The 115,343-nt window shown below is 56.2% G+C and carries 106 protein-coding genes, 3 tRNA genes and 1 pseudogene (1 of these 110 running past the window's edge); 43 read left to right on the forward strand and 67 right to left on the reverse strand.

Features of this window, described 5'->3' with window-relative positions; genetic code table 11:
• Nucleotides 1–547 carry the 5' portion of a 2-hydroxyacid dehydrogenase gene (locus AC2FIO_RS05850; protein ID WP_282169011.1) on the reverse strand. 440 nt of this gene lie to the left of the window's left edge, so only the first 547 of its 987 coding nucleotides appear in the window; it begins with the start codon at nt 545–547; the stop codon falls past the left edge of the window.
• Between the two features lie 198 nt (nt 548–745).
• Between AC2FIO_RS05850 and AC2FIO_RS05855 the strand changes: the two genes are divergently transcribed.
• A complete protein-coding gene (locus AC2FIO_RS05855) occupies nt 746–1,207 on the forward strand; it encodes an SH3 domain-containing protein (RefSeq protein WP_234416571.1) in 462 nt (153 codons plus the stop codon).
• 1 nt (nt 1,208) lies between these two features.
• Here the strand turns inward: AC2FIO_RS05855 and AC2FIO_RS05860 are convergent, their stop codons facing one another.
• A complete protein-coding gene (locus AC2FIO_RS05860) occupies nt 1,209–2,126 on the reverse strand; it encodes a haloalkane dehalogenase (RefSeq protein ID WP_496696249.1) in 918 nt (305 codons plus the stop codon).
• A 305-nt stretch (nt 2,127–2,431) separates the two neighbouring features.
• Here AC2FIO_RS05860 and AC2FIO_RS05865 point away from each other — a divergent pair.
• Nucleotides 2,432–2,506 (forward strand) — tRNA-Gln (locus tag AC2FIO_RS05865).
• Between the two features lie 356 nt (nt 2,507–2,862).
• Here the strand turns inward: AC2FIO_RS05865 and AC2FIO_RS05870 are convergent.
• Nucleotides 2,863–3,600 (reverse strand): class I SAM-dependent methyltransferase, encoded by a 738-nt coding sequence (locus AC2FIO_RS05870; RefSeq protein WP_496696251.1) that lies wholly within the window; start codon nt 3,598–3,600, stop codon nt 2,863–2,865.
• Nucleotides 3,601–3,606: 6 nt separating this feature from the next.
• Between AC2FIO_RS05870 and AC2FIO_RS05875 the strand changes: the two genes are divergently transcribed.
• From AC2FIO_RS05875 to AC2FIO_RS05895, 5 genes are all read left to right on the forward strand, one after another.
• Nucleotides 3,607–4,506 carry a LysR family transcriptional regulator gene (locus AC2FIO_RS05875; protein ID WP_282168734.1) on the forward strand — a complete coding sequence of 300 codons (900 nt, stop codon included), beginning with the start codon at nt 3,607–3,609 and terminating at the stop codon, nt 4,504–4,506.
• Nucleotides 4,507–4,522: 16 nt separating this feature from the next.
• The gene (locus AC2FIO_RS05880) at nt 4,523–5,014 is read left to right on the forward strand and encodes a P-loop nucleotide/nucleoside kinase family protein (RefSeq protein ID WP_496696252.1); all 492 of its coding nucleotides are present in this window, start codon (nt 4,523–4,525) and stop codon (nt 5,012–5,014) included.
• Between the two features lie 640 nt (nt 5,015–5,654).
• Complete coding sequence (locus AC2FIO_RS05885) at nt 5,655–6,317, forward strand: hypothetical protein (protein WP_496696254.1); 663 nt, start codon at nt 5,655–5,657, stop codon at nt 6,315–6,317.
• 184 nt (nt 6,318–6,501) lie between these two features.
• Nucleotides 6,502–7,191 (forward strand): hypothetical protein, encoded by a 690-nt coding sequence (locus tag AC2FIO_RS05890; protein WP_496696256.1) that lies wholly within the window; start codon nt 6,502–6,504, stop codon nt 7,189–7,191.
• Between the two features lie 74 nt (nt 7,192–7,265).
• Entirely contained in the window at nt 7,266–7,514 is a 249-nt protein-coding gene (locus tag AC2FIO_RS05895; RefSeq protein WP_109310371.1) for a ParB N-terminal domain-containing protein, read from the forward strand.
• Between the two features lie 222 nt (nt 7,515–7,736).
• On the opposite strand, the gene AC2FIO_RS05900 is transcribed toward AC2FIO_RS05895, so the two are convergent.
• The 8 genes from AC2FIO_RS05900 to AC2FIO_RS05935 all read right to left on the reverse strand — a co-directional run bounded on the left by AC2FIO_RS05900 (nt 7,737) and on the right by AC2FIO_RS05935 (nt 16,273).
• On the reverse strand, nt 7,737–8,018 hold the full coding sequence (locus tag AC2FIO_RS05900) for a hypothetical protein (protein ID WP_176865828.1): 282 nt from the start codon (nt 8,016–8,018) through the stop codon (nt 7,737–7,739).
• A gap of 119 nt (nt 8,019–8,137) precedes the next feature.
• Nucleotides 8,138–8,350 (reverse strand): hypothetical protein, encoded by a 213-nt coding sequence (locus AC2FIO_RS05905; protein WP_472723088.1) that lies wholly within the window; start codon nt 8,348–8,350, stop codon nt 8,138–8,140.
• Nucleotides 8,351–8,399: 49 nt separating this feature from the next.
• Entirely contained in the window at nt 8,400–9,521 is a 1,122-nt protein-coding gene (locus AC2FIO_RS05910; protein WP_496696258.1) for an alanine/ornithine racemase family PLP-dependent enzyme, read from the reverse strand.
• Nucleotides 9,518–10,717 (reverse strand): N-acetyltransferase DgcN family protein, encoded by a 1,200-nt coding sequence (locus tag AC2FIO_RS05915; RefSeq protein ID WP_282119867.1) that lies wholly within the window; start codon nt 10,715–10,717, stop codon nt 9,518–9,520. The genes AC2FIO_RS05910 and AC2FIO_RS05915 overlap by 4 nt, the downstream gene beginning before the upstream one ends.
• A gap of 83 nt (nt 10,718–10,800) precedes the next feature.
• Nucleotides 10,801–11,679 (reverse strand): hypothetical protein, encoded by an 879-nt coding sequence (locus AC2FIO_RS05920; RefSeq protein WP_496696260.1) that lies wholly within the window; start codon nt 11,677–11,679, stop codon nt 10,801–10,803.
• Nucleotides 11,630–11,983 (reverse strand): hypothetical protein, encoded by a 354-nt coding sequence (locus AC2FIO_RS05925; protein WP_496696262.1) that lies wholly within the window; start codon nt 11,981–11,983, stop codon nt 11,630–11,632. Before AC2FIO_RS05925 ends, AC2FIO_RS05920 begins: the two co-directional genes overlap by 50 nt.
• Before the next feature lie 661 nt (nt 11,984–12,644).
• Nucleotides 12,645–14,291 carry an adenylate/guanylate cyclase domain-containing protein gene (locus AC2FIO_RS05930; protein ID WP_496696264.1) on the reverse strand — a complete coding sequence of 549 codons (1,647 nt, stop codon included), beginning with the start codon at nt 14,289–14,291 and terminating at the stop codon, nt 12,645–12,647.
• A 245-nt stretch (nt 14,292–14,536) separates the two neighbouring features.
• Nucleotides 14,537–16,273, reverse strand: a complete 1,737-nt coding sequence (locus AC2FIO_RS05935) for a hypothetical protein (RefSeq protein WP_496696266.1) — start codon at nt 16,271–16,273, stop codon at nt 14,537–14,539.
• Between the two features lie 273 nt (nt 16,274–16,546).
• On the opposite strand from AC2FIO_RS05935, the gene AC2FIO_RS05940 reads away from it, so the two are divergent.
• From AC2FIO_RS05940 to AC2FIO_RS05980, 9 genes and pseudogenes are all read left to right on the forward strand, one after another.
• The gene (locus tag AC2FIO_RS05940; RefSeq protein ID WP_496696268.1) at nt 16,547–17,467 is read left to right on the forward strand and encodes a LysR family transcriptional regulator; all 921 of its coding nucleotides are present in this window, start codon (nt 16,547–16,549) and stop codon (nt 17,465–17,467) included.
• 100 nt (nt 17,468–17,567) lie between these two features.
• Entirely contained in the window at nt 17,568–19,655 is a 2,088-nt protein-coding gene (locus tag AC2FIO_RS05945; protein WP_496696270.1) for a hydantoinase/oxoprolinase family protein, read from the forward strand.
• Entirely contained in the window at nt 19,652–21,361 is a 1,710-nt protein-coding gene (locus AC2FIO_RS05950; protein ID WP_496696272.1) for a hydantoinase B/oxoprolinase family protein, read from the forward strand. The genes AC2FIO_RS05945 and AC2FIO_RS05950 overlap by 4 nt, the downstream gene beginning before the upstream one ends.
• Nucleotides 21,358–22,569, forward strand: coding sequence for an NAD(P)/FAD-dependent oxidoreductase (locus tag AC2FIO_RS05955; protein ID WP_496696274.1), 1,212 nt, complete (start codon nt 21,358–21,360; stop codon nt 22,567–22,569). Before AC2FIO_RS05950 ends, AC2FIO_RS05955 begins: the two co-directional genes overlap by 4 nt.
• A complete protein-coding gene (locus AC2FIO_RS05960) occupies nt 22,569–23,342 on the forward strand; it encodes an HpcH/HpaI aldolase family protein (protein WP_496696276.1) in 774 nt (257 codons plus the stop codon). The genes AC2FIO_RS05955 and AC2FIO_RS05960 overlap by 1 nt, the downstream gene beginning before the upstream one ends.
• On the forward strand, nt 23,339–24,553 hold the full coding sequence (locus AC2FIO_RS05965; protein ID WP_496696278.1) for a pyridoxal phosphate-dependent aminotransferase: 1,215 nt from the start codon (nt 23,339–23,341) through the stop codon (nt 24,551–24,553). Before AC2FIO_RS05960 ends, AC2FIO_RS05965 begins: the two co-directional genes overlap by 4 nt.
• Nucleotides 24,550–25,389: an NAD-dependent epimerase/dehydratase family protein gene (locus tag AC2FIO_RS05970; RefSeq protein WP_496696280.1), complete on the forward strand. Its 840-nt coding sequence runs from the start codon at nt 24,550–24,552 to the stop codon at nt 25,387–25,389. Before AC2FIO_RS05965 ends, AC2FIO_RS05970 begins: the two co-directional genes overlap by 4 nt.
• Before the next feature lie 4 nt (nt 25,390–25,393).
• A pseudogene (locus AC2FIO_RS05975) lies at nt 25,394–26,095 on the forward strand (SDR family oxidoreductase).
• A 685-nt stretch (nt 26,096–26,780) separates the two neighbouring features.
• Nucleotides 26,781–27,425 carry a hypothetical protein gene (locus AC2FIO_RS05980; protein ID WP_496696282.1) on the forward strand — a complete coding sequence of 215 codons (645 nt, stop codon included), beginning with the start codon at nt 26,781–26,783 and terminating at the stop codon, nt 27,423–27,425.
• Between the two features lie 180 nt (nt 27,426–27,605).
• Here the strand turns inward: AC2FIO_RS05980 and AC2FIO_RS05985 are convergent, their stop codons facing one another.
• The 13 genes from AC2FIO_RS05985 to AC2FIO_RS06045 form a co-directional block, all read right to left on the reverse strand.
• Entirely contained in the window at nt 27,606–29,387 is a 1,782-nt protein-coding gene (locus AC2FIO_RS05985; RefSeq protein WP_496696284.1) for a thiamine pyrophosphate-binding protein, read from the reverse strand.
• Nucleotides 29,387–30,796, reverse strand: coding sequence for an aldehyde dehydrogenase family protein (locus tag AC2FIO_RS05990; RefSeq protein ID WP_496696286.1), 1,410 nt, complete (start codon nt 30,794–30,796; stop codon nt 29,387–29,389). The genes AC2FIO_RS05985 and AC2FIO_RS05990 overlap by 1 nt, the downstream gene beginning before the upstream one ends.
• Nucleotides 30,777–31,691 (reverse strand): sugar phosphate isomerase/epimerase family protein, encoded by a 915-nt coding sequence (locus tag AC2FIO_RS05995; protein WP_496696287.1) that lies wholly within the window; start codon nt 31,689–31,691, stop codon nt 30,777–30,779. Before AC2FIO_RS05995 ends, AC2FIO_RS05990 begins: the two co-directional genes overlap by 20 nt.
• A gap of 154 nt (nt 31,692–31,845) precedes the next feature.
• Complete coding sequence (locus AC2FIO_RS06000) at nt 31,846–33,036, reverse strand: Gfo/Idh/MocA family protein (RefSeq protein WP_496696289.1); 1,191 nt, start codon at nt 33,034–33,036, stop codon at nt 31,846–31,848.
• Nucleotides 33,029–33,703, reverse strand: a complete 675-nt coding sequence (locus AC2FIO_RS06005) for a hypothetical protein (RefSeq protein WP_282169018.1) — start codon at nt 33,701–33,703, stop codon at nt 33,029–33,031. Before AC2FIO_RS06005 ends, AC2FIO_RS06000 begins: the two co-directional genes overlap by 8 nt.
• Entirely contained in the window at nt 33,693–34,880 is a 1,188-nt protein-coding gene (locus AC2FIO_RS06010) for a Gfo/Idh/MocA family protein (protein ID WP_496696291.1), read from the reverse strand. Before AC2FIO_RS06010 ends, AC2FIO_RS06005 begins: the two co-directional genes overlap by 11 nt.
• The gene (locus AC2FIO_RS06015; RefSeq protein ID WP_496696293.1) at nt 34,870–35,685 is read right to left on the reverse strand and encodes a citryl-CoA lyase; all 816 of its coding nucleotides are present in this window, start codon (nt 35,683–35,685) and stop codon (nt 34,870–34,872) included. The genes AC2FIO_RS06010 and AC2FIO_RS06015 overlap by 11 nt, the downstream gene beginning before the upstream one ends.
• Nucleotides 35,682–36,554, reverse strand: coding sequence for a shikimate dehydrogenase (locus tag AC2FIO_RS06020; RefSeq protein ID WP_496696295.1), 873 nt, complete (start codon nt 36,552–36,554; stop codon nt 35,682–35,684). The genes AC2FIO_RS06015 and AC2FIO_RS06020 overlap by 4 nt, the downstream gene beginning before the upstream one ends.
• A gap of 1 nt (nt 36,555) precedes the next feature.
• Nucleotides 36,556–38,442: a bifunctional sugar phosphate isomerase/epimerase/4-hydroxyphenylpyruvate dioxygenase family protein gene (locus tag AC2FIO_RS06025; RefSeq protein ID WP_282118919.1), complete on the reverse strand. Its 1,887-nt coding sequence runs from the start codon at nt 38,440–38,442 to the stop codon at nt 36,556–36,558.
• Nucleotides 38,442–39,737, reverse strand: coding sequence for a TRAP transporter large permease (locus AC2FIO_RS06030; RefSeq protein WP_282118918.1), 1,296 nt, complete (start codon nt 39,735–39,737; stop codon nt 38,442–38,444). The genes AC2FIO_RS06025 and AC2FIO_RS06030 overlap by 1 nt, the downstream gene beginning before the upstream one ends.
• The gene (locus tag AC2FIO_RS06035; RefSeq protein WP_170429693.1) at nt 39,734–40,309 is read right to left on the reverse strand and encodes a TRAP transporter small permease; all 576 of its coding nucleotides are present in this window, start codon (nt 40,307–40,309) and stop codon (nt 39,734–39,736) included. Before AC2FIO_RS06035 ends, AC2FIO_RS06030 begins: the two co-directional genes overlap by 4 nt.
• A gap of 30 nt (nt 40,310–40,339) precedes the next feature.
• The gene (gene dctP / locus AC2FIO_RS06040) at nt 40,340–41,350 is read right to left on the reverse strand and encodes a TRAP transporter substrate-binding protein DctP (protein ID WP_282169022.1); all 1,011 of its coding nucleotides are present in this window, start codon (nt 41,348–41,350) and stop codon (nt 40,340–40,342) included.
• 91 nt (nt 41,351–41,441) lie between these two features.
• Nucleotides 41,442–42,743, reverse strand: coding sequence for a Gfo/Idh/MocA family protein (locus tag AC2FIO_RS06045; protein WP_496696298.1), 1,302 nt, complete (start codon nt 42,741–42,743; stop codon nt 41,442–41,444).
• Between AC2FIO_RS06045 and AC2FIO_RS06050 the strand changes: the two genes are divergently transcribed.
• A complete protein-coding gene (locus AC2FIO_RS06050) occupies nt 42,742–43,395 on the forward strand; it encodes a GntR family transcriptional regulator (protein ID WP_170385853.1) in 654 nt (217 codons plus the stop codon). The two genes, AC2FIO_RS06045 and AC2FIO_RS06050, sit on opposite strands and share 2 nt — an antisense overlap.
• Before the next feature lie 221 nt (nt 43,396–43,616).
• Here AC2FIO_RS06050 and AC2FIO_RS06055 read toward each other — a convergent pair whose 3' ends face one another.
• The 4 genes from AC2FIO_RS06055 to AC2FIO_RS06070 are packed head-to-tail and all read right to left on the reverse strand — an operon-like array spanning nt 43,617 to nt 47,996.
• Nucleotides 43,617–44,738, reverse strand: a complete 1,122-nt coding sequence (locus AC2FIO_RS06055) for a calcium:cation antiporter (RefSeq protein ID WP_496696301.1) — start codon at nt 44,736–44,738, stop codon at nt 43,617–43,619.
• A 14-nt stretch (nt 44,739–44,752) separates the two neighbouring features.
• Nucleotides 44,753–46,015, reverse strand: coding sequence for an MFS transporter (locus AC2FIO_RS06060; RefSeq protein WP_496696302.1), 1,263 nt, complete (start codon nt 46,013–46,015; stop codon nt 44,753–44,755).
• 55 nt (nt 46,016–46,070) lie between these two features.
• A complete protein-coding gene (locus AC2FIO_RS06065; RefSeq protein ID WP_282118913.1) occupies nt 46,071–46,871 on the reverse strand; it encodes an efflux RND transporter periplasmic adaptor subunit in 801 nt (266 codons plus the stop codon).
• Between the two features lie 51 nt (nt 46,872–46,922).
• A complete protein-coding gene (locus tag AC2FIO_RS06070) occupies nt 46,923–47,996 on the reverse strand; it encodes an alpha/beta hydrolase (protein WP_496696305.1) in 1,074 nt (357 codons plus the stop codon).
• Between the two features lie 112 nt (nt 47,997–48,108).
• Here AC2FIO_RS06070 and AC2FIO_RS06075 point away from each other — a divergent pair, with 112 nt between their 5' ends.
• The 3 genes from AC2FIO_RS06075 (at nt 48,109) to AC2FIO_RS06085 (ending at nt 53,503) form a co-directional block, all read left to right on the forward strand.
• A complete protein-coding gene (locus AC2FIO_RS06075; protein ID WP_496696307.1) occupies nt 48,109–49,122 on the forward strand; it encodes a helix-turn-helix transcriptional regulator in 1,014 nt (337 codons plus the stop codon).
• Between the two features lie 561 nt (nt 49,123–49,683).
• Nucleotides 49,684–52,884 (forward strand): DUF8508 domain-containing protein, encoded by a 3,201-nt coding sequence (locus AC2FIO_RS06080; protein WP_496696309.1) that lies wholly within the window; start codon nt 49,684–49,686, stop codon nt 52,882–52,884.
• 433 nt (nt 52,885–53,317) lie between these two features.
• Entirely contained in the window at nt 53,318–53,503 is a 186-nt protein-coding gene (locus AC2FIO_RS06085) for a hypothetical protein (protein ID WP_496696311.1), read from the forward strand.
• 110 nt (nt 53,504–53,613) lie between these two features.
• Here AC2FIO_RS06085 and AC2FIO_RS06090 read toward each other — a convergent pair whose 3' ends face one another.
• A complete protein-coding gene (locus AC2FIO_RS06090; RefSeq protein ID WP_496696313.1) occupies nt 53,614–54,648 on the reverse strand; it encodes an AraC family transcriptional regulator in 1,035 nt (344 codons plus the stop codon).
• Between the two features lie 352 nt (nt 54,649–55,000).
• Between AC2FIO_RS06090 and AC2FIO_RS06095 the strand changes: the two genes are divergently transcribed.
• The 8 genes from AC2FIO_RS06095 to AC2FIO_RS06130 all read left to right on the forward strand — a co-directional run bounded on the left by AC2FIO_RS06095 (nt 55,001) and on the right by AC2FIO_RS06130 (nt 64,491).
• Nucleotides 55,001–55,567 (forward strand): hemerythrin domain-containing protein, encoded by a 567-nt coding sequence (locus AC2FIO_RS06095; RefSeq protein WP_282118908.1) that lies wholly within the window; start codon nt 55,001–55,003, stop codon nt 55,565–55,567.
• Between the two features lie 8 nt (nt 55,568–55,575).
• Nucleotides 55,576–56,637 (forward strand): glutathione S-transferase C-terminal domain-containing protein, encoded by a 1,062-nt coding sequence (locus AC2FIO_RS06100; RefSeq protein ID WP_496696315.1) that lies wholly within the window; start codon nt 55,576–55,578, stop codon nt 56,635–56,637.
• A 66-nt stretch (nt 56,638–56,703) separates the two neighbouring features.
• Nucleotides 56,704–57,780 (forward strand): PLP-dependent cysteine synthase family protein, encoded by a 1,077-nt coding sequence (locus AC2FIO_RS06105; protein ID WP_496696317.1) that lies wholly within the window; start codon nt 56,704–56,706, stop codon nt 57,778–57,780.
• A 304-nt stretch (nt 57,781–58,084) separates the two neighbouring features.
• Nucleotides 58,085–59,524: an alanine/glycine:cation symporter family protein gene (locus AC2FIO_RS06110; protein WP_496696319.1), complete on the forward strand. Its 1,440-nt coding sequence runs from the start codon at nt 58,085–58,087 to the stop codon at nt 59,522–59,524.
• Nucleotides 59,502–60,461 carry a glutaminase gene (locus AC2FIO_RS06115; RefSeq protein ID WP_496696320.1) on the forward strand — a complete coding sequence of 320 codons (960 nt, stop codon included), beginning with the start codon at nt 59,502–59,504 and terminating at the stop codon, nt 60,459–60,461. The genes AC2FIO_RS06110 and AC2FIO_RS06115 overlap by 23 nt, the downstream gene beginning before the upstream one ends.
• A gap of 254 nt (nt 60,462–60,715) precedes the next feature.
• Nucleotides 60,716–62,383 carry a sulfatase-like hydrolase/transferase gene (locus AC2FIO_RS06120; protein ID WP_496696322.1) on the forward strand — a complete coding sequence of 556 codons (1,668 nt, stop codon included), beginning with the start codon at nt 60,716–60,718 and terminating at the stop codon, nt 62,381–62,383.
• Nucleotides 62,384–62,445: 62 nt separating this feature from the next.
• Nucleotides 62,446–63,690, forward strand: coding sequence for a DUF3179 domain-containing (seleno)protein (locus AC2FIO_RS06125; RefSeq protein WP_496696324.1), 1,245 nt, complete (start codon nt 62,446–62,448; stop codon nt 63,688–63,690).
• A gap of 105 nt (nt 63,691–63,795) precedes the next feature.
• Complete coding sequence (locus tag AC2FIO_RS06130; RefSeq protein ID WP_109312619.1) at nt 63,796–64,491, forward strand: outer membrane protein; 696 nt, start codon at nt 63,796–63,798, stop codon at nt 64,489–64,491.
• A gap of 39 nt (nt 64,492–64,530) precedes the next feature.
• Here AC2FIO_RS06130 and AC2FIO_RS06135 read toward each other — a convergent pair whose 3' ends face one another.
• From AC2FIO_RS06135 to AC2FIO_RS06195, 13 genes are all read right to left on the reverse strand, one after another.
• Nucleotides 64,531–65,256, reverse strand: coding sequence for an MbnP family protein (locus AC2FIO_RS06135; RefSeq protein ID WP_496696326.1), 726 nt, complete (start codon nt 65,254–65,256; stop codon nt 64,531–64,533).
• On the reverse strand, nt 65,256–66,377 hold the full coding sequence (locus tag AC2FIO_RS06140; protein WP_496696328.1) for a cytochrome-c peroxidase: 1,122 nt from the start codon (nt 66,375–66,377) through the stop codon (nt 65,256–65,258). The genes AC2FIO_RS06135 and AC2FIO_RS06140 overlap by 1 nt, the downstream gene beginning before the upstream one ends.
• Nucleotides 66,378–66,392: 15 nt before the next feature.
• Complete coding sequence (locus AC2FIO_RS06145; protein WP_496696330.1) at nt 66,393–67,691, reverse strand: hypothetical protein; 1,299 nt, start codon at nt 67,689–67,691, stop codon at nt 66,393–66,395.
• A gap of 162 nt (nt 67,692–67,853) precedes the next feature.
• Nucleotides 67,854–68,411 (reverse strand): sulfopyruvate decarboxylase subunit beta, encoded by a 558-nt coding sequence (comE, locus tag AC2FIO_RS06150; protein WP_058275427.1) that lies wholly within the window; start codon nt 68,409–68,411, stop codon nt 67,854–67,856.
• Nucleotides 68,408–68,914, reverse strand: coding sequence for a sulfopyruvate decarboxylase subunit alpha (comD, locus tag AC2FIO_RS06155; RefSeq protein ID WP_058275426.1), 507 nt, complete (start codon nt 68,912–68,914; stop codon nt 68,408–68,410). The genes comE and comD overlap by 4 nt, the downstream gene beginning before the upstream one ends.
• A 47-nt stretch (nt 68,915–68,961) precedes the next feature.
• Nucleotides 68,962–69,372: a universal stress protein gene (locus AC2FIO_RS06160; RefSeq protein WP_496696333.1), complete on the reverse strand. Its 411-nt coding sequence runs from the start codon at nt 69,370–69,372 to the stop codon at nt 68,962–68,964.
• Nucleotides 69,373–69,395: 23 nt separating this feature from the next.
• Nucleotides 69,396–70,376: a zinc-dependent alcohol dehydrogenase gene (locus AC2FIO_RS06165; protein WP_496696335.1), complete on the reverse strand. Its 981-nt coding sequence runs from the start codon at nt 70,374–70,376 to the stop codon at nt 69,396–69,398.
• Nucleotides 70,373–71,134 (reverse strand): SDR family NAD(P)-dependent oxidoreductase, encoded by a 762-nt coding sequence (locus tag AC2FIO_RS06170; protein ID WP_496696337.1) that lies wholly within the window; start codon nt 71,132–71,134, stop codon nt 70,373–70,375. Before AC2FIO_RS06170 ends, AC2FIO_RS06165 begins: the two co-directional genes overlap by 4 nt.
• Nucleotides 71,127–72,434 carry a histidinol dehydrogenase gene (gene hisD / locus AC2FIO_RS06175; RefSeq protein WP_109312497.1) on the reverse strand — a complete coding sequence of 436 codons (1,308 nt, stop codon included), beginning with the start codon at nt 72,432–72,434 and terminating at the stop codon, nt 71,127–71,129. The genes AC2FIO_RS06170 and hisD (AC2FIO_RS06175) overlap by 8 nt, the downstream gene beginning before the upstream one ends.
• 12 nt (nt 72,435–72,446) lie before the next feature.
• The gene (locus tag AC2FIO_RS06180; protein WP_058275421.1) at nt 72,447–73,775 is read right to left on the reverse strand and encodes a TRAP transporter large permease; all 1,329 of its coding nucleotides are present in this window, start codon (nt 73,773–73,775) and stop codon (nt 72,447–72,449) included.
• An 11-nt stretch (nt 73,776–73,786) separates the two neighbouring features.
• The gene (locus AC2FIO_RS06185) at nt 73,787–74,299 is read right to left on the reverse strand and encodes a TRAP transporter small permease (protein WP_058275420.1); all 513 of its coding nucleotides are present in this window, start codon (nt 74,297–74,299) and stop codon (nt 73,787–73,789) included.
• Nucleotides 74,300–74,410: 111 nt separating this feature from the next.
• Nucleotides 74,411–75,556 carry a TRAP transporter substrate-binding protein gene (locus AC2FIO_RS06190; RefSeq protein ID WP_058275419.1) on the reverse strand — a complete coding sequence of 382 codons (1,146 nt, stop codon included), beginning with the start codon at nt 75,554–75,556 and terminating at the stop codon, nt 74,411–74,413.
• Nucleotides 75,557–75,580: 24 nt separating this feature from the next.
• The gene (locus AC2FIO_RS06195) at nt 75,581–75,766 is read right to left on the reverse strand and encodes a hypothetical protein (protein ID WP_108860892.1); all 186 of its coding nucleotides are present in this window, start codon (nt 75,764–75,766) and stop codon (nt 75,581–75,583) included.
• Nucleotides 75,767–75,905: 139 nt separating this feature from the next.
• Here AC2FIO_RS06195 and AC2FIO_RS06200 point away from each other — a divergent pair, with 139 nt between their 5' ends.
• The gene (locus tag AC2FIO_RS06200) at nt 75,906–76,931 is read left to right on the forward strand and encodes a LacI family DNA-binding transcriptional regulator (protein ID WP_496696341.1); all 1,026 of its coding nucleotides are present in this window, start codon (nt 75,906–75,908) and stop codon (nt 76,929–76,931) included.
• Here AC2FIO_RS06200 and AC2FIO_RS06205 read toward each other — a convergent pair.
• Nucleotides 76,928–77,899 (reverse strand): LysR family transcriptional regulator, encoded by a 972-nt coding sequence (locus tag AC2FIO_RS06205; RefSeq protein WP_282118894.1) that lies wholly within the window; start codon nt 77,897–77,899, stop codon nt 76,928–76,930. The genes AC2FIO_RS06200 and AC2FIO_RS06205 overlap by 4 nt on opposite strands.
• Before the next feature lie 89 nt (nt 77,900–77,988).
• Nucleotides 77,989–80,424, reverse strand: a complete 2,436-nt coding sequence (locus AC2FIO_RS06210; RefSeq protein WP_496696344.1) for a GcvT family protein — start codon at nt 80,422–80,424, stop codon at nt 77,989–77,991.
• 185 nt (nt 80,425–80,609) lie between these two features.
• Here AC2FIO_RS06210 and AC2FIO_RS06215 point away from each other — a divergent pair, with 185 nt between their 5' ends.
• Nucleotides 80,610–82,130 carry a trimethylamine methyltransferase family protein gene (locus tag AC2FIO_RS06215; RefSeq protein ID WP_496696345.1) on the forward strand — a complete coding sequence of 507 codons (1,521 nt, stop codon included), beginning with the start codon at nt 80,610–80,612 and terminating at the stop codon, nt 82,128–82,130.
• A gap of 71 nt (nt 82,131–82,201) precedes the next feature.
• Nucleotides 82,202–83,170 (forward strand): agmatinase, encoded by a 969-nt coding sequence (locus AC2FIO_RS06220; RefSeq protein WP_496696347.1) that lies wholly within the window; start codon nt 82,202–82,204, stop codon nt 83,168–83,170.
• Here AC2FIO_RS06220 and AC2FIO_RS06225 read toward each other — a convergent pair.
• The 5 genes from AC2FIO_RS06225 to AC2FIO_RS06245 form a co-directional block, all read right to left on the reverse strand.
• A complete protein-coding gene (locus AC2FIO_RS06225; RefSeq protein ID WP_496696349.1) occupies nt 83,167–84,141 on the reverse strand; it encodes an arginase family protein in 975 nt (324 codons plus the stop codon). The genes AC2FIO_RS06220 and AC2FIO_RS06225 overlap by 4 nt on opposite strands.
• Before the next feature lie 54 nt (nt 84,142–84,195).
• Nucleotides 84,196–85,785 carry an ABC transporter permease gene (locus AC2FIO_RS06230; RefSeq protein WP_058275411.1) on the reverse strand — a complete coding sequence of 530 codons (1,590 nt, stop codon included), beginning with the start codon at nt 85,783–85,785 and terminating at the stop codon, nt 84,196–84,198.
• Complete coding sequence (locus AC2FIO_RS06235; RefSeq protein ID WP_058275713.1) at nt 85,778–86,815, reverse strand: quaternary amine ABC transporter ATP-binding protein; 1,038 nt, start codon at nt 86,813–86,815, stop codon at nt 85,778–85,780. The genes AC2FIO_RS06230 and AC2FIO_RS06235 overlap by 8 nt, the downstream gene beginning before the upstream one ends.
• Nucleotides 86,816–86,893: 78 nt before the next feature.
• Nucleotides 86,894–87,844 carry an ABC transporter substrate-binding protein gene (locus AC2FIO_RS06240; RefSeq protein WP_282169050.1) on the reverse strand — a complete coding sequence of 317 codons (951 nt, stop codon included), beginning with the start codon at nt 87,842–87,844 and terminating at the stop codon, nt 86,894–86,896.
• A gap of 256 nt (nt 87,845–88,100) precedes the next feature.
• Nucleotides 88,101–88,973 (reverse strand): LysR family transcriptional regulator, encoded by an 873-nt coding sequence (locus AC2FIO_RS06245; RefSeq protein WP_058275410.1) that lies wholly within the window; start codon nt 88,971–88,973, stop codon nt 88,101–88,103.
• An 85-nt stretch (nt 88,974–89,058) separates the two neighbouring features.
• Here AC2FIO_RS06245 and AC2FIO_RS06250 point away from each other — a divergent pair, with 85 nt between their 5' ends.
• The 5 genes from AC2FIO_RS06250 to AC2FIO_RS06270 are packed head-to-tail and all read left to right on the forward strand — an operon-like array spanning nt 89,059 to nt 94,828.
• Complete coding sequence (locus tag AC2FIO_RS06250; RefSeq protein ID WP_432653515.1) at nt 89,059–90,522, forward strand: aldehyde dehydrogenase family protein; 1,464 nt, start codon at nt 89,059–89,061, stop codon at nt 90,520–90,522.
• Nucleotides 90,522–91,499, forward strand: coding sequence for a membrane dipeptidase (locus AC2FIO_RS06255; protein WP_496696353.1), 978 nt, complete (start codon nt 90,522–90,524; stop codon nt 91,497–91,499). The genes AC2FIO_RS06250 and AC2FIO_RS06255 overlap by 1 nt, the downstream gene beginning before the upstream one ends.
• Nucleotides 91,496–93,181, forward strand: coding sequence for a hypothetical protein (locus AC2FIO_RS06260; protein ID WP_496696355.1), 1,686 nt, complete (start codon nt 91,496–91,498; stop codon nt 93,179–93,181). The genes AC2FIO_RS06255 and AC2FIO_RS06260 overlap by 4 nt, the downstream gene beginning before the upstream one ends.
• Complete coding sequence (locus AC2FIO_RS06265) at nt 93,178–93,807, forward strand: DUF3726 domain-containing protein (RefSeq protein ID WP_496696357.1); 630 nt, start codon at nt 93,178–93,180, stop codon at nt 93,805–93,807. Before AC2FIO_RS06260 ends, AC2FIO_RS06265 begins: the two co-directional genes overlap by 4 nt.
• A gap of 10 nt (nt 93,808–93,817) precedes the next feature.
• Nucleotides 93,818–94,828 (forward strand): Ldh family oxidoreductase, encoded by a 1,011-nt coding sequence (locus AC2FIO_RS06270; protein WP_472723036.1) that lies wholly within the window; start codon nt 93,818–93,820, stop codon nt 94,826–94,828.
• 18 nt (nt 94,829–94,846) lie between these two features.
• On the opposite strand, the gene AC2FIO_RS06275 is transcribed toward AC2FIO_RS06270, so the two are convergent.
• On the reverse strand, nt 94,847–95,875 hold the full coding sequence (locus AC2FIO_RS06275; protein ID WP_496696359.1) for a LacI family DNA-binding transcriptional regulator: 1,029 nt from the start codon (nt 95,873–95,875) through the stop codon (nt 94,847–94,849).
• 113 nt (nt 95,876–95,988) lie between these two features.
• Between AC2FIO_RS06275 and AC2FIO_RS06280 the strand changes: the two genes are divergently transcribed.
• The 5 genes from AC2FIO_RS06280 to AC2FIO_RS06300 are packed head-to-tail and all read left to right on the forward strand — an operon-like array spanning nt 95,989 to nt 101,926.
• Entirely contained in the window at nt 95,989–97,500 is a 1,512-nt protein-coding gene (locus tag AC2FIO_RS06280) for a tripartite tricarboxylate transporter permease (RefSeq protein WP_282118881.1), read from the forward strand.
• Entirely contained in the window at nt 97,497–97,952 is a 456-nt protein-coding gene (locus tag AC2FIO_RS06285) for a tripartite tricarboxylate transporter TctB family protein (RefSeq protein WP_496696361.1), read from the forward strand. Before AC2FIO_RS06280 ends, AC2FIO_RS06285 begins: the two co-directional genes overlap by 4 nt.
• Before the next feature lie 44 nt (nt 97,953–97,996).
• On the forward strand, nt 97,997–98,956 hold the full coding sequence (locus AC2FIO_RS06290; RefSeq protein ID WP_472723032.1) for a Bug family tripartite tricarboxylate transporter substrate binding protein: 960 nt from the start codon (nt 97,997–97,999) through the stop codon (nt 98,954–98,956).
• A 55-nt stretch (nt 98,957–99,011) separates the two neighbouring features.
• Nucleotides 99,012–100,433, forward strand: a complete 1,422-nt coding sequence (gene sauS, locus AC2FIO_RS06295; RefSeq protein ID WP_496696363.1) for an acylating sulfoacetaldehyde dehydrogenase — start codon at nt 99,012–99,014, stop codon at nt 100,431–100,433.
• Complete coding sequence (locus AC2FIO_RS06300) at nt 100,430–101,926, forward strand: AMP-binding protein (RefSeq protein ID WP_496696365.1); 1,497 nt, start codon at nt 100,430–100,432, stop codon at nt 101,924–101,926. Before sauS ends, AC2FIO_RS06300 begins: the two co-directional genes overlap by 4 nt.
• Before the next feature lie 61 nt (nt 101,927–101,987).
• On the opposite strand, the gene AC2FIO_RS06305 is transcribed toward AC2FIO_RS06300, so the two are convergent.
• The 7 genes from AC2FIO_RS06305 to AC2FIO_RS06335 form a co-directional block, all read right to left on the reverse strand.
• Nucleotides 101,988–104,000 carry a DEAD/DEAH box helicase gene (locus AC2FIO_RS06305; RefSeq protein ID WP_496696521.1) on the reverse strand — a complete coding sequence of 671 codons (2,013 nt, stop codon included), beginning with the start codon at nt 103,998–104,000 and terminating at the stop codon, nt 101,988–101,990.
• Between the two features lie 233 nt (nt 104,001–104,233).
• A tRNA-Phe gene (locus tag AC2FIO_RS06310) sits at nt 104,234–104,308 on the reverse strand.
• Between the two features lie 79 nt (nt 104,309–104,387).
• Nucleotides 104,388–104,570: a DNA gyrase inhibitor YacG gene (locus AC2FIO_RS06315; protein WP_058275399.1), complete on the reverse strand. Its 183-nt coding sequence runs from the start codon at nt 104,568–104,570 to the stop codon at nt 104,388–104,390.
• A complete protein-coding gene (locus tag AC2FIO_RS06320; protein WP_496696367.1) occupies nt 104,567–105,589 on the reverse strand; it encodes a ribonuclease E/G in 1,023 nt (340 codons plus the stop codon). Before AC2FIO_RS06320 ends, AC2FIO_RS06315 begins: the two co-directional genes overlap by 4 nt.
• The gene (locus tag AC2FIO_RS06325) at nt 105,586–106,164 is read right to left on the reverse strand and encodes a Maf family protein (protein WP_058279387.1); all 579 of its coding nucleotides are present in this window, start codon (nt 106,162–106,164) and stop codon (nt 105,586–105,588) included. The genes AC2FIO_RS06320 and AC2FIO_RS06325 overlap by 4 nt, the downstream gene beginning before the upstream one ends.
• An 11-nt stretch (nt 106,165–106,175) precedes the next feature.
• Entirely contained in the window at nt 106,176–106,394 is a 219-nt protein-coding gene (gene infA / locus AC2FIO_RS06330; RefSeq protein ID WP_005978431.1) for a translation initiation factor IF-1, read from the reverse strand.
• Nucleotides 106,395–106,485: 91 nt separating this feature from the next.
• Nucleotides 106,486–107,361: a carbon-nitrogen hydrolase family protein gene (locus AC2FIO_RS06335; protein ID WP_496696370.1), complete on the reverse strand. Its 876-nt coding sequence runs from the start codon at nt 107,359–107,361 to the stop codon at nt 106,486–106,488.
• A 497-nt stretch (nt 107,362–107,858) separates the two neighbouring features.
• Between AC2FIO_RS06335 and AC2FIO_RS06340 the strand changes: the two genes are divergently transcribed.
• On the forward strand, nt 107,859–108,218 hold the full coding sequence (locus tag AC2FIO_RS06340; RefSeq protein WP_306346077.1) for a CHAP domain-containing protein: 360 nt from the start codon (nt 107,859–107,861) through the stop codon (nt 108,216–108,218).
• Between the two features lie 139 nt (nt 108,219–108,357).
• Here AC2FIO_RS06340 and AC2FIO_RS06345 read toward each other — a convergent pair whose 3' ends face one another.
• From AC2FIO_RS06345 to AC2FIO_RS06390, 10 genes are all read right to left on the reverse strand, one after another.
• Complete coding sequence (locus AC2FIO_RS06345; protein WP_496696373.1) at nt 108,358–108,951, reverse strand: GNAT family N-acetyltransferase; 594 nt, start codon at nt 108,949–108,951, stop codon at nt 108,358–108,360.
• A complete protein-coding gene (locus AC2FIO_RS06350) occupies nt 108,944–109,342 on the reverse strand; it encodes a ketosteroid isomerase-related protein (RefSeq protein WP_496696375.1) in 399 nt (132 codons plus the stop codon). Before AC2FIO_RS06350 ends, AC2FIO_RS06345 begins: the two co-directional genes overlap by 8 nt.
• Nucleotides 109,343–109,344: 2 nt before the next feature.
• On the reverse strand, nt 109,345–109,797 hold the full coding sequence (locus AC2FIO_RS06355; protein WP_058275393.1) for an arsenate-mycothiol transferase ArsC: 453 nt from the start codon (nt 109,795–109,797) through the stop codon (nt 109,345–109,347).
• 3 nt (nt 109,798–109,800) lie between these two features.
• Nucleotides 109,801–110,280 carry a UPF0262 family protein gene (locus tag AC2FIO_RS06360; RefSeq protein WP_496696377.1) on the reverse strand — a complete coding sequence of 160 codons (480 nt, stop codon included), beginning with the start codon at nt 110,278–110,280 and terminating at the stop codon, nt 109,801–109,803.
• A gap of 68 nt (nt 110,281–110,348) precedes the next feature.
• Nucleotides 110,349–111,149, reverse strand: a complete 801-nt coding sequence (locus AC2FIO_RS06365; protein WP_496696379.1) for a hypothetical protein — start codon at nt 111,147–111,149, stop codon at nt 110,349–110,351.
• A gap of 121 nt (nt 111,150–111,270) precedes the next feature.
• The gene (gene hisD / locus AC2FIO_RS06370; protein WP_496696381.1) at nt 111,271–112,572 is read right to left on the reverse strand and encodes a histidinol dehydrogenase; all 1,302 of its coding nucleotides are present in this window, start codon (nt 112,570–112,572) and stop codon (nt 111,271–111,273) included.
• A 60-nt stretch (nt 112,573–112,632) separates the two neighbouring features.
• Entirely contained in the window at nt 112,633–113,100 is a 468-nt protein-coding gene (locus AC2FIO_RS06375; RefSeq protein WP_496696383.1) for a GNAT family N-acetyltransferase, read from the reverse strand.
• A gap of 43 nt (nt 113,101–113,143) precedes the next feature.
• On the reverse strand, nt 113,144–113,620 hold the full coding sequence (locus AC2FIO_RS06380; RefSeq protein WP_058275388.1) for a DUF2948 family protein: 477 nt from the start codon (nt 113,618–113,620) through the stop codon (nt 113,144–113,146).
• Nucleotides 113,617–114,885: a UDP-N-acetylglucosamine 1-carboxyvinyltransferase gene (gene murA, locus AC2FIO_RS06385; protein ID WP_496696386.1), complete on the reverse strand. Its 1,269-nt coding sequence runs from the start codon at nt 114,883–114,885 to the stop codon at nt 113,617–113,619. The genes AC2FIO_RS06380 and murA overlap by 4 nt, the downstream gene beginning before the upstream one ends.
• A 6-nt stretch (nt 114,886–114,891) precedes the next feature.
• The gene (locus AC2FIO_RS06390; protein WP_199520031.1) at nt 114,892–115,047 is read right to left on the reverse strand and encodes a hypothetical protein; all 156 of its coding nucleotides are present in this window, start codon (nt 115,045–115,047) and stop codon (nt 114,892–114,894) included.
• 83 nt (nt 115,048–115,130) lie between these two features.
• Here AC2FIO_RS06390 and AC2FIO_RS06395 point away from each other — a divergent pair.
• Nucleotides 115,131–115,205: transfer RNA gene (locus tag AC2FIO_RS06395), tRNA-Thr, on the forward strand.
• The last annotated feature ends 138 nt before the right edge of the window (nt 115,206–115,343 follow it).

Consider the following 115,343-nt stretch of genomic DNA (forward strand, 5'->3'; position numbering starts at 1 on the left):
TGCGACGGTTGTGGTAATGTACTTGCATTCCAAATGCGCTGGCACGGCGGGCCACGGCCTGGCCGATACGCCCCATGCCAAGAACGCCCAAACGCCGCCCGCCGATACGTCCGCCCAACAAGGCATTCGGCGCCCACCCGGTCCAATCGCCCTTTTGCATGACAGACAGACCCTCGGGAATTCGGCGGGTCACAGCGAGAATCAGCGCCATGGTCATATCAGCGGTATCGTCGGTCAGAACCCCCGGGGTGTTCGACACCAGAATGCCCCTCTGACGCGCGGTCGAGACATCGATATTGTCGACCCCTGCCCCGTAATTCGCGATCAAGCGCAGGTTTTCACCCGCTTGCCCCAAAAGGCCACCGTCGATCGTATCGGTCACGGTTGGCACCAGAACATCGGCGGTTTTCACGGCCTTCACCAGTTCTTCGCGGGTCATCGGGCTGTCATCGTCGCGCAACTGCACATCGAACAATTCGCTTAACCGGGTTTCAACCGCCTCGGGCAACCGTCGCGTAACGACAACACTCAGACGTTCTCTTGACACCTCTGCACTCCCACTGCTTTGCAAACCTTCGCGCGCCATGTCATCGTGGCGCAGGATAAGGCGGGGCACAAGAACCCCATAGGCATTGAGTCGACCTTTTTTCGAAGCAAGATCAACAGGCACAAGAGCAGACAGTAAGTGAGTGGTTTTCTACCCGTAAAACGCCTTGTTTCGGCGGCATTCGCTGTTTTCCTAACCGTGCTTGGCACCCTGCCCGCCAGCGCGCAGGACAAGCGTGGCCAAGTCACCAACCTGCCCCTTCCACGGTTTGTCTCGATGAAAGCCGCCGAGGGCAATGTGCGCCGAGGCCCATCACTGACTCACCGAATCGATTGGGTTTTCAAACGGCGCGGCATGCCACTGCAGATAACGGCAGAATACGGAAACTGGCGCAGGGTTCAGGACCGCGACGGCGCCGGGGGATGGGTGCACTACGCCCTGTTGTCCGGTGTTCGAACGGTGTTAGTCGATGCCGAACTACTGCCCGTGTACACCAGTCCGGACCCAAAGGCCCCGGTCAGCGCCCAATTTGAAACCGGCGTCGTGGCGCGCCTTGGCAGCTGTTCGTTGGATTGGTGTCAGATTTCTGCGGGCGGGTATCGCGGCTGGGCACAGAAAACGAACCTTTGGGGCGTCGACCCAGCCGAAATCCGAGAATAACCTAGTCGGATAGGGGTGTGCGCGCGATGAAATCGCAGGTCAGCTTGACCAGTTCCGGACCAACGTCTTCTTGCAAGAAATGCCCCGCATTCGGCAAGATAACATGAGGCTGCCCTGCGGCCCCCGGGCACAGTTTCTGGAACACCGCATCAATCCCCGCCATGACCAGATCATCGGCCCCGAAAGCAGTGAGGACAGGTGTCTGAAGCCCTCGGATCACCTCCCAAGCCCGCCGGTTCGGACCCGAGGACGGATCATCAGGCGTCGCTGGCACTAGCATAGGAAACTGCCGCGCCCCGGCCTTGTAACTTTCATCTGGAAAAGGCGCATCATAGGCCGCGATAACGTCTTCGGACAGGGACGATACAGTTCCGCCTTTCAGAATTCCACCGGCCGGAAATACCGGAACCTCCTGGCTGAACCTGCGCCAGTTCTCAAACGCTGCGCCCATTGGCTGATCGCCAGTTGGCAGCGCCGTGTTGGCAATCACTATGCGCGCGAACCTCTCCGGCATCTCTGCCCATAACCGCAGCCCGATTAGCCCGCCCCAGTCCTGGCAAACCAGAGTGATGTTGCGCAGGTTTACCTTGCGCAGCCACTCACCCATCCAAGCCACGTGCCGCTCATAAGTGTAGTCGCTTCGTTCGGTTGGCTTGTCGGATCGCCCGAACCCAATCAGGTCTGGCGCAACCGCGCGATGTCCCTGCGCGACGAATCCCGCAATCATGTGACGGTAAAGGTAGGACCAGCTTGGCTCGCCATGCATCATCAGTATCGGATCGGCCTCGGCTGGCCCTTCATCCACATAATGCATCCGCAACTGGTCGCCTTCGGTGTCATCCACCTGCGCGTAATTCGGTGCAAACGGATAATCTGAGAGCCCGTCAAACCAGGTATCTGGCGTACGTAGAAACTTCATTCTCTTCCCTTTCAGAGTTTCCAACCCGAACGCCCTGCCACCAATGCGCGCATCCAGCCCATCGCGAAACATTAGATTTCAAAAACCGCACCGCAAGATCAGGCTCTATGAGCGACCCATTCCGCATAAACGCCGCGGCCATGGCAAACGACCAGATCACAGCAGGATTGAACACCTTTCCCAGGAAAACAAGCCACTCTCAGATCTTCGATTAGCGCCTTTAGATTTTTTTCAATCCGCACTCATTTTTTTGTCTGAAAGGTCTTGAACCCACCGATCAACAATCGTAGACAGCGCCTCACCGTTGGGGTGTAGCCAAGTGGTAAGGCAACTGTTTTTGGTACAGTGTACCGTAGGTTCGAATCCTACCACCCCAGCCACCTTTTCAAGATGCGAATTAACCATAAGCGTGCAAATTGCACTCGGTTCGTGCAAATTGTCCGTTGTCAGGGATTCGATACAAAGAGAATGCTCAAATTGAGCGATTAGTCAGTATCTGATGAAAACAAGTCTGCAAATTCGAAGGCATACTGCACTTGCGTTCGGCAGGTCGCGGCCCGAAGCGGACATTCATCGTCGGGCTTTGCAAACCCCGAAATGCGGACAAAACGGCCTTTCGCAACAACACTCTTAAGGTACAAGCAGACCGAGGTAACTCCGTTCCTTCCAGTATGAAAGTATCGTGCAAATTTACGCAAAGATCGTTTCAACGGATGCAGCTAAACGAACTAAAACTTCAAGATTTTTGCGCGACAATATAGCGGCTCTGGAGCATTGAGGCTTGATCAGAAGTATAATGCACGTCGAAGCCTGCGGACGCGATTTTCCTTTCAAGCACTGATCCAGACTCAAAATGCACAAACGGGGCTTTCCCAAGAGCCTGCATGACTGGGATAGCGATCCGACTGATCATCGCATACTTGAAACCACCGCTCTCAGGTGCGCAGACGGTTTTGGATATAAAAAGCCCACCGGGTTTTGTAAGCGCGGAAATGTGCTCGAGCGCTTGGTCCAAATCGGGCAGAAGATGAAGCAAATTATGCGCCAAGATCGCATCGTAAGAACCTTTATCTAAACCGTGCTCAAGAACTTCAGCCACCTTGAAAGTGACGTTCTCCAATCCTTCTTTAGCACGCTTCTCATCGGCAATCTTGATCATGCCCGGAGCGAGATCCGTGGCAGTGACATGGGCGACATGCGGTGCAAGCAGCAGCGCGGTTGAACCCGTCCCGCACCCGATTTCCAGTACGATGTCCTCCGCTTTCAGGTAGGACTTCGTAAGCTCGAGTGTTTTCAGATACCCTTCCATGTTGCGGATTGGGTCTGCCGCGTACTTTTGCGAGATTTTGCTCCAGAACGCGGCATCCTTGGACAAAGCAGTCATTTCATTACTCTCAAAAAAGGTTGTTGCCGTATCCTTTACTTCCAAACAATCATTTATGGAATTGCCACAATTTGCAGAAGTGTTATGCATAAATGCATGAACTGGAAGGCAATCAATTTCGACTGGAACCAGGTACGGTCCTTTCTTGCGACAGCCGAAGAAGGCTCGTTTTCTGCAGCGGCACGCGTTCTTGAGCAAACTCAACCCACTGTTGGCCGTCAAGTTGCTGCGCTGGAAACGGCCCTTGACATCACCCTGTTTGAAAGAGTCGGCAAGTCGCTTAATTTGACGACTGCTGGCGCCGAGCTTTTGTTGCATGTCAGAGAAATGGCGGATGTGGCGAACAGGATTTCTCTTACTGCGACAAGCCAGTCGCAAGCTGTTGATGGGCAAGTCAGGATTACTGCGTCCGATGTGATGTCTGCTTATCAGCTGCCACCTATACTGAAAACGATCCGACTTGCGGCACCGCGACTAGAGATCGACATCGTTGCTGCAAATGACATACGAGACCTACAGCGACGTGAGGCTGATATCGCAATCCGACATGTGCGTCCAACTCAGCCGGATCTGACAGCAAAGCTTGTCGCCGAGGCAACGGCCCATTTTTACGCAGCACCTTCGTACCTTGATCAGGTGGGACGGCCGAAAAATGAAAACGAACTTGCGAAATTGGACTTTGTCGGGTTTGGCGACATCGACACGATGATCGGTTTTCTCGATCCGGCGGGCATTAAAGTAACACGAAAGAGCTTCAGGATTGGCTCACAAAGCGGGATTGTATCCTGGCAACTGGTGCGCCAAGGTTTTGGCATAAGTGTAATGTCGGATGATGTGGCTGCCTTAACACCTGGTGTGGAGCGCGTGCTCCCCGACCGCGAGCCGTTTAAGTTCCCGATTTGGCTGGCGACACACTCCGAGTTACATACCGCACGAAGGATCAGGTTGGTGTTTGATCAACTGGCGGACCAACTTAGCGCAGGGACCATCAGGTAATCCGGGAGTTCGTTCTATGTCACAGGCTATTTCAACGCTTCACTTGCTATGCGGCAAAGTCGCTTCTGGAAAATCTACGCTGGCAGCGGAACTAGCGAAAAGAGACGCAGTCGTGCTCATTTCGGAAGATGAATGGCTTAGCGCCCTGTTTGGCGACCAGATGAAGTCCCTGCAGGACTACGTGAATTGCGCTTTGAAACTGCGACCGGTCATGGGGCGTCACGTGGCTTCTTTGCTGAAGGCTGGCGTTTCAGTGGTTCTCGATTTTCCAGCTAACACAATTGAAAATAGAGCTTGGATGCGCGACTTGCTGAAAGACACTACTGCGCAGCACCACCTTCACTTTTTGGATTTGCCAGATGAGGTTTGTCTGCACCGGCTGCATAAGCGCAACAGAGAAGGCGCGCATGCCTTTGCACCAACAGAAGATCAATATCGCCGTATTGCGCGGCATTTCGTGCCACCATCACCCGAAGAAGGTTTTAACATCATAACTCACCGTCAGTAGCGGCGGCACCAAACATGTTTCGAGCACCTACTCTGCATCGACGGATGAACGACTGCTTTGGGCTCAGTTCGGACGTTCGCCCGAATGTCGCGAGCAACCGCAATGCGGACTTTTCGGACATCCGCTTTTTCGCTCCGGAAGGCCGCTGCCAGACCAAATCAGACATGGCTGCAAGGTTGCTAGACGACGATGGCTGACTTTCATATTAGGGCACCCAACGAACAGAGAGGGCGCTAAGCCGTCGCTCGCCACTTCTACAGCCTAGGCATCAATCTGTGCATGCTTTTGCGCATAAAGTGGACTTTGCGACAAAGGATACTTCCTTGACTCTATGCCTGATAGGAACCACAAGAATGTATTGGAGAAATTTATTCGTCGTCGCAATGCTGCCGACTTCGATGATCCAATGGCCTTCCTAAAATCTGTAGCATGTGCCCCAGCTTAGGAACGGGTTCCGCTAGGGTGTTCGGAACGAACTCGTTACTCGCAAACCTTTGCAATTGTTTCCTGATCTTTGTCAGACGACGAACGACACATGAAAGCAGGCGGTACATGAACAATATATGGCTCATCAACTGCGTGTCTGATGCCCGATAGGTCCGGCCCCAGACACCACACTAACCAGACTTCAATCATATATATGCGCGATATTTCGTGTTTGATCTTGACATTAATCGTGTTGATTTCGGGAACGAAGCTCTCAGCTCAGGTAGCGCCTGAAAACACATATTTGACAGGCAGTTCCTATGGACGTGGCTGGGAATGCAATCACGGATTCCAGCGTATTGGGGATATTTGTGAGGAAATAGCAATTCCTGAAAATGCCTTCCTCACGTCAACGGGAGATAGGTGGACCTGCAATCGATTGTTTCGACGTATTGGTGAAGAGTGTGAGGAAGTAATTGCACCGGAAAACGGGTTCGTTGATACCCGATTTGGTGTGCAAGAAATACATTGCAACTGGGGATTTCGCAAAGAGGGCCGGAACTGTATTGCTATCGAAGTCCCTCTGAACGGTCGCCTGACCGAAAAGAACAGCGTAGATGGTTGGGTATGCCTGAGAGGTTTCATTGCTTCAGAAAGTGGCTGCGAACCTGTGGCCATTCCTGATCACGCATACCTCACATCTGACACCTATACCGGATGGAAATGCGAGCGTGGTTTCCGCACAATCAAAGGCAAATGCATGGCAATCATCGTCCCATCAAACGCTCATATAAACCGACGAGGCGATAGTTGGGAATGCAATCAACCCTTCAATCGCCAGAACGACAAATGCGTTGAAAAATTGTCGCGACATTAGGCTGTTGTAAGCCGCCGCCCCCACGAAAGAGCCGGAAGGATCAAACTGTGACTCTAGATTCGATTGACGAAAAACTGGGCAAAAAGCTCAAAGCCGAAAGGGCTCGCCGCCTAACTTACGGAATCAAATTATTTATCGCGTCAGTGGTGCTCGTAGCGGCGGTTGTTGTGGTGGTGTTCCTCTGATGCGCAATAGAGCCCCTCAAGTCAGTCTTCAAAACGCAAAAGCGTCAGTTCTTGGTCGGGAACAGCGAGAATTTCAGGACCGAAGTGTTCGAAAATCGCGAAATGCTGACGTATCTGGAGTTATTGAAGAAGAGTTCGGAAGGTACTTAATAAAAGCGGGTATTTTGAGCGGCAACAGCGTTGCGCGGGCGTTCCCCAAGCCACCTGCCAAGACACAAGCCATGATTGCCGACGCTATTGGTGAGACTCCGGCAATGGCTATTGAGGCGTTGAAAGAAATTCTTGAAGAACGTGATAAGAAGCGCTGCGATCAACGTCGTTTGGAAGGAAATTCCGGCACGCTTGTTCCCAGCGAACGGGAATACACAGAAGCCTTGCGCCAAGTCAGGTTTACACCGGCTCAGATCACTATGCTCAGAGCACTCTCAATCGCTGGGAAGAAAGGCCTGACTGTTGGTCAACTATCTCAGGCTGCTGGTTACAAATCGCGCGAGACATCCATCAAGGCCTTCAAAAAAGCAGGGCTGTTGATCGCGGAGTATCTGGACCTCGATCTTCCCGAAGCCGTATCGGAACAGAATGATAGTGCTGCACAAATCGTGGCCCTCTCTCATATCGAAAGTGACGATAAGCCAGCGACTTGGATCATGCATGAGGAACTGCACTACGCCGTTCGTTCGGTACTTTGATGTACGTACCAGCGCGCGCTTTCAAAGGGAAACCCGAACGGGACCAAATGCACGAAAGGTTGCACGGGTAGCTTATGCTGGTGAAAAGACCATACCCGCTCGAATTGATCTACGTACCTGTAAAGCGTGCAAAAACACTTGATCAAAACAAAGTTCTGACGCTTGCCAAGGATATATTGAGGAACGGCCAGAGTACTCCGATCCAATTGCGCGCCGACAACAAGAGGTTCGTGCTGATCGAAGGTCTCCACCGATTGGAGGCCATTCGCGCCCTCGGTGGTGACACAATTGAAGCCTACCTAGTACGTGCCAGGCTGCACTGACAGTTCTTTGGAACCGGCAGCCTCCCGGCCCAAACCATCCGTGTGCGGTTGCAGCAATCCAAAGTCTACTGAACGGCGGCTAAGGGCTCAAAGTAGACATTCAGAGAAGTCCGCCCAATGTCTGCTGTGCGGACAAAAGTAGCTTTCGCTGCGCTTGCACCAATGACCGTTTTTTCTGGTATTCATGGCCCAGTTTCTTTGCAAAACCCACGTCCAAAATATCTAAAACTCATCAAATTCCGGGACGTTGCCAAGCCTAATGAGGAAACTTGGCGACCCGACTTCGCCACTGTTCGGATCTTCACTGACCATGTAGGCATCGGCGCCAGCGCAATCGTCGGATTGCGCTTCTCTTTCTGCTCTGTTTTGTGCCTCCGCTGCCGTGGAGTATTCAAATTGCTTGCCAATTTTCAGGCTTCCTTGCCCTCCGCGTCCTGGCTTCTGTTCCACATATGTTTGGCAGATGTAGTGAACTTTTTCTGAGCTCTCATCTGAGAGTGTCATGGCAATATCCTTGAAACGAGTACGGGCGCTACTGATGCATGAGAAAAGTAGGGCTCGCTAGCTGCTTTGTTTGTGTTTCGCTCAATTAAGTTGCGCGAAGGGAAGGGCCAACGATCCTGTCACCGCTTTTTGGCGGGCTTCGGCGGACTGGCTTCAGATGGTGCCTTCGCATCCCTTTCGAGCCGAGTTTTGCGAAGCCGGGCGTTCTTAATCTGTCTTTGCTCTGCTTCTTCGTTGACCATTTCCCGAACGACCCGCGTTGTTTTTTCCATCGGCGTTTCCGCCTTGGGAACGTGTGCATTGAAGAGGGTTGCTTTTTTCGGCTTTGCCAATGGTTATTCTCCTATCCGTTTCCAACGGCGCATTTATCAGTTGAGTATTTCATATTGATGCCAGGTGATTGCCTGGTCCTTGAGAGACACGCACGTGACGTGAAGGACTGCGATGGAGCAGCTTTGTCTTAACGTCAGGAGCGGACATAGCTTTCATCAACGCGCTATAGTTCATTTGGAATCTCATTTCCGATCCCACGCTCTGCGTCGAATTGTAAGTGCCGACGACAAGATGATCGCTTGTTGCACCGATGAGTCTATTTCCAGGGGGCATAGAAAGCCCGAAAACGTCCGTATCTTGCTGGCCAATGGCGAGAACCAATTGTGTGCTCTGTCCACTTTTTGGGACAAGGTGAAGTCTTTTGAATACCGGGTCGCAGATGCTCTGAGGGTGAGTTGCAGGTTTGGACCCTGTTTCAATGACCTCGGCGACAAGCGTAAAGGCATCCGTATACATCCCACCTATCTGATCTCCGGATACCGGATCAACGCCCAGAAGTATTGCTTCCCCCAGCCTTAAATCGTTGATGCGCCCAGTTGGGTGTCCACCCAGGGCCCAAGGAAGGTTGGCCGAGTTACCGCCAGATACCGTCTGAAGGAAGGGACCACACTGCCCCTCTGTGTCATTCGCCAGGGCAGACAAGGCGCCCATGTCTGCGGCATTCGGGGCAATTCCACTCAGACAAGCGAAATTCGCTCCGATGCCCTTCAGCGCGACACCTGGCATATCCACCACTTGCTGTGCAATTGAGCCGAGGTATTTTGGCATGATCCCTTCGCGCAGATCGCCCATCTCAACCATCAGGATAATTCCGTGAATGCAGTCTTTCCGGATTGCGGCGGCGGCTAGAGCGGTAATCACGAGGATTTCTGTGTTGTAGCTTGCCTCACAGTACTGGACGACCTGATCGACCTGGCTCAGCATTGGTGTACGGATCAAGGTGATCGGGCATGTCATGCCCGCATTGCGTAACTTCCGAACGTTGCTAAGACGCGCTTCTGCAAGTCCCACAGCGCCACCGTCCAGCATGGCCCGAGCGATGGTTGGATGCCCGCACACCGCTTTGGTCACACCGGTGACGCTGATGCCGCGTGTCTTGAGGCGCCCGATCACAGTCTTTGCATTGTGGCGTATCTTGCTCAGATGCACCTCAATGCGGGGTGTACTCATATCGCAGCCACAGGCGTGGGTTGATGCAACCCAGGATAGGCGGCGACAACCATTGCAAGCAAATGCGATGCCGGCCGGCTGAGCACATCCGTTACGGGTAACCCGAGCATTTGTGACTGTGCGGCGATAGTGTCGGTAATCTCGGCCTCAGACATCCCCTCGTGATTGAGCGTGACGCCGATGACTTTTGTGTCAGCAAACGCTTCGATGAGGGCAATCTCACTTGCAGGCTTGGGCATTGACATATTGGGAAAATCACAGCGATGCGCGCGCTTTGGAGCGTGTTGAAGGATCACGGCGTCCGGCTGGCTGCCCCGCAGGATAAAGGCGGATGTGCAGAACGCCGGATGGCTCAACGCTCCTTGACCTTCAATCAAAATGACATCGGGTTGTTCAGCCTCGGAAGCGTCAACAATCGCACCTTCAAGCTCGCCGCAACAGAACTGCGGCGGCACGGCATCCATTGCCACTCCAAATTTTGCGCCCTGCATCAAACCCGTTTGGCCCGTACCAACAAGAACAGTCTTGATGCCCCTTGCATTCAAGGCGCGGGCCAATACGGTCGCTGTTGTCCGTTTTCCAATGGCGCAATCGGTTCCAAGAATCGCTATGCGCAGTGCCTTCACACCTGCAATACTTCCATCGAACAGACGCATATCCTTGCTGGGTTTAGGTTTTCGAATATCTCGAATGGTGACTTTGCGTTCGACTGCAAAAGACGCGATTTCGAGATCATCGCTCAAATACTCATGCAATCCACTGACGATGTTCATACCAAGTGAAATCGCGTCGAGAACAACGTCGCGATCTGTCGATGAGAGTCTCCCCGTAGAGGGTGCCATCCCGTAAATGAGGGTATCTGGGATGACGGTTTCATGGGCGACAGCAGCGTCCAAGCTTTTGAAGATCGGAATGTGGTTTACTGCATCGTCAAGAACCCGCCCACTGTCTTCGCCGTCGTGGTTGCCATCAATGACAGACAGGATCCTGTAGGCCTGTGAATGACGAACAAGGCCATTTGCAGTTTTGCCATCAATGTTGGCGAAGTTACCTTGGCAATAGATAATCGCAGTTGGCGGCAAGACGATCTGAGTGGCAGAGGTCGATCTTACGGGTTTATCGCTGGTCGATGGCGGCGCTTGTGCACCGCTGACGGGGCGACGGATAGTGTTAGCCGCGCTAAAGTCGGTTTTCATGATGTTTCCTTTTTGTGGTCGACGCCGAAGGCAACGCTGCCGTTACCATCGGGTATTTAAGTCGAAATTGTCGTGCCGCGCGCTCAGTTATTGAGAACGCACAGACCTTTAGACAGCTTGAAATTCTTATTGCATTCCCAACGGTTTCCGGACCTTCCTAGATGGGCATTCGCAGGAAGGTCTATTATTTCGCAGATCGCACCTGAGGCTGCGTATCCCCGCTCGCACTTCCATCCCGTGCCGTAGTCTGAATCGTCAAAGTAGGCATGTTTAGGGATCACAACGGGCGCGCACGATCCATCCTGTACAAAGTATCCACGTTCGCATGTCCAGGGTCGGCCGTATCCTGATGAATTCAGATACGCGTTGGCCGGGACTTCAATGGCGACGCAAAGGTCGTCCGATGCTTCGAACCCCCGTTTGCATTTCCATGCTGGCCCATAGGTAGTAGCGGCCAGATAAGCGTTTGCGGGCACGACAATTTCTAGGCACGCGTCGTCAACTTTGTGAAAACCCCGCGAGCAATGCCAGCGCTCACCTGATGGGCCAAGAAATCCGCCATCAGGTACAATCACCGCAACACAGGCCGTATCATCGGTCTTGCGAAAACCATGAAGACATTCCCAACCAGAGCCATAGGTGCGGTTGGTCGGATACGCATTTGCTGGCACTATGACAACGGCGCAGACATCGCCTCTCAGCCTATACCCGGCGTTACATTTCCAGCCGTCACCGTAGCTCTTTGCAGTGGCATTTTCAGGCACAGGTTGCGATGTGGATTGAGCATATGCAGGCGTTGAAGACAGAAGCAGAGCACAGATTGGGAGCACAATCAGAACCGCAATCATCTGAATGCCTGGTGACAGATGCGCTCCCCAGATCGCCTGACAGAGTTGCGGCATCGCCTTTGATTTATGATCCATCCAGCTCAAGCCCCGCGATACAGGCATCTGCAAGGTCACGGCTTGGCGTTTCCGACCCCGGCAGCGTAGCCCAACCCGTATCCATCATAGCTTTGCGGCGATTGAAGCCAGAGGCCTCTTGGAGGGTTACGATTATTTCTTCGCGCCTGGGGTCGGCCGCTGACCTGTTCAGGCAAACCGGCACCATCGCGAGCGTCACTTCTTCGCTTGCATGGTCCTTCGCCAATTCTTGAGCGCTGCCGCTGGTTGTCCAACCGCCCCAGGTAAAGCCAAGGATTGAGACCGCAATCGCACCACACAACGCACCGTAGATGCCTGGTTTCGTCCATTCTGGAAATGTCATTTTGGATCCTCTGGCGGAGAAAGCGCCGCCGCGCTGTTTTGTGTCTTTTTGCGCATTCTTATTCTCGCGCTTGAGCCATTCCCAAGCCGCGATGACCGATAGGCGCAGTTCGGGCCTACCGGAAGCTCGTTTGATCAACAGTTGCGTTGTGGTTCTTTGGCAAACCATCGGTGCGTCTGATCACCACAACGGATCAACAAACGTCACAAGCGATGTGGTTGTGCGCGAAAACATCGGCAACCTTCCCAAAACATCAGATCCAAGTAGAGGACGTGACAGCTGAATTTTCATGATGGAAGAACTTAGTTTACTCTGGCAGGCGATACGCCTAGGCCGCAGAAAACCAGAACCTTAGTGGGGTGTATATAACCACTTGGCGACGGTATTACAACGTTCATGGGCTTAACGCTTATTTCACGGCCCCGATACAGATGAAAGAATTGGTTACAACCCAGCCTTCTCCTTGTGTATAGGCAAATCCGTAGCCACTTATGCAACCTTCTTAGTATGCCACTCTGAAGCCGACATTCGCTGCATCACAGAAACATGTAGTTTGGGCTCAGAGCGGTCGTTCGCTGCGTTCCGTCTGAATTACCGCTCTGCGGACAAAGCGGACGATGTCCGCACACAAGATTTGCATCAATAACATGGCCAATTGACTTCAGAAGACAGGTTTTAGCCTGTCTAACATCCAGCGCATGTCAGGTGGCAAGACCGGTGGTTTTGTCGTCATCATTGGGGCTTGTGACAGCTGCTGGGCCGCTTGCAAGCATGCCTGGGCTTGTTCATGAAGTTGCATCTCAGTCAGCGCCATCGCGCGGAGTTTTAGGTGGCCAGCTTCATTTGGGCGCATGTCATAGGCGGCAGAGGCATCCTCAACACTGCCTTCGAAATTTCCGCCACAATACCTTGCAATGCCACGCATGAACAGCCGATATGGTTGCAGTGGATCCTGCTCGCCACGCTCTACGAGACGCGAAAATGCAGCATCAGCGCCCGCAAATTCAGACCTACGAAGCAAAATCTGACCTTCAAGTTCATGGTTTTCCAAATACGCGGGATTAAGTTGCCGTCCTCGTTTAAGATCAGCGAGCGCTCCTGAAATATCGTCTTGCACTGCAAGCCGGAAATTCGCTCGGACCCAAATGACATAGTCGCTCTTGGGCTCTTGCATCACCGCGGTGTTTAGGACTTCCTCACATCTTTTCTTAATTTCGGCAGACATAATCTTGTAGCGTGCACCGTGGAGCATGAGTTGTGCTTCCACGCGCATGCAAAGCGACATCCCGTCCAGCGGATTGAGCGAGATGGCACGTTCTATAAGTGAAAGTGCCTCTTCCCAGCTTTCTATCGTAACCTTGTAAAATTCATTGGCGGCACGTGCACGGAGCTCAGATACACTCAAGTCGTCAACTGGGAGCCCAGCAAGTCTATCCCCATCGAACGCATTGGTTTGGAGACGTAAATCCCCCTCTGCCTGCTCCAGGACAGTGTCGCAGAAATCGAATACATCTTCAGTCTGAGCTTCGTATGTCTGTGACCATACAGGCCTCGCGTTGGCACGTGAGACCAACGTAATGGTGAACCTTCCGCGCCTCCCAGCGATCCGAACGCGCCCGCGCAAATCATAGGTCGCGGCTTCTACAGACTTGGCAGATGCATCGAAAACGGAAACGCCCTTTCTTCGCGATACTCTTACGATAAGTTGATCACGGAGGTCACCAGCGAGCGCTTTGGTCTCTGGATCAACCGGCGCGTAATCAAAGGACTGGAATGCAATTGATGGTACATCACCCGACTTGCCTGTTGAACCGGGCGCAAGTCGCCATTGATATAGCCGGACCGGCTGCGAGATATTTTTTAGGCTGAATGTGCCAGCGTCGCTAAGCACTGCTGATTGTTCGGTTGACAGCTGACGGTAAAAGTCTTCCGACACCATCACGCCACCGGGCGGTGCTTCAGTTTGAATGCGTTGAGTGATGTTCACACCAGTGCCGTAAAAATCATCATCGTCTTCGACTATTTCTCCCAGATGGCAACCGATCCTTAGCTTTATGGTCGGGTGGTCATAAAGATTGCTTTGCACCTGAATGGCGCTGTCCAAAGCTGCACCGATTGAGGCAAAGGCAACGATCCAGCCGTCACCCATGCGTTTTAGGACCTCGCCACCGAAGTCGGCGAGCACTGGCTCCAATTGGTCGCGCTTGAGCTCTCGTACTGCTTCGATTGCGGCATCCTGATTGGCGTTCATCATAGATGAGTAACCGACCATATCGACGACCATTAGAGTTGTAATTCGCGAACGCACCGGAGCCCTCCGGCCACCAAACATAGTGAAACGCCTCGAACCAACAAGCAGTTTGCTTCTGATCGCAGTCGGACACGCATTTGGACAGTGGTTTTGCGAAGCCGTAACCACGTAAAGTTTGGGCTCACAACAGACATTCGAAAGTTCACAATGAGGAACGAACGGCGGCCCTGCGGACAAAGCGGTCCTTTCAGCGCTGTTGGACAAAAACAATTGCTCAGTGTCACCTCTGCAGTGCAAAATCTTTACGAATTCGCACTGGCGATAGGGTGGTCAGGCAACCCTGCTTTGCGCAAATTGTTAAAAAGGGCGTTTAACTTTTCTGTGTCGCGTAGCAATTCCTGTGACTTCACATATTCCAGACTGAGAGTGGGGTCGTCGGCCAACGCTTCGGCCACGATTTCACGTGCGCGCTCAACGTCGCCTCGAGCTACTCGGCTTGCTGCTCTGTAGAGCCGGGATCGACGAGTCTGGAAATTGAGGCTCCTGGCCTCTTCGTTGGATTCTGTGAAGCGCCCCAATGCGTATAGTGCCGCCACCTGCTCCTCGACAATCCAAACCGGCAAAAACGGGTCAAGTGTCGCCGCGTGCTCCAGTAACTCCAGGGCCCGCTCTGGCTGCCCATCGAAAGTGTAGAAAGCGGCGCAGCGCCCAAGAATGTAGGCATCGTTCGGAGCAAGTTGCATCGCTCGCTCGTGGTGGCGACGACTGGCGTCATAGTCATTGTTCAGCTTAATCTGTAAAGTACCCAGAATGCGGTGCAGTTCGGGATCCGAAGAATCCAGTTGCATCGCGCGGTTGAGTTTTTCTTCTGCAGATGCCAGATCGAAATCTGCCATACCGCTCCAGGAACACACGTCCATTGCAATGGGGCGCGCAAAGTTGGGATCGGCTTCCTGCGACTTTCGAAACCATTCTCGTGCTTCGCGGTAGAACGAGTCTGCCACAGTGCCCATACGGTGTTGTTCCAGACCCCGCAGATAATATTCATAAGCGGTCATATTCTCGGGCCGTTTCATACGGACCGCGCTAATCGCTTCGTGATCAATCCGGCCTGATACCGTGGCCGCCACGCGCGCAACTATCTCCTCCATCGCGTCGATTACTTCGTCGAAAGGCCGCTGAATGCGATCTGACCAGACAAGCCCTCCGTCGCTGGTTCTAGTTAGGGTCACGCTCAGACTCACACGTGAGCCCATCTTACGAACCTTTCCAGCCAATACGTACCGCACACCAAGCGTATCCCCGATTAGTTTGGGATCATCTGTTTGCAACGCCACGGAAGCTGTTCGAGAACTCACAAAAAGTGAACGGATGAGGCTCAGATCGTGGATCAATTCCTCGGTTAATCCTTCGGCGAGAAAATCTTGATCCTCGTCTGCTCCAGTTCTCGTCAGGAATGGCAAAACGGCGATTGAATTCGGCTTGATGGCGGATTTTGGTGCTTCAACGGTCGGAGCAAGTTGGAAAACATGGCGATCCGAAGAGGCACCGACGCGCATGATGCGCATGGCTTCGTCCAGCCCTTTGAGCCGATGTTCCCCCCGGTCTTCAAATGCACAGGGCGACACTCTACGGACATGGTCGAATAAGGCTTCCGATACGTCGATTTCACCGGGTTCGGCCAATTGCTGCAATCGAGCGGCGATGTTGACACCATCACCTCGCAAATCTTCCCCTACCCGAACGACATCTGCCAAATGCAAGCCAAAGCGCATAGACTGCGGTGTAAGACCCGGTGCTGTTGCAAGCTCTGAACGAGCTTCTATCGCGGCTTTGAGGCCATTGACGGGGCTTTCAAATTCAGCAAGCAAGGCATCGCCAGCTGTATTGAAAACTCTTCCGTGATGCTTGCTCACACAACGTGTAACGAGGTCTAGTCCGCTCAGAACTTGGGAGAGGGCGCTTTCCTCGTTTCCTTCCATTGCGCTAGTCGAGCCGACATAATCGCCAACCATGATCGTTGCCAATTTTCGGTCCAACGTTATGCTCCTCTCCTGGGCAACACCGAGGGTAGTGCAAACGCGTTGTTTCTCCAAGAAGAGTCGGTTCGGGCCTCATGAAAAGTGTCGACTTTGGGCTCGATGCGGACAATCAGAGCAATTCAGTGAACGGCTGCCTTGCGGACAAAGCCGACCTCTCGTTCGCAATTCTTAACGTCTGCTGTTGGCCCATCGCGACGATAGTCACTATATGGCAGTTGTGGCATTTCATGCCAGTTGCTTACGGCGAAATGTCATGCATGATCATGAAAAATGATCCTGCAGGCCGTAATGATAAAAAGTCAGATCACTTTAAAGCAACTCGAAGCTTTTGCCTTTGTCGTGGACACTGGCACCTTCCGCGCCGCCGCGACTGCTCTCGGAACAACGCAGCCTAATATCTCATCCCGGATTTCTGCTCTGGAAATGGCTTTGGATGTTGCGCTTCTTTATCGAGATGCAGGTTCCGTACGCCTGACCGAGAAGGGTCGGGAGCTCCTCGTTCTAACACGAGATATTCTTCGCGCCGGAGAAGCCCTGCTGGAAGCAGCGGGACGGCAAGAGTTGATCGAAGAACGCCTTCGGCTTGGTGTCACAGAACTTGTCGCTTGCACATGGCTGCAAACGTTCCTGCGGCTATTGCGACAGGAGTACCCAAACCTGCGCGTCGAGCTGGAGGTCGATCTATCCCTTCAGATTGAGGAGCGCTTGCGCGAAGGACGGATCGATCTGGCGCTGCAGAACGGTCCCTTTGCGTTTCAAGCCACCGGCGAACAGGCGTTGGCCGAGGAACCTTATGTTTGGGTCGCCAACACAGACCTTGCAAACGAGCTAGCAGGCGGGGCATCGGTCGCGCGTTTCTTTGACAAGGCCGTCTTGACCCATGCCCGTCATACGAGCGCGGCACGTGCGCTGCACGAGCTGGCTGCGACGGGTGGCTTTGACGCGGGCAAGATCATTCACTCAAGCGCTCTGTCCGCGTGTCTTCCAATGGTCAATGAAGGCTTGGGGGTTGCGTTACTGCCCCGGTCGCTGGTCTCGGAAGAGATGAAAGACGGACGTTTGCAATCGCTCAAGTCGGATTGGATTGCGCCACCGCTTTCGTTTTTTGCCCGTTTCAACGCGGATCGTGCACCTCGCTTCGTTGCCAAGGCTTGTGAGATTGCAGCATCCGTTCGGCCAGCGGACAAGTAAGATAACTTAAATTTATCAGGTATAGAAAATCTATTGATTTGATTTCTACTCTCTCGCAAGACCTACTGCCCTGAATTCAAGTGTTGCAGTGGAGATCATAATGAAGGCCGAATCTATTCGAATGGGCGTCGACATTGGCGGCACCTTCACGGATGTCGTCCTCGAAAAGGGCGGTGAACAGCACTCCACAAAGGTCCTGACGACCTATGCTGCACCGGAAAACGCCATTATCGACGGCATGCATCAGGTTTGCGCAAAGGCAGGTGTTGAACCATCCGAGATCGAACAGATCATTCACGGCACGACTCTTGCGACCAATGCCCTGATTGAGCGGCGTGGGGCAAAAACCGCATTGATTACAACCGAAGGATTTCGCGATGTGATCGAAATGCGGACAGAAAGCCGGTTTGAGCAATATGACCTGAACCTGAGTTTACCCGACCCGCTGCTACCCCGGCAGATGCGGTTCACGGTTCCTGGTCGGGTGAACGCGAAGGGTGAAATCCTCGTCGACCTTGATCGCGCGGATGTTGAGGCAGTGGTGGACCGGATCGCGGTAGCGGGGTTTGAAAGTGTCGCCGTGGGGCTGATCCATTCGTACCTTAACCCCGTCCATGAGGAATTGGTACGCGAGGTGCTGGCTGAAAAACTACCCGATGTTTCTGTGTCGATTTCTTCGGAAGTATCGCCTCAAATGCGGGAATATGAGCGGTTCAATACCGTTGTCGCAAATGCCTATATCATGCCTTTGATGGCCTCGTATCTTGGGCGGCTAGAAGACCGCCTGAGCGGCGAGGGTGTGAGATGCCGAATCTTCCTGATGCATTCAGGAGGCGGGATCATCTCGATCCAGAATGCCGCCGATTTCCCGGTCCGACTAGTGGAAAGTGGTCCTGCGGGGGGCGCAGTTTTCGCGGCGCATATCGCGGCGCGCTATGGCCTCGATAAAGTCCTATCCTTCGACATGGGCGGTACGACGGCCAAGATTTGCCTGATCAAGAACCAGACCCCCAAAACCAGTCGTGTGTTCGAGGTGGCCCGAACTTATCGCTTCAAGAAGGGGTCGGGTATGCCGATCTCGATTCCGGTGATCGACATGGTAGAAATCGGGGCTGGTGGTGGATCATTGGCCCATGTGGATGGCATGCGGCAGATCCGCGTCGGCCCGGAAAGCGCCGGATCGGAGCCGGGGCCTGCTTGCTATGGACGAGGCGGGCAGCGTCCGGGAGTGACCGACGCCGATCTGGTGCTCGGCAAGCTGGACCCAAACAATTTTGCCGGTGGTTCGATCCAGTTGCATCCCGACAATTCCAAAACGGCCCTTGCCGCTCATGTTGGCGACACGCTGGAGATGGACGCGGTTGAGGCTGCCTTTGGCGTGGCTGAAGTTGTTGATGAGAACATGGCCAATGCCGCGCGCGTGCATGCGGTAGAGAATGGTGAGGACCTGAGCGAATACACGATGATCGCGTTTGGCGGAGCAGCCCCGCTGCATGCGGGTCGTCTTTGTGAGAAGTTGGGTGTGGAGCGCCTATTGGTGCCGCCCGGGGCTGGGGTTGGCTCGGCTATCGGCTTTTTGCGTGCGCCGTTCAGCTTCGAAGCCAATCGCTCGGTGTACATGAAGCTCAGCGACTTTGATGGTGAGAAGATCAAGAGCCTGCTCACCGATCTCAAAGCCGAGGCGACAGGGTTCGTGCGTACTTGCGACGAGGTCAGCCCTATCTTGTCAGAGTTCAAAGTGTATATGCGCTACACGGGTCAGGGATGGGAAATCCCCATCGATCTGACGGAAGAACAGGCGATGAATCCGGATGCCGCCGTGTTTGAGGGGCGGTTCGAAGAAGACTACACGAAACTTTTCGGTCGTCCGGTCGCAGGGATGGATATCGAGATCACCGTCTGGTCCGTGAATGCCACAACGCCGCCTGAGGAGGTGTCCCGAATTTCCGAAACCGGTGGAAGCGCGCTCGTGGCACTGAACGGGACACGGCAGCTTTTTGACGCGGCGAGCACTTCGTATCTCGATGCGCAGGTCATTGACCGAAATTCAATGGAAACGGGCGAAAGGGCTAGTGGCCCTGCCGCAGTGACCGAAGCGGAAACGACGATCATTGTCCCTGCGAGCCGGGATGCCATTCGCCAACCGGACGGTTGTATCGACGTGGTGACGAAAGGAGTAGCACAATGAGCCAGGACCACTCCAAAGTCTCCTATCAGGTGATGTGGAACCGCCTAATCTCTGTCGTTGAGGAGCAGGCGCAGGCACTCGTTCGGACGGCATTTTCGACATCGGTTCGCGAGGCTGGAGACCTTTCCGCAGGGGTCTATGACACCCATGGCAATATGCTCGCCCAAGCGGTGACCGGCACACCCGGCCATGTGAACGCTATGGCGGATGCGGTTGCGCATTTCATTCGCCGGATCGGGCGGCAGAATATGATTGAGGGCAATGTTTATATCACCAATGACCCGTGGGAGGGCACAGGACACCTGCATGACATCACGATGGTCACGCCGTCGTTCCACAAGGGTTCACTTGTCGGATTCTTCGCCTGCACGGCGCATATTGTAGACATCGGCGGGCGTGGCTTTGGCGCTGATGCGCAAAGCGTCTATGAGGAAGGTCTCTATATTCCGATCATGAAGTTCGCGGACAAAGGTGAAGTTGATGAGACATTGGTGCGGATCATCCGGGGCAATGTCCGCGAGCCCGATCAGTTGATCGGCGACATCTACGCGCTCGCTACCTGTAACGAGATCGGCCACCGTCGCCTGATCGACATGATGGAAGAGTTTGATCTGCACCATCTGGACGGCATTGCAAATTTCATCCTCGAAAACTCCCGTCGCGCGACGCTCTATGCGATAGCAGCTTTGCCGCAAACCTCAGCCATAGGCGAAATGACGATGGACGGGTTCGACGTGCCGATCACGCTGAAGGTCAAAGTCAGCGTCGAAGGGGACCGGATCGTGACCGATTTCACCGGTACATCTGGTCTCGACAAAAAAGGCATCAACTGCCCGCTGGTCTACACCAAGGCCTATGCCTGTTATGCGCTCAAAGTCGCCATTGCGCCCGAGATCCCGAACAACGCTGCCTCGCTTGCCCCGTTCGAAATCACAGCGCCGGAAAACTCCATCGTCAACGCGCTGCACCCCGCACCGGTCGCCTTGCGCCACATCGTGGGGCATTTCGTGCCGGACGCGGTCTATGACGCCTTCGACAAGATCGTGCCGGGCCTCGTGCCCGCTGAAGGCGCAGGGTGCTTGTGCAACTTTCAAGTCAGCCTACGCCCCCGGAGCGATGCGCCCGCAACCTCAGATGCGCGGCGATCAGAGGTTCTGACATTCAACTCTGGCGGCTCCGGCGCGCGGCCTGAACATGATGGGATGAACGCAACCGCCTTTCCTTCAGGAGTTATGACTATGCCCATTGAGGCCACGGAACACGCAGGCCCCGTCATTATCTGGCGCAAAGAGCTGCGTTCTGACAGTGGCGGCGCGGGAAAGACACGCGGAGGTCTTGGGCAATATATGGAGGTCGGCGCGCAAGAGGGCCACGAGTTTGACATTCAGGCAATGTTCGACCGCGGGATCTATCCTGCACGAGGTCGACGCGGCGGTCATAACGGTGCGAACACAACAATTGAACGCAGTGACGGTGCCGTAATGCATGTCAAAGGCAAACAATTCGTACCGCATGGAGAACGGGTGATCATGGCTTTCCCAGGCGGAGCTGGCTACGGCGATCCATCTGAGCGGTCCAATGACCTTGTTAAACGCGATCTGGCGCGCGGATACATATCGCCCAAGACAGCGCAACAAGACTACGGTTTGTCGAAAGGCGACATCGCAGCGGTTCAAGCAGCCGTGGCAAAGGGAGAGAACCTATGAACAACCAAAGCCCAACGCAAAAGAGCTACGATATTGTCATCATTGGCGGCGCTATCATGGGTGCCTCCACCGCTTGGTTCTTGTCCGAAAACAAGGATTTCGATGGCTCGGTCCTCGTGGTTGAGCGGGACATGACCTTTGAAGCGTGTTCCACCACCCACACGAATTCCTGCATGCGGCAGCAGTTCTCGACCGAGCTCAACGTTCGGATCAGTCAGTTTGCGGCTGACTTCGTCAAAAACATTCGCAGCTATATGGGCGGTGACGAACGCGTGCCGGAACTTGGCATTCGGTCATTTGGCTACATGTATTTTGCGGACAATGAAGGCTTCGCTGATGTGCTGCGTGAAAGCCAACAAGTGCAACTGGCGGCCGGTGCCGCAACCCAGTTGATGACGCCAGACGAGATCGAGGCGGCTTATCCGTTCTACAATGTCGATGACATCGTGCTTGGGTCGATCAACCTTGTGGACGAAGGGTACTGGGACGGGGCGGCGGTCAACGACTGGTGGCGCAGGCAAAGCCGCGAACGCGGGGTTGAGTGGATCCAGAACGAAGTGGTCGCCATGACCCGCAATGCCTCGGGCACCAAAGTGGAAAGCATAACACTCGCCTCGGGCGAGGTTATCTCTTGCGGTCAAGTCGTGAACGCGTCCGGTCCGCGCGCTGATCGCACAGCGAGGATGGCAGGGATCGAGGTGCCGGTTGAACCACGCAAACGTTTCTCGTGGATTTTCAAAGCCGAGCAGCCTCTTGATCAGGACTTGCCGCTAACAATCGACCCGTCGGGTGTGCATGTGCGCGAAAATGGCGGCGGGACGTATCAATGCGGCGGCCATTCCGACTACGACCCTGCCGTCGACTATGACGACTACGTCATGGACCATTCCATGTGGGAAAACCACGTTTGGCCGATCCTCGCGACTCGCATCCCCAAGTTCGAGGCCATCAAAGTACAGTCCGAATGGGGCGGGCACTATGCGATGAACACCTTTGACCACAACGCGATCATGGGGCCACACACCGAGGTGTCCAACTTTATCTTCCTCAATGGCTTCTCTGGCCACGGGCTGCAGCAATCCCCTGCCATGGGGCGCGGCACAGCGGAATGGCTGACTTACGGTGAATACCGCGCGCTCGACATGACCCCGTTCAACTTTGAGCGGATCCCGGCTGGGCGTCCGATCATTGAGAAGGCCGTGATCTGATGCAACTCGCTTCCAACGTGTTCACGCGCGCCCTCGCCTCGGGGGATAAGCAAATCGGCGTTTGGATCAGCCTGTGCAGCAACTTCGCGGCAGAGGTCGTCAGCACCGCAGGCTATGACTGGGCGCTCATCGACATGGAGCACAGCGCCAACGACTATTTCAGCGTTCTTGGTCAGCTTCAAGCCTTCGCCGCATCTTCAACAACGGCTTTGGTTCGCGTCGAATGGAACGACGCCGTGGCGGTCAAACGTTTGCTGGACCTCGGCGCGCCGGGGCTGCTGTTTCCGATGATCCAATCGGTTGGGGAAGCCGAGAGGGCTGTTGCCGCGACGCGCTACCCGCCACGTGGCATCCGCGGCGTATCAGGGGCGACTCGGGCAACAGCCTTTGGCCGGATTTCCAACTATACTGCCCGCGTTGAAGAAGAAACCGCCGTGCTCTTGCAGCTTGAAACGCGTGCCGCTGTAGAACAGGCAGAAGCCATCAGTGCTGTGGACGGTGTAAGTGGGATATTCTTCGGCCCTGCCGATATTGCTGCTGACATTGGCAAGCTGGGCAAACCTCTGGACCCAGAGGTCTGGGCGCTGATCAAACCTGCCGCGCAAAAGCTGATCGCCAAGGGCATGCCGGTTGGCACTTTGGTAACAGACCCTGGCTTTGCCGCAGAGCTCTTGAACGAGGGCTTTACCTTTGTGGCCATCGCGACAGATACAGGGCTTTTGGCGCGGGCTGCAGATGCAGCTTTGGCACAGACCAAAGGCGCGCTGACATGAGCTTTGCCGCGTCCCGCTTAGCACAGGTCAAGCCGTCAGCGTCCGCTTGGGTCAGCCAGGCGGCGAAAGAAGCCAAAGCGCGCGGCGAGGACGTCATTGACCTCGGGCTGGGTGAGCCGGATTTCGACACGCCTGGTCACATCAAGGAGGCAGCACATCAAGCCACCCTTCGCGGCGAAACGAAGTACCCGCCCACCAATGGGACACTGACCATGCGGCAAGCGGTCGTGGATAAGCTGAGGCGCAAGAACAACCTGGATTTTGCCCTAGACGAGGTCATTGTCTCAAACGGTGCCAAGCAGGTGCTTTTCAACGCCTTCATGGCAACCTTGGAGCCGGGCGATGAGGTATTGCTGTGCGCGCCATATTTTGGGCAGTACAAGGACATCGTAACAATCTTGGGCGGAGTGCCCGTGCCGCTGATTTGCCCACAGGAGGCAGGGTTCCGCCTGATGCCTGAGCAACTGTCCAAGGCGATTACGCCCAAGACACGGTGGATTCTGCTGAACCAGCCTTCGAACCCCTCGGGCGCAGTTTATTCGGATGACGAGATCAAAGCTCTTGGGGCTGTGCTTGCTGATCATGAGCGCGTTTTGATCCTGTCTGATGAAATCTATGAACACATTCTCTTTGACGACCGTGTCTTCCGATCCTTCGTAGCACTCTGTCCGGACCTCCAAAACCGCACGCTAACGGTCAACGGCGTCTCTAAAGCCTATGCCATGACCGGTTGGCGCATCGGTTATGGCGCAGGGCCAAAAGACTTGATCGTGGCCATGACGAAAGTGCAAAGTCAGATATCATCCGGAGCCTGCTCCATTGCGCAGGCGGCAGCCGCTGCGGCACTGAATGGACCGCAAGAGGATGTCCGCCGCTTCTGCGCTGCATTCGAACGACGCCGCGACCTCGTGGTGGAGCGCGTTGCGCACATCCCGGGATTAACGCTCGAGGCACCGGGCGGTGCATTCTACGGCCTGATTGGCTGCGCCGACCTCATCGGGGCAAAAACCCCTGATGGCGACACCATCACGGATGACACTGACGTCACGGCCTTTCTTTTGAAAGCGGCACGTGTCGCCGCCGTGCCGGGCAGCGCATACGACCTGTCGCCGTTCTTTCGCATCTCAACCGCCGCCTCAGAAGAGGTTTTGAACACGGCGATGGATCGCATCGCCGCTGCTGTTGCCGACCTTGAAGGAATACACGCATGAAGAAAATCGTCCTCACCGGTGCCGCTGGTCGCCTTGGTTCTTATCTACGGGAGCCCTTGTCGAAGATGTGCGAAGAGTTCGTATCTTCCGACATTGCTGAAAGCGTTTCGAATCTTGGTACAAACGAAACCTATGTGAAGGCCGATATCACTGATCTCGATGCTATGGTCGCGTTGTTAGAAGGTGCCAACATGGTCGTGCATTTCGGTGCCGTCGGGGATGAGGCCCCGATGGAGGTACTCTGGGGCCCGAACTTTTATGGTGCCTATACTGTCTGGGAAGCAGCCTACCGCAACAAGCTGCGGCGTGTTGTCTATGCTTCCTCCATCCACGCTGTGGGCATGCACAAGAAAACGGACTTCATTGGCGTCGACGCGCCGCACAAGCCCGACACGTTCTATGGGCTTGCCAAGTGTTTTGCCGAGGACCTTGCAAGCCTCTACTGGGACAAGCGCGGACTGGAATCCGTGTGCATGCGCATCCTGTCCTGCGCACAGCCGACCAATTCGCGCGCTGTGGGAACATGGCTGAGCTATGATGACATGATTCACATGGTCGAACGCGCCATCACCACTCCGATCACAGGGTTTAGCCTCGTTTATGGTGTTTCTAACAACGACCGCGCACCGGTCGACAACGCCAAGGCACAACACCTGGGTTACCGCCCCAAGGACAATGCCGAGCAATTTGCGGCGGAAATCTACGCTGAAGAGGGGCCGCTCGATCCTCACGAACCGGCAAATACACACCACGGAGGCCCGTTTGCCGCCGTTGAATTAGGCAACAGTGGCATGGCCCACCTGAACTTGAACGCAGATGACACGGGGAAGGACTGAACTCATGGACAAAGTAGCTTTGATCACGGCCGGCGGCTCTGGCATGGGCGCGGATTCTGTCCGAGCTTTGGCCGCGGATGGTTTCAAGGTCGGAATTTTGTCGTCGTCCGGCAAGGGCGAGGCGTTGGCGAAGTAACTCGGTGGCGTTGGCGTCACCGGAACGAACAAGTCTCAAAAAGACCTCCAAAAACTCGTCGACGCAGCGATGAACCATTGGGGCCGGATCGACGTGCTCGTCAATTCGGCGGGTCACGGACCTCGCGCGCCGGTTTTAGAGTTGACGGACGAAGATTGGCACGAAGGCATGGAGGTCTATTTCCTCAACGCCGTGCGCCCGTCGCGTCTGGTCACACCGATCATGCAAGGACAGGGCGGTAGCGCGATCATCAACATCTCGACCTTTGCGGCGTTTGAACCAAAACCGGTCTTTCCGACCTCTGGCATCATGCGCGCTGGCCTTGCCGCCTTTACCAAGCTTTTCGCCAACAAATACGCGGCTGAAAACATCCGGATGAACAACGTCCTGCCGGGCTTTGTAGACAGCTTGCCAAAGAAAGAAGAGTTCCGCTCCATGATCCCGATGGGTCGGTATGGCAATTCACTTGGCGAGATCGCCAGCGTTGTGGCGTTTCTTGCATCAGAAGGCGGTGCGTATATCACTGGTCAGAACATCCGTGTAGACGGCGGCATAACAAGGTCCGTTTGAGGTCGGGTTCTTGGAGGACAGTATCTACACCTGCTAGGCCCTCGTTTGTTAACTTTGAATGTCTGCATAGTAGGCTTTGCTGCTATCGATGCACTTCGCAGCATTCGGTAAGAACGGGCTCGCTCCTGCCGTTCTCTGAGTCATTGATGAGCGTCTGTCCGCATAACTGACATAATACAGTCGGGATACTTCGCGACGGCGAAACGTATCTTGCCCGCAAAAAGCAGAGGTTGATGGGAGCCATCTCAACATCCGCTTTCGGAGTAATGGGGAATCTTCGAAAAAGTCTTCGAGATGCAATACTCGCGAAAGCCCGTCAAATCTGGGATGTCCTTGTATAGTTTCAATATTTACGGCATGTTCTGGCACTTCCAGTGGTGTTGTTCTTTGTTTTCACTTGCACGCTTATGCTTCCTGATTTTACGCTTGCATGCTTATGCTTCATGCGTTGCACGGTTATGGTGTCTCAGTAATCTCGATTCTCATTAAAATATTGTTTTAAAATGATATTTTTGCACAACCTATGCAAGAAAATGCTGATTTGTGCACGCTTATGCTCAATTTGCAAAAAGTCAGGAAAATAAGGGGCGACAGAGCCCCCGAAAAATCCGATGTAACACAGACTGCCAGAAATCGATACGGCGGTCTGTAGCGCAAACCCGGTGACTATGCAGGCCCCTAACTAATGCGCCGCGACCGTATTTTCTATTTCCGAAAACGCCTGCCAAAAAAAATATCAAACCAGGTCCCAAACCAGTTTCTTTGCCTGCCGCTGCAAACCGACCTCCCGCTCGACGCCGTGAATCGCGCAGCCGCGTTGCTCACCGTCCTCGAACAGATGGAGAAAATACACGTGGAAGCACTGATTAAAGATTCGCGGACCCCCGAGACCGCCAAAGCCGTCTTGACCGAGATGCTACGCTCAGCACTTGAGGTCATGTTGCAAGAGCAAAACCAAGACAGTGCCTTGAGCGCTGGCGAGGTCGACCAGAGGATCGAAGCGCTGCAGGAAGAAAACCGACGTCTCCGGCAGACCGCAAGGAACAGACAATGGACCGACGTCGAGCCTTTGCTGCGCGCCGCTGGAGACCGCGTTGCCCTAAATCTTCCAACGCCGATTTCAAACGATCTGGGCAAACGTGCGACAGCTTTGCAACGTCGGCTCAATGACGCGGAAGTTGCCGCGCAAGAAGGCGACGACGTGCACTATGCCGGCTCGGAACTCTTGGCTGAACACGGCTGGATGACTTCGGCAAGTTCGTTCAGGCACCGGTTCAGCTTTCCCGGGCACGCACAGGAACCGACAAAAACTATCCCACCAAGGCCATGAAGGAAATAACAGCTTCCGTTTTTCTTTCTGTCTTTCTTTCAGCCTACGCCGCTTGATGTCAGGCCGCGACTAATCTTCGGTTTGCCATAGCAATCTTTGCAACACTAAGACGGGTATTTGCTCGAGCACGGATGTTCATTCTCACAAGAAACTGGGCGCGCCTGAACGCGCCCAGTTTCGTCAAGTCGCGACGTGAGATATCTCTTTGTCCGGCGAGTATATGTCCAAGATATTCCAATGTCCGGTCGTTGGTGTTGGGTTGTTGATCATTGGCACATCGAGCACGGTTGGCTTGCCACTGGCGATTGCCGCTTCCAGTGCCGGCAACAGTTCGTCGGCAGCGCTGAGCCTGTGCCCTTCCGCGCCGTAGGCTCGCGCTATGTCGGCATAGCCCGGTCCGTTTGCGGGTGCGGCGGCTGATCCGGGGAACGTGGTTCCATAGGTCAGACCGTAATGCGCCTTTTGCAGACCTGCTATGGTTCCGAAGGCATTGTTGTTCATGACCAGCCAGATAATGCCCAGATCGAGTTCGACGGCCGTTGCCAGCATCGACGGGTTTTGGCCGAAACCACCATCGCCAACAAGGCTGATCACCACACGATCAGGTGCCGCCAGTTTCGCGCCGATCGCACCCGGAGGACCGAAACCCATCGTCGCGAACCCACCCGGGGTCAGGATTGAACCCGGCGTCAAAATGTCGAACTGTTGCCCGACACCGTTCTTGTTCCACCCAACGTCCGTGGTGATGATGGCATCCTCGGGCAGTGCCCTGCGGGTATCTGCCAGAATACGCTCGGGCATCATTGGAAAGGCCGATGAGGTCGCCATTTCCTCGTTGCGCGCTTTGAAGTCCGTCCGGAAGCCAGCGATCTTCTGCTCCAGCGTGGGGCGCTTGAAGCCGTCCGGATACATCCCGCGGGCGACCCGGTTGAGGACGCGCAATGCGGCCTTGGCGTCAGCAACGACTCCGATCTCGGTGGGATAGTTCCGACCGATCTCCTGCGGCTCAATGTCGATATGAATGACCTTCGAACCGGGAATGTTGAATGTGTATCCGGGATACCAGCTGGAACAATCGGCCTCTTTGAACCGGGTTCCCACCGCAAAGATGTAGTCCGCATTCAGGCAGGACTGGTTGACCAACTCGGTGCCCCAAAACCCGGTCATTCCCAGCACAAGCGGGTGGTCGTCACGCAATGCACCCTTGCCCATCAGGGAGTGTGCGACTGGAAGGCCCATATGTTCAACAAATTCTCGCAACTCCTCGCTGGCCTGTGCCAGAAGAATACCACCCCCGACATAAGCGACTGGGTTTTCGGCTTTAGCCAACGCTTCGACAATCTCTCCCGCTGTCTCGTCGTCAATCGACGGTTTCTTGAGCGCGCGCGTGTTATCGCGGATACGGTCGAACCTGTCCGAGGGGATCACCTCTGAAAAGATGTCCATGGGGACATTGACCAGTACCGGCCCGGGCTGGCCGCTTTCAGCGAGATGAAACGCCTTTTCCAGAATCTCGGCCATCAGGTCTGCCCGATCCACCCGCCACGCGCGTTTGACAAAGGGGCGATAAATCTCCCATTGGGCAGCGTCTGCGTGCAGGTTCACCTCCTGATGCGGGTGTTTACCATAGTAGTGCGTAGGAATATCGCCCGCGATCACCACCATCGGGATACAGTCAAGCGCCGCGTTGGCGACCCCGGTGGCGCAATTGGTCAGTCCCGGGGAGAGGTGGGACAGCACCACCGAGGCCTTGCCCGTCACGCGGGCATATGCGTCCGCCGCGTGGCTGGCGATTTGTTCGTGCCGTACGGTGACGAAATCGATGGGGCTATCCGCCAGCGCGGCCAAAACCGCTATGTTCGTGTGGCCGCATAGACCGAACACATGTTTGACCTCACGGCGCTCAAGGAAATCGACGATGTGCTCAGCAACGGTTTTGCCGTCCAGTTTCGCTCCGTCCATCACGCGACCTCCTGTCCGTAGAATTCACCGAACAAGTCCGGCTCCGAGGGGCGATCCTCGGGGATGGGACGGCTTACCCAAGTGTAGTTCATCATGTGTTTCATGGTGACGTTTTCGTTGGTGATGTTGCCGCCCCAGATGCCGCAGCCCAGGCTGCTGGTCATAGGCATGCCATTGGTCCAGGCACCCGCATTGGCCTTGGACTGAGGCTGTCTAACCATCATGCGGCTGACCGGAGCCAGACGCGCCAACCGGTCGATGTGATCGTCATTGTGGCTGTAGATGCCGCAGGAATGGCCCTTACCCCCGGTGTTGTAGATCTGGCTGACCGTTTCCAGCGCACCATCGAACGTTTCGAAGTGATAAAGCGCCATCAGAGTGGTCAGTTTTTCCTTCGAGAACTTGTGCTGCGGGCCGATTTGCCCCTGATTTTCAACCATCAGAAACTTGCGATCTTCGGGGATGCTAAAACCGGCGACCTTGGCCGTTTGCTGCGGCGGACAGGCGATGGTTGGAAACGTACGGTTTCCCTTTTCATCCCACATGGCCGCTTCGAGCATGGCCTTCTCTTCATCCGAACACAGGTAGCCACCCTCAGCTTGAAGCGCCTTGACCATATCGTCGTAAACTGAGCGCTGGATGATGATGTTGCCGTCGGCCGAGCAGCCCGACCCAAAGTCGGAGGTCTTTGAAATGCGAGCGTTCTGCGCGGCGATGTCCAGATCGGCGGTTTCATCGATGACGATGGACGAATTGCCCGCGCCGACGCCATAGGCCGGGCGCCCTGAACTGTACGCTGCTTTGACCATGGGCTTGCCTCCCGTCGCCAAAGTCAGGTCGCAGATCTCCATCAGGTGTTGCGTCAATGGGATCGACGGTTTGCGAATGGACTGAAACAAGTCCTCAGGGGCACCGGCAGCACGACAAGCTGCACGCATGACTTCGACCATTTCAAAGGTGGTATGGGCAGTTCGCGGGTGCGGGCTGAAGATGACCGCATTCCGGGCGTTCGCGGCAGACACGCCGGTCACCGGTGGCGTCATCGCAGGGTTGGTCATGGGAATCAAGGATGCGATCACACCAGCAGGTTTGGCGTATTTCACGAGCCCCTTTTCTTCGTCGACTTCGACGATCCCCGTCGAGGGCATGCGCAGAACATCACGCAGCACCATGTGAATCTTAAATCGCTTCGCAGGGCGCCCTTCGCGATCTCCGATACCGCTTTCGTCCACGCCCTGCTGGGCCAGACGCGTGAAGGTCTTCTCGTTACCAGCATACCACGCAATTGCCTGAGACAGGCGGTCCAGCCTGTCCTGATCCCAATCCTCGATCTCGGCCATAGCAGCGCGGGCGCGTGCCAGCATATCGGCCGCCATGTTGCGGTCGTTTTCAGTGAGCTCTTTGCCCATGATGATCCTCTTGGTGTTTTAGAATTGCAGCATCGGGCACACGACGCTGTGACCGCGCCTCGCCGAATGTTCGCTTGGCGTGGCTGAGACAGCGACGCGCGTGTTCTTCATATCCCAACTCAGCAACGCGGCTTTGGTTGGGTAATTCAATGGAGTAGTCGACGGGCGGCATCCGTTCGATGATGCCAGTGAAGTCAATCCAGCCTTCGCCGGGATAGAGCCGCGCATCGCGGGCCAACTGGATCATGCCCTCACGCGTATCGGCGATGCCAGGCAGGCAATCAGAGATATGCAGGAAATGAAACAGATCCGAGGGGACGTGTAGCAACTCTCCCAAATCCACGCGGCTGAGGTGCAGGTAAAGCGTATCGACCAGAATACCGCCGTTGGGTTGATCGGAGGCACGCACGATATCAAGCGCCTCATCCAGAGTGCGCAAGCGGGAGAAGCTTGGAAACTCAAGGTCCACTGTTAGCCCATACGGAGCCGCCAGTTCGCAGGTCTCGGAATAGACGTCGATCAGGAAGTCACGATCATCGCGGATGTTGGTCCACGCGCTCATGATCATACGCTTGGCGCCCAGTTCCCCGCCGATCTCCAGCGACGGCTCGAAACTGCGCGGATCGACATCTTCGGTAATGCGCGCAAGCTCGACATCGAGGACTTTCAGACCGGTTGTTGAAAGCGCAGTTTTGGTAGCCTGCACCTGAGCCTTGTCGATCGGGGACTGGGTGAACTCTCCAGGCACATGCATCGGAATGAACCGGGGGCTGACGGCATCGTAACCGGCACGTGCGGCGATATAGACCAGCTCGGGCGGCGTACAGCCAATCAGCGTCAGATGCGCCAAGGAATAGAGAGAGGGGCGTGTGCCAGCCTCTTCGGGTTTCGCCATGAATGACAGCTCCGGGTGTCTGCGAATCTTATTTTCATCACACGTATTAAAAAATATATGATATTTTTTAATATATCAACTTTTAATGCTGAGCAGAAAATAGAAACGCCCGAGCAATAGCTCGGGCGTGTTTAACCTTTGTGCTGGCAGAGCATTAGATGGTGACCCAGTCACCTCCGGACTGGTGAGAGCGCACAGAGGCATCAATGAATCGGACACCGTCTGCGCCTTGTTCGACACTGGGGCAAGCAAGCCAATCGGCCGGAACGGTAACGCCATCCCAACGCGCGGCCACGGCCATGGCAAATTCCGTATAGAGGTTGGCCCAGGCTTCGATAATCCCTTCGGGGAAGCCACGCGCGGTACGGATCAGACGTTCCGCACCGCGGCCGATGCCGTGCCCGTGACCTCGGCTGATGATACGATCCGGCTCACCAAACCGATTGAACTTCAGCTGTTCCGAGTTCTCCAGATCCCACTCCAAGCCCCCTTCGCTGCCGAAGACCCGCAACCGCAACCCGCCCCGGTTTCCAGGGGCAAGGCGCGTTGCCATCAGGGTGCCCGGAACCTCGTTTTGATAGCGGGTGAACATGAATACCGTGTCTTCCAAAGGCTTTGGCGCGCCGCAGACATGGAATTCGGCCCTCAGGTCGGTCATCGGCAGGCCCGAGACAAAGCTGGCGAGATGCGCAGCATGGGTACCGATATCGCCGACACAACTGGTCGGGCCTGAAATCTTGGGGTCCAGCCGCCATTTGACATGAGGCGCATCGGCCACATCTTCGGGCGTCATCCAGTCTTGCATGAACTCGACATGGACTTGGTTGATCGTGCCGATGCCGCCTTCCGCCACGATCTGCTTGGCCTGCCGGATCACCGGAAAACACGACATCGCATAGCCGACAGCAAAGACCTGCCCCGTGCGCGCGGTAATCTCTTCAAGCCCTTCGGCCTCGGCAACTTCGTTGGTCAGAGGCTTGTCGCAGAGCACGTCAATTCCTGCCTCCAGAAACGCTTTGGCCGCTTCGAAATGAACGTGGTTCGGGGTCGTAATCATGACGGCATCCACACCATCCAGGCGCGCCGCCTCGGCCTTTGCCATCTCGTCGAATGACGCATAGCACCGGTCGGCCGGCAGAAACCACTCGGCCCCACGCGCCTTGCTGCGCGCAGCGTCAGAACTGAGCGCGCCTGCGGTGACCTCCCAACGGTCGGTCATCCGCGCAGCCGTTGCTTGCGTGACAGAGATACGTCCGCCGCCAACAACGCCCAGTCGCAAACGGCGAGACAACCGGGGGAAAGGTCCGTCAAAGTTCAGGTCTTCGGGTAAAAGTCTCTCAGCCATTCTGAATCTCCATGTCCGGGACCCGCGCGCCTTCCGGAAGCATTTCCACCGCCATGAAAATGCTGGGGGTAATTGTCTCGTATTGATGCCAGGGATAGTTGCCTTCGGCGTCATACATCGGCTTGTGCGTCGTGCCCGGAGCCATGAATTCTTCAAGGTAAAGGGTTTCAACGTCCCGTTCGCGGCATTGCTGCATTTTGCCAAAGCCAACGATTTGCGTATGCACTTCGCGAAACCCCGGTACCGGGCAGAACGGATGATCCTTATGCAACCCGACATTCAATGGGACCGAACCGGAATGGTACATAGTCAGTCCAACGTTACCCACAAAGACCTTCGGCGACATGTAGTGGCTGACACCAAGCAGACGCTCCTCTTGGCGAACATCAAAAGCAGATGGCCATGTATCTTTCACCCATGCGAACAACTCGTTGTCATCCGCATGGGCGTCGAAATCGTGGACAATGACTGCACGTTCCACGCCGCTAAGCGTGCTGTCTTGCACGATCACAGAGGAAAGCGGTCCAATGGTCTGATCCTCGACAGAGAGATTTCGCCCCCCAAGGTTAAGGACGATGGCGCGACCCTCGATAGAAATTCTGCGCTCGTCAGTTATGTGCTGGACGCGAAAGAATGGCTGAACAAAGTCGAGTGTCTCAATCGGCATGAACCAATTCCTTCCTTTCATCGTTAAGGAAATCGACCGGCAAAAGCTCCGGAGCCGCGCAACGGCTTTCTATCGTCTGATAGGCGCCAAATTTCGGTGCCCGTTCGATCGCGTCCATGACCTCGAAAACGTGGTAGGCAAGCGCTCCACTTGCACGGGGTTGGCGTCCTTCTTGCGCCGCCAGGGCCAGATCCAAAAGGCCGAGCCCACGGCTGTCTTCATTGAACCCGTGTTTGTTTTCGACCACCTGCCAGTCTTCGCGACCGGTTGGACGAGGCTGATGAGACCAGCGCGAGGTCTCCCGCGTTTTCAGCCAGACATCCCCTTGAAAGATATTGGCACCATGAACCGGGTCAGGATCAGGAATGCTGATGGTGCCGTTTTCACCGTATATCTCGAACCGCGGAGTTTCGCTGTCCCAGACGTCGAAGCTCATGGTCATCGACCCTATAGCTCCGGATGAGAACTGAAGTAGGCTTAGGGAGTGCGTGTCGACTTCGACATCTATCCATTCGCCGTTGCGAGGGCCGTTTTCGATCATCCTATTGTCGAACGTGCGCCGAGCCATTCCGGCAACCCGGTCAACGGGACCAAGGCAGCAGATCATGGCGGTCAGGTAGTACGGCCCAAGGTCCAGCAATGGCCCACCACCCGCCTTATAGTAGAAATCCGGGTTGGGATGGTGGCGTTCTGTCCCGTGGGTACCGACATGGGCAAAAACCCCTGTCGGTTTGCCAATTGCACCCTCGTCGATCAAGCGCCGAACGGTCTGCCAGCGACCGCCAAGAAATGTGTCGGGCGCACAACCGACCAGTAACCCTTTTTCAGAGGCCATGTGCAGGATCGCTTTACCATCCGTTCGATTCATAACCAGCGGCTTTTCGGAATAGACGTGCTTGCCCGCCTCCAACGCGCGCAGGCTGATTTCGGCATGCGCCGCCGGAATTGTCAGGTTCAAAACGCAGTCGATCGTCGGATCGTCAAACACTTCATCTGGCGTGCAGGCCTTGGCGATGCCGTATTGATCCGCTTTGGCGCGGCTTTCAGAAGGATCAAGACTTGTACAAGCCACGACCTCGACGCTCGAAAAATTGGATAGTGTCTTTAGATAAATATCGCTGACACGACCACAGCCAATAAGGCCGACCCGGAAGGATTTCGATGTCTCACGTGTCATCATTCCTGTCTTCGTAGAGGGGTAAGTAATTCGGGGGCATCGGCCCTTTGTTCCGACCGCCCTGCCCCATTTGCTCCCAAGCATGGGCGAGTATTCCGACCGAGCGGGACAGGCAGAACAGCCCTCGTGACAAGGGCGCAGGAAAGCCAAGTTCGCAGAAGATCACAGCTGTCGCGCCGTCGATATTCATGGCAATTGGCCGACCGCCGCGTTGACGACCGAGTTCGGCTTGAACCTCTTCTCCGATATCGGCAAACCGGCCAGATACTGCGCCTACTGCCGTCGCATCACGAACAAGTTTCATCAATCGTGGTGCGCGTGGGTCGACAGGCTTGTGAAACCTGTGACCAAAGCCCGATACGATCTTGCCGTTGGTCTCGCGCCAACTGTCCAAGCCATCCCGAACAGCGTCATTCAGCGAAGCTCCCGCATCCATGCGGACTGCGATATCATAGTACAGCTCTGCACACTGCTCTCCTGCCCCGCCGTGCACGTCGCCCAGCATGTTCACCGCAGTCGCCATCGCATTATTGAGACCTACCCCGCAGGTGGCGGCCATACGCGCAGCCGCGATTGAGGGAGCCTGTGGGCCGTGATCCACGCCTGCGACCAAAGCAGCTTCGAACAAGCGCGCTTGTGCGTCGCTGGGCAGATCACCCCGCACCATCAGCCAGATCATCTGCGGGAAAGATACGTTCCCGATCAGGTCCTCTATGGCGTTGCCACGAAAAGCGATCTGACCGGGCTTCATGTCGATGATGGAGGTACGCCACCATTGGCGGATAGCTTGCTCGTCGTTTGTCATACCGTTGCACCTCTAAACTCGCGCATGCGCTGCTGACGAAGTGAATCGAAAACGTTTTGAAGACGACTGATTGAGGCGGTGCAGCCGGTGAAGATTTCAAAAGACGCTGCAGCCTGATGAACTGCCATTCCAGCACCATTCATCACTTTTAACCCAGTTGTGCGGGCGCTGCTCAGAAGATGTGTCTCGAGCGGGAAATATACTATATCTGCCACCCAAGCATCCGGCCGCAAAAATGATGGATCAATTACCGACCCGGGGTACTTATCCATCCCGAGCGGTGTTGCATTGACCACTCCGTCCACAAATTTGACCTGTTCCAACGAAATCGAGGGGGAACCCTGAAGCTTCGCACAAGGGCGCAAGACCTTTAGTCGACTGACCAGCGCCTGCGCTCGGTGGAAGTCAGGATCGATGATCTCCAGATCTCGAACACCTGAATCAAGCAAAGCCAAAGAGACTGCACTGCCCGCGCCACCAGCACCAAACATGAGAACCGTTTCAGTCTTCGATGATCCCAAAAAATCTCCGAAGGCACTGTGGAAACCTATGTAATCGGTGTTGTGGCCAACCATTCGGTCGTCACAAAAAACCACCGCGTTGACAGCTTGAAGCTCCTCAGCAGTCTTGGAAAGCTCATCGAGATGATCAATGACCGACGCTTTGTAGGGGTGTGTCACGTTGACCGCCGCACAGCCTATTTCAACGGAATAATGCAGTAAATCAGCGACCGACATTCCACGAAATGGCTCTTTTGCCGTGTCGATCCTACCGTAGCTCAGATCGATACCCTGCGCCCGGCCCTCCGCCTCGTGCATCTCAGGCGTCATGGAGCCAGAAATCCCTTGTCCGATTAGTGCGGCCTTCATATTAGGTTGTTCCTTCCGCCACGTGGTGTCGCGTTTGCGCCGCTAATCGAAACGCAGCGTTACGCGCGCCATAGCCGGCGTAAGCAGTTCGGCGCTCAACAATTTCAAAGAAAAAGCCGTTAAAAATGGGGCGACTGTAGATCTGAAAGTACTCGGCACCCGCCGCCTGATCGTAGAGTATGTTATCCCTGCGCATTTGGGCGATCAGGTCTTCACTTAACCCGAATGTCGCTTGCAGATCAGCGTAGTAGTTTTCTGGGATGGACAGACTGGGAAAACCGGACTTCCGCAATTGGGCTGAGGTTTCAAATATGTCGTCCGACTGGAAGGCGATGTGCTGAACACCGGCACCAAAACCGTCTTCAAGGAATGAAGCCGCCAGTGTTCGACGCCCAACTGCACCATTCAGGTTTAAACGCACTTCGCCTTCGGGGCTTTCGATGGCTTGGCTTTGCACAACACCCAACGGGTCGGCAACGTTCACGATCGGGGATTTTGCCATCTCAAAAGTCGAGATGTAATAGAGCAGCCAGCTTTGCATCTCATCGTTACGCATCGTCTGTGCCAGATGGTCGATGCGGCGCAGACCGGCGGGCTGGATCGCTTTGGTCTTGGCGACTGGCTCGAACTCGATATCCCACACCCGATGCAGATCGGATTTCTCATCGATGAAATGGACAACATTGCCACCAACGCCCCGAATGGCCGGGATATCCAGTTCCCCTGTTCCCACCGGCTGTGAGAAATTCGGCGCGCCCAACGCGTTCGCGCGCTGAACCGTCTGATCCGCATCTTTGACACGCAACCCCATATCACAAACGGAAGGGCCGTGACCCAGGAAGGCCGAATGGGCAAAACCTTCCTTTTCGGTATTCACAACGATGTTGATCGCGCCTTGCCGCCACAGCTCGACGGACTTGGCGACGTGTTTTCGCTCCATTCGAAAACACATTGCTGACAGCATATCTGCCAGCTGCGCGCCGCTTGTTTCGTCGGCTGTAAATTCGACGAACTCAAAGCCTGACGCGTAAACGCGTTCCGGCAGGTTCGGGATGCCGAAATCGGTTCCCGGCTCGGTCCGCGACACCTCGTCCAGCAGATTGACCAGCGATCTGTAGCTGTCTCGGGCCAGTGTTCGACCACCCGGTTGCGGGGCCGCTTCGTTGACGCGCGCGATGGACCAGGGCCCCTTGTACCCGGCGCGGGACAACACCCGCACGAAGCCCGCAAGGTTCAGCGATCCCAGACCGGGCAAAAGCCCGAAGTGCCGCTTGAGCCTGCGGATATCCATCTCAAGCCGGGGTGCATCGGACAGTTGCAAATGGAACAACCGCTCTCCGGGAATGTCTCGAAGGCGGGCGGGTTTAGACCCGTCAGCGAGCGAGAAGAATGAGTTCAAAGCCAACCCCAGATGAGGGCTGTCGACAGCTTCAACGACGCCTAACGCCTGTTCATCCGAGTGAATAAGATCTGACCACGGCAAGCCCATATAGGCCAGACGCAATCCCATCTCTTTCGCGATCTGGGCCGCTTCGCCAAGATCTGCGACTACCTGTTCTTCGGTCGCAGCGGCATCGACCTCGAAGGCAGACCCGATAAGCAGTAATTCCGTTCCCAAATCGCTCATCAGGTCGAGTTTACGCTTCAGCCGATCAAAGGCGCGCTCCCGTCCGGCGTCGGCCTGGCCTTCAAGGTTATGGAAGGGTTGTAGCAGGCAAATCTTCAGGCCGAGATCTGATGCAATGTTCCGAATTTGCGATGGCGGCCCGTCAAAAGCGGTCAAATCCGGTTCGTGTAATTCGACACCTCCGAATCCCGCGTCAGCGATAGCACTCAGTTTTTCGGCCAGATCACCGGGGATCGACGTTGTCGAAACCGAGAGGCACATTATCCCTGATATCCAAACATACGCGGCAACCACAGGACCAGATCCGGCATCAGCATCATTATCACCAGGGCGAAGATGAGAACCGCGAGGAAGGCCCAGATTTCGGAGATGATTTCGCGCAGCGGAATGTCCGTCACGGCGTTGATCACAAAGAGTAGAATGCCATAAGGCGGAGTGATCAGGCCGATCATCGAGTTCACGACGACCAGCACTCCGAAATGCACCAGATCAATCCCAAGCGCTTCGCAGGTTGGAATGAACAGGGGCACAATCACGAGGATGATCGTTGTTGCGTCTAACACGCATCCCAACGCAAGGATCAGCAGGTTAACCAGGATCAGGAACACAATCGGGCTTACATCAGAACCCTCCAGCAGCGCCGAGATCGACTGAGGAATTTGCTCCTGAATGACGATGAAGTTCAGAATGAACGCGCCACCAATGACCACCCCGACGGCCGCGGAAGAGCGCGCGCTGTCGACGAACACTTGATAAAGGCCACGGAAGGTCAGTGCGCGGTAGAACAACGCTGCAAGTAGCAGGGCGTAGAACGCAGCCACGGCTGCAGCCTCGGTCGGAGTGGTGACGCCGCCATATATGCCGTACAGCAGGATTGCGGGCATCAGCAGTGCCGGAAACGCGTTGGCGGTTTTAGCCGGCAATTCGCGCAGTGGAACAGGTTCTTCCAATGCAAAGTTCCGCTTTCCGGCCAGATAGTAGTTCATCGCCATGAGGACGAAGCCCATGATCAGGCCCGGCAGAATACCGGCCAGGAACAGCGACCCGATAGAGGCCTTGGAAACGAGCGCGTACAAAACCATCGGAATCGAGGGCGGAATAATAGGGCCGATCGTTGCCGACGCCGCCGTGATTGCAGCTGCGTAGCCTCGGCTGTAGCGGCCATCCTTAGTCATCATCTCAATGATGATCTTGCCGATCCCTGCGGCATCCGCGACAGCCGACCCGGACATACCCGAAAAGATCAGAGACGCTACCACGTTGACGTGCCCGAGGCCGCCCTTGAACCGCCCGACCGCGGCGACGCAGAAGTTCAGCAAGCGGTCGGTGATCGACCCCGCGTTCATTATATTCGCTGCGACGATGAACAAAGGCACGGCAAGCAGGATCGTGCTTTTGTAGAAGCCTTGCAGGATCTTCTCGCCTGCGAGTGCGACGTCCAGTCCGGCTGTGCCCAGATACACCAATGAGGCCAAAAGGATGGAATAGCCGATAGGTGTCCCGATGCCTGCCAGAAGAAAGAGAGCGAGCAGGCAGGAAAGAAGTTCAAAACTCATTTCTTAACTTCCTCGTCCTCTTCGACGTCGACACGGGGATGGTCGTCAACCACGTTGTACCCAACAACCAGTTCCAACTCTGTCTTTGGGGGGCCATTGCGCATGACGTCGAAGAATAGCCACGCGTAGCGCGCTGCGACGACCAACATGAATACCGCATAAATCGAGAATACTGTGCGCAAAGGTATCTTCTCGCCGGAAAACGGATTGCGGACAGTCGATGTCTTGCGAATTTTCATCCAATCGATGTAGTCCCACGTCGGAAGGAAGCTGTAGAGCATACCGACCACGATCGCTGCGGCCGCCAGCATCGCAAAGACCTGCCGCACGCGCATCGGCACGGAAAGGTAGATGATGTCGAACTTCACGTGATCACGTTCACGCACTATGAAAGCGCAACTGAAGAAGATCACCCAGACCCACAGAATGCCGATAAGTTCAAGCGTCCATCCGGCGGGGGTAAAGAAGTAGCGCAAGAGTATTTGCAATAGAAAGATCAAGAAGATTGCCGCCAGCATCCCGCCGGCAATCGCTTCGGTCAGTCGGGAGAACCCCTTCATAAAGGCTTTCATTATGGTTCTCCCTCCCTTGTCTTACTGGGCTCAGTTGCCCAGAGCGTTGATCTGATCCAGAACGCCCTCAGGCCACGAGCCAGCGAACTCGCTGTCCAGATACATAGACTGTACCTGATCGCGGAACGCCGCGAGATCGGGTTCGTAGATCGCCATGCCTTGCTCTTTCAGGAAGCTGACAAGATCCTCTTCTTTCTGAAGTTGCTTCTGACGGCCTGATTCAGCTGCAGCATCCGCAGCTTCCTGAACCTTAGCCTGCTGTTCCGGTGTCAGCCCGTCCCAAACCTCTTTGCCGATGGCGATATAGTTCAAGTCGACCAAGTGCGATGTTAGGATGATCTGATTGGTCACTTCGTAGAATTTGGCATCAACCACGGTCGGCAACGGGTTGTCCTGACCGTCAACGGCACCAGTCGACAATGCCGTATAGACTTCAGAGAATGCCATTGGTGTCGGGGCGGCACCCAGCGCTTTGCCAAGGAACTGCCACGCATCGGTGCCCGGCATCCGCAGGTTCACACCCTCCAGATCAGCCGGAGTGCTGACGGTCAGTTCATCCTTGGGTTGGCGCAGGTTCACCTGACGACGGCCCAGATACATGACCGACAGCAGTTTGACGCCCAGTTCTTCTTCGGCCTTTTGCTTAAAGGCATCCATCAAGGGGTCGTTGAAAACGGCCACCTGATGCGCCGCGTCCTGATGCACGTAGCCTGCGGTAAAGATCGAAAACTCGGGGAAGAACTGTGCCAGTTCCTGCGCCGAAGTGATCGACATTTCCAAGTTGCCTCGGCTGAGGGCGTCCAACTCGGTGCCCTGAGCGAAGATGGTACCGTTATAGCTGGGTTCATAGCTTGCGAAATCGGCGACCATGGGCGCGAAAACCTCGGCCATTGCGACCGAACGCTGATCGGTCTCCGATCCTGATGTTGCGAGGCGTAGTTGTACTTTGTCTTCCGCCAGCGCACCACTTGTTGCGCTAAACAGAACACCGGTTGCGACCAGGGCTGATACAGCAGCCCGGCGGGTAAGTTTGGTAATCACTTTGCTCCTCCCTGAGACATCATGATGCTTCTTTTTTGCGATTCAGAGTTTTGACCTATTTTGGACATTTTGCAAGATGTTTTGCAAAATATCAGATATTTTTCATTACCTGCAATCTCTGTTGCTGCGTTTCCTGAAGGTTTCTTATCCTGACAGTCTCGCCAGTTCTGCAAGAATTCTGAATAGCTTCAATAACTTGAAGCGTTCTGAACCCTTCCCATCCAGACACAATCGGCACTGCTTCGTGCCGAGCTACTTCAACAAAGTGCCTGAGCTGATTGACCAGAGGGTCAGACGCACCCTTCTTCAGCGCGGTCGATGAAATAGGTGTCCACCAGTCCCTTTGCTCACTCTGGTAACTCCACAATCGAAGATCGGGAACAGACAACGAACCATGAGAGCCACCTATCATATAGCTACTCTCAGTGATTGAAGGATAGATTGGATATTCTTGAGACGTCATTTCCCAGCTCCATGGAGCAACGATGCTGTCGGACACACTTATGGTCCCTATCGCTCCGCTTTCGAACGTCAATAGAGCACCGGCAACATCTTCGTTGTCGTAACCCCGCTGCGATGCAGCCGACTGAGCCTGTACGGTCATGACTTCTCCGGCCAGGTACCGCAGCAGATCCACATCGTGGACAAGATTTACCGAGATGGGCCCTGCACCGGGTTTCTTTCTCCAAGGCGCAGCATCAAAATACTCGTCTGGTTTATAGAACCAGCAATTCGCATGGACAGCGCGCACATCTCCAATCTTCCCATCGGCAATGGCTTCCTTAGCCGACCGGATCAGAGGATTGTGTCGACGATGATGTCCGACCATCAGTGGCACATTGGCCTTCTCCGCTGCTTGAACAAGCTCAAGCGCAGCGGTGGCTTCTACGGCGATCGGTTTCTCGACAAGAACGGGACAGCCATGTCGAACACAGGTTAGGCCTTGATCAACATGAAGCGTGGTCGGGGTCGCAAGAACAGCTCCGTCCGGAGTTTGATTTGCAAACATTTCCTCGAGGGTCGCGTAACATGCGACCCCGTGCTCAACGGCGTAGGCACGACCTTCATCGCTGGGGTCGACCACCGCGACGAGATCAACATGGCGCAACGCTCGGATAGCGTCTGCGTGGCGGCGTCCAACAAGACCAATGCCGACAATGGCAATGCGAAAATTCTTAGACACTTTGCTTCCTTCCGGAGGGTCCGGAAAATCCCGAAACCGATGATTGCGATCGGGCTGCTTTGCCCAACTTGGCCACGACCGTATTGGGGTTTTCGCGATTCCGCAATAATGTATGATATTTTTATTTTTACCATACATCAGTTTGGATTGCTGATGTCTCTGAAAAATGCTAATTGAACGAGGAAACTGATAATATCGGGTGAAACGCATGGCGAAACAGCCGTCTACGATAGGTGCAAGTACCTATCAGCGCATCAAGCGGGACATCATCTTCGGGGAGTTGCAGCCTGGCTCCAAACTGAAGCTGGACGCCTTGAAGGAACGCTACTCGGCAAGCCTTTCGACACTTCGTGAAACGCTGAACAGGCTCGCCAGCGACGGATTTGTCGAAGCTCCTGAGCAACGGGGGTTCCTGGTTACACCGGTCTCCCGTGAAGACCTGATCGAGATATCAGAGCTGCGTGTCCTGTTGGAATGCCACGCGTTGGAGTTATCCATCGAGAATGGTGACACGGATTGGGAGGGGAACCTCGTCGCCGCGCATCATAAGCTGCATTTGATGGAGCAGCGGCTTCTCAAAGGAGATGACTCTGAGAAAGAAACCTGGAAGAGGTACGACTCGGAGTTTCATCAAGCAATGATAGCAGCCTGCAACTCCAAGAATCTTCTATCCCTTCACTCAATCATCTATGACAAATATCTTCGCTACCAGATGCTCGTACTGACCTATCGAGGTGAGGTAGCAGCCAAAGAACACAAACACATGTTCGATGCCGCATTGGCCAGAGACGCGAATATGGCCAAGAAACTGTTGGAAGATCACATCCGAAACGGCCTCACCCACACGTTGGAGGCTATGTAAGGCGGCATGCTGATTGCGTGCTTCGACGTTTTCAGGTCGATTTGGCAGGGAATAACTCATAATTCTACATCTAAATCGAGAAGTTTGTGAACGGCCCAAAGCGGACCTTCACGCGTCGGGCAGTGAAGGTCCGAATTAGCAATATTAAACTCGGTCTGGTGCAAGAAGCCGCCAGTGAGGGGCTGCCTTTTGAGCTCACCCAACGCAACTTAAACCTACGGTCATGAGTCAAATATCAGGAACACATAGGTCATAAAGGCGGCCAGATGCACGACACCCTGAAGCGCGTTGGTGCGGGTTCCGACAAAGGTCAGGATGCTGATCCCTATTGTCAGGGCCAGGAGGACGATTTCCGCGCCGCCGAGCCCAAGTTCGATGGGAAGCGCAACAAAATGTGCCGCGATCAGCACAGCGGGCACTGTTAGGCCAATGGTTGCCAAAGCCGACCCCAGACAGATGTTCACGGCCCGTTGCAGTTTGTTGGCCCGCGCAGCGTCCAGCGCGGCGAGGGCTTCGGGTGTCAGGATCATGGCGGCAACCAGAAAGCCACCCAACGCGACAGGTGCGCCAAATTCCAGCAATTTGAAATCGACAAACAGCGCCAGTTTTTTGGACATCAAAACCAGGGGCAACATCGCCAGCACCAACCAAAGAACATGGAAACCGATGCTTTTGGTTTCCAGATGATGCGCATCCGAGCCACCGGTTGTTGGCAGGTCTTCCCCAGGCTGTCGAAAAATCTCGGGTTTGCCGGCGGTTTGGTAGACGAGGAAAATCCCATAGAGCACCACGGACATGGCGATCATGAAGACAGTTTGCAGAGCCGACAGACCACCGCCCGGGGCGGATGTGGTGAAGCTTGGCAAGACGAGGCTGACGATGGCCACTGGCAACAGCACCACAAGGTAGGCATTAGCACCCGAGAGGTTGAACACCTGCAGCCCGTGCCGCAGCCCCCCAATCAGCAGGCTGAGACCAACCAATCCGTTCATGACAATCATCAACACGGAAAACATAGTGTCCCGAGCCAGTGTCGGGTTGTTGTCCCCGGTCAGCATAACAGCTGTGATCAGAGCCACTTCGATGCCGATCACCGACAATGTCAGGATCAATGTGCCATAAGGCTCGCCAAAGATGACGGCCAAGCACTCGGCGTGGTGCACCACGCGGAAGACCGCGGACAGCATCACCCCAAAAATACCGCCCAGCAGTAGCCAGGACATGCTGGAACCCATGGCCGTTGGCTTGATGAGGTCGCCGGCGAGGGTCATGGCAAAAAATACGACCCAGATGAGCAGAGTGGCTTTTTCTGCCCGAAAGAGGTTTGTGGAGGGGGTGGTCATGGTGGTCTCCTACCTTACCGTTTCTGGGTGGGGACGGATTTGAGGCTGGTGGTTTCGGTCGCCTTAAAGTGGGTTTGTTCCGCTCTGGCAGCCGGGGCCACTGTTTTGATCCTGAATGCGGTGAAGCCCGCGAAGGCGGCCATCGCAAACACAAGCATCCAGCCCATGACCGCATCGCCAAGTACCGCCGAAAGCGCGCTGGTTATGAGAGGGCCTGCAATGCCGCCGATAGTGAAGACAAACAGCATTGTGACAGCACTGGACGCGACATAGACGGGCACAGTGCGGTCCATCGCGTGAGCCAAAAGCAGCGAGTAGAGGGTGAGCATCGATCCGCCCAGGAGGATCAATCCGGCGAGCATTGCAATGTAAAGTGGTGTGCCCACGATGGCGGAGTGGCGCACACCGTCGCCAGTGGCGAAAATGGCGAAGGCCGCAAGGGCGCCGGTTGCGACTGTCGCCGTCACTACAATGACGCGGCGCCGATCCATGCGGTCTGACACAAATCCAAGCGGATAGAGAAACAGGATACGCCCGACGTAAATAGCAGCGATGCCAATAGCCACATCCGTGGCATCAATGCCAATGACAGCCGCCCGATACGGCACAACATTCATGAACACTGTGGACACGATACCAACGGTGAGCGCGCCGAGAGCGGCAGTGGGCGCGTCTTGAAACAGCGCCTTGAAGCGTACATTCGCCCGTTCTTTGCCCTCGGGCGGCGTGCTGGGCGTCGCGGCGATCACCACAATTGCCAGACAGTAGAGCAAGGACATCAGCACAAAAGACTGATTCAGGTCGTCGGGTGAAACGATGACGAGAACCTGACTGAGAACCGACATCAACCCGAGGATAATGGCAAACACGGCAAGCAACCGGCCCCGCGATTTTTCGTCGACGGTTTCGCTGATCCAGGCGTCACCGATGGCAAAAAGGCCTGCGGTTGCAACGCCGGTCATCAGGCGCACGATTAGCAGCGTGGGCTCGTTGTCAGTAACGGAAAACAGCAGGGCGGCAGCGGTACATATGGCCGCCGCCGCAGAAAATGCACGAATATGTCCAATGCTGGTGATCCAGCCTGCAATGTAGAAACAGCCGATCAGGAATCCCAACGAGTAAGCAGCGGGCGCCAGCGCGGCGATTTCCTGAGACGCGCCGGTTTGGGCAAAATAGAGCGCGACGATGGTGCCCGATGCCGCAGTCACCAACTGTATCGCCGCGACCGCGATAAACAGGTATTTCAGGGTATGGATTTGATCGCTGAACCGGGCCATGGAACTGCTCCAGGAAAGAGAGGGAAAGTGGACCGCGCCTGACGCGCGACCTGTTTTAGTTTGGTAATCTGACTTTGACTTCGACGTTCAAGCCGGGAATGAGGCCGCGCTCAAGATTTGGGATTTCCGCCCAGATGCGGAGGGTTTCGTCCGCAACCAGCACGCTTTCAGAAAAAAGCACACGGCCACCCTGTGCCAGTGGCTGAACGTCACCTGGCAAATGCAAGTCGACCTGAAAGCGCTCCATCAGAGCACTCAGGCCCTCTGGCGTCGACTGGTCCAGCGCGATCAGGGATTTGTACGGCATTCCGTACACAACTCGGACCGTGTCTGTGTGCACAATCTGCGCCAGCGCTTGACCGTTTTCTGTGTCCAGATAGGTGCCCACCTGTTTGCGGGCGAGCCCAATTTGCCCCGAAATCGGCGCCCTGATCTGTGTCGAAGCCAGCTCAAGCTCTGCCAATGCACGGTGCGCCTGCGCCTCTTGCAACGCCACCTTGGCCAGTATCAGCCGGTCCATAGCGTCTTGAACGGCCTGTTCGGAAACCACATCGCGCGTGCCAAGTTTCGCCTGCCGTCGCGCCTCGGCCTCCGCTGTTGCCAATTCGGCCTCACGACGGTTTTCGACCGCACGGCTTGCGGCGAGCTTTTGTTCGTAAGCCGGGGCCGCAATTTCAAACAGCAATTGGCCTTTCTCCACCGTATCGCCCGGCTTGAAATGCACCGCCGCGAGGATGCCGCGCACCGAATTGGCCACAAGGGCGCTCTCACTGGCCTCTATCCGTCCGGCAAATGTCTCTGCGGCGAGCATGTTGGTGAAGTCTTTCACAGGCTCTGCGTGGGCACTGTGTGTCATCAGAAGACCCAACAGCAGAAGTGGGAGTTTTGCAAAACCAGTCATGGTTAGTCACTCCAGATGAAGGTCAAAGAAGGTGTTGAGCTCACGCCAAGCGTCATGAGTCTCCGGCGCGTTCACGAAGAAACCTGCCATGTAGTCGCCGTGTGACTGGCCGTCGTAGACATGCAGATCGGCGGCAACCCCGGCGGCGCGCAGGGCGCGGTGCATGCGCACCGTATCGCTTAGCAACAGGTCGCGTGTGCCGGTCAGAAGAACCGTCGGCGGTAGGTTGTCCAGATTGGCATAGATCGGGGACAGTCGCGGATCGGTGCGGTCGGTACCGTCTGCATAAATGTCAAACGTGCCTTCAATCACACCCTCGCGGGCGCCAAGCGGATCAAGACCCTGCAACGTGACCCAGCTGTCCGACGTCTGCGCCAGATCCACAGCGGGCGTGCCTGCCATAATGGCTCCAGGCAATGGGGTACCCATGTCGCGCAGTTGTAAAACCGTCGACAACACCAGGTTGCCCCCCGCAGAGGTGCCAAACATCGCAGCTTTGGCTGGATCATGGTCCTTGATAACTTGCTGCCACACGGCGATCACATCATCTGTTGCGGCAGGAAACGGATGCAGCGGTGGGCGGCGATAGTCGACAGACACCACCTCAACACCCAAACCATGCGCCATCCAGATCGCTTCGGCCATGGCGGCCTCACCACCATTAAAGACAAAGGCCCCGCCATGCACATGCACAAAAACGGTGTCCGCCCACCGGGGATCAATGGTGGTTGGCGTGACACGGTAGGTGGTCACCCCCGCCACGTTCTCGATGGCGAATTGAGCGCCGGTCATCTCAAGCAAACGTGCGACCCCTTGCAGGGAGGCAGCGTCAAACTCAGCTTGCAACGCAAGCCATTGCTCGGTGGAGGATGGGGTATCGGCATGCGCACCAACTTGACGGCTTTCGATGAGCCCGGCCAATTCCGGGGACACGCCCGCAGGAACCGGTGCGGTCCGCGCCGCCATTGGCAGACCTTCAATCACGGGTTTTGCGCTGTCTGCGGTGGCGACCGCAGGCACCGAAAGAGCTGCAATCAGTGCGCTTGTCAGAACAACTTTCAGGACGGAACGGCGTTTCATGTTTGGTCTCCAACTTTCAGTTTGGGTCATTCCTTTTGCTAAACTGGAGGTAATTTGCGGGGGGAGGCCGCGCCACTTCCAAAAGTGATCATTTCACGACAAACTGTCCGTCATGGACACGGTTTTGCAAAGCACCTTGGCGTTTCGCCCCGCGCTTCAAGGGCTTGACCAAATTGCATCGCCGCGGGTGTCCGAACATGCGCTGAAAGAAGCCGGGCTGTCGCGAGCGGTAATGGAAGACCCGACGGTGTTCCTCCCCTATCGGCTTCAGGCGCGGTTCATGCAAGCCGCCAGCCTGAAGATCTCCGAAAAACACATCGGTGCCTATATCACGCAAGACTTCCACTACGCCTCCTTTGGGGCCTACGCAGACTATGTGCTCGGCGCGCCGAAACTGGATGCGGCCCTGGCGCGGGCCGAAAAAATCTTGCCGTTCCTGCAACGGGGGTCAGTTATGCGCACCCGCGTGGTTGGCGATCATTTTGTGCTTGGGTTTGATGCCATGCTTGGCGGAATCGCCGGGGCAAATTTGATCGATCAGGACCTGCCATTTGTGCTGCAGTCTGTGGTGCGCGAGTTCTGTGGACGCCGCTGGCGGCCGAGCTGGGTGGAGATGCCAGAGGTGCACCGAGGCACCGAAACCGCGCTGCAGTACATCTACAATGCAGAGGTGCGCGTGGGGGGATCCGCTGCCAGCATTGCGATCCCTCTGTCAGAAATTGAAAGCCCTAATCCGCGGACAACCGATGAGAGGCTGGCGATGACGTTGGCAGGCATCCGCGATGTGCGGTCGCGGCAAACGCCCTCAACCACCAAAGAGGTGGTTGGGAACGCCTTGCGCGCGCAACTCGCCATGGGGCACGCCGACATCGAAACGGTGGCGGCCACATTGGGTGTCAGCGTACGCAAGCTGCAACGGCAACTCACTGCGGAGAACACCAATTTCAAAGAGATCCGTGTGACTGAACAGACAGATCGAGCCAGGTCGCTGCTGTCGGGCACTGACCTTTCTGTCGCGGAGGTTGCCTTCAATCTTGGGTTCAGCGAGGTCAACAGCTTCCGCCGCACATTTGCCAGCTGGTTTGGAATTTCACCATCTAAGTTTCGCAAATTGAGCGGTACGTAGGTAGCAAGGCCTCAATGGAGCGGACACTGGCGCAATGCACAGCGAAGGTTCAGTTTCCGTCCGATCCCGCGTAAGTCGTATGACCGGCGAACTCGCTAACGTCCAAAATGTCAAAAGCAGAACAGTGAGGCACAATACTGGACTCAAACCAATTTCCGAACACTACCCATTGACCACATTTCCTTTATTTTGTTAATTTTCAATATGTTGACGAAAATCCTACCATCCCAGCCATAAATTTCCTTTTACCGTCTGATATAAGTCGCAGCTCGTCCGGCTAGAAATCCATCGCTTGTCAGGTGGGATCACGATTTCGTTCGTCACAGGCCGTTTTGTGCCGCCAGTTACGGCGGAAAACCCTGACCTCAGGTGACAGATGGTTGGACAGCCGAGCACGGATGAAAAGGATGCCGCGTTTTCAGGCGGCAAAGCTCTGCCGTATTAGGCCTGCTCCGTACAACCAATTAACTAACATCGTCAGGTTAAGCTACCTTAGGTTGTATTGAGGCGAGTCGCATATCGACCCGCCATACATTCACCAGATCAAAAAGCGAGGCTCACATGGTTACTACATTGGCTGCGGGTGATATTGCGTTTACTGGGTTCAATTCCGACAACCCCGACGAGTTCACATTTGTTGCTTTGACCGACATCGAGGCAGGAACCGAGATCAACTTCACTGATAACGGTTGGTTTGCAGCCGGCGGATTCCGCAGCAGTGAGGGTATATTCGTCTGGACGGCACCTGCGAACATCGCTGCGGGTACAGTGATAAACCCCGCATTTACCGGGCCAAACTTTTCGGCCAGCGGCGATCAGATCCACGCGTATCAGGGTGATGACGACACGCCCAGTTTTGTCGCATCGGTTCATTTCAATGAAGACGGATATGAGGCTGACGCAACATCGTCGAATACGTCTGCACTGCCCTCGGGGCTGACAGTCGGCACCAGCGCAATCGCCCTCACCGAAACCGATAACGGTGTTTATTCCGGCCCGCTTACCGGTACCAAAGCTGAATTGCAGGCCGCCATTAACGATCCCGCCAACTGGACGACCGACAATTCCAGAATTGAAGATGTTGAGCCTGCAGGCTTTAAGGTCACGGATGCCGCGCCTTCACCATCGGTCATCATAAATGATCTGGACCTGGCGGCCGATGAAGGGGGCATGGCGGATAGTTATGAAGTCACGTTGTCTGTCGCGCCCGAGCAACCCGTCACGATCACCATAGCCGCAGGAGCTGATCTTGACGTTGCACCAACCGAATTGGTTTTTGACGCGACCAATTTTGATCAGCCACAACAGGTCATAGTCACGGCCGTTGACGACGATCTGCCCGAAGCAGCCGAGGTCGCGGACATTCAGCACACGGTAACCTCGGGCGATCCCGCCTTTGACGGTATTCTGGCCCCTGTTGTCGAGGTATCCATCTCGGCCAGCGACATCGAAATAGTGTCAATCTATGAAATACAGGGCTCAGGCCATGTGTCTGAATTTGTTCTGGCAGATGGACAAACGGTTGCCGAATTCTTCGAGGACTTGCCTGCCGGCCCATCAAACGTTCTGGGCGATATGGTTTCAACCAGTGGCATCGTCACTGCGGTAGATTCCAACGGATTCTATCTTCAGGATCCGGAAGGCGACGGAAACGATGCGACCTCGGACGCGATTTTCGTGTTCACCGGATCAAGCCCTATAGTGTCAGTAGGTGACGCCATTTCCGTGGGCGGAACCGTTGCCGAATTCTTTCCTGGCGGCACTGGCAGTGGCAACCTGCCGACCACCCAACTGACCAATGTTTTTGACCTCGAGGTGCAGTCATCGGGCAATGCGCTGCCCGAAGCGGTTCTGATTGGCAATGATCCGGGTGAGCGAGCGGTGCCCAACCAAAGCATCGACGATGATGCGTTTGCCTCATTCGATCCAACCCAGGATGGCATCGACTTCTTCGAAAGCCTGGAAGGGATGCGCGTGACTGCAACGGATTTGCAAGCCGTCAGCGGAACCAGCCGGTTCGGTGAAATCTTTGCGGTTGCCGATCAGGGCAGTGGCGCAACCGGTCTTTCTGAGCGTGGCACGCTCAATATCTCACCAGATGACTTCAATCCTGAGAAAATCCAGATCGACGAAGACAGTGGAATTTTCGATTTCGACTTTCCCACGGTGAATGTCGGCGATCACCTTGGCGACGTCACGGGTGTGGTGGGCTATAGTTTCGGAAATTACGAAATCCTGCCGACCGAGGATTTTACACCGAATATCCAGTCAGCAGGGTTGGAACAGGAAACGACCACCCTCGCCGGTTCAAGCAACGAGCTGACGATTGCCACATACAATGTTCTTAATCTCGACCCCAATGATGGCGACGGCGACCAAGATGTCGCCGACGGTCGGTTTGCCGCCATTGCCGAGCAGATCACCAATAACCTCAACAGCCCGGACATCATTGGTCTGCAAGAGGTGCAGGACAATTCGGGCTCGGACGATGACGGAACCGTTTCGGCGTCGGAAACCCTGGCGGAACTGGCCGCGGCTATTCTGGCGGCGGGTGGTCCGGCTTATGAGGTGATCGACAACCCCTTTATCGGGGACGGAACATCCGGGGGTCAGCCCGGCGGCAACATCCGAACCGCCTTTCTCTACAATCCTGATCGTGTCTCGTTAGTGGAAGGATCCGTGCAGACCATCAGTGGGCAAGGTGAAGGCGAGGCCTTTGAGGGCGCACGATTGCCGTTGGTCGCAGATTTTGTTTTCAACGGTGAAACCGTCACGGTGGTCAACAATCACTTTTCATCCAAAGGTGGTTCTGCGCCTATTCTGGGAACCGAACAGGACTTTGCCGCTCGCCAAGTAGACGTTGATGTGAACGGCAGTCTGGATGAGCGCCAGGCCCAGAGCCAGGCTGTTCAGGATTTTGTTAACGGACTGGGTGATGGTGCTAATACGGTTGTGTTGGGTGACTTCAACGAGTTTGAATTTGTCTCACCCGTAGCCGGCCTTGAGGCCAATACCGACCTCGTCAACCTGACAAACGACATCCCGGAAGACGAACGCTATAGCTTTGAGTTTCAGGGCAACAGCCAGTCGTTGGATCATATTCTGGTGTCCGAGGATCTGCATTCCGGCGCACAGGTTGACATCGTCCACGTCAATTCAGAGTTCGCCGCAACCAGCGGGCGCGCCTCGGATCACGATCCCATGGTGGCAAGCCTGTTCATTCCAGAAACTCAGAGTTTGGCGGTTGAGTTCGAGGCCGGTCGCTGGTTCAAAACCAAAGCCTTTGAGAGCATCGATGGCGAAGTCGTGGATGTCGACAAGCTTGGTCCGGTTCGGAACAGCCTGACGTTTTCGGATGTGGGTATCAAGGTAGATGCGGTCGATCCGACCGATTTTGAACTGGTCGCGATCAAGCATGGGGCGATTGGCGTGTTCTCATTCGACGACTCGTTGTTTAGCCGCGATGCTGCATCGGTTGACGGTGACGAAAGCCTCAGAATTGCGCTGGAAGACACGGACCTAGAAGCGGTGGAATTCATCTTTAGCTTTGGCGACAGTCACGGCAGCGGTGACGTCGAGGTTGCCTTCTACGATGACGGTGTTCTTGTCGGCACCATGGTGGCGGATGCCGACGACGGTGATTTCTCGGGCTCACTCGGGCGCAAAACCTTTGATGCGGTAGAGCTGTCAGCGATCGACGACACCATGTTTACAGTCGACGAATTCTCGTTCGAGGTGATCGACCAAAACTTGATTGCGTAAGACAATGCCACACGGGGTCACCCCTGTACCACCGTGTGGCATACCACTGCCGGATCCAACCGCATCGCGAACACCAAAGAACTCGAACAGAGAATTTTAGCCTAAGTGATTTAGTGAACGTGGTGGGTTGCGAAAAAAAGCCTGGCTGCTGAACCGTGCAGGTTTGATCCCATCTGACGACCTGTAAGAACTCCATCCGCAGCTTTGTTATGGCTACCGGCCATTCACGCCTTGCACAGCATTGATCAAAATGGGCTCAAAGCGACCCCATGCCGTGTTGATCAATGTTCTCAAGGCGACGACGCGAACCGACGCTAGCTTGATGTCTTTTCTCAAAACCTTGACGTGCAATCGCAATAAACCTGAGCCGCAGAATGCCAAATTGAATGCACACAAAGCGTTTCAAGCACGCTCAACCGAAAGGGACCAAGAAATGAAAAAAGTAATAATTGCATCTGCTACCGTGTTCGCACTGATCGTAAGTGCTGGAATGTCCTCGGCGCACCCGTTGGGTGACATCGACCAACAAACCGTAAATCTGTCCGGCCCCGGCTTCCAGTTGACACCAGAGCTTTCGAATTCCGACTCTTGTGATTCATGCAGTGATGCCTTCTCATAAACGCGCTGACACATAAAAAGCGGATGCCTGAGGCTACGTTTCAGTAGATCAGCATCCGCTTTCTTGCCCGAGATCACTGTAACAACCGAGTTGCATGCCCTGAGATCAACCTAAACTGTTCGAACACTACCCGGAGATTGGCCCGTCCAGGTCTTGTAGGCATTGGTAAACGCAGCCTGATCAGAGTAACCGAGCGCAAAAGCAATATCGGAAAGACTTAGCTTGGGGTCATCAAGATACTGTTCTGCCAGCCTTGCGCGAATGTCTTTGAGCAGTTGTTTGTAGGTTGTGCCTTCTTTGGCAAGTTTGCGTCCGAGTGTACTGATGCTCATCCCCAGCGTCTTCGCGATTTCATCTTGTGTGGGAGCGTTAAAAGACAGTCGCGACGTAATCTCGCTTTGCACCAAAGAACTTGTTTCGCCGATTGCGGGCGGCAAATCCTTCATCAAAGTTTGCACATGTTTTTCAAGATGCAGAAGCAATGCGGGGTCTGTATCTTTGATCGGAATATCCATCACTGTCTGGTCAAACAGGATACCCGGAACCCTTTGACTCTGTTTGATATTGACCGCTAAAGCACCGGAGATTTCGGATTGCCTTTCTTCGGTCAATTCATGCGGAAAACGTATCTCAAGGACTGGTAAGGGCGCTTCAGCTGCAATCTGAATACTGGTCAAGAAAGCGGATATTCGAAACTCATTATGAGCTCCGTCAGAACGCATTAGTTCAGCGATGGAATCTATCTCCAAGAACATGCCACGCTCTTCTTCATAAAACGACAATTTGGCGAAACCCCGCGCCAGGCGCGCGTAGGTCACTGCCTTCTCAATTGCGTCGCCAGCGGTCGGAGAGTTCAAAACGACGTAGCTGAGAAGTGTCGTTTTTCGGGGGTTAAATGTTCTTCCTGCTGAGATTGCAAATAGGGGGTCCCCGGTCTCTTCAATGGCAAGCTCTAGGAGGCGAAGCTCATTCCGGACATCAACAATATCCGGTGGTGTTTCGTGGAGATCAACGGGTAGGTTGGCCGATCTCAGAAGCGTAACAATATCCGAACCACGGTTTTCCAGAAGCTTGGCAATGTGATGCACGCCAAAACCTGGAACATTCCAAGTTTCGCTATCAGAATTCAATTTGTTCTCACTCATGTTGCCATACCGCCCGAGACTGAAACGCCCCATTTAACCTAGGCGCTTTGTGTTTTGGGCGATAATAGACAGGCTGCAAAAGCTATGCCAAGCAATCGTTTGGTTGCCGCTAGAAGGGCAGGCAAACGAATGTCTGCTGCCGCATAATCTTGCGGCCCTGCGCCACCGGGGTCACCTTCGCTCCATTGGCACCCGCCGACGTGACAATCTTAAGATTGAACGCGCCATGCAAGATAGCCGATTTGATCGACACAACTTTTGACGATGTGCAGAGATAGACACCAACTGTGCATCTTTGAGCCTAACGGTGCGAGTTTTCAGCACACACATGTCTGCGGAAAGGAGTAAGCGCATGCTTGATACATACGACATTCGCACCGCCGATATGCCGGGCGAGATGCAGATCTTGCTCGAACAATATCCACGCGACAGCTGGGAAGCACACCCCGGCTTCACCGAGAAAACCCGCCATTGGCTGGGTGCCCATCTGATGTTTCGGCGCCTTGCCCGGCTGGTTCGCTCTGATGCAGAAAGCTATCTTGAAAAGGACCTGTCCCCCGAAGAGTACGCCGCGCGCCTGTCCTATTATGGAAACGCGCTTGTTGGAAACTTGCACGGCCATCACGGTTGGGAAGATCATAGCTACTTCCCCGAGCTTTCTGCCGCGGATTCCCGCTTTGACGCCGGACTGAAGGTTTTGGAAAAGGACCATGCCGACCTCGATCTGGTCCTTGACCAATACACAAGGACGGCCAATCGTGTGATCAAGCTCATCCAATTGGATGAGGCTCAGGCCCGATCCGAAGTCGGATCTCTGCGCGACACCTCAGAAGCCATCGAGGCCTTTCTGAAACGCCACCTGAGCGATGAGGAAGACCTTGCGGTTCCGATCATCCTGCACCACCGCCTAAGAGGATAAGGCCACGCATGACCGACCATTCCAAACAGGAAGATCCGGCCCATGCCTCAGAACGCCGCGCACGAGGAGAGTTCGTGCGCGGCGTCAGCGGATTCCGACATGCTATCGGCGATCCAGAGTTCCCGGCTGAACCAGGGCGCTATCACCTGTTTGTTGCGCTGAATTGCCCATGGTGTCATCGGGTGACGCTGGCGCGCAATGTGTTGGGTTTGCAGGACAGCATTTCGATGGATGTGGCCTTTCCCAATCGCACCACAGAAGACGACCCAGAGGGTCCGAACAACTGGCAGTTCGCCCCCGAGCTTGTTGCTTCAGCAACTGGGGCAACGTTGCCTGAATGCACCTTGGAAACCGCAACGGGACAAGGTTTCAGGTTGGTTCGCGAAATTTACCGGGCTGAAGGCTCAGAAGAACGTTCAGTCCCAATCCTGTATGACAAAATAGCCGGCCGTATCGTGAACAATGAAAGCGCCGAGATCATTCGAATGCTGAATGGCAATGCGGCGCTGCTGGGCAGCTACTGCAATGAAGCCAACCGGCCCAACCTCTACCCGGATGATCCTGCGATCCGGGCTGAAATTGACGAACTGAACGTGCAAATCTACGTCGCCATCAACAACGGGGCATACAAGGCCGGGTTCTCGTCTGATCAAAACGTCTATGCCACCAGTTTCGGGACTTACTTCAAGACATTGGCGCAGTTGGAAGATCGCTTGGCCAGCGATGGCAGACCTTTTCTAACCGGGGAGCGATTTACAGAAGTCGATCTGCGCCTTTTCCCGACGCTCTACCGCCACGACCCTGTTTACTACGTGCGAATGAAGCTGAACGGCGCCAAGATCCTTGACTACCCGCATCTCTGGCGCTGGCTTTGTCGCGTCCATGACCTGCCCGGGGTGGCGAACAGCAGTTCACTGGATCACTGTCGGCAAGGGTACTTCGGCCGAAGCTGGAATGGTATTATTCCCGCAGGCCCGTTTGTTCCCATGGCATATCCCGAAGCCTATGGGCATCCTGAACTGACGGTCCAGCGTGTGACTCCGCCGCTCATTCCCAAGACAAATGTTTAAAGCGCCGAAGCAGCGAACTTGGTATAAACTGGCACGGATTTTTCCAACCAAGAGAGGGATATTGCCATGGGCATTCGGCAGACTGAGGGACGCAAACGGCTTTATGACAGTGTTCTCGATACCGTAGGTGACACGCCCTGCATTCGGATCAACAAGATCGCGCCGTCGCATGTGACGGTCTATGTGAAATTCGAGGCTTTCAATCCTGCAGCTTCGGTCAAGGATCGTTTGGCGCTGAACATTATCGAGGCGGCGGAACGTGACGGGCGGCTGAAACCCGGCCAGACCGTGGTCGAGGCCACATCAGGCAACACTGGGATCGGCCTTGCGATGGTGTGTGCTGCCAAAGGGTATCCTCTGGTGTTGACCATGGCCGACAGCTTCTCGGTAGAACGCCGCAAGCTGATGCGCTTTCTGGGGGCGAAGGTCGTGCTGACGCCGCGCGCGCAAAAGGGCTTTGGCATGTATGTCAAAGCCAAGGAACTGGCCGAACAGAATGGATGGTTTCTGGCCAGCCAGTTCGAGACGTCGGCAAATGCCGATATTCACGAGAACACCACTGCCCGAGAAATCATGGCAGATTTCGAAGGTGAGCGGCTGGATTACTGGGTCACCGGCTATGGCACCGGCGGGACCGTTTCCGGTGTCGCACGCGTTCTTCGCGCAGAGCGCCCCGGCACGAAAATCATCCTGACAGAACCCGCCAACGCGGCGATTGTGTCATCGGGTTATACAAACACCCGCAACGAGGGTCACCAACCCACGGAAAGCCATCCGAATTTTGAACCTCACCCCATTCAGGGCTGGACCCCAGACTTTATCCCATGGGTTCTGCAAGAGGCGATCGACAAGGGTTACTATGATGAATTGATCCCTGTCCCCGGTGCCGAGGGGATTGAATGGTCCAGACGGCTGGCGTCGGAAGAAGGGATTTTTACGGGAATATCTGGTGGCTCGACGCTTGCTGTTGCTATGAAAGTGGCCGAGCAAGCGCCACAGGGATCCGTTTTTCTGGTGATGTTGCCAGACACGGGCGAGCGCTATCTCTCCACACCACTTTTCGACGGGATCGAAGAAGATATGACCGAAGACGAGCGCGTGATTTCGATGTCGACACCTTCGGCACAGATGGCCGCTGAATAGGCAAAGCACACTTCATCTGGACGCTTCTATGACTATGGCATTCGGGATGGCCTGCGCCCCGAATGCCCTTTTCCCAGCGCGCTCACAACCTTCGGAACACGCAGGTCAGTCTGTAGTCGAATTCGCGCAAGACGTCGTCACCCGAATGAATTCTTATCGCTAAATCAATTGTATATGCCCGGGCGTTTCGCCGATTTTCGGGTTTGAAGCTTGACTCGGCGACCCTCCCTTCGTGCATGATGGAAGAATAAGCATCGTATTTTAGCTGCTTTTTCGAACGGTCTGAATTCTCAGGAGGCGGACGATGGAAGCAATTGTTAACGGCATTAACTCTATTCTTTGGAACTACGTCCTGATCTACGGGTTGCTCGGCGTCGGCATATTTTTCACCATTCGTCTGGGTGCGCTGCAGTTTCTACATTTCGGCGAGATGATCCGCGTCCTTACCTCGTCCAAATCCACTGACAAACGCGGAATTACACCGTTTCAGGCACTGACCGTTAGTCTGGCGTCACGCGTTGGCACCGGAAACCTGGCCGGTGTCGCCGTGGCTTTGACCCTGGGTGGCCCCGGTGCAATCTTCTGGATGTGGATCGTAGCCTTGGTCGGGATGGCCACGGCTTATTCCGAAAGCACTCTTGCGCAGCTTTACAAGGTCACGTCTTCAAACGGGCGATACCGCGGCGGTCCTGCTTTCTACATGGCCAATGCGCTGAACGCGCCCTGGGCCGGTGTGATCTTTTCGATCTGCCTGATCGTCAGTTTCGGTCTGGTTTTTGTCGCCGTCCAATCCAACTCAATCGCCGAGGCGTTCGAAGGCGCGTTCGGGTTGAACAAATTGATTGCTGGTCTGGCGCTGGCGGCTGCCGCTGCTGTGGTCATTTTTGGCGGCATCCGAACCATTGCGCGGTTTGCCGAAATCGTCGTGCCGCTCATGGCCGGGCTTTACCTGTTGCTGGCCTGTGTTGTCGTTGTCCTGAACCTGCCACAGGTGCCTGCAATGCTGTGGTCTATCGTTGCAGGGGCCTTTGGCCTTCAGGAAGCCGCAGGCGGCGTCACAGGTGGCGTGATGGCAGCAGCGCTCAATGGTATCAAGCGCGGGTTGTTTTCAAACGAAGCTGGCATGGGCTCGGCCCCCAATATCGCGGCTGTTGCCACACCGGCTCCGCACCACCCATCGAGCCAGGGTTTGGTGCAGGCGTTTGGCTGTTTCGTGGATACGATACTGGTCGCCACCGCGACCGCATTGCTGATCCTGCTGTCTGGAGCCATCGAACCGGACGGAGCCACCGGTATGCGGTTAACTCAGGATGCGGCAGCGGTCCATCTGGGTGAGATCGGCCGCCATTTTATCGCAATCGCAATCGTGTTTTTTGGCTTTACGTCGATATTGGGCAATTACTCATACGCAGAAAACGCCATGACGTTTCTGAAGCTGGAAGGCAAAGTGCCTATCTACATCTTGCGCCTGGGTTGTCTTGCCATGGTCGTCTGGGGCGCGGTGCAAGCGGTCAGCACAGTGTTCAATTTTGCAGATGCAGCCATGGGCGTAATGGCAACCATCAACCTGGTCGCCATCGTGCTGCTATCGGGCACGGTGTACAAACTGACCGTGGACTATTTCACACAGCGCAGACAGAATCTTGAGCCCCGCTTTGTGGCAAGCAAATTCCCTGAATTTGACAAAGGCGTGGATCACTCAGTCTGGACGGAGGAGGCATATGCCGAGACCCAGCGTGGTTGAAACCGGTGAGTTGCAAGTCATTTTGGATGACATCGCCGATCGCGTTGCCGGCATGTCGGAACGCGGGAAGGTCGCCCAATATATTCCCGAACTTGCCAGCGTTGACCTGAACCAGTTCGGCATCGCTGTCGCACCCATTGACGGCGCGCCTGTTTCGGCCGGAAATGCGGACACGCTGTTTTCCATTCAAAGCATTTCCAAGGTTTTTTCGCTGACAGAGGCCCTGCAACATGTGGGCGCGACCCTTTGGCAACGTGTGGGGCGCGAACCTTCGGGCGATCCGTTTAATTCAATCGTCCAGCTCGAACATGAACGTGGAATTCCCAGAAACCCGTTTATTAACCCCGGCGCCATCGTCGTGGCCGACGTTCTGCTAGAAGATCGAAGCTCTGATGAGGCGGTCAACGATGTACTGAACCTTTGCCGGACGCTCGCAGAGGATGCGTCCATTCAAGTGGATAAAGCCGTTGCAGACTCCGAGATGCGGACAGGGTCCAGAAACAGGGCACTTGCGCATTTCATGAAAGCCGAGGGAAACCTAAAAGCGCCGGTCGAAGATGTTCTGTCGCTGTATTTCCGCCAATGCAGCATCGCCATGTCGTGTCGTCAGTTGGCGGTTGCGGGCCGCTATTTGGCCGCCGCAGGCCAGAACCCTGCAGACGGTTCAACCGTTCTGTCCGCGCAGCGCGCCCGCAGAGTGACTGCGCTGATGATGATGTGTGGATCTTATGACGCCTCGGGCGAGTTTGCATTCCGCGTCGGACTTCCTGCCAAAAGCGGTGTCGGCGGCGGCATCCTGTGTATCGTTCCTGGCGTCGCAGCGGTCACGGCATGGAGCCCGGGACTGGACGCAAAAGGTAACTCTCATTTGGCAAGCATTGCATTTCAGGAACTGGTCCGCGCGACCGGATGGTCGGTGTTCGGGCCAAGTGTTTAACTGCCGAAACAACCGGTTCACTCACGCCGCTTCTCTCGTATATTTCGCGTGGTTTTGCGCAACCTTCCGGGGTTCCTCCTGTCGGCCGCTAAGACACGTTGCACACGGCCGGCGTGTGACGGACTTTCCCAAGAAATCGAGAGGTTACCTCCACCCGGCTTTTGCAGCGTAGCGTTTCAACAGCAAATATAATAATGTTTCAATATGACAAACAGCCTGCGCTTTGGAGTCGGCATTCTGAAGGGGAGATTAGAATGAAATTGCAGTGTGTTTTTGTGTTGTCGATGGGCTTTGCCGCCTTATCAGCTGAAGCGCAGGAAAACCCAATTCAACACGATGCGGAATTCTATATCCTGAAGGCACAGCTTGGATCGCAATGGGCCCAAGATGACGCAGCCGTTGACCAAGCATTAGCTGCGTTTCGGGAAGGTAACGGTGGAAACCCTCCAAATATCGTCAGTGTGCTGATCGATGACTTGGGCTTTGGGGATATGGGCATCCCAGAGCTGAATGCAGTACGCGGGTATGAAACACCGAACATTAATGACTTCTCGGATCAGGCCATGCGGATGGTTCGGATGTACACCGAACCATCGTGCACGCCGACGCGCGTGGCACAAATGACCGGACGCCTGCCTGTCCGTATGGGTATGGGGAACACACAAGTTGATATTGCCGGAGAAGGCCTGCCGGGTGGCGAAATTACACTCGCTGAAGTGCTTAAGCAGGCCGGCTACTCCACGAGTCATGTTGGCAAATGGCATATGGGTGACATTTCAGAAAGCTGGGCAATGAATCAGGGGTTTGACTATGCCCAGCATGCGATTCATCAGCAGGGGCAGTTAACCATATTCCACGATGACGCGATTAAGGAGCAGGTTTCCGTAGCCATCAACGATTATGACGACAAGTATACTGTCGACAAGTGGTTCCGCCCCGACGCCTCGGCCATGATGACCGTGATTGAAGGCGAGGCCGGGGGTCCCATCCGCGAAATTAGGATGAAACCCGGCGAACGTTGGAACGCGGCCAAGTATGACGAGATGAACCAAGCCTTCCAAGACAAGACCATGGAAGAACTAGAGCGCTTGGCTGGTGGCGAGGATCAGTTCTTCCTGCAATACTGGCCGATGATCCCACTGGACAACACACGGACCGGCCGGACCGGACCAAAAAGCGCAAATGGCGGCCTTTATGTCGACAAAATGCAGCTACTTGACCAATGGCTTGGAGATCTCTTTGCCAAGATTGACGAGCTTGGATTGGCTGAGAACACCATCGTTATTGTAATGGGCGACAACGGCCATTTTACCAAATATTCACCGCAATCTGGGTTCACACCGATGATCTTCCGTGGCGGCAAAGCCGACACCACTGAAGGTGGCGTACGAGTTGACGCCTTTATCCGATGGCCCGGCATGATCGAAGCGGACGGGCTGCTCAACAGTATCATCCACGTCTCGGACCTTTATACCACCTTGTCGCGCTTTGCCGGTGCTGATGAGTTCATACCGCGCGACCGCCTGATTGACGGAGTGGATCAATCCGCTGCGCTACTTTTCGACGATGAATCCAAATCGCGTCGCGATCACGTGATCATCTATTCGGACAAAAAACCCGAGGCGATCGTCAAGGATCAGCTCAAACTCATCTTGCCGCCTCCGGGCAAGAACCCGATCGCGGCCAAGTTCTTTGACCTCTATCGAGATACTCGTGAAGAATTTTCAGTCTCGACCGAGGTTGGCGCATGGGGCGGCCAGGAATTTGTGCGCATCTTGGGTCGTCACATGGCACGAAAGGAAAAATTCCCGGATGTGCCTCCAGCATATGGCGCGCCCTACGAGGGGATCGAAAACACCCGCCCCGAAACCCAGCTAGCCGTCGACGCGTTTCTCATAAAACGCGCGGCACCACAGCAATAATCCCTGACCGCCCGCAGTTTTCCCGCAGGCGGCCTATTGGAACCCGAAAATAGGATAACCATATGGCAGGAAACATCATTTTCGCTCTGGGTTTAGTCGTTTCACTGGGTATCGGGTTCGTCTATTTCCGCGATCTTGGCGACATTTCGCAAATGGTGCTTAAGGTTAAACGCAAAAACATGATCCGGTTTATCCGACACGAATACCGCCTGATCGCAGTGGGGTTGAGCGGATTTGCCGTCGCTACGCTTGCGCATTTCATTCTGGGCGGCGGCCCGTTCTGGCTGTGGCTGATTGCGGCGCTGCTAGTTTTGGTTTTGTATGGATTTCCCTATGTGTGGGTCCATCTGGGGCTGAGGAACCAACTCAACACTGCGGCCTTCTTTCCTATTGCCGAGGCGCAAAAATTCATCGGCCCGACCGCGCCGGTCATCGTTATTGAAAACAATGGTCACGCCCGCGCGCATCCCGATGCGCAAATCATGCGACCCCACTTGGCCGGCAATGCTGACGGGCTGGGTGGCGAAGATATCGTCATGACCTTTTGCGCGATGGCCAACCTTGGGCAAGGCTATGCCCCACGCATCGAGGGCAACCGCCTGGATCTTGAAGTTCTGGCCCAACATGGCAACAACCTGATCCTGCGGGACAACGAAACCGGGGAACCCATCCAGCAGATCTATGGGTTTCGCGAGACGGATCGCGATACTGGCGCGGATGGGCCCGCCTGCCCTGTGCGCCCCGAAGCAAAGATGCAGCCCTGGCCCACGTATCGGATGACGTTCCGCGGATTTCAAAAAGCGTTTCCCGATGGCGAGGTGTATCTGAACACGCCCTCGCCGAACCCGTTTTTGCGGCTGCTGGATATGGTGACGGAAATTACGTTTGGCTGGGGGATCGCGCGCCAGCATCAGGAAGATGCGCCCGTCATGGACAATATGGACCGATCGGACGACCGGCTTCCGAATAAGTCCTATGTCTGGGGGATCACGATCGGCAATGATGCCGCCTGCTGGACCGATGATTTCGTGGTCGAGAATGACTGGATCGTAAACGCAAATGTCGGTGGACGAGACGTGGTTGTCAGTCTGGACCCAAAGTACGAAAGCCTTGGCGTTTGGTACAATGACAAAGGCCAGCCCATCACCCGCTGCGATTTCTGGGGGATGTCGGATCAGGGAAAACTGCAACGCGTCGAGACCCTGCGTGCCGGTGTATTCTGGCATGTCTGGTCCGAGTTCTTTCCGGAAACCGATATCAACCGTGTCGGTGCGCGCGTACAACAGTCTGGCGAAGCCGCTGAATGAGTGAGCAATCAGATCAGATTGCCAAATTGGAACAAACGGAGGATCAAAATGGTCTTTAAGAGGGCAATAACAACCGCTGCGTGGGCCGTGGCGACCTGGATTCCAATGACAACTGCCGCTGTGGCGCAGCAGTCCGACTGGTCCTATGAGGCAACAATATACCTGTTCATGCCTGAAACGGAGGTTACGCAGGAAACAGCCCGCGGCACAGTTGATGGAACGCTCAGCTTCTCTGACGCACTAAAAAATCTCGATCTGGCCTTCATGGGCGTCTTTGGTGCATCGAATGGGCGCTGGTCACTGTTGGCCGACTACAACTATGTGGACGTCTCTTTCAGCAATGACACGCCCGGTCCGGCAAGCTCTGGTCTTGAAACCTCTCTCACAACGCAATTTTTCAGCGGTTATGTAGGCTACCGGGCTTATACTACAGATACGTCCTACGTGGACCTGGTCGGCGGTTTCCGCTGGTTCCGGACGCAGACCGATTTCACCGTCCTTCCCGGAGCAGCCCCCGGCCGGTCCGTCAGTGTCGATGAAAGCTGGACAGACCCGGTCATCGGCGTTCGAGCCCGCGTCGCATTCAACGACAGGTGGTCCGGCACTGGCTTTTTTGATTACGGCGGCTTCAGCAGCGACAGCGAAACATGGCAGGTCTTGCTGACTGCGGATTATGAAATCAACGACAGGTGGGTGATCCGCGGCGGTTATCGCTATATCTCTTTCGATCACGAGATTGACGGCAACGATTTCACGTTCGAACAGTCCGGCCCCATGATTGGTGCGACTTATCGGTTCTGAGGGGCTCTTTTAGCCCTTCAAACCTTACCCGATCCAAAGTCACTTAAACATCGGGGTGATCATGACCGCGTAGTTGTCGGCCAGCATGGCGGCGTCTTCGCGGTTGAATTTGACTGATGAGAGCATACGCAGGTCGACTTGCGTGGGCCCGTCAAATAGCTTTGCAACATCGACGTTCATGTGCAGGTCCACATCGCCCTCAACAACGATATCCGGTGGCAACTGGATATCGACCTCGCGCGCGTTTTCCGAAAACCCAACGTGATAGACCAACGGCGAGACCTCTTCGCCAATCCGCAGCGTTCCTTCCATCACGACGAATTTATAGCCGACCTCCCAATTCCATGCCATTTGACTGTTGGGATCAAGATCCCCGCGCGCTTGGATCGAGCCATTGGCTTCTGGGTCTACGCCGATCATGAAACGGATGTGCTCAATGCTGCTCAAGGGAATGTCGTTCAGCCTGATCGAATGGGTTGTTTCCGGATTGTCGAACCGGAGCAGATGATAGCTGTCAGGCTCAGCAAACAGCGCTCCATCTTGCGAGAGGGTCAGGTTGCTGAGGTAGAGCCGGAAGTCACGAACCCTGAACGTGCCGCGCCCGGCGGGGTTTTCGTACACGAACTCATCAAACACCAACGGATGTTCACCCATCTTCGCATGAAAGGTCAAAGTAACCGTCGTAGTGCGCTGAAGACCAAGGGCAAAGAACAGCGCTCCGCCAACGAACAACAGTATCGCAAGCGCCGTCATCCAAATACGCATCAGCCGTCTCCTTCGAACGGATTGGAAAACTGTGTGTTTGTCAGAAAACCCTCATCCGTCAGCGTGTTCAGGAACGCGATGATGGACTGCACCTCGTCGGGCGTCATACGCAGGCCCACAGTGCCCTGCCCGGCCTCTGGCGCATTGTCGGCCTCAAGGATCAAAGGGCTGAGCGTATCGCTGACGACAATCCCGTCATTGTAGTGATCCATGACCTCTTCCAATGTCTCGAACCGGCCATCATGCATGTAGGGCGCGGTTACTGCGATGTTGCGCAGTGTCGGCACTTTGAAGAAGCCCTTGTGCGCCGGATTGCCGGTCACGGCCATCAGGCCATCCGGCAGGTCGTCATCGGAATCCAGCCCATTGTTTGAAAACCCATCCAATGCGTCCCGAAACCCGGAAGTCAAAAACTGGCTGTGGCAGTCGATGCAGTTCCCACCACGTAATGAAACCTTGGTGTCCGGATGCGCCATGAATAGTTTGCGCCCGTGTTCTTCCTGCGCGGTCAAACGCACTTCGCCACGCAGAAACCTGTCGTATTTTGAATCCGACGAAATCAGCATTCGCATGAAGGTCGACAATGCCCGGGCCACGTTTTCGGCGCTGACTTCCCCGTATGCCTTGCGGAACATCCGCCGATAGTCGCGGGATGCCTGCAATTCTGTGACAAGCTCTCCTAGGTCCTGATCCATCTCGTCCGGGTGTTGAATCGGCATCAATGCCTGCGCTTCCAACGACGTTGCGCGACCGTCCCAGAAGAACCGCTCTTGGCCCCAAAGAAGGTTGGTCAAACTCATGGAGCTGAACTCCAGCTCTCCGCCCGACAATGCGGGCGACTTTGCCAGACCATCAGTGAAGGCAAGAGCCTGCATATGGCATGTCGCGCAGGACACCTGATTGTTGCCGGACAGGATAGGGTCGTAGAACAGGTGGCGCCCAAGGGCAAAGGCCTCTTCCGTCAGCGGGTTGTCCGGCGGCACAGCAAAGCGTCCGAAAACAAAAGGCGCCGAGAAGCCAGCAATCGGCGTCGCCGTCGGCCTGCGTGCCCGGTCCCAGAAAACCCACGCCGTCGCCGCGATCACCACGGCGACGGCCGCTGTCAAAAACACCCGAAGCATAACGCCCCCAGAGCATTAATGGTGGTGCACAAAACCCGAACCAAACAGCCCTTCAACGTTGTCCACGCCTTTGTTGTAGCGCTCCTTGAAATTGACCTCGGCGATACGTTCGCCCGTCTCAAGATCATGGATCGTGATCGTGTGTGCGTTCAGGTCGGCAATAAAATCCACATCCGTTGGGTCGTCATCAGCCGCGTTGCCCAGGTTGAGCAGGTTATTTTGAACGGCGATCAGGTCTCGGCCCGAAGCGGACGTGAAAAAGATCATGTGATGTGCACCCGGATCGGCAACGATGTCCGGCCCGCTGGACACAAGCTCGGGCAGTGCGGCCAGTTCATAGCGCTTCACAACACCCGGTAATCCATGAGAGATGAACAGTTCATCTTCAGTGCCATAGAACTCCAGCGGAACAGCGGTTTCATTGGCCACGCCACTATATATGACTTCGGCTTCTCCAAAGGTTTTGGAAACGGCGTCATAGGGGATTTTCCAGGTCTCAAATCCGAACATCGTATTGGCCAGAATGGCCGGTTCAATGTCAGCATGCATGTCAGGTCGCGCGAACAGAACCTCGACAGGTGAAGACGGAAAATCCAACGGCTTTTCGTTTTCCACCACGATGTTTTGGATGGGTTCAAGCGTGTTGAGGTCTATGATCGTCAACACATTCCCTACGCCAGTCGTCATATCGGGATGTATCGTCGAGGTGACCACCATGCGGTCGTCGAACGCAGATATCCCGTGTGGGTACATGATATATGGCTCACCCTCGCCGACTTGGCTTTTGCGTGCTTCGATAATTTTGACCACCTCGTTGGTCTGTGTGTCGAAAACACCGACCGAGCCGCCATCATCGCCTCCAGTGCCACCCATGAAGGTCACGAACATATACTCCTGCCCGTTCGACCTGGCCCACATGATGTCCTCGCCAACAATCTGCCCTTGGGTATCCAGACAGGTAAAGCCCTCAATCACCGGCGTTCCGCTGGAATCGCGGGACAGTCCAATTTCAGCCAGGCTGCAGGACGGGTCCAACCCGGTCGAATAGAGACGCCCGTTCGGGCTGTAGTAGAGGTGATGCAATGGATGCTGAATATCGGGCTGCTCAACTTCACTCAGTAGCTCTCCGAACTGGTCGGATTCCGGATCCAGCTCGACAATCGCGATGCCGTGATTCGTATCCAACGTCGGCAGACCGCGCAGCAGAACCATGCCCTGACTTTCCTCGCGGGTCTGAGACTGCGCCGGCGTTAGGCCAACCATCAACAGCCCGGCACCGATAAGTACACTCTGCGCAAGCAATTTGAATTTCATAATTTTCCCCCTTGCGATGAAACTTCTAAAAATGTTTTTGAAATTCACTTTACGTAGCGTCATATCACATTCAGGAAACTGCATCAAATTGGGGTGCAATCGACCAAAGAAACGCCGCCCCGAACGGGACGGCGTAAGCTGAATACCTGCAGGTCGACTTCTTTATGACGCTTGGACGGCCTTCATAAAGCGGTCGCGGATCACAACCGGGTCCATCGTGATTACCGGCATCTTGGCATTGCCGCTTTCGCACTTGCTGACGATGATTGTCATTTGGCCGCTGTCGAGCGCTGCCTGCAATGCGGCGCCAGTGTCTTCGGCCTGGCACTCGACCACATTCTCGCAACCACAGGCCTGCGCCACAGCCGCCAGCGATGTCTTTTTGCCCGCGTAAGTCGGCTGATCCCCGGTCGACCCATAAGATCCGTTATCGACAATCAGCAAGATGTAGTTGTCAGCCACGTTGTTGGCGATGGTCGGCAAGGTGCCGAGGTTGGTCAGGATGGACCCGTCACCGTCGATTACGATGACCGGCTTTGGCTGAGACAAGGCCAGACCCAGGCCGATGCTTGAGGCCAACCCCATAGTGCCCAGCATGTAGAAATTGGTGGGCTGGTCGTCGATGGCGTGCAGCTCCTGGCTGGGAATGCCGATGTTGCAAACAACCAGTTGATCTCGCAGGATCGGGGCGATTTCTTTCAGGATTTCAGAACGGATCATTGGTCGCCATAGCCTCCCCAGAAATTGGCGTCGGTCAGAATGGCGACCGGCTTGTTGCACATGAAAGTGTATTTCAGGATCGCATCCAGCTCCTCGACATCTGCCTGATGATGGAAGTGGTAGGTCGGGATGTTCATCTGTGCCAGAAGCGCCTTGGTATGCACCGCCATCTCGACCTGGCAGGCGACGGGTTCGCGCAGCTCTCCGCGATATGAGATCAACATGGGCAAAGGCATCCGGTAATACTGGATCAGCGTCGCCAACGTGTTGATGGTTACGCCAATGGCCGTGTTCTGCATGATGATCGCGGGGCGTTTGCCGCCCATCCAGGCACCAGCACACAGGCCCATGCCTTCATCCTCTTTGTTCGACGGGATGTGAAAGATGTCTTCTCGCGCGTCGATTTCGTCGATGACGCCGGCCAATTGCTTGCACGGAACCGTGGTGACAAATGAGATGTCGTTGGCCACCAGATCGTCGGTGATCTTTTTGTCTATGTTCATGTCCGATATGTAAATCCTGTTTGGGCGCTATAGGCGCGATTGACGGGTTACAGCCTGCGGTGCACATGCACGGCGCAAGGCGCATGACGGACGACGCGCGAGGCGGTCGATCCCAGAAAATAGTCGCTGACGCCCGGTTCGTGCGAACCGATGACGATGCAGTCAAATTTGTTTTGTGTCGCAAAGTCGATCACCGTGCGAGCCGTGTGACCTTTGACAATCTCGGCCTGAACGCCTTCAAGCCCCGAAACTTTTTCCCGCAACAAGGTGCGTGCCGCGCGAAAGCCTTCGGCGACGACATCCTTGTCGAGATAGGCACTGACAGAGCCCTGAGGCATCTCGTAGACATGCAGGGCCACGATCTCGGCCCCTTTTGCCGACAAGGCTTTGGCGATTTCCAAAGTGTGCGGCGAAATCCCATGATCCAGCGCCATTGGGACGAGAATTTTTTTATACATGAATACCTCCGTTTCTGCCTGGACTAGACCCAGGGTGCGAGGATGATCTTAGGTGCGGCCACAGCACCTTTCCGCAAATCGCGAAAAGCGTCGGCAGCTTCAGACAAGGCCCGTTCCTGTATCCAGTTCAACGGGCCCAAACGGCCATCGAAAATCGCCTGCGCGGTTTTTCTGAAATCCTCGGCAGTATAAGTATAGGTGCCGATAAACGTGATCTCCTGCAAGGTCATACGACGTATATCCAAACCGCCAGCATCCTCACCCAACCCAACATGCACGATAACGCCGCCCGGCTGAACGTGATGGGAAGCGGCAGCACGGGTCGCAGAATACCCCACTGCGTCAACAACCAGTGAGAACGTATCATCCGTGGCTTCAACCACATTGAAAGAGCCCAAACTCTGTAAATAGGCGCGCCGCATATCATTCGGTTCGATGATGACAATATCGTCAACGCCGGCCGCTGCCAGTGCCAAAGCTGCCGCCACACCAATCGCGCCGCCGCCAATCACCAACGCATCACGCGCCATTCCCTGATGCAGCGCCTCAAGGCCCAAACGAACCGCATGCCAGCTAACCGCCAATGGCTCAGCCAAAGCGGCCTGCTGAAATGATACGTGGTCCGGCACCTCAACCAGATTTGCATCTGGCATGGCCACATATTGGGCAAAAGCCCCTTCACGCGGTGGCATCGAGATGATCTGCCGGCTGGGGCACAGGTTTTCCCGACCTGCCTCACACGCCGGGCAGACACCGCAGTTGACCAAAGGATTGATCGTTACGCGCGTACCGTCGCGCGGACCTCCAACAATCGTCCCTGCGGCCTCGTGACCCAGAATAAGCGGTGCAGGTCGGCGCGCGTCGTGACCCAAATAGGCGTGCATATCCGAGCCGCAAATCCCAACGGCCTCGACCCGGATCAATTGCTCACCTATGTCGGGCGCAGCATCTGATACGTCCTCATAGGTCAAATGCTCAACACCCTGATAAACAAGCGCTTTCATTTCGCTGTAAACCCTCCGTCGACCATCAAAACTTGCCCTGTGACGTAGTCGGACGCCCGTGAGCACAGGAACAGGATCGGCCCATCGATATCTTCAATCTGCCCGTTCCGGTTCATACAGGTTTGCGCCGCGTTACGATTTGCCCGGTCGGGGTCATCGAAAACGGCCTGCGTCAGCTCGGTCGGGAAAAACCCCGGCCCGATGGCGTTTGCAGTGATACCGTCAGCGGACCAAGCCTCGGCCATGGCCCGCGTCAGTTGCCCAACCCCGGCCTTGCTGGCTCCATAAGCAATACCGCCCGGGAAAGCGCGCGTGGTCTGAAGCGAGGCGAAATTCACGATCCGCCCCCACCCCCGAGCTTTCATCGCAGGCACCAATGCCTGGCTTAGGAAGAACGGGGCGCTCAAGTTCAGCTCAAGCGTCTTGTCCCAGCCTTCGGCGGTCACGTCATCGGCCACTTCGCGCATGTTGATGCCCGCCGCATGTACAATGATGTCCGGCGCGCCAAAACTGGCTGAGACCTCTTCGGTGAGCGATGCCATGCGCGACCGATCGGCCACGTCGGCAACAACTGTGGCCACGCTGTCGCCCCCTTCAGCTTGCAAATCTGCCAGTGCTTCCGGTCGACGCGCGACACCAACGACGCACGCACCCGCTGAGGCCAACACAAGCGCTGCTCGACGTCCAAGGCCCGCGCTTGCGCCGGTCACGCAAGCGACACGCCCGGTCAGATCGAACAACGCGCGCGGATCATTCATCGGCGGTCAGGTTGAACTGTTCGTCAGGGAAATATTTGGCAAGGCGCACGTCTGCAGCCCGCGCATGCCCTTCCATACCTTCCAGCCGGGAAATACGAGCGGTCGCCTCGGCAATGGATTTCGAGCCTTCGCGTGTAGCGCGCTGCCATGTGACGATCTTCATGTACTTGTGAACGCTCAAGCCGCCGGTATAGCTGGCCGCGCCGGATGTCGGCAGAACGTGGTTCGTGCCAGTCGCCTTGTCACCGTAGGACACTGTTGTTTCTTCACCCAGAAACAGCGATCCATAGCAGGTCAACCGACCCAGCCACCAATCCAGATCCTCGGCCTGAACGGTCAGGTGTTCGGGCGCATAGTCGTCCGAACAGGCCGCCATTTCTTCACGATCTGAACAGACGATGACTTCGGCATAATCGCGCCACGCAGCGAAGGCGTTTTCCCGGTTGAGTTCAGGTAGATCCTCGATCAGTGCTGGCACCAACTCCATGACTTTTTGCGCTAGGTCCCGGTCATCCGTCACCAACCAAACCGGAGAATTGTACCCGTGTTCCGCCTGGCTCACCAAATCGGTGGCAACTACATGCGCATCTGCGGAACCGTCCGCAAGGATCAGGCTGTCCGTCGGCCCGGCAATCATGTCGATGCCAACTTTGCCATAGAGAATACGTTTAGCCTCGGCCACAAACTGATTGCCTGGGCCCACAAGAATATTTGCGCTCGGTAGGCCGAACAAACCATAGGTCATGGCGGCCACGCCCTGAACGCCGCCCATGGCCAGAATGCTGTCTGCACCGCAGATATGCGCTGCATAGACAATCGCAGGCGCCACGCCTTCACCCGGACGTGGCGGCGAACAGGCTGTGATGTGGCGGCACCCGGCAACCTTTGCCGTAGTGACCGTCATGATCGCGCTGGCAATATGGCTATAGCGTCCGCCGGGCACATAGCAGCCAGCCGCGTCCACAGGGATGGCCTTTTGGCCAGCGACGAAGCCCGGGACAATTTCCATCTCAACGTCAGACACCGTGGATTTCTGCGTTTCAGCAAACCGGCGAACGTTGTCGTGCGCAAACCGAATATCCGCCTTGAGCCTTTCGGGGACAAGCGCGCAGGCGGCCTCGATCTCATCGGCGGTCATCAACACGTTGCCGTCAAACTTGTCGAACTTGACCGCATATTCCAGCGCTTTGGCATCCCCGCCAGCCTCAATGTCGGCAAGGATTGTCTTCACTGTATCATGCACTTCCGTGGCATGAGATTGAGCCGTCAGGGTCGCCTTTTTCAGATAGTCGCGAGGCATTTTCAGTAGGTCCTATTGGTAGATTTCAGGAAGCAAAGTGGTCGAAACCGCCGGAACGTAAGCAATCAGAAGAACTACGATCAGCATTGTTAATACGAATGGAATAGCACGGGCCGCAATCTTCAGAATGGACTCACCCGTAATGCCAGATACGACGAACAGGTTCAGGCCAAGTGGAGGCGTGATAAACCCGACACCCAGCGCGGTAATCATCATGATGCAGAACTGAATTTCGTTCATTCCGATGTTATCGGCCAACGGTTTAAGGATCGGGGCGAGTATCACGATGTTGGGGGTCGTTTCCATAACGCAGCCCGCAGCAATCAGGATACCGATCATCAGCAGGATCAGCAGGTACGGATCGTCGGTCAGCGACGTGATCGAGGCGACGAACCCTTGCGGCACGCCCATGATCGCCAGCGCCTCGGCCAAGGGGGCCGAAAAGGCAATGATCGGCAGGATCACCCCGTTCACCTTGGCTGAGCTGACCAACATCGACGGAAAGTCGGCCAGTGTCAGGGTGCGCATGATGAAACCCATGATGATGGTGACAACCACGGCAGTAGCGCCCGCCTCGGTTGGGGTCAGGCGACCCGAGAAGATGCCATAGAAGATAATCCCGGGCACAATAAAGGCGTACCAGCCGGATTTCAGGGCCTTGCCCAAATTGGCCAGCCACTCGCCCATCGTCATCAAGCCGCCACCCTCATAAGCGTAAAGACGGTTCATGATGATGTTGGTGATCAGGATCGAAACCAGAATGGCCAGACCGGGAATCAGGGCAGCCAGGAACAGGGTCGACGCGGAAATCCCCAGCACCAGACCGATGATGATGTAGGCAATCGACGGTGGGATCAGGATGCCGGTACAGGCCCCGGCCGCGACCAAGGCGCAGGCGTAGGGGCGCGGATATCCACTTTCGACCAGCCGGTTGATGGTCATGCGACCGACAGCGGCCGCGCCAGCGGCATCCGAACCCGAAATGGCGGCGAACATGCCGCAAACCAGAACGGTGGCCGAGCCAAACCCGCCCTTGGCGAAGCAAGTCAGCGCCTCAGCCACATCCAGAAATTTACGTGACAAACCTGTACGGACCAGCACGTCACCTGTCAGGATAAACAGCGGCACGGCGGTCAGGGCAAAGGCGTCGATCCCGGTAAACAGGCTCTCGCCCACCAGACTCAGCGGTAGATCGCCCGACATGACCAACATCACGATGGCAGCAGAACCAATCGCCGCCCAAACCGGAACAGCCATGGCGATCAGAACAACGAACAGAATGACGGGCAGGTAGAAATCCCAGCCCAGTTCTACGGTTTGATTGAGAGTGTTCCAGAGCATCTCAAATCCCCTCAGTCAAACAGCTTGTCACCTTCGAAGACGGGCGTGCCGTCGCGAAGGGATTTGATGTCACGCATAAACGATTGGATCAGGCGCCAGATCATCAGCGCAAAGCCGGTCGGCACCGCCATCAGGAACCAGACTTTGGACACCCGGAGGCCATCAGTCACTGACCCGAACTTGGCCGAGACGTGAACCGCCTCATATGACCAGTAAAGCGCGATCACAGCGACGGCGAACATCACAAGATCGCCAAAGATGTACAGCAGGGCCTTGGGACGCGGCCCGAGGTAATGCATGACGACATCAATCCGGATATGCGCCCGTTCCTTGACCGCTGCCGCGGCACCGATCCAGGCCAAATAGATGAAGGAATACCGGACGATTTCTTCTCCCCAGATCGAGGAATAAGCGAATATCTCGCGCCGCAGAACCTCGATGGCCATGGTGATGACCAGCATCACGTAGAACACCAGCAGCAGCCAGCGCTCGGCGTTGCGATCAATATTTCGGAGTAAGGTCATCGTGTTCCCTCGGCGACAGAACAGTCAGGCGCGGCCTTCTGTTTCGGGCCCTTTCAGGCCTGACTGCTGTTGAGTGATTGCGGACGTCTAAAAGACGCCCGCCGGTTTAGGTCATGCGTCGTGGACGTAGTACTTGCCCTGCGTCCCGGCCGCCTCGACAAGTTTCTCAAATGCATCCATCGACCCGGCCAACTCTGTCTTGAACGGATCCCAATCGGCGTTTTGGTAGCCGCCGACACTTTCCCATTCAGCCAGTTGATCCGCGTTGAGCGAATGGAATTCCACTCCGGCCTTGTTCAGTTCGGCCATGGCAAAGGCACGGGCCGAGGGAACTTTGGAAAGGTTCTGATGGCTGGTCATTTCCGAACCCCACATGATGCCTTCCTGAACGTCCGGCGGCATCGAATTGAACCATTCGAGGTTACACGAATAAACCTGACTGTCCGGAACGGCCTGCGTAAAGGTCACGTGGCTGAGGATGTCCTTGAAGCCAAACACATACAGCGCTCCGACCGACGGATCGAGCGCATCCGCAACACCCTGTTTGATCGCCGATGGGGTCTCACCCCAGGCAACAGGTGTCGGGTTCGCGCCGACCATGCGGTAGTACTGCTGCAGCATTTTCGAGCCGGGCACGCGGAACTTCACGCCGCTCATGTCACCCGGCGTGATGATGGCATTACCACCCTGACGCACGGCAACGACGCGCGGGTCGATCACCACATAGAACAGGGCCTTGAAGCCAGCGGCCTCGACTTTCGGGTGTACTTCGTTCTGCCATGTGTCGGAATGCACAAGGTTGGTGAACCGCTGGTTCGACCCGCACAGATACGGCATATTGATAAGGTCTACTGTCGACGCGAACGGGGCGAAGTTGGACAGCGAATGCTGCGCCGCCTGAATGGTTCCGCCCTGCACTTTCTGCACCAATGCACCACCGGCACCCAGCTGACCACCCGGCGCAAGTTTGACGTACACCTTGCCGTTCGTCGCGTTCTGGATGTTTTCTTTCAGATCAAGCTGCATGATCGGATAGCTACGTGACGCGCCCAGTACATATGCGGTCGCGACCGTCATGACATGATCGGCGGCCTTTTCACGCTCACTTTCTTCTTTGGCTGTCTGCGCCACGGCCTCGGACGACCAAAGGACGCCGCCTGCACCTGCGACCAGCGCTGCAGTGAATGACCCACTGGCGCTGAGCTTCAGGAAATTACGGCGTTCGACGGACGCCAGTTCATTTCTGTCGTTTTTCATTTAGTGCCCTCCCAAGCAAAAAATTCAGCCATCCTTTTTTGCGTCGCGGACAGCTTCCCTTTTTAGAATTGCGACAACGAACAGGATCGACGCCGCGAACAGAACCAACATCTCTCCGACGTCACCAAGAAAGGCGCTGTTTGCAAAAGCCCCCAACGCCACGTTCGCAAAATAGACGGCAAACACGAGTGCGGACGCAGCCAGAAACATCTCTTGGACTCCCTTTTCAGATTCGGCCCAACGTCATTTGTAAGCGCTTACATGCAAAATGCAAGCGCTTACATAAATGCTTCCCTCTCACCGCAGTTGAGTTTAGAGTTATCAGCAAAAGCAAATTGCGAGTTTGGAAATGGCGAAATCCCGGTCGGCGCCGACACTGGATGATGTGGCAAAAATGGCAGGTGTTTCGACGGCCACTGTGTCGCGCTGCCTCAACAGTCCGGACCGGGTGGTCAAAGCTACCCGTGAACGCGTGCAGTCCGCGGTTGATGCGCTTGGGTACACGCCAAACTTTGCAGCCCGTGTAATGGCGGCCAAGCGGTCGTTCACCATCGGCGCGATCATTCCAACCATGGAAAACGCGATTTTTGCGCGGGGCCTTCAGGCATTTCAGGAGGAACTGCACCAGCGCGGCTATACGCTTTTGGTTTCAAGTTCGGCCTACAAACCGGAAATCGAAGAAGAACAAATCCGGACCTTGATTGCGCGTGGTGCTGACGGGTTGCTGCTAATCGGGCATGACCGCGATCCCGAGATCTATGACTTTCTGGACCAGCGCAATATTCCTGCTTTGGTCGCCTGGTCTTATCTGCCGGACTCCAAACTGCCTTCGGTCGGCTTTGACAATCGCGCGGCGATGTTCGACCTCGCCAGTCACGTTATTGGGTTGGGGCACACGCGGATCGGCGTGATCTCGGCTCGCGTTGACGGAAATGACCGCGCCCGTCTCAGGGTTCAGGGCATCCGAGAAGCAGTCGCTGATCGTGGGCTTGAGGCCAACAATCTGACCGTTATCGAAACGTCGTATGAAATCGAAAACGGCGCCAAAGCCTTTAGCGACCTGATGAACGCCACCACGCCGCCGACAGCAATCCTGTGTGGTAATGACGTGTTAGCCGCTGGTGCTTTGCGACAGGCGCAAAAAATGGGGCTCGATGTACCCGGCGATGTTTCGATCACGGGCTTCGATGACATCGAACTGGCCCGGATCGTCTCCCCGGCGCTGACCACAGTGCATGTCCCCCACCGTGAAATGGGGCATAAAGCAGCCCTGCAATTGATTGAGATGGTCGAAAACCAAACCGCAGGGACTGGCGAACAACTGGCGACGAGAATTGTAAATCGACAGTCGCTTGGCAAGCCCGCGTCGGGCTAAGCCGCTTCGCCCTCCATCGTGCGGAAATCGTCTTTCAACCAAGGATGCTTGGCGCACATTGGGCGGGTAAAATGTTGCCGGATCAGTTTCACCATAACTTTCTGGATCAATTCCGAGGTCGTCACGGGATACACTTCGGTCGTGAACAGCGACACGGTTCGCACGAAATTTCTGCCCGGAAACGGCATTGCCTTGACGCTGTTATGGAACCGCTGAGTCCGATGAAAACAGGCGGCCGTTGTGATCGCCCAACCGCTACCCTGGGCTACCAAACCGATGATCGACTGGTTGCATTCCAGTTCGAACCTGTTCGGTAAGCTGAACTTGCTACGCGCCAGCTGGATCTCGATTTGCTTCCCGATCACGTAGTCCCGAGAATATCGCAACAGGGGTAGATCCGCGTCCGGATGAAACAACTCTTCGGGCGACCCTTCAAAACTGTTGGGAAGCACGACCAAAAACGGGTCGCGCATCAACGGGTATTCGATCAATCCTTCGGTTCGTCCCGGTGGTCGGGTGGCAACGCCTACATCCAGTTTATGTTCCTGTAGCTTGGCGAGGATTTCGTGGCTGGGACGCGTATAGTGACGAAAATTGCAGCGTGGCAATGCCTGCGCCAGAAACCGGACCATATCAGGCGCGATCTGGTTGTCGAAATCGTCAATAAGCGCCAATCGCAAGTCGGTCGCGTGTTGCCAGTTGCCCGTTCGGATTTCGGCCTCGCCCCGCTTTAGAACAGTCAAACCGTCGCGGACGTACCGCGCAAAGACCTCGCCCGCGGGTGTCAGGCCCATTGGTCTGCGCCCATGATCGACCAGCTCGATACCAAGCGCGTTCTCCAAGCTGCGCAGGTGGTTCGAGACCGTGCTGATCGACAGACCCGTTTCGGACGCGACCTGTTGGATCGATCCGGATTTGGCGATCAATTGGAAGATTTCCAACCATCTCAGGCTCAGCGATTTGGACATGGGTGCCAATCATTGTTTCGATTTGCTCGAAACTAGCCAAGCAAAGATTTGACCGAACGGCAATGCTGAATTTGACTTTGGGTTCAGGCTTACGCCTTCATCCGGTCAAAGCCCGGGTCATATGGGCATGGCGGAATGACCGTTGCGTGCACCCTCTGCCCGCAGCTTTCCAATTCCATTTCGGAGCCTATGTCCTTGAAGACGGGGTCGACAAATGCATGCGCCAGGTTCAACCCGGTGCGGTGCCCCCATTCGCCTGACGTGACGGTGCCGACCACCTGATCCCCCTGCATCAAGGACGCTCCGGGATGTGCAGGACCCAGGGTCGAGGAGACCTGAAGTGCGGCAAGCTGTTTGCGAGGACCTTCCGATTGCCGTTTCATCAACGCGTCGCGCCCGACAAAATCACCCTTATTCAATCGGACGAACCTGTCCAATCCGGTTTCAAACGGATCGAACTCGGTGATCAGGTCTGCTTTCCAATGAAGAAAGCTCTTCTCCATCCGCATCGATTCAACAGCCCGCGCTCCGAACAGTTTCAACCCGTGCGCCTCACCTGCTCGCCGTAACGCCAGATAGGCCGCGTAGAGCGAGGCGTTGGGCACGTGTATCTCATAAGCCAATTCACCGGAAAAGCTGAGGTTCATGACCGTAGCCGGAGCGATGCCAACGAAGCACTCGCGCACACCGAGCCATGGGAAAACCTCGGCCGACCAATCACCGCGCGCGCAGGCCGACAAGACGTCTCGCGCCTTCGGGCCAGCGAGGACCAATATGGTTTGGTCATTTGTCAGACTTCGCAGTTGAACGTCTTCATCGCCGTGCATGTGCTGACGCAGCCAATCCATGTCATGAAATTCGCTTGCTGCGGCTGAGCCATACCAGACGCGCGCCTCCCCCCGGTCGCTGGCCGGTAGATTGGCGACAGTAGCCTCTGCTTTGATCATACCATGATGGTTCAGCAGGTATCCTAGCCCAACACGCCCCTCGCGCCGGGTCACAAGCCCGCAGAACATCCGGTCCAGAAAAGCATGCCGGTCGTTTCCAGTGATTTCGATCCGATTGAACCCGTTCACCTCGGCCAGTCCAACACCCGATTGCACATTCCGAACCTCAGCGGCGACCACATCAAATGTTTCGTCAAAACCGAAACTATGCGTCGGCGTAAACTCCGGCGAGGGTTTGATATAGTCCACCCTCTCCCACCCGTTGACCACGGTGAACTCGGCCCCTCCCGCCGCCAGCACCGGCGTCAGAGGTGTAGTCTTGGCGGGACGTCCTGCAGGGCGATGTTCGTGCGGAAAGTGGAACCGGAATTCGTTTTGATAATCTTCGATGGCCTTGAGCGCGGTCAATTCGACATTTGCATGACCAGTGAACCGCCGAGGGTCGAGGCACCACGTATCGTAACAAGCCTCGCCATGCACGATCTGCTGGGCCAGCAACCACCCATGCCCGCCACCTTCACCCAGCCCTGCGCGCAGACCGATGATACAAAAGGCGTTGCGTTTGCCTGGGATTGGCCCCACCAGCGGAGCGCCGTCGATCGTATAAGTAATCGGCCCATTGACCACCGTGTGAATACCAACCTCCATTAGCGCTGGCATCCGCGCGAAGGCGCCCTCCAACACGTCCGTCACGCGATCCAGATCGTCGGGGCAAAGGGCGTTCACAAAGTTCGGATCAATCCCGTCCATGCCCCAGGTCTTGCAGTCCTGTTCGTAAAACCCGAGCAACAGGCCGTTTTTTTCCTGCCGGCAATAATAGTCGCTGATCGGACAACGCAGTAGCGGCATCCGGTGACCCGCGTCGCGTATCGCTTGTATCTCTTCGGTCAGGAAGTACTGGTGCTCCATCGACGAAACAGGATGATGAACGCCCATCATTGCGCCGACTTCGTTGACGCGATATCCGCAGGCGTTGACCACGATGTCGCAATCGATGTCACCATGCTCGGTCTGCACAGTCCAGGTGTCGTCGGCGTGCTGCTCCAGACCAGTCACTGGTGTATTCCGATAAACCTCTGCCCCTGCCTTGCGCGCCCGGCGCGCCAATGCCTGACACAACTGAGCGGGGTCAATATCGCCGTCCAGCGGGTCCCACAGCCCGCCGATCAGGTTGTCGGTTGAAATCAGAGGGTGTCGGCGGGCGCATTCGTCCGCGTCAATCACCTCGAAGTGCACATCCATACCCCGCGCCATGGATGCAAAGTGGCGATAGCCCTGCATCTGGCCTTCGGTGTTGGCGAGGCGTATCCCCCCATCCCCGTGGTGATAGTTGATCGGATAATCCGGATCGTCGGCTAATTCCTTGTACAATTGGATCGAGTGCGTTTTCAGGCCCACCATCGTCTGGTTCATGCCAAAGTTCGTCACCTGCGCGGCCGAATGCCATGTCGTGCCCGAGGTCAATTCGTTCCGTTCGACCAGCACCACGTCGGTCCACCCCTCTTGCGTCAAATGATAGAGGGTCGAACATCCGGCGATGCCGCCACCTATCACAACGACTTTGGTACGCGACTTCATTGGCTTTGCTCCGTAAGATTTCGTCCAAGTTTTGCGGAAGAAAAGGCTTAGGCTACAACTGCGCAAATGCGGGTGCAGGAAAATCGAAACTGCGATTGCGGATTCTGAAAAAGGCAATTCGCCTTTGATGCCGGGATGTTCCGCCCCTTACGGTGCAGGAAAGCGATAAAAAGGAATTGGACCGGATGTCATCAGAGGGTTCTAAACGCAGCGGCCGAAAAGCGCGGCATGCCCAGCGAGCAGCCAAACCGGTCGTAGACCCCTGCCCACCCGGCCAGAAGGGCGGCGCTTATAAACCTCTAAGCCAACGCGAGATCGAACAGATATACGATACAGCACTGCAGCTGTTGGAACGTTTGGGCATGGGAAACGTGCCAGACAGGTTAGCGGCAGACCTCAAAGCCGCAGGTGCGCAGGCGGGTCAGCAAGACCGGTTGCTGTTCCCGCGTGAAATGGTTCAGCGCGCAATCGATACAGCCCCCAAAAGTTTCGTGTTCCACGGCCGGGACGAAAACCGCTCGATCGAGGTTGGCGGCGACCGCGTGTATTTCGGCACGGGTGGCGCCGCCGTTCAAACGCTGGACATCGATAGCGGCCTTTATCGCCCCTCTACCTTGGTGGATTTGCACGACTTCACCCGATTGCAGGACACGCTGGCCAATGTCAGCTGGTTCACCCGATGCTGCGTGGCCACAGATGTACCTGATGTATTCGATCTGGACGTCAACACAGCCTACGCTCTGGTGCGCAATACGACCAAACCAGTGGCAACATCGTTTACTCTGGCCGAACATGTCGGCCCCATTGTCGAGTTGCTGGATATCGTCGCCGGAGGGCCGGGTGAATTCGCCAAACGCCCCTTTCTGAAAGCTCATATCAGCCCAGTGATTTCGCCACTGCGGTATGGGGAGGATGCGGTTGATGTCGTCTATGAATGCGTCGCCCACAACATTCCCATGTCGTGCATCACGGCCGCGCAGGCCGGTGCCACAGCCCCGGCGACTTTGGCCGGGTTTTTGGCGCAATCGCTGGCCGAGACATTGGCCAGCCTTGTCATGGTCTACGCTATCAGACCCGGATTTCCGATGGTGTTTTCCAATTGGCCTTTCATCGTAGACCTCAGGACCGGGTCTTTTGCCGGCGGCAGCGGAGAGACGGCTGTTTTGAACGCCGCCTCAGCGCAGATCACGAACTGGTTAGGCCTGCCCTCGGGCGTAGCCGCGTCCATGACCGACGCAAAGGCCATCGACGCACAATATGGCCTGGAAAAAGGCATGACCTCGCTTGCGGCGGCCTTGGCCGGGGGCAACCTGATCTATGAAAGCTCGGGAATGACCGCATCCTTGTTAGGCGCAAGTTTCGAGGGGTTTGTTCTGGACAACGAAATGCACTCACACACTTATCGGGCGCTGCGCGGAATTGAGGTGAGCGAGGAAAACCTGGGTTTTGACGCCATCTGCCATTCTGTTCTGGGTGACGGGCATTTCTTGGGAAGCGCGCAGACCTATGCGGCGATGGAGCGGGACTACTTTTACCCCGAACTCGCCGATCGACAAGAGCCCCACACGTGGCAAAACGATGGTGCCAAAGACGCATGGTCATCTGCCCGGCATCACGCCAAAGAAGTTCTGGCCAGCCATCACCCAGAAAATTTGAGCGCCGAACAGGATGCCGAAATCCGGAAACGTTTCCGCATTCTGATATAAAAGCCACAGAGCATTCCCAACACTTCATTGGGCCGCTAGGGTCCAATGGGAATTGCGCGAAGGATAAGGCCATGACCGATTCATTTTTTCAGCCGGTATCGGCGATGGAGCTGGCCCGGTTTGCCGGCATCCCCTCGTTCATGCGTTTGCCCAGCCTGGGCCTGGATCACGAACGGATTTTGGATGTTCAGGTCGGTCTCATCGGCATCCCGTGGGATGGCGGCACCACCAATCGCCCCGGCGCGCGGCATGGTCCGCGACAATTGCGGGACTATTCCACGATGATCCGCGCGATGAACCCAGTCACAGGCGTCGCGCCGTTCTCAATGGTCAATTGCGCCGATCTTGGCGACGTTGCGCCCAATCCGGTTGATATCGAAGATACTCTGAACCGGGTTACGGATTTCTACTCAACCCTACAGGAAAAAGGCATTGTTCCGCTCACCGCTGGCGGGGACCACCTGACCACCCTGCCCGTTTTGCGTGCGCTTGCCGCCGCAGGCCCCGTCGGCCTGATCCAGTTCGACAGCCACACGGACCTGTTCGACAGCTATTTTGGCGGCCACAAGTTCACCCACGGCACCCCGTTTCGCCGCGCGGTAGAAGAAGGATTGGTCGACCCAAAACGCTTTGTTCAGGTTGGCATCCGGGGCACTGCGTACAACACCGAAGACATCGAATGGGGCGAGGCACAGGGTATCCGCATCATCCGTATCGAAGAACTGTTCGATCGGGGCATTAACGACGTGATGGCCGAAGTGCGCGGTATCGTTGGAAAAGCACCAACCTATTGCACCTATGACATTGATTTTGTTGACCCAACCTACGCCCCGGGCACCGGAACGCCCGAGATCGGCGGACCAAACAGTTTTCAGGCGCAGCAGGTCATCCGCCGGATGTCTGGTGTGAACCTGATTGGCGCTGATCTGGTCGAAGTATCGCCCCCATTCGATCCGAACGGAGGCACCGCGTGGCTGGGCATTTCGCTGATGTTCGAACTGCTCTGCGTTTTGGCGCAGGCTGTGGACGCACGGCGCTAGCTGGCGTTTTCGGCGATCATTGAAATCATTTCGAACATCACCGCAGCTGCCGTTAGCGCAGTGATGTTGTTCGGGCTGTCCTTGGTTGGCATCATGCAGACGACGTCCCCGCCCACAATGTTCAACCCGCGCGCGGAGCGCAGAATGCCGACAGCCTCGTCAATATCGAAACCCTTCTCGCCCGGTTCCAGATTGGACACGGCAGGCGCGACAGTGGGATCAAGGCAATCCAGATCGAACGTGATATAGACCGGGCGGTCCCCCAGCACTTCTTTGGTCTGAGCCACGACGTCTTCCAACCCGCGCTGGCGAAATTCACGCATGGTGACGATGTTGTAGCCATAGTCGTAGGACGGCTGCAGCCAGTCCAAGCTTCGCGGATGGCCCCTAAGTCCGATTTGCATGGATCGCGTGGGGTCGACCTGCCCCTGATCCGCCAGATACGCGCCCCAATGGGCCGCTGATTTCTTCGCCCCCAGGAAATGATCGACCTTGGTGAAGACGTCCGTATGCGCGTCCAAATGCAGAAAGCTGACAGGCTCTCCACCAGCCAGTTTACCGCGACCCAGCGCTTGCACGATCCCGCCAGTGATGGAGTGGTCGCCGCCAATCGACACCGGGCGCGCACCGGCTGCATCGATGTCTTTGTAAAAAGCCGTAATCCGTTCGATGCAGTCTTCGTTATCGTTTGCCCGCGGAAATGGAACGTCGCCTACATCTGCAATCTTCGCACAATTCCACGGATCAATTTCAAACACCGAATGTACCCGCCGCTGTACGGCAGAGACATGCCGCAAAGCACGCGGGCCCAAATGCTGATCCCGCTCGGTTGTGCCGTTGCCTGCCGAATGCGGCACTCCGACCAAAGCGATGTCCTGCCCTTCGGGACCTTGATTGGGGCACCGAAATAGGGTCGGTATCCCCCACCAATATAGATTGTCCATCATAGACTGTTCGTAACGGTCGGTCATCTGCGTCTCCGGTGAAAGAAAAACACCCCCGATGTGAACCGGGGGCGTTTGCGTTCAGAGTTTCTCGTCTTCTCGGCGGAAGGCACCTTGAACGATACGGTCCATGACCATGGCCAGGAACAGGATGGCGAACCCACCCAGCAGACCCGGACCTTTGGCAGCGTATTGCAGCGCCTCAAGGATTTCCTTGCCCAGACCTCCACCGCCGATCAGCGAGATAATCACCACCATCGACAAGCACATCAGAATGGTCTGGTTCACGCCGGTCATGATCGACGGCAGGGCAAGCGGGATCTCAACATCCTTGAGCAACTGCCATTTCGATGCGCCAAAGGCCACCGCAGCCTCCTTGATGCTTTCCGGAACCCCGCGCATCCCCAGCGCGGTCAAGCGAATGACCGGCGGCATGCCAAAGATGATCGTCGCCAGAATGCCCGGCGGGTTGCCTGTGCCAAAGAAAGCGATGATTGGGATCAAGTAGACAAACGCAGGCAATGTCTGCATCAGGTCCAACACCGGCTCGGCCGCCCGGTAGGCGCGCTTGGATTTGCCGAACCAGATGCCTAGCGGAATGCCAAAAACCACGCATAACAGCACCGCCGCGCCCACCAAGGCCACGGTTTCCATCGCCACATCCCAATACCCCAGAAGCGCGATATAGGCCAACGAAGACGCGGTGAAGATTGCCACCCTTGGCCCTGCCGCGCGCCACGCGGTCACACAGATCACCAACATCACAACTGGCCACGGGGAACCGATCAATGCCACCGTCAACGCATCCAGAACAGATCGCACACCCGCCACGATACCGTCGAATACATCCCCGCCAGCTGCGGCGGCTGCATCTATCTGCGCCTCCATCCAGCTTGCCAAGTTTGAGAACAACGTTCCGTTGCCTTCGCCCAATATCATCGCGGAGACTTCCTGCTCGGGAAATGCATCCAACAATGGGAGTGAGGCGTTGACGGTGAATTTGTACACAATCAGCGGACCAATTGCGGCCACCAAAACAGCACCCAGAACAGTGTTGCGGGTCGAGCGGCCGCTTTCGGTGCTGGCAGGATCTGTCCGCCAATTCGAGTACTGCTTTTCGTACACGCGGTCCGCATAAAAACCTTGCGCAAGCTTGAAAACCAACAACATCAACAGGCCTGTAACCATGATGCCAAACGCCTCAGACTGGGCCGACGCCGCTTTCTCAAAACTGGCATCTGCGGCCTTCTGGATATTCGCTGCCAACTTGTTGAACCGGTCAATGTCCGCCTTTTCGGTGGCCGCAGTCGCACGTTCCAATAGCTCGTTCGCGCGGGTCTGCTGACGTTCAGCCCGTTCGGCCAGATCAGCGCCGGGGTTGCCCCAGGCACCGCGGCCGATCTGAACCCAGGCGATGATTTCCAGGATCAGGAAAGTCCAGAACATCCCCCAGATCGCGCGGGACGCAGACCAGAATGGTCCCAAAACAGCCGCCCAGATGTTGAAGGTATTGGGAATACCGCTGGTCGCGTCATGGATTTTGTGAAACGCGTTGACGTAGTAGTCGCCGTTTGGCCCGGTAAATTCGTGGATCGAGCGGTCCAGCGCCTCGCGGTCGACTTCGATATCCGAGGCGGCCGTGACTTTTACTTCCGTGGTTGCATCAGTCATTTTTGCCCCCCTGAATTCCGCGCAGCAAACGCGGTTTAGTGACCACGCCTACATCAGCGCCAGCATCGGTAATGATGACCGGAAGGTCCGTATTGACGGCAAGGTCGATCAACTGGTCCAAATCCGCCCCTTCATCCGCGCGTGGTGCGCCATCGGTCGGGCCAGAGTAACTTTCGATCGGCTCCATGATCGAATGCGCCTTGACCAGTTTCAGCTTGGAAATGCCCTGCACGAACTCTCGCACGTAATCGTCTGCCGGGTTCATGACGATGTCTTCCGGCGTACCTATCTGCACAATGACACCGTCTTTCATGATGGCGATGCGATGGCCTATGCGAATGGCCTCGTCCAGATCGTGCGTGATGAACAGCGTCGTCTTTTTCAATTGCGCCACCAGTGCCTTGAACTGGTCCTGCAATTGCAGGCGGATCAGCGGATCAAGGGCTGAAAACGGCTCATCCATCAGCAGGATCTCGGGGTCCGAGGCCAGCGCGCGGGCAATCCCAACACGTTGCTGCATGCCGCCCGACAATTCTTTGGGCAGGCGGTCTTCGTAGCCTGTCAGGTCTACCAACCCTAATGCGTGATCCGAAACCGCCCAGCGTTTCGATTTCGACACTTTGCGGATTTCCAGCGGGTAGGCGACATTATCGCGAACCGAGCGGTGCGGCATCAGTGCCATGTGCTGAAACACCATCCCGATTTGCATGGCCCGAATGCGACGCAGCTCGGCCTCGGAAATCTTGGAGACATCCTGCCCCAGAATTTCGATCTTTCCGGCGGTCGGTTCGATCAGGCGATTGACGTGTCGTACCAGCGTAGACTTGCCAGAGCCTGACAGGCCCATGATGCAGAAAATCTCGCCCCTTGGCACTTCGAAGGACGCGCCCTGCACGCCAACAACACAATTGAATCTTTCCAGAACTTCAGGCTTTCCGATGCCTTCATTCCGGACGGCTTCCATGGCTTCTTCGGCTTTTGCGCCAAAGATTTTCCAGACATCCGTCAGTTTAACGACTGTTTCGGTCATTTTTGTCCCTTTGGTGCAAAACAGGCCGCCGGGGCTGTCCCGACGGCCTGCCAGAGTTTCAATTCCGGTGGGCGTCAATCAATTTGACATCCAGCCCAGAACGGCATCTTCGTTCGCACCGACCCATTCCTCGGCATAAGCCAAAGGCTCTTGGCCTTCGATCACCAATGCAAAGGTCATCGCCGAAACCGTGTCCGTATCCAGTTTCATGTTTGACAGCATGGTCGCCACTTCCGGATATTCTTCCTCAAGCGACTTTGCGAAGTGCAAATGCAGGTAGGCAAGATCCCAGGCAACGCCGGCCTCGGATTTTTCCAGCCAGTCCGGGTCATCTGTGGGCTGCAGTACGTTCCACTTGGCCGCGTCGTACGCCGGTTCTTCCAAGATCTGCATGTCATGCAGGGCAAACACATAGTGCGGCGTGTAGCAGAACCCTACCCACGGCTCGCCCGCTTTGATTGCATTGTCGAGATTCGCGTAAGCCACTGTCTCGTCAATTTCTGTCAGTTCAAAAACTTGGTCATAACCGTAGGATTTGGCCCGAATTTTTTCGACGTTGGTCGACGCCCATCCCGGCGCACCGATCCATAGCTCACCCTGCCCGTCACCGTTGCTGTCGAACAGCGCTGCATTGTCGGGATTTGTCAGGTCTTCAATGGACGTAATGCCATGTGCTTCGGCGGTTGCCTTGTCGACGCACATACCCTGAAAGGCTTCAACGCCATTCGCGTTGAACGTAACCGTACCCTTATCTTTTACGTAGGTATCATGCAGGTTTTGCTGGTTGGGCATCCAAACTTCGGGGTGTACGTGCATGGCACCGGAGTCCATCGCCTCGAACACAATCGGGTTGGTGCCATTCTGAAGTTCGACCTCAAGACCGAGGTTCTGTTCGATCGCGACCTTCAAAATATGTGCCGTCGCATTTACCGAAGGCCAGTTCGGCACGCCGATCACGATATCAGCAGCAAGGGCGGGTCCAGCGATCACAGCGGATGCGCCTCCCAGTAACGTGGCTAATTTTCTCATTTGTGTCTCCATGTTGGACGTCTGCGGCGCTGTTTTTCTATGCCCGAGGGCCGTGGTGCACCTTGCAAACAAAGTCGGAAAGCCGATGCCTTCCCATTATTAGGTCAGCCGCACGATGCGCCGACCCGGCAAGAAAAATTGAAACATGGTGACGCGTCACCCATCAAGCGTTACGTCCAAGAAGCATTCAAATTCGATATTATCATAGAAATGTTTCGGCTTTGTCGAAAATTGGCCGTGAACTCGTACTCTGCCATCAGGCAGCGCCCAGTTCCAGAATGTAAGCGACCGCCTCTTCGGTCAGATGCTTGAACCGCGCATGTTCACTGACATAGAGGCAGACCTGGCGCTGATCGGGCAAATCCGCAATTTCGCGAAACGCCGTCGCCTCGGGCATGAAACTGGCGACCGATTGCGGCAACACCGTTACCCAATCCCCGGTCTTGACCATTGTGATAAGGGAATGGGTGTTGTGAACAGTAACATCCGCCTGCGCTTCGGATGCCCGGAACTTGGGCGATTGAATCAGATCGCACAGCGCGTTTCGTATAAACGGAAGTGTCAGGACTTCGTCAATTGTTGGCGTATTTGGCTGTCGTATCAAACGGTGATCAGAGGCGCATACCAGCCCAAACCTGTCTTCGAACAACGGAAGCGACCGAACTCCGTTCAGCGCGTGCTGACCTGAGGCGATGCCAATATCCGCTTTACCCTCAACCAGTGCGTCCAATACCTGCTGAGTATCTGTGTCGCGCAATTCGACTTTTACTCCGGGAAAGCGTTCTGTGACATAGGCCAGAACCTTAGGAAAAATCAGCGCCGCAACCGATGGAACGGACGCGATGCGCAGCAACCCGTGCTCTGCTTTTGCTGCGGCCATTATATCCAAGACGGCCTGATCGAATTGGCGGACTTGTTTCAAAGCCACTTCGAAAACCTGTAACCCCAACGGGGACAACTGGTTTTTGCGCTCTCCTTCAAAGAGCTTTTTACCCAGATGATCCTCAAATTGCTTGAGGGTCATCGAGACCGCCGACTGCGTGCGGCCCAACCGGTCGGCCGCCTCGATCAGGTTGCCAGTTTGAGCGACGGTGCAAAAACACCGTAGGGTCTCGATCTTGATCGCCAAGCTTCACCTTTTTTGAAGTTTGCTCAATTTATTTGAGTTTGACTGATATCTACTCAAAAAGCCATTCTGCGCCAGACCAATTTTCATGACTCTGGGGCGCATCGTGACAAAACTGAACTTGATTGCTGGCGAATGGCTGGCGGGCGAGACCGAAATTGAAAACCGCAACCCTTCGGATCTGAGCGATCTGGTTGGCATGTTCGCACAGGCCAGCGCGGATCAGCTTGAGGCCACATTGGATCAGGCGCGTGTTGCACAGGCAGAATGGGAAGCCTACGGTCCCGAACGCAAGCAAGCGGTTCTGATGAATATCGGCAACGAGCTGATGTCGCGCGCCGAAGAGCTGGGCACCCTGCTGGCCCGCGAAGAAGGCAAGCCGCTGGCCGAAGGCAAGGGCGAGGTTTATCGCGCCGGTCAGTTCTTTACCTATTACGCAGCCGAATGCCTGCGCCAGATCGGTGAGAACGCCGACAGCGTCCGCCCCGGTGTTGAAATTGACGTTCGCCGCGAGGCCGTGGGTGTGGTTGCCATCATCAGCCCGTGGAACTTCCCGACCGCGACGGCTTCTTGGAAGATTGCTCCGGCGCTGTGCTATGGCAACGCAGTTGTCTGGAAACCCGCCAACATCACCCCGGCTTCTGCCGTAGCCCTGACCGAGATCATCCAACGGCAGGACGTCCCCAAGGGTCTGTTCAGCCTTGTCATGGGGTCGGGCCGCTCGATCGGTCAGCGGCTGGTTGAAAGCCCCAAGGTCAACGCGATTTCCTTCACCGGTTCCGTTCCGGTTGGCAAAGGCATCGCCGCCGCTGCGATTCAGAACCTGACCAAAGTTCAGATGGAGATGGGATCGAAAAACGCGCTGGCCGTGATGGATGACGCCGATCTGGATCTGGCGGTGACGCTGGCATTGGGCGGAGCTTTTGGCGGTACAGGTCAAAAATGTACCGCATCCTCGCGTCTGGTCGTTCATGCCGGTGTGCACGATGCATTTGTCGAAAAACTTGTCGCGGGTGCGCAGGCCATGAAAGTCGGCCACGCGCTGGAAGACGGCGTTCAAATGGGGCCGGTCGTCAGTGAACAGCAACTGAACGAAAATTTGGCCTATGTCGATCTGGGTAAATCCGAAGGTGCCGAGCTGGCCTGCGGTGGTCAGCGACTTGAGATGCCGCATGACGGTTTCTACATGTCCCCCGGCGTGTTCCTGAACACCAACAACGATATGCGGATCAACCGCGAAGAGATGTTCGCGCCGTTGACCAGCGTCATCAAGGTCGGCAGCTATGACGAAGCGCTGAGCGTGGTGAACGCAACCAACTTTGGACTGACTTCGGGCATCGTGACGCAAAGCCTTGCGCGCGCAACGCACTTCCGCCGCAACGCACGCACCGGTGTTGTCACAGTCAACCTGCCGACCGCAGGCACTGACTATCACGTTCCGTTCGGCGGGCGCGGCGACAGCTCTTACGGTCCACGCGAGCAGGGCAAGGCAGCGGCTGAATTCTATACCACTGTTAAAACAGCCTACATCAGCGCGGGAACACCGGTCTGATGCGCATCGACGGGCTGCAATACGCCAACTGGTCGGAGAAGATTTTTCGGCAGCTACGTGAAGGGGGCGTGGACGCAATACACGTCACCATCTCGTATCACGAGAACTTCCGAGAAACGGTTCTGAACTTTGAAAAGTGGAACCGCTGGTTTGAGCAATTTCCGGACCTGATCATGAAAGGCCGTTGGGCCAGCGACATCGACATCGCCCGGGAAACCGGGCGGACGGCTGTGTTCTTTGGCTTCCAGAACCCCTCGCCCATCGAAGATGATATCGGGCTGGTGGAAATCCTGCACGATCTGGGCGCGCGGTTCATGCAGCTGACCTATAACAACCAGTCTCTTCTGGCGACCGGTTGTTACGAGGCCGAAGACACCGGCATCACCCGTATGGGCAAACAGGTTATCAAAGAGATGAACCGTGTAGGCCTGGTCGTCGACATGAGCCATTCGGCGGATCGTTCGACAATCGAGGCCGCCGAGCTGTCCGAACGTCCCATCGCCATCACCCACGCCAACCCGCACGAATGGTCCCCGGCCCTGCGCAACAAACGTGATTCGGTGATCCGGGCAGTGACCGAAAACGGTGGGATGTTGGGCTTTTCGGTCTACCCTCATCACCTGAAAGACAAATCCGACTGCACGCTGGAGAGTTTTTGCGAGATGATCGCCCGTACGGCCGAAAAATACGGTGCACAACATCTGGGGATCGGCACCGACTTGTGTCAGGATCAACCCGACAGCATTGTCGAGTGGATGCGCGTTGGTCGCTGGACCAAGGAAATCGACTACGGCGAAGGTTCAGCCAGCAATCCCGGCTTTCCGCCGATGCCCAGCTGGTTCGAGGACAATCGCGACTTTGGCAATATCGAAACCGGGCTGCGCAACGTTGGCATGAACGCCGAAGAAGTTTCGGGCATCATGGGCGGCAACTGGTACGGCTTTTTCGATCAGAACTTTGGACCACGAACTGCATGAACCACGTCAGTACTGATATCCCGCGACGCGATCCTGCGCAGGTTATGCGCCTGTCGCGGCTGGGCTCGCTGCATCAGTGCAGACTCAGCTTCATGCGGCAACTGACCCGGCGTATGGCGCGTGAGAACTGGGCCTTTACGCGCCCTGTTTTTGAGATCGACGAAAACGGCGTCGGCCACGCCGTCTACACCGCGCAAGGTCCGGATCGCGCCTATTCGCTGGTTGCGTTCGCCCATGACCTGCCGCCTGAACAACGGTCGGACCGGGTGATCGCCGAGGCGTGGGACGCCACTTTCGCATTATTCGATGGCATCCCAACGGAACAGGACATCCAACGCCTGTCAGAAAACGTTCCTTTGCAAGAGGCAGGGCGCGTAAGCGAAAGCGAGCTGTCACTGTCCCGCGCCAACCGGTCCGTACGTTTGTGGAAACACGTGGTCGACAGGTTGGCTGCCGGACAACAGCCCGACTTGGAGCAAATCCATAAAGTTGGCTACCTGATGCGGACGACGGCCGTATACGGATCGGGCAAGTTCGGCGCCGCAGATCGCGAGAAGATAGCGAACCGGCCAGAACTGCACGCACCGTTTCAGGCGGAAATGCTGTCGGTCTACCTGACGCGAACTTTTGTCCGCGATCTGGTGCAACATATGGCCCTCGCCAAAGGCGGTATGCAGACGGCGGATCTGGACCCCGAGATTGCGCAGTGGCTGGGCATCGGTAACTCTACCGGCCTTGGCATGGCTCCGTTCATCGTGAACCACCCGGTGCTGTTCAACAATTGGATTATGACGCGCGAGGAAGCTTTGGCACGGGTGCGATCCCTGCAAACAGCGTCTGAGGACGAAGCCCGGCACTTTCGTGAAATCTACGATCGTAGCAAACTGTCGATGTCGTGGTGGCGATCAGAGCATCCGGTCCAGATTGAGAAGCTTGCGTCGCTGAATGCCGATCTTGCGGCAATTACCAGCTACCTGGATCAGAATGACCTGAGGCAGGACCACCCGTGGGACAGGCTGATCCGATGGTCCGAAACCGCACTTGGCGAAGAAGGGCAGGAACTGCTCGCCTCACTTGTTCTGGAACCCTATGGCGATCTGGTGGATGGCCTGACCGGCTGTATGGCTGACGGGAATGCGCAGGCACAGGTTATCAACGGGGGCATGACCGTCGATCAGGTCCGCACCGCGATTCAGGACCGCTTTGGTTGGGCGTTGGATTTGGAATGGTCGGCAGAGGCAAACTGCGCGCGCGCCTGGTACGTGTCTGAAGAAAAACTGGAACCACGCTTGGGTGAACGGTTCGAGGAACCAATTGCCGAATACGAACAGCCCCTTGCCCCGGCCAGAGACGCCGCGCTGGCTTTCGCGGACCTTGAGAATTGGCAGGATGACAGGTCGATAGCCGAGTTCCTACTGCGCCATCCTGAACACCGTCACACGATCCGGCGTGCGCAGATCGGCCTTGTCGCGCCATATGGCGAGCTTCGCGACAACACGATCAGCGCTGGGGTCATGCCCATCGATATGCTCCGGGCCAAGTTATCCTTTTTTGGTGCTACGCATTTTGACCCACGCTCGGACCGCTGGGTGCGTATCTGCATGTACGCTGGCGCGCCCTACCCCGAAGACCTGAATGCCAAAACCGCAGATCTGTGGGTTTATCCGGAGCTTTCCCAATGAACGTCTCGCTGAATGAGGTCGAAGCCACCGCAAAGCGTGCGACCCGAGGAGCTCGATATAGCTGGGGACTTGCTGAGGAAGCCGCGAAAGCAACGCGCTGGCTGTGCGCGCACGGGCAAAACGGTACCGGTGCTTTGGCTCAGCTGCTGCAACTTGATTTGGCGAGTACACCAAAGACACACACCCCGTCCGATCTGAGCGGCGAATGGCAGAGCGAAAACCAGCTGTGCCCATTGGTGACCGGCGCATTATTGTCTGATTGTGCCCACCGCCTGAATTCATCCCCGATAGCAATAAGAAACGTAGCCGTACCCGCACTGCTGCTTCCATTTGCGGCCAATGCCGCACGCTTTCTAGCGACCTGCGTGAGCGTAGATTATGACCACGCACTAGCGGAAACCGACGGTTTTGACTTGTCCCTGGACGCCCCGATCCCGGACCGGGCACATCAGGTATCTGTGCACCTTGGCGGCCAACTTACCGCCCCCGTCCCGCATCTAACACGGGCTGAACCCGATCTGACCGATTGGGCGGTACTAAACCGGTTCGCCCACCGCACATACGCCCCCGCCACCGAGGAATCCCGCCTGCGCGGGGCCGGAGCGGGCTTATCCGACAACGATTGAAGAGGCCCCAATGATTGAAACCCGTACACTGACCCTTGAGCAGATCGAAGATCTCGCCTTCCGTGCGCTTGTTGCCGCAGGAACCGCTGAAGCCAACGCCCGACCATTGGCCGTTGCGACGGCTGCAACCGAGGCGGATGGGGTTGCCAGCCACGGGCTGGCCTACATCCCGATATATTGCGAGCACGTGCAATGTGGGAAAGTGGACGGAACGGCCCAACCGGAACTGTCGCGCCCGCGCCCCGGCGCAGTGAATGTGGACGCAGCAACCGGCTTTGCCCATTCCGCAATTGATATGGGTTTTGAGGTCCTTATCCCAGCTGCACGTGAACAAGGAATCGCGGCACTGTCGATCCGCAACAGCTATAACTGCGGTGTCCTTGGCTACCACACATACCGGTTGGCGCAGGCCGGGTTGGTTGGGTTGGGGTTCACCAATGCTCCGGCTTCGATCGCGCCTTCGGGCGGTGCGAAACCCGTCGTCGGAACCAACCCCTTCTCGATCGCCGCGCCCGGCGCGGACGGCCAGCCCGCCCTGCTGATCGACCAAAGCGCCAGCACGATTGCTAAAAGCGAGGTCATGAAACACGCGCGCGAAGGCAAACCGATCCCGGTTGGCTGGGCTCTGGACGCAGATGGCAACCCGACCACAGACCCCAACGTCGGCCTTAAGGGGTCGATGGCACCGTCAGGCGGCTACAAAGGCGTCGGTGTTGCCCTATTGACAGAGATTATGGCCGCAGCCCTGACCGGCGCGACCCTTGGCATTAACGCCTCGCCCTTTTCCGGCACCGCCGGTGGGCCGCCCAAGACCGGGCAGTTCTTCATTGCGATAGACCCGACCGCCACCTCTGGCGATGCGTTTGCTTCGGGGATCAGCGAGTTGGTCGGCGCAATCCGCGCACAGAACGGAGCGCATCTGCCCGGCGATGGGCGCGGTGGCAAGCGCAGGCAGGCACAGACCGACGGTGTTGCCGTCAATGCGGCCACGCTGGATAAGATTGAGGCAATCATAGCCTAGCTATTCTGCCCAGGTCTGTTAGGTCGCCAGCGAACGGGTCGTTTGTCTGGCGACACATTCCAAATCACAGCGGATGCTGAAATGCTTTGGTTCATCCGACGTGATGAAATCGGTGAATTTCTCACCGGCCAGTGCTCCGATGTTTTCTGCGGGAATGCGGATGGTTGTAAGGCCGGGCTCGACGTCCGCTGAGCCTTTGAAATCCCCGATACCAATTATCGACAGATCATCGGGAACGCTTAGTCCAAGTTTTTGGGCAGCAAACAGCGCCCCCTGCGCAATGACGTCATTGCCACACAGCAATGCCGTCGGACGTTTCGACGTCGTCAAAAGGGCCATGGCCGCCTGCTTGGCCTGAGAAACACTGTACGGCGCTTGGGTTTCATGCTCATCAGGTACGGAAACCCCCCGTTCGCCCAACGCATCATGCACAGCGGAAAGGCGGTGTTGCGCGCGGTCGTTCCCCTGAGTTTCGGGAAAGATCAGCCCGATATCACGATGCCCCAGATCTAGCAGGTGTTCGGCCGCCAATCGTCCGGCCAGATGGTTGTCCGCCCCCACGCAAGGAAGGGGTGATTCTTCTGAGTAATTCCAGATTGCCAATGCGGGTATCTTTTGCTGCGTGATTAAGCGGTTGGTGGCGTCGGAATGTTCCAACCCGACCAGCGCCACACCGTCCACGCGATGTTCAAGAAACTTGCGAACCATCGCGTATTCCCGGTCCAGGTCATACCCATGCGACGCCAGCAACAGGCTAAACCCCGCTTTGTCGATCGAATCCGAAAAGGCCTGAATGACCTCGGAAAAAATGGCGTGGTTGATTGTGGGCACGACAAGGCCAATTGTTCCCGACCGTTTTCCATGCATCGTTTGGGCCGCGCGGTTGCGGATGTAACCCAATCGCTGCACGGCCTTGTTGATCTTTTTGCGAGTCGCCGGGTTGACCAGATCGGGGTGATTGAAGGTACGTGAAACCGTAGACGGCGACACCTTTGCAGCCTTTGCAACGGCCACAATATCCACCTTACCCCTTTGAAAGTTAGCCATAATTTTACCCTAACCGGTCAAATTTATGAAAACATTTGCAATACTATTTTCATCCCCTAACCTGATTTGTCAACAAAAGTAAAAGTGCGAACGGACGGGTTGGGAGGCCCAGGATGGAATTCATTTACTACTTCGGAGATGTGTTCACGCCGATGTCGTTCCTGCTGCTTTTGGGCGGCACGATCGGAGGGTTAATTCTGGGCGCGACCCCCGGCCTGTCACCAACGATGGCGGTGGCCCTGTTGATCCCGTTCACCTTCCAACTTGAGGCCGCGCAAGGCCTGATCCTGCTGGGGGCAGCCTATACCTCGACCGTGGCTGGCGGCGCGGTCAGCGCCATCCTACTGAAGATCCCTGGCGCTCCGGCGAATATCGCCACCACTCTGGATGGCCACACGATGGCCCAAAAAGGCGAAGGTGCCCGCGCCTTGCAGCTGTCTTTTCTGGCATCGGCCGTGGGCGGAATTTTTGGCGTTCTGCTGCTGATCTTCCTGACGCCCGTTTTGGCGCAATGGGCGCTGGCCTTTGGACCATCGCACCTGTTTTGGCTGGCCATTCTAGGAGTGACGGTCATTGGCACGCTGGACTCGGCCTCAGTGGTCAAGGGTTTGCTGTCGGGCTGTATTGGGTTGTGGCTGGCGACCATCGGGTTCGACGACATCATGGGTGCACAACGCTTTATCTTTCACCCCGCACTGGGCGGCGGCATCAACATAATCGCCGCGTTGATTGGCCTGTTTGCGATCCCACAGGTGTTGACCATGTTTGCCAAAGGGCGGCACAACACAGGCGCCGAAGTGATCGAAGTGCAACGCCACTCGATCCTGGCGGCGTTCAGGGAACTGTTCAGCCGCACCCGAGCGCTGAGCATCGGAACGCTGACAGGTTCGATCATCGGCCTGATCCCTGGCGTCGGTGGACAGATCGCGGGCCTTGTCGCTTATGACCAGACCAAGAAGTTTTCGTCCGAAAAGGACAAGTTCGGCACGGGACATTCCGAGGGCGTGATTGCCGCGGAATCTGCCAACAACGCGATGGTTGGACCTTCGCTTGTTCCACTGTTGACGCTGTCCATCCCCGGCAGCCCGACCGCCGCCGTGCTGTTGGGCGGGTTGCTGATCCACGGGATTTTCCCGGGATCGGATTTGTTCGACAACCATCCGGACGTGGCGTGGACTTTCATCAACTCGATGCTGATCGGGCAGGTGCTGATGTGTATCTTCGGCCTCTATGTCGCCGGTCTTGCAGCGCGTGTTGCACAGGTTCCGCAATCCGTCATGGCCGCCATCGTTCTGGCCTTGTCGGTCTTCGGTGCATACTCGGTTCAAGGTTCTATGGGTGATGTCTATGTCATGGCATGCCTCGGCATCGGCATGTTCTTTTTGGAACGCTTCGGTTTCTCGGCTGCACCGTTGGTACTGGGCCTGATCCTCGGGCCAATCGCCGAGGCCAACTTCATCCAGGGTGGAATGATCGCCGACGCGACCGTCGGCAAGGCTTCGTACTTCATGACCGGTGGATTGAACCTGTTCCTAATCGCCGTCGTACTGGCCTCGATCGCCTATTCGGTTTGGATGGAACTGCGCAGCCGCCGCTACACCACCAAAGAGGAGGCACAGGCATGAACCGCTCACAGCACGTATTCGGGTCAGGTCTGGTCTTTGCAGTTGGCCTGTGGGTCGCATGGGTCAGTTACACGCAACAACCCGCCGAGGCATTCCTGTTCCCACGCCTGATCGCAACGGTCTTTGTGGTTCTGGCCGGATGGACATTTGGCAAAGCAGTTATGGGTCTGTCCAAGGTCGGAAACGGCGTGACGCGGACGATGTTCGTGAACATGCTGCCGGGACTGATCATCACGCTGATCTACGTATTTTGGGCGGCGAAGACGCTGGGGTTCTACACCGCAACAACCATCGCCTTTTTTACCCTGCTGTCGATCTACGACCCCGCCCCCCATTCCGAGGTCAAAACCTGGATCAAACGCGGGATCATTACGGCAGTCTTTGTGGCGGTTATGTACGGGCTCTTTGCCATGCTTTTGAACGTCTACACACCAAGAGAAATTCTGTTCTGAACACGCAAATGCGCGGATGAACCAAATCAGGGAGGAAACGCAAAATGAAACGATTGATTGCAGGGGCAGCAATGGCTCTGACGGGCCTGACGGGTGCGGCAATGGCCGAGGAATATCCCGAACGGCCGATCATGATGATGGTCAGTTACGGAGCCGGAGGCGCGACCGATTTCCAGGCCCGGATCGTCACGATGACATCTGGAAACGAGGATGCGCTGGGAATGCCCATCGCCATCATCAACAAGCCTGGTGCCGGTGGGCGCGTTGGCTGGAACTGGTTCGCAACTCAGGCCGATCCGGACGGCTATACGCTGGGTGCCTACAACGTTCCTCATTTCATCGCCCAGTCGATCAAGGGTGGCGTCGAATACTCGACCGACAGCTTTGAACCCATCGCGAACTGGGGCGCAGACCCGGCCGTGTTCGTGGTTGGCGCCGACAGTGAATTCAACTCGATGGATGATGTTGTCGCCTATGCCAAGGAAAACCCGGGCAAGCTGACCGTATCCGGCGCGGGCCTTTTTGTGGGCCACCACATCGCGGCGTTGCAGATCGACAAGGCAGCCGGGACCAAGATGGCCTACATCCCGACCAAAGGTGGCGGAGCAGCAGCCATGAAGGCCGTCATCGCTGGTGAAGTCATGGGCGGCATCAACAACCTGTCCGATGCATTCCGTGCGCAAGAGGCGGGCAATGTGAAGATTCTCGGCGTCGCTGATCTGGAACGCAACGCGTTCCTGCCGGATGTTCCGACGATGATGGAACAGGGGCTGGACGTGGACAACTCCTCGGTCAATTTCCGGGGTGTAATGGTGCCCAAGGGAACACCTCCTGAGGTGATTGAAAAATTGGCCGCAACCGTGCCCGAGATGTTCGCCAATTCTCGCGTTTCCAAGAAGATGGAAGCGGGTGGCTCGCCCATGCACATCATGACACGTGACGAAGTGATCGAGATGTGGGCGCAGCGCCAGCAGACGCTGAACGAATTACTGGCTGGTCTTTAACCGACCCCAATCGGGGCGGGCAGAACCCGCCCCGGACAACCAATCGAGGACCAAAATGAACGCTCCAAACGACATAGCCCCCGAAATCGCCGAAGTAGACCGGATCGTGGCACAGGCGCGCAAGGCTCAGGCTGCCTATGAGGCAACAGGCAGTCAGGCGCTCTATGACAAGGCGGCGCTGGCGGCAGGCTGGGCGATCATGGAACCCGCGCGCAATCAGGCGCTGGCAGAACTGGCGGTTGAAACCACCGGCCTGGGCAATGTCCCCGACAAGATCACCAAAAACCACCGCAAAACTCTGGGTCTTCTGCGCGACATTGCCGAGGCAAAAACATATGGGGTCATCAGCGACGATCCTGAAACAGGCATCACGGAAATCGCCCGTGCGATCGGCGTCGTTGGCGCGGTCGTTCCATCAACCAATCCGGCCGCAACACCGGCCAACAACATCATTAATGCTCTCAAGGGTGGCAATGCTATCGTCGTCGCCCCCTCGCCCAAGGGCGTGGCATCCTGTGAGATGCTGCTAAGCTTCATACACACCGAGTTTGAAAAGCTGGGGCTGGATCCGAATCTGGTCCAGATGATCCCCGCACCGGGATCAAAGGCCAAAACACAACGGCTGATGGAGACCTCGGATCGGGTGATCTGCACCGGTAGTCAGAACAACGTCCACCGGGCCCAGTCCTGCGGCACACCGGCCGTCGCGGTCGGCGCCGGCAATGTCATCGTGATTGTCGATGAAACCGCCGATCTGTCTGCGGCCGCGGCCAAAATCACGGCGTCAAAGTGTTTTGACAATGCGACTTCGTGCTCGTCCGAAAACGCAGTTGTGGTGGTAAACGCAGTCTACGACGACTTCGTCGCAGCAATGGCGGCCGAAGGCGGTGCGCTTGTCCCTGCTTCAGATGCTGAAGGTATCATTGCCAGGCTATGGCCAAACGGGCACCTCAACCGATCCGCGATCGCTCAGGACGCCGACAAAATGCTTGATGCGTTGGGGATGGCAGACAAAGCGCACGAAGGTACGAAGTTTCTGGCGGTAGAGACAGATGGGATCGGTCCTGACCATCCCCTGTCCGGAGAGAAGTTGAGCCGCGTTCTGGCTCTGTACCGGGCCTCGGACTATGCGGGTGCCAAGGCTACTGCAGCGCGTGTCCTGGCCCATCAAGGTGCCGGACATTCGGTCGGCATCCACACCAGCGACGACGTGCGCGCTGTTGAGTTGGGCCGAGAGCTCCCCACCTGCCGGGTTATCGTGAACCAGGCGCATACCTTTGCAACAGGCGGCAGCTTTAACAACGGAATGCCCTTTTCGCTTTCGATGGGATGCGGCAGCTGGGGCGGAAACTCTATCGACACCAACCTGCATTGGCGGCACTTCGTCCAGACCACCAAAATTGTGCGTGAAATAGCCCCACGCGAACCCGCGCTCGAGGACATATTCGGCGCGTATTGGAGGGAGGCTGGCCAATGATGGAACCGCCCAAAGGAACTGTCCGCGATTGGCTGGACCTAAGAGCCGATCAGGGCGGAACCGGGTTTGTTTTTCCCGATGGCGCACAGGATCTGAGCTGGGCTGAACTGCGCGACTCGGCCAAAAAAGTCGCAGGCATGCTAACCCGCCTTGGGGCGCAAAAAGGCGAAAGCGTCGCCCTTATCTATCCCAATTGCCGCGAAGCGCTTGTCACCTTGTTCAGCGTTCTCTATGGCGGATTCCGGGCAACAATGATCAATCTCGTCGCTGGCGACAGTGCCGTGGCCTACGCCCTTGAACACAGCGGCGCGCGCTTTGCCTTCGTGCACCCGGATCAAGCCGAGCTGTTCGGCCGAACAGCCGACCCTGCCGTGACCAAGCCTTTGCAGATCGCCGATGCTGGTGACGCAGATACCGAGCTTTACGACCTGACGCCCGAAGATCATGCCCTTCTCATGTACACCTCAGGCACAACCGGCAGACCAAAGGGCGTCGTTCATACCCATTCCAGCCTTTTGGCCGGCGGCTGGACTACCGCTGTCGCACATGAACTGACCGACACTGATCGCGGTTTCTGCGTCTTGCCGATCTATCACATCAACGGTCTTTGCGTGACTGTAATGGGAACGCTCGTTTCGGGCGGGTCACTGGCTATGTGCGAGCGGTTTTCGGCCAGCCGGTTCTGGGAGAACCTTGGAAAGACTCAGGCTACTTGGTTTTCGGTTGTGCCCACCATCATCTCTCATCTGCTGCAATCGGACACCAATCCGGACAGCCAAACCCGTCAGCGGTTGCGGTTCGGGCGCTCTGCTTCGTCCGCGCTGGCACCGGACGTACAACGGGCTTTCGAAGAACGGCTCGACGTTCCCATCGTCGAAACAATGGGCCTTACCGAAACCGCTGCGCAGATCCTTTCGAACCCACTTCCGCCGGGTGTGCGCAAGATCGGCTCACCAGGTGTTGCCTATGGAAACGACGCCGCGATCCGCGATGCGAACCAACAGCCCGTCCCACACGGAACCGAGGGTGAACTGGTCATACGCGGACCAAATGTGATGCTTGAATACCTTAAGGATCCGGAGGCGACCGCAGGCACGTTTACTGCCGATGGATGGCTTCGCACCGGCGATCTGGCGCGTATGGATGAGGATGGATACGTCTATGTCACGGGCCGCTTGAAAGAGCTGATCATCAAGGGCGGCGAGAACATCGCCCCGCGTGAAATCGACGAGGCACTTTATTCCCACCCCGACGTTGTCGAAGCCGCAGCCTTTGGACGCCCCTGCCGCAGCTATGGCGAAACCGTCGAGGCCGCTGTCAAAATCCGGGAAGGGTCCGTGCTGACGCCGCTGACCTTATTGCAGATTTGTGAGACCAAACTGGGTCGGTTCAAATCCCCTGACGAGGTTCACATTCTGCACGATCTGCCAAAGGGGCCATCGGGTAAGATCCAGCGCAACCGGATACTCGAAATCGTTGACGATCAGGGCTGAGCACTAGCGGGACTATGACCGCTGGCGCGCAGCCGGGGCCGACCCTGTGCATAGAACGGCGCTAAGTCTTGCGCCGTTTCGGCACAGCCTCTCCGCCCTTGCCCGCTTTCGCGGCTGAAACGCGGGCGCGATTCTTCTTGCTGCTGGGTTTTCCCTTGGGCGGCGGTGGGCCTTTGGTGGGTTTACCGCCGGGCTTTACGCTTCCGTCTTTGCTCTTGTTAGCGGGCGTTTTGTGGGTTTTCTTCTTTGCGCTCGTTGCCGTGAATTTAACATCCGGCTCGCTCAGTGACGAGTCGCGGTGCGGTGTCGAGCCATGTTCTTTTGATCGGGTCTGTTTGAAACCGCGTTCCGCTGCTTTACTGGGCTTGCGATCTTCGGGCTTGGGTTTGCGGTTACGGGGCGTCGGGGCATCGTTCCAATCAACGGGGGTGGTGTCCCCTTTGCGCGGGCGCGGTTTACCCTTGGGTGGGCGGTTGGACCTTGGACGCTCAAACGCTGGCACGTCAGGCGCGCCATCCAAGCGCACAACGTCTTTCGAACCTTCGATTTTCATACCCGGTCCAACAGCCGCCAGAAAGCCCGCAACACTGGCTTCGCGGATCTCGACGTAAGACACATCATCGGCAATCCGGATCGCACCGATATCGTCTTTGGTCAGATCACCGGCCTTGCAGATCATCGGCAGCAAATGGCGCGGCGAAGCATTTTGGTTGCGACCTTCAGACAAGGAAAACCAAACGCTCGGACCAAAGGCGGCGCGGGGTTTGGGGCGGTCCGCCGTAACCGGGGCCAACTCTTCCGGTGCTGAATGGCGCAATTTATACTGACGTAGATACGCTGCTGCTATTTGCTCAGGGGTAAATTTTTCAACCAGGTGCCGAACCGCGTCCTGTTCGCTTTCGGTAACTTCGACTTGCCAGTCATCAGAGGCGAGCATCCGCGTCTGATCTCGCTCGTTCACCTCATCCGAAGACGGGGCGACGCCCCAATCCGCCGTGAGCTTTGCGAACTTCAGAATACGCTCAGCCTTTTTCCGCGATGACGGTTCGACTACCAGGGCGCTGACGCCCTTTCGCCCTGCCCGGCCCGTGCGTCCAGAGCGATGCAATAGCGTCTCGTGACTGTTAGGCAATTCAGCATGGATCACCAGATCGAGGTTCGGCAAATCAATCCCGCGCGCCGCGACATCTGTCGCCACACATACCCTCGCACGCCCATCGCGCATCGACTGCAACGCGTTAGAGCGTTCACTCTGCGTCAGCTCACCAGACAGTGCCACCACCGAAAACCCGCGGTTGGAAAGCCGCGTGGTCAGCCGCGACACCATCGCGCGGGTGTTACAGAAAACGATAGCATTTGGGGCTTCGTAATACCGCAGTGCATTGATGATCGCGTTATCCCCGTCCCGCGGCGCCACCATCATCGCACGATATTCGATATCAGCATGTTGGGTTTTCTCGCTGACCGTGCTCACCCGCTCGGCATCGCGCTGATAGCGCGTTGCTAGGCTAGCAATGGCGCGCGGGACTGTAGCCGAGAACAGCAACGTTTGCCGCTCTGCCGGAGTTTCATCCAGGATGAACTCAAGATCCTCGCGAAATCCAAGGTCCAGCATTTCATCGGCTTCGTCCAGAACCACAGCCCGGATCGCGGTCAGATCAATGGAACCACGCATGATATGATCGCGCAGGCGACCCGGCGTTGCGACAACAATATGCGCCCCACGCGCCAGAGCCCGGCGTTCATCACGCATATCCATGCCACCAACACACGAGGCCAGAAACGCACCAGCATCCGAGTACAGCCAGCTCAGCTCGCGCTTGACCTGCATGGCCAGTTCCCGCGTTGGCGCAACCACCAAAGCCAACGGCGCGCCGGACGCCCCGAACGTCTCATCTTCGCCCAGCAACTGTGGTGCGATCGCCAACCCGAACCCGATGGTTTTTCCCGATCCGGTTTGCGCCGACACCAACATATCGCGCCCTTCCAGCTCGGGCTGTGTCACGGCCTGCTGGACTTGTGTCAAAGTATCGTAACCCTTGCGGGCAAGCGCATCTGCGATGGTCTGTTTCACGGTGGTGTTCTTTGTATCAGCCGGGGGATACGTGCCTTGCGGTATTGCAATCAGCGCATCTTCCAAGGTTAAAGACCGCCTCTTAACGGGAGTCGCTGGCAATGTATAGCCGTGTCTTTTGTGGTGACCGAAGTAAAAAACCGCCGGTCACGTAGGTATCTTTTGATGAACTTGTCTGAAGTTTCAGCCAACTGTCAAAAGCCGATGCGAAACCAATACTTTACCAGATAAAGTGGTGCCCGGGGGCGGAATCGAACCACCGACACGAGGATTTTCAATCCACTGCTCTACCCCTGAGCTACCCGGGCACGGGAACGGCGTTTGCCGTTGGGTGGAGGCGTTCTATGACTTGCTACAGGCAGTGTCCAGAGGCTTTTTCACATTTTTTCAATGTGGACGTTGTTGCTCTGGTTCGGGATCGGAAACTTCTGTTTCAACGTCCTCTTCCCGCTGCGATGGAACCGCGTAGGACCCGTTCAGCCACTTGGCCAGATCAATATCAGCACACCGTTTCGAACAGAATGGTCGAAACTCGGTTACAGACTTTTCTGCGCAGATCGGGCAGCTCATTTCAGCACTTCCGACAACGGGATACGACCGCGTTTTCGCTGTAGCTCGTAGTGGCCAAGAGGGGTCCAGCCTGCCAGCGTGGTTTCGACCGAATCTGCCTTCAACGCAGCGCGCAGAGAGGCCTCGAACCCACGGCGATCCTTTTTAGGCATTGGTGCTAGGTCCAGAGTGATTTGCCCCCCAAGACCGCGAACGCGCAAGGCACGGGCAAGCCCCTTGGCACAGGCGAAATTGACCTTGGTTCCGGCTGCCATCGACGTGTCGGACCCGGTGTTGACATCCACAGCGACCAAGGCCCGGGTGGGCTGAATATATAGATACCCGCCTCCGGGCAGTGGCTCGGAAATACCACGCGCCACGTCCAATGCATCCAATACGCCATGCGTTTCGAAACTGCCCGGCTGTGTCACAACCTCAGCTGGGTCAGTCCAGTCGCGCCAGGCCAGAACATGGGGTCCGTCACCTTCCAGCAGCAGCTCGGGCTCAGTTCCCGGATCGTTCAAAACCTGATCCGCATGGGCCAGCATCGCACCGATATCTTCGGCGATTTCAGCCGCACCTTCGCCCTCACAACAGGACCGCAGGATCAGGCCATGGCTGCTGCCCTCCATGCTCTCATGAGCGATTTCAAGAAGGCGGTCACGCTCATCTTCGTCGTGGATGGAACGTGAGATATTCAAACCGGGCGCATCAGGCGTGACAATCGCATAGCGGCTTTTGAACAGAACCCGATCGGTCACTGGCAGCGCCTTACCGGGTTCGGCATAGCCCGTCACCTGAACCAACATCAGTGCACCGGGTGCGAGCCCTTTGATCTGTCGTAGAAAGGCCGGACCGTCAGGTGTGGTCAGGAACATGCCGCCCTGCCCTTTGACCGGTCGGTCGGCACGGGCACGGTAAATCGTACCCGGCGCGGGCGCGTCAGCTGCAATCAGGAAATCTTCCAGCTGACCGTCGACCATAAGGGCGGCAGCTTCGCGGTTTTCGATGTGATCCAGAACAATGGTTCGACCCTTCATGACACCTCACGATACAGGGGATAGCCGATGCCTTGCAAAAGCGCGGCAGTCTCGGACAGGGGGAGCCCCACGATGCCGGTAAACGAACCAGAAATCCAAGGGATGAAAGCCCCGGCAGGGCCTTGAATGGCGTAAGCGCCTGCTTTGCCCTGCCAGTCTCCGGTCGCCAGGTAAGCGTTGATTTCAACGTCTGAAAGGCGTTTGACCTTGACCTGAGACACAACATCACGTTGCAGAACGCGGTCCCCGCACCGTACAGCGACCGAGGTGATTACGCGGTGCCGCCGACCGGACAAAGCATGCAGGAATTCAGCCGCCTGGCCCGCGTCTTCCGGTTTTCCCAGAATACGGCGACCCAGTGCGACAGTGGTATCCGCGCAAAGAGTTACATCGTCGCCATCGGCCTGTACCGCCTGCACTTTTGCCCGCGTAATGCGATTGCAATAGGGCACCGGCAGCTCACCTTTCAGCGGCGTTTCATCAATGTCGGGTGCACGGATGGCATCGGGCTGCACGCCAAGCTGGGCCAACAGGTCCAGCCGCCTTGGGCTGCCCGATCCTAAGATAAACGCCATTGCGGCAGGCGTTACTTGAAGCGGTAGTTGATCCGACCCTTGGTCAGATCATAGGGGGTCATCTCGACCTGAACTTTGTCGCCGGCCAGAACACGGATGCGGTTCTTGCGCATCTTGCCTGCCGTATGTGCGATGATCTCATGGCCGTTTTCCAGCTCGACCCGAAACGTCGCATTAGGCAGGAGTTCCTTCACGACACCGGGAAATTCGAGCGTATCTTCCTTGGCCATGTTGTCTCCACATTTAAGTTGCACCCGCAGAATCTGCGGGGATGTGCGCTTAAATGAGCCTATTTTGGCCCTATTTCAAGGGCGGAATCACCTATAGGGCGGATATTGTGACCGAATCGACTCGGGGTGATTGCTCATCCCAATGAGTTCGGTTGAGGACATGGCCATCGGAACGCACACCGGCGATGGCTGACATGTCGACCTCAGCATAAGTCCAGCCGGGTTGGTTCAGGGTACCTTCGGCCAGCACTCCGGTCGCGGGAAAGCCCTTGTCCGGTGGACCAAATATACCGCCAGTGCCGGTATTCATATCAACGGCTTCGGACCATTCATTAACGCCCACCAAGGACGACATCACGGTAACGCATTGATTTTCCAATGCTCTGGACATCGCGCCGATACGCACCCGCCAATAGCCTGACAACGCCTCGGTGCAGGATGGGACAAGGATAAGGTCTGCCTCGCTGAGAGCACGACCCAACAGCGGAAACTCACTATCGTAGCAGATCAGCACCCCGATTTTGCCCAGCGCAGTATCAAACAGCTTCAGCGGGCCGCCAGGGGCAATATCCCACGACTCGCGTTCGAACCGGGTCATGATCTGTTTGTCCTGGTGGTCCTGTTTGCCATCTGGGGCATAGAATGCAGCCCGGTTCACAGGTCGACCGGGGCCATCCACAACCGGGGCCGATGCGCCCAGAATGTACGCCTTGTACTCCTGTGCGAGGCGCTGATGCAGGTTTCTTACATCCTCCATCCGATCCGAGACTGCGTGAATCGAACGCTCCAGATCACCCGCCACCTCAACTCCGTCAAGGGTCGACAGTTCCATCGCGCCGTATTCAGGAAAAACCAGCAGGTCCGCCCCCTGCCTCGCGGCGTTTGAAACCCAGCGGTCCAGCTTGTCCTCATACTGCGCCCAGCTGTCGAGCCAATCGAGGTTATAGGCGGCAGTCGCGACTTTCATGGGCTATCCTTGCGGTCCAAACTCGGGCGAATTTAAGTGTGAGTTCGCGGTCTGTATAGCCCCATCCTGTCAACATGTGTATTGAACGAACAACTCCACTGTGGGCTCAGTGCCGACTTCTTTTTCAAGCGCAACATCCATCACAACGAGTGCATATGCGTCTTCCATCTCAGCCATTGGGTTAACAACGGTAAAAGGAACTGGCAAAATCTTGCTGGGGAATTGGCAGGTCCCTTTTCAATTTCGGTCAAATCATCGTAGAACCCCGTTAATCTTCGAACCGGCAATGAAGCATCTTGGAATACAGCGCCCACAAAACAAATACGATTTGGCCGCGCGTGTCCGGCACCGCCCGAACCGCGATTGCGGTGGGAGTTTGTTGTATTGTCTCCGCCTGCTCCGAGCGTCCAACCGATGCGGACCTCAATCCGGAACGTCAGTCAATGGCTTTGCGGGAGGTCGCGCAAAAGCAAGCCCGGGGGCAAAGGGTGTGGTGCGTGCCCTACGCACGTAACCTCAGCGGCATCCAAATTCGCGGCAACGCCAAGGATTGGTGGGGAAGGGCGCGCAGTGCATTTGAACGCGGCAATGAACCAGCTGTCGGTGCTGTGATGTCGTTTCGAGCAACCAGCGGAATGCCCCTGGGTCATGTGGCTGTCGTGTCGGATATTGTCACGGACCGGGAAGTCATCGTGAATCACGCCAACTGGCACCGAAACAAGGTATCGTTGAAAATGGGCGTCAGGGACGTATCCAAACACAATGATTGGACCTTGGTCCGGGTCGAAACCCAGCCGGGCCGGTATGGCAATTTCTACCCAGTGAACGGGTTTATCTATCCGAAAGATGACGGGTAGCTCAATTTCTCTTCGCGTCTGCCGCGAGGCATCGGAATGCGCCACAAGCGTTTCCTGCTTCGGCCGTGAATCGCGGGCACTTACCGTTTGCGCGGGGAGGTCTAACGTCGATATCGTCCGCAGAGCAGACGAAAACTATCTACAAATCCCCCATCCAAAACTGCAGTCGCTTTGCTGTCTCGCCCTCTTCCCCTACATCCTTCCACAAAAACTGCGCGATCACACCGGGCAGTGGCTCATATCCCCGCGCGCGCCAGAAGGTATCCAAGGGGCGATAATTATCGGGCCGCATCGGGTGGTCGGCGGGGCGCTGTACACTGCAAAAGGCGCATTTTCTGTAGCCCAGCTTGCGTGCGTGTTCCTCGCGAAGGTCAAAGAACTTATGGCCAACTCCCTGCCCCCGATAATCCGACAAAAGGACGGATTCGGCACAATAGAAGATTTTGGCCAGATCTAAGCCCGAGCCTTCAAAAGCGGCGGCGAAATCGTCGGCGTGATCGGACAGAGGGGCACCGGTCGAAGCGCCTATCAGGTGGTCACCATCGAACGCTCCAACCACGACCGCTTTGTCGCTGTCACGGTAAGATTGCAGGTACTTCCGCTCGTAGTTGATGTCGCCGTCATACAGATACGGCCACGCCCGAAACACCTGGATCCGCAAACGCGCCACATCGTCCAAGGCATCCGTCAGCGCCGCCCCGGTCAGGGGACGGACAGCTGTGACCTCAGCCATTCGAGACCTGCTTGGTCCAGTCAGTGAGGTTGTAGAACGTGGTGACGCGGGTGATCTTGCCGTCTTTCAAGTCAAAGAAGGACCCGGCGGGCAAGCGATAGGTTTGACCGCGGGCTTCGGGCAAACCCTCATCCGTCTGCAGATAGGTGCCGTTCACAGTGAACTCTGCCGCGGCGCGGGTGCCGCCTTCGGCCTCAAACACCACGATGTCCGTCAGGTGTTCCTTGTAGCAGCGGTTCATATGGGCGCAGAAGGCTGCAAATTTTTCCTTACCGGTGCGAATCTGGCCTTCGTTCACGTGATGCGCCACGTCATCTGACAGGCAAGCCAGCATGCCGTCGACGTCACCGGCATTGAAAGCGTCGAAATAGGTTTTGACGGTCTGGTTCATGGTCACTCCGTAGGTTCGCCCCAGCGGCCCTTCAGATGCTGAATGATCTGGTCGCGGGTCTGTCGGTAGTGAATTAACTTGTCTGCGCGGCTTTCGCCCAGTCCGGTAGGGTCCATTATTGGCCAATAATCGACATCCAAGTGAAAAATGCGCGTCAATTCCAGAGCCTGGCGTTGACTGGCCGGCGACAACGCAACGATCAGGTCGAACGAGCTTAGGTCGTCGCCCCATTCCTGCATTTCATCAAACGAGCGTGACCGGTGACGGGACAGTTCAACGCCGACTTCTTGGCAAACCGCGATGCAGAACCCGTCAATCTCAAGGTCATTTCGCACACCGGCGGATTGTACGTAGGTGCCGGTGCCGTAGAACTTTTTCATGAGCCCTTCGGCCATAGGGGACCGAACCGCGTTATGGTCGCAACAAAACAGGACCGACTGCGGCAAAGGCTTCACGCGTCAGCCCCCGAAATGCAGCACGCAGATCAGCGTGAACAAACGGCGTGCGGTATCGGTGTCGATGTCAGCCTTACCTTCAAGACGTTCTTGCAAAACGCGGCTGCCTTCGTTGTGGATGCCGCGACGGGCCATGTCGATGGTTTCGATCTGGCTGGGCGGCAGGGTCTTTACCGCGTTGAAATAGCTTTCGCAGATCTGAAAGTAATCTTTGACCACCTGGCGAAACGGCCCCAGTGACAGATGAAACTCTGCCGCCTTTTCCTCAGCCTCTGTGGCGATGTCGAAGACCAGCCGTTTATCGCGGATCGACAGCTGCACACGGTATGGTCCATCAGGCGTGACACGGTCATCGCGCACCGGCAGCGCAAAGCTGTTTTCTTCCAGTAGATCATAGATCGCAACCTTACGCTCCTGCTCGATTTCGGGGGTCGGCGGTGGCAGGTTTCGGTCATCTAGTTCGATGTGCGAGATACGAGTCATAATGCGTGGTCCGTTCAGGTCGGGACAGACTTATCGCAATTAAAAATGATGAACAACGCAAGAGCAGATCAAATCGGATGCTCCGCAGGGTCGATTTGATGGTTTTTCAGAAGCTGATCGATCAGAGAGCCTTCATTGAAGCTCTTTACGCCTGAAAACATCCGACGGAACCATGATCCATAAAAGTGGATCGACATCTTGTCCTGCCACTCGAGAAAATCCAGCTTTGAGATATCTGGGTCGTTCCACAAAGCACGGAAGCGCGGCGGAATTGAATACAATTCGGTTCGCGGCGTTGCCATCGAATTCTCGTCGCTTCTAGAGACATAGTAATACAGCATTGGAGGCCCAAGGCTAAACAGGGGCAAACTCCAATACGTGGATTTTCCAAAGATACGCAGGTAGGCTTGTTGCTGATCTTCCGGCCACCAGGGCGGAACAAGATCGCTTTCGAATGCAAATTCGCACATCTGCTTTAACGCTAGGCTTCCAGATGGAAAGGCCAGAACGCCATTCATCAACCGTTGTTTGTTACGGTTCCCTTGCGGGAACAGGTAGCCCTGGTTCGTCTCGAACGGTCTGTTCGCATAGGCATCGGCATCCACCCAGATATAGTCCGTATCCTGCATAAGTTTCAGGCGGAACAGATCCGCATGAACGGCAACGGATCGGGTGATTGGATCACGGTAAATCTCGGACGTATCAAAAATTTCGCGTGCGTCGCGCGCCTCAATGTAGTCCGGAATATCCTCTAGGTCGCCATAGTGGTAGACGATCGGCTTCTGGTCCACATCCGCGAAGGATTTCAGGCACAAATGCTCCAGAAAACTAAACCGCTTGCCGATCCAGAGTGTTGCCACACGTTCCAAGTCTGGCTCCTATTTGTCAGGCCCTTCTGTCAAGGCGCCGTTGAACAACCGGTTGTTTCAAGTCCCTACCTACATAATCCGTGCAGGTTCGCGGCGGGTGTGACCCTTAGGCCATAAGGATTTAGCCGTTCAGTCGCTTCAACCGCGCCGTTACTGAAAGTCCATGCGCCTCAAGGCTTTCGGAGTGGGCCAGCTGCTCGGCTGCGGGTCCAATCGCACGCAGGGCTTCTGGTGTCATTTGGCTGAGTGTCGTGCGCTTGAGGAAATCCATCACACTGAGACCAGAGGAGAAGCGGGCCGAACGCGCTGTTGGCAGCACGTGATTGGGACCACCGACATAATCGCCAATGGCCTCCGGTGTGTACTGGCCCAAGAAGATGGCCCCGGCGTGGACAGTCTTAGCGCTCAGCGCCACTGGGTCCGCCACGCACAGCTCCAGGTGTTCGGGCGCGATGCGGTTCGACAGTGCCGCCGCCTCGTCCAAATCACGCACGGTGATGATCGCGCCGAAATCGCGCCAACTGGCCCCCGCGATGGCGCGGCGTTGCAGGGTTTTAAGTCGTTTGTCGACGGCTTTGGCGACGGCCTGACCAAACCCGGCGTCATCTGTAATCAGAATCGACTGCGCGCTTTCGTCATGTTCTGCCTGGCTAAGCAGATCCAACGCGATCCAGTCGGGATCGTTGTCCTTGTCGGCGATAACAAGAATCTCGGACGGGCCGGCAATCATGTCGATGCCAACCTTCCCGAATACGCGGCGCTTGGCGGCGGCTACAAATGCGTTGCCCGGACCCGTGATCTTGTCGACCGCTGCAATTGTGTCGGTGCCATAGGCCAGTGCGGCAATCGCCTGTGCCCCGCCAATACGATAGATCGTGTCCACACCGGAAAGCTGCGCCGCCAGCAGGACCAACGGGTTCACTTGCCCGTCCGGTGTTGGCACGGCAATGGCCAGACGCTCAACCCCAGCGACCTTCGCGGGGATTGCGTTCATCAGCACGGAAGACGGGTACGATGCCAGCCCGCCGGGCACGTAGAGACCGGCAGCCGACACAGCAGACCAACGCCAACCCAGCATTGCGCCCCACGAATCTGTCCACTCGTGATCCTCTGGCAACTGCTTTTCGTGATAGGATCTGATGCGCTCAGCGGCCAATTCCAAAGCAGCCCGATCTTCGGACGAGACCTGATCCACAGCCTCGGTGATCTGTTCAGGGCTGAAGGCCATTGTTTCGGGCGTCAGCTCCAGCCGGTCAAACTTGGCGGTCAGCTCGATCACCGCCGCATCGCCACGTTTCCGCACGTCATCGATAATCCCGGCGACAACGGCGTCCACATCCGGGCTGTCCTCGCGCTTGGCGGACAATAGTGTTTTGAAGGCGGTCTCGAATTCAGACGACGTCGTGTCGAGGAAAACAGGCATGTTCTGGCACTCCGGAGCGTTTGATCGGGACATACCGCCCAGATGGGCCGGCCTCAACCCTCAGTCCTGTAGGTGCAGCGATTTGCGCATACTCAAACAGGACACGTCACTGCGCTGACTGCATCCTCCGGTGGTTTCCCAGCCGTGCCGCGCATAGAAACCCTGTGCCGTTTGGGTGGCTTCAAGCTGTCCCTCGGTACAGCCAAAGGCGATAAGTTCCTGCTCAAGTGCCTTCAACAAAGCGCCGCCAATACCCCAACCAATGTGATCTGGATCGATATACAAAAGCGTGATTTCTCCGGCTTCGGTCAGCCCACCGGCTGCCGCAGGCTGCCCGTTATTCTCGGCAAGCCTGATTTGTGCGCCGTTCCTGATCCAGCCCCTGATCGTCGCCGGATCCTTGTTTGCGGTCCATTGTGCGATCACCTCAGGATCATCCTGATGGTCCGCCGTGCAAAGCTCGGTAATTGACCGGACCAGAACACGGCTCAGATCGAACACGTCGAAAACGGTCGCACGGCGCAGCACCAGACCCTGGGGGGGGCCGGTGAATGCCTGCGCTATGCCGCGCTTATTCCGGATGGTGCGGTGCCTGACCGGATGGGGCCTGATACGGCCGGGTCACGTCCTTGAGGGTGACATCCAGCGCCTCGACCGACAAGCGGATCGTACCATCTCCGGCCAGTGTTAGCATGATCTGCCCGGCACCATCTTCGCCCGCTTCGAAATCAATCGACAGCAAGGACATCACCATTTCCTTGTCGCCGCGTTCGACCCCCTGGCTCGCCACAGACAGCACTGAATCGAAAACCAGAACCGACTGTACCCGTTCAAACGGGCGGTCGCGGCGGGCGGCGGCATCCTTGTCTTCCCAGCGGAACCGGTTCAGCAACAGGCCAAAGCGACGCTCAGAGGGCCGCCATGTCATCTCGGTGATTGGGAAAATCGCATCCTGTGCCAAGGTCGAGATCACCTGAAGGTCATCAGCATCCTCGGCCCCCAGATTCAGTGGTGCCTCACGTCCGTCTTCGAAACTTGCATCTGTCATTGGCCTTTGATCCGTTCAATCTTTGCGCCCACGCCTTCCAGCTTACGCACCACATGTTCATATCCGCGGTCCAGATGATAGACCCGACTGACGGTCGTTTCCCCTTCAGCCGCCATTCCGGCCAGAATTAACGAGACTGAGGCCCGCAAATCCGTCGCCATCACGGGCGCTCCCTTCAGACGTTCAACCCCGGTCACGGTCGCCGTACCACCGTGCACTTCAATATTCGCGCCCATGCGCACCAATTCCGGGGCGTGCATGAAGCGGTTCTCAAAGATACGTTCTTCTAGAACCGAGGTACCTTCGGCCGTGCACATCAGCGCCATCATCTGCGCCTGCAAATCCGTCGGGAAGCCGGGAAACGGCTCGGTCACAACGTCCACAGCGTTAACACGGCCGTTCTTACGGGCAACCTTCAGGCCATTTGGGGTTTCTTCGACATGCACTCCTGCCGCATCCAGCTTGGCCGCAAAAGATTCGACCAAAGCCATCCGACCACCCAACAACTCAACTTCACCGCCGCACATGGCCGGGGCCAGCATATATGTGCCCAGTTCGATCCGGTCGGTCACCACCTGATGCGTTGCACCATGCAGGCAATCAACGCCCTGAATCTCGATGGTCGAGGTCCCCTCACCCGAAATTTGCGCACCCATCTTGCGTAGGCACTCAACCAGGTCAACAATCTCAGGCTCACGCGCGGCGTTCTTCAGAACGGTCGTGCCTTTGGCCAGCGTGGCGGCCATAACGATGTTCTCAGTTGCGCCCACCGAGGCAAAGCGCATCTCATGCACTGCGCCTTTCAGCCCACCCGGGGCTTTGGCGTGCAAGTAACCGTCTTTAAGCTCGATCTCGGCGCCCAGCGCCTCAAGACCTTCGACATGCAGGTCCATCGGCCGCGCTCCGATGGCACACCCCCCCGGCAACGACACAACGGCCTTTCCAAAACGCGCCAGCAAAGGACCCAGCACCAGATTGGACGCCCGCATCTTGCGCACGATCTCATAATCCGCTGTCTGACTGGTCAGATCATGGCTGGACATCGCCAGCACCTGACCATCCTGCAACGAGGACACCTCGGCCCCGAGCGATTGCAACAGCGCAGTCATTGTTTTGATGTCACTCAGTCGCGGTGCATTGGTCAGCGTCAGCGGTTCTTCGCTGAGCAACGTTGCGGGCATCAGCGTCAGGCATGCGTTCTTGGCCCCCGCAATCGGTATCTGACCGTTCAGCGGCCCGTTGCCCGTTACCAAAATCGAATCCATCTGCTCTTATCCCTCGTCCTTGCCGGTCTTGTCCTCGGATGCCGCCCGCGCCTTGGCCTGCGCCTTGCGCCGCGCCATATTCGCCTTAAGCGCGGCCTTAAGCCGTTCTTCGCGCGCGTCCCCGGATTTACCGTCTTTTTTAGGTGAATTTTTATCTGCCATTGTCTTTCTCTACAGGAGACGAAAAAAACCGTCCAGACACCCTTGCGCCGCGTTTCGTTTGAGTCTAATCACCCGCCCACAGCGCTGCTGTAGCTCAGAGGTAGAGCACTCCCTTGGTAAGGGAGAGGTCGAGAGTTCAATTCTCTCCAGCAGCACCATCAAAACACTAATTTTCGAGCGAAACCTATCCCCACGATCGGCGCATTAGATGCTGTTTTTGCTTACGCAATTGGAGCTTTGCCAACTGGCTTGAAAGAATTTACTTTTCCAAAGCACAACGATTTTCAATGCGTACC

It is taken from the genome of Ruegeria sp. CDSB086, assembly GCF_059611065.1.

Bases quoted from the DNA above. Each gene is read 5' to 3' on its own strand.
- AC2FIO_RS06170 (WP_496696337.1), bottom strand. From the start codon at position 71,134: ATGAATGATCCGCGCGCGTTGTTCGATCTGACCGGGCGTGTCGCTTGC.
- AC2FIO_RS06120 (WP_496696322.1), top strand. From the start codon at position 60,716: ATGAAATTGCAGTGTGTTTTTGTGTTGTCGATGGGCTTTGCCGCCTTA.
- AC2FIO_RS05915 (WP_282119867.1), bottom strand. From the start codon at position 10,717: ATGAAAACCGACTTTAGCGCGGCTAACACTATCCGTCGCCCCGTCAGC.
- infA (WP_005978431.1), bottom strand. From the start codon at position 106,394: ATGGCCAAGGAAGATACGCTCGAATTTCCCGGTGTCGTGAAGGAACTC.
- AC2FIO_RS06360 (WP_496696377.1), bottom strand. From the start codon at position 110,280: ATGACTCGTATCTCGCACATCGAACTAGATGACCGAAACCTGCCACCG.
- AC2FIO_RS06045 (WP_496696298.1), bottom strand. From the start codon at position 42,743: ATGCGTTTCACCCGATATTATCAGTTTCCTCGTTCAATTAGCATTTTT.
- AC2FIO_RS06010 (WP_496696291.1), bottom strand. From the start codon at position 34,880: ATGACACGTGAGACATCGAAATCCTTCCGGGTCGGCCTTATTGGCTGT.
- AC2FIO_RS06030 (WP_282118918.1), bottom strand. From the start codon at position 39,737: ATGAGTTTTGAACTTCTTTCCTGCCTGCTCGCTCTCTTTCTTCTGGCA.
- AC2FIO_RS06025 (WP_282118919.1), bottom strand. From the start codon at position 38,442: ATGTGCCTCTCGGTTTCGACAACGTCGATCCCCGGTGATCTGGCCGAA.
- AC2FIO_RS06085 (WP_496696311.1), top strand. From the start codon at position 53,318: ATGAAAAAAGTAATAATTGCATCTGCTACCGTGTTCGCACTGATCGTA.
- AC2FIO_RS05890 (WP_496696256.1), top strand. From the start codon at position 6,502: ATGCGCAATAGAGCCCCTCAAGTCAGTCTTCAAAACGCAAAAGCGTCA.
- AC2FIO_RS06325 (WP_058279387.1), bottom strand. From the start codon at position 106,164: ATGGCGTTTATCTTAGGATCGGGCAGCCCAAGGCGGCTGGACCTGTTG.
- AC2FIO_RS06200 (WP_496696341.1), top strand. From the start codon at position 75,906: ATGGCGAAATCCCGGTCGGCGCCGACACTGGATGATGTGGCAAAAATG.
- AC2FIO_RS05925 (WP_496696262.1), bottom strand. From the start codon at position 11,983: ATGACATTTCCAGAATGGACGAAACCAGGCATCTACGGTGCGTTGTGT.
- AC2FIO_RS06005 (WP_282169018.1), bottom strand. From the start codon at position 33,703: ATGCCGATTGAGACACTCGACTTTGTTCAGCCATTCTTTCGCGTCCAG.
- AC2FIO_RS06215 (WP_496696345.1), top strand. From the start codon at position 80,610: ATGTCATCAGAGGGTTCTAAACGCAGCGGCCGAAAAGCGCGGCATGCC.
- AC2FIO_RS06160 (WP_496696333.1), bottom strand. From the start codon at position 69,372: ATGTATAAAAAAATTCTCGTCCCAATGGCGCTGGATCATGGGATTTCG.
- AC2FIO_RS06240 (WP_282169050.1), bottom strand. From the start codon at position 87,844: ATGAGAAAATTAGCCACGTTACTGGGAGGCGCATCCGCTGTGATCGCT.
- AC2FIO_RS05995 (WP_496696287.1), bottom strand. From the start codon at position 31,691: ATGGCGAAACCCGAAGAGGCTGGCACACGCCCCTCTCTCTATTCCTTG.
- AC2FIO_RS06130 (WP_109312619.1), top strand. From the start codon at position 63,796: ATGACAACTGCCGCTGTGGCGCAGCAGTCCGACTGGTCCTATGAGGCA.
- AC2FIO_RS05870 (WP_496696251.1), bottom strand. From the start codon at position 3,600: ATGCATAACACTTCTGCAAATTGTGGCAATTCCATAAATGATTGTTTG.
- AC2FIO_RS06280 (WP_282118881.1), top strand. From the start codon at position 95,989: ATGGAATTCATTTACTACTTCGGAGATGTGTTCACGCCGATGTCGTTC.
- AC2FIO_RS06180 (WP_058275421.1), bottom strand. From the start codon at position 73,775: ATGCTCTGGAACACTCTCAATCAAACCGTAGAACTGGGCTGGGATTTC.
- comE (WP_058275427.1), bottom strand. From the start codon at position 68,411: ATGATCCGTTCTGAAATCCTGAAAGAAATCGCCCCGATCCTGCGAGAT.
- AC2FIO_RS05955 (WP_496696274.1), top strand. From the start codon at position 21,358: ATGAACAACCAAAGCCCAACGCAAAAGAGCTACGATATTGTCATCATT.
- AC2FIO_RS06115 (WP_496696320.1), top strand. From the start codon at position 59,502: ATGCCGAGACCCAGCGTGGTTGAAACCGGTGAGTTGCAAGTCATTTTG.
- AC2FIO_RS06070 (WP_496696305.1), bottom strand. From the start codon at position 47,996: ATGAAACGCCGTTCCGTCCTGAAAGTTGTTCTGACAAGCGCACTGATT.
- AC2FIO_RS06315 (WP_058275399.1), bottom strand. From the start codon at position 104,570: ATGAGCTGCCCGATCTGCGCAGAAAAGTCTGTAACCGAGTTTCGACCA.
- AC2FIO_RS05985 (WP_496696284.1), bottom strand. From the start codon at position 29,387: ATGGACGGAGCGAAACTGGACGGCAAAACCGTTGCTGAGCACATCGTC.
- AC2FIO_RS06265 (WP_496696357.1), top strand. From the start codon at position 93,178: ATGAACGTCTCGCTGAATGAGGTCGAAGCCACCGCAAAGCGTGCGACC.
- AC2FIO_RS06140 (WP_496696328.1), bottom strand. From the start codon at position 66,377: ATGCTTCGGGTGTTTTTGACAGCGGCCGTCGCCGTGGTGATCGCGGCG.
- AC2FIO_RS06100 (WP_496696315.1), top strand. From the start codon at position 55,576: ATGACCGACCATTCCAAACAGGAAGATCCGGCCCATGCCTCAGAACGC.
- AC2FIO_RS06135 (WP_496696326.1), bottom strand. From the start codon at position 65,256: ATGCGTATTTGGATGACGGCGCTTGCGATACTGTTGTTCGTTGGCGGA.
- AC2FIO_RS05940 (WP_496696268.1), top strand. From the start codon at position 16,547: ATGATCCTGCAGGCCGTAATGATAAAAAGTCAGATCACTTTAAAGCAA.
- AC2FIO_RS06195 (WP_108860892.1), bottom strand. From the start codon at position 75,766: ATGTTTCTGGCTGCGTCCGCACTCGTGTTTGCCGTCTATTTTGCGAAC.
- AC2FIO_RS06390 (WP_199520031.1), bottom strand. From the start codon at position 115,047: ATGGCAGATAAAAATTCACCTAAAAAAGACGGTAAATCCGGGGACGCG.
- AC2FIO_RS05900 (WP_176865828.1), bottom strand. From the start codon at position 8,018: ATGACACTCTCAGATGAGAGCTCAGAAAAAGTTCACTACATCTGCCAA.
- AC2FIO_RS06110 (WP_496696319.1), top strand. From the start codon at position 58,085: ATGGAAGCAATTGTTAACGGCATTAACTCTATTCTTTGGAACTACGTC.
- AC2FIO_RS06335 (WP_496696370.1), bottom strand. From the start codon at position 107,361: ATGAAAGTCGCGACTGCCGCCTATAACCTCGATTGGCTCGACAGCTGG.
- AC2FIO_RS06000 (WP_496696289.1), bottom strand. From the start codon at position 33,036: ATGGCTGAGAGACTTTTACCCGAAGACCTGAACTTTGACGGACCTTTC.
- AC2FIO_RS06105 (WP_496696317.1), top strand. From the start codon at position 56,704: ATGGGCATTCGGCAGACTGAGGGACGCAAACGGCTTTATGACAGTGTT.
- AC2FIO_RS06190 (WP_058275419.1), bottom strand. From the start codon at position 75,556: ATGAAAAACGACAGAAATGAACTGGCGTCCGTCGAACGCCGTAATTTC.
- AC2FIO_RS06230 (WP_058275411.1), bottom strand. From the start codon at position 85,785: ATGACTGATGCAACCACGGAAGTAAAAGTCACGGCCGCCTCGGATATC.
- AC2FIO_RS06035 (WP_170429693.1), bottom strand. From the start codon at position 40,309: ATGAAAGCCTTTATGAAGGGGTTCTCCCGACTGACCGAAGCGATTGCC.
- AC2FIO_RS06260 (WP_496696355.1), top strand. From the start codon at position 91,496: ATGAACCACGTCAGTACTGATATCCCGCGACGCGATCCTGCGCAGGTT.
- AC2FIO_RS06290 (WP_472723032.1), top strand. From the start codon at position 97,997: ATGAAACGATTGATTGCAGGGGCAGCAATGGCTCTGACGGGCCTGACG.
- AC2FIO_RS06080 (WP_496696309.1), top strand. From the start codon at position 49,684: ATGGTTACTACATTGGCTGCGGGTGATATTGCGTTTACTGGGTTCAAT.
- AC2FIO_RS05980 (WP_496696282.1), top strand. From the start codon at position 26,781: ATGCGCCGCGACCGTATTTTCTATTTCCGAAAACGCCTGCCAAAAAAA.
- AC2FIO_RS06090 (WP_496696313.1), bottom strand. From the start codon at position 54,648: ATGAGTGAGAACAAATTGAATTCTGATAGCGAAACTTGGAATGTTCCA.
- AC2FIO_RS06165 (WP_496696335.1), bottom strand. From the start codon at position 70,376: ATGAAAGCGCTTGTTTATCAGGGTGTTGAGCATTTGACCTATGAGGAC.
- AC2FIO_RS05860 (WP_496696249.1), bottom strand. From the start codon at position 2,126: ATGAAGTTTCTACGTACGCCAGATACCTGGTTTGACGGGCTCTCAGAT.
- AC2FIO_RS06345 (WP_496696373.1), bottom strand. From the start codon at position 108,951: ATGGCTGAGGTCACAGCTGTCCGTCCCCTGACCGGGGCGGCGCTGACG.
- AC2FIO_RS06285 (WP_496696361.1), top strand. From the start codon at position 97,497: ATGAACCGCTCACAGCACGTATTCGGGTCAGGTCTGGTCTTTGCAGTT.
- AC2FIO_RS06210 (WP_496696344.1), bottom strand. From the start codon at position 80,424: ATGAAGTCGCGTACCAAAGTCGTTGTGATAGGTGGCGGCATCGCCGGA.
- AC2FIO_RS06350 (WP_496696375.1), bottom strand. From the start codon at position 109,342: ATGAACCAGACCGTCAAAACCTATTTCGACGCTTTCAATGCCGGTGAC.
- AC2FIO_RS06055 (WP_496696301.1), bottom strand. From the start codon at position 44,738: ATGACCACCCCCTCCACAAACCTCTTTCGGGCAGAAAAAGCCACTCTG.
- AC2FIO_RS06015 (WP_496696293.1), bottom strand. From the start codon at position 35,685: ATGACAAACGACGAGCAAGCTATCCGCCAATGGTGGCGTACCTCCATC.
- comD (WP_058275426.1), bottom strand. From the start codon at position 68,914: ATGAACATAGACAAAAAGATCACCGACGATCTGGTGGCCAACGACATC.
- AC2FIO_RS06300 (WP_496696365.1), top strand. From the start codon at position 100,430: ATGATGGAACCGCCCAAAGGAACTGTCCGCGATTGGCTGGACCTAAGA.
- AC2FIO_RS06275 (WP_496696359.1), bottom strand. From the start codon at position 95,875: ATGGCTAACTTTCAAAGGGGTAAGGTGGATATTGTGGCCGTTGCAAAG.
- AC2FIO_RS06060 (WP_496696302.1), bottom strand. From the start codon at position 46,015: ATGGCCCGGTTCAGCGATCAAATCCATACCCTGAAATACCTGTTTATC.
- AC2FIO_RS05960 (WP_496696276.1), top strand. From the start codon at position 22,569: ATGCAACTCGCTTCCAACGTGTTCACGCGCGCCCTCGCCTCGGGGGAT.
- AC2FIO_RS05945 (WP_496696270.1), top strand. From the start codon at position 17,568: ATGAAGGCCGAATCTATTCGAATGGGCGTCGACATTGGCGGCACCTTC.
- AC2FIO_RS06185 (WP_058275420.1), bottom strand. From the start codon at position 74,299: ATGACCTTACTCCGAAATATTGATCGCAACGCCGAGCGCTGGCTGCTG.
- AC2FIO_RS06250 (WP_432653515.1), top strand. From the start codon at position 89,059: ATGACTCTGGGGCGCATCGTGACAAAACTGAACTTGATTGCTGGCGAA.
- AC2FIO_RS05990 (WP_496696286.1), bottom strand. From the start codon at position 30,796: ATGGGCAAAGAGCTCACTGAAAACGACCGCAACATGGCGGCCGATATG.
- AC2FIO_RS06205 (WP_282118894.1), bottom strand. From the start codon at position 77,899: ATGTCCAAATCGCTGAGCCTGAGATGGTTGGAAATCTTCCAATTGATC.
- AC2FIO_RS06095 (WP_282118908.1), top strand. From the start codon at position 55,001: ATGCTTGATACATACGACATTCGCACCGCCGATATGCCGGGCGAGATG.
- AC2FIO_RS05910 (WP_496696258.1), bottom strand. From the start codon at position 9,521: ATGAGTACACCCCGCATTGAGGTGCATCTGAGCAAGATACGCCACAAT.
- AC2FIO_RS06225 (WP_496696349.1), bottom strand. From the start codon at position 84,141: ATGACCGACCGTTACGAACAGTCTATGATGGACAATCTATATTGGTGG.
- AC2FIO_RS05875 (WP_282168734.1), top strand. From the start codon at position 3,607: ATGAACTGGAAGGCAATCAATTTCGACTGGAACCAGGTACGGTCCTTT.
- murA (WP_496696386.1), bottom strand. From the start codon at position 114,885: ATGGATTCGATTTTGGTAACGGGCAACGGGCCGCTGAACGGTCAGATA.
- AC2FIO_RS06270 (WP_472723036.1), top strand. From the start codon at position 93,818: ATGATTGAAACCCGTACACTGACCCTTGAGCAGATCGAAGATCTCGCC.
- AC2FIO_RS05895 (WP_109310371.1), top strand. From the start codon at position 7,266: ATGCTGGTGAAAAGACCATACCCGCTCGAATTGATCTACGTACCTGTA.
- hisD (WP_496696381.1), bottom strand. From the start codon at position 112,572: ATGCCTGTTTTCCTCGACACGACGTCGTCTGAATTCGAGACCGCCTTC.
- AC2FIO_RS06255 (WP_496696353.1), top strand. From the start codon at position 90,522: ATGCGCATCGACGGGCTGCAATACGCCAACTGGTCGGAGAAGATTTTT.
- AC2FIO_RS06220 (WP_496696347.1), top strand. From the start codon at position 82,202: ATGACCGATTCATTTTTTCAGCCGGTATCGGCGATGGAGCTGGCCCGG.
- AC2FIO_RS06320 (WP_496696367.1), bottom strand. From the start codon at position 105,589: ATGAAGGGTCGAACCATTGTTCTGGATCACATCGAAAACCGCGAAGCT.
- AC2FIO_RS05880 (WP_496696252.1), top strand. From the start codon at position 4,523: ATGTCACAGGCTATTTCAACGCTTCACTTGCTATGCGGCAAAGTCGCT.
- AC2FIO_RS06065 (WP_282118913.1), bottom strand. From the start codon at position 46,871: ATGACACACAGTGCCCACGCAGAGCCTGTGAAAGACTTCACCAACATG.
- hisD (WP_109312497.1), bottom strand. From the start codon at position 72,434: ATGCCTCGCGACTATCTGAAAAAGGCGACCCTGACGGCTCAATCTCAT.
- AC2FIO_RS05965 (WP_496696278.1), top strand. From the start codon at position 23,339: ATGAGCTTTGCCGCGTCCCGCTTAGCACAGGTCAAGCCGTCAGCGTCC.
- AC2FIO_RS06380 (WP_058275388.1), bottom strand. From the start codon at position 113,620: ATGACAGATGCAAGTTTCGAAGACGGACGTGAGGCACCACTGAATCTG.
- AC2FIO_RS05950 (WP_496696272.1), top strand. From the start codon at position 19,652: ATGAGCCAGGACCACTCCAAAGTCTCCTATCAGGTGATGTGGAACCGC.
- AC2FIO_RS06145 (WP_496696330.1), bottom strand. From the start codon at position 67,691: ATGAAATTCAAATTGCTTGCGCAGAGTGTACTTATCGGTGCCGGGCTG.
- AC2FIO_RS06125 (WP_496696324.1), top strand. From the start codon at position 62,446: ATGGCAGGAAACATCATTTTCGCTCTGGGTTTAGTCGTTTCACTGGGT.
- AC2FIO_RS06050 (WP_170385853.1), top strand. From the start codon at position 42,742: ATGGCGAAACAGCCGTCTACGATAGGTGCAAGTACCTATCAGCGCATC.
- AC2FIO_RS05970 (WP_496696280.1), top strand. From the start codon at position 24,550: ATGAAGAAAATCGTCCTCACCGGTGCCGCTGGTCGCCTTGGTTCTTAT.
- AC2FIO_RS06235 (WP_058275713.1), bottom strand. From the start codon at position 86,815: ATGACCGAAACAGTCGTTAAACTGACGGATGTCTGGAAAATCTTTGGC.
- AC2FIO_RS06020 (WP_496696295.1), bottom strand. From the start codon at position 36,554: ATGAAGGCCGCACTAATCGGACAAGGGATTTCTGGCTCCATGACGCCT.
- AC2FIO_RS06075 (WP_496696307.1), top strand. From the start codon at position 48,109: ATGGACACGGTTTTGCAAAGCACCTTGGCGTTTCGCCCCGCGCTTCAA.
- AC2FIO_RS05885 (WP_496696254.1), top strand. From the start codon at position 5,655: ATGCGCGATATTTCGTGTTTGATCTTGACATTAATCGTGTTGATTTCG.
- sauS (WP_496696363.1), top strand. From the start codon at position 99,012: ATGAACGCTCCAAACGACATAGCCCCCGAAATCGCCGAAGTAGACCGG.